Consider the following 87,194-nt stretch of genomic DNA (forward strand, 5'->3'; position numbering starts at 1 on the left):
GACAGCATCTCCTCAATCGCCGCAACGCGCCGATCTATCTCGCTCCCGACCCACTCCATGGCCATCGCATAATCGCTGGGCCTGAGCGGGTCATCCAGCAGTGCCGCCCGGATGGCGCCGATCATCAGCACCGACAGCACGGAAAGGTCGCGCGTCTGCTGGGTGATTGCAGCAATGCGATCAGGCGTCGCCAAGGGCGCGGCTTTCCGCCTCATGTCACCGGCCTCCGATCTTCCAGTTGAACGCGATAGGCTGGCCGCCCCAGCACCTCCTGCCAGTAACGAGAGCAGGTGATGTGCGGCAGGCCGAGCTTCGCGCCGATTTCCTTCCAGGTGCGCCCGGCTTCGCGCAGCCGGACCAGTTCTTTGACCCGCGCCTCGGGCCAGACTTTGCGGGGCCGTCCCATCAGGCCGTCCTCTCGTCGCGGAGCAGCATGGCTTCGAGGATCTCCAGCCGCTCAAGCTGGCGCTTCGCGAGCCACTTGATAGCTTCCGGCTCGCTGTCCTCGGGCTGCAAGTCTCCACAGTTCAGCATCACCATCAGCGCCGCGATGCATCGAGCATCCTGTGCCAGGCTGACCTTGTCGCGCACGGCGTCGAGGATATCCCTCTCTTGCTCCGTGATCCTTCGGTCATGCACCTGGTCGAGGATGAAGGCGCGCATTCCCTCATTCATAGCGCACCCTCTCGCCGGGCCAGGCGCAACGAGAACTGACTGAGCGCGCCGGCCGAGCGCATCGCCCAGCAGGATACGGGCAGCAGGACGAACAGCGCCGCCTGCCGCGAGATGGAGGCGATCATCGTCCGATCCTCCCGCCGCCCAGGACGGCCAGCACGTCGCGGGCCAGCCGCTCCCGGTTGGCTGCATCCATCGAGCCAGGGTCAGACACAGCCAGCGTGGCGCGGGCGATCAGGTCTCGCTGGGAACGGGCTGGGCCCGACCAGGCAGCGTCCCATGCATGCCCCCACCGTCTGATCGTCGTTTCCATCACGCCTTCCTCCGCCGGCGTTTGAAGGCGGTCCGAGGGAATGGCGCGCGCGATGCGGCGGTTATAGGTCAGCGCAGCCTGCACGGCAGATTGGATGCTCATGGCGCCTTCTCAGCGATTGAGAGGATATCGCGTGCGAGGACCAGGCCCCAGTCATCTGGATCGACGGTGTCTTGCATGTCAGCGAGAGCAAGCCGTGCCTTGGCGGCGAGATCTCCCACGGACCGGGGGCGTTCCATCTTCACGGCAGAGATAGCCCGCATCAGACGCGACGAGAGACAGCGCGCCTGTGCTTCCTGTTCGGCTGGCCAGAGGTCGCTGCGCATCTGGGTGAGGGGCGCCCATGCCCGCCATTCCTGGCGACAGAGGTTAATCGCCGATATGGCCATGCTGCGAAGGCTGCTCATGCCGCACCGCCTTTGCGCAGGGATTCCGCGTCTCTCTCCGCGACCTCCGCGATCCGCTCGGCATAGGCCGCCAGCCAAAGCAGCGCGCCGTGCCATTCCGACACTGTGTCCTCGGGCGCATCCTGCACCAGGTTCATGTCCCGCCCGATCGCCAGAGCGATGTCGCGCAGGTCGCGGGTGTGGAAAGTCTGCCGGTCGAGGGCATCGACGCCATCTACCGGCGGTGGGGCAACCGGGATCTTCCGGCTGGTTGCTGGACGGGGGCTCATGCCGTGGCTCCCTTCTGCCGGGCGATCTCATCCAGGGGGCTGGCGATGGCACTCCTAATCGAATCCCGCAGCCACTGGAGCGCGTGGGCCCAGTCGCTCACCGTGTCGCTGCCGACCTCCCCCTCGGTGTCGACCATCTGCCCTAGCAACAGGGTCAGGCCGGACACGGCAAGCTCAACGTCACCCAAGGCGCTCTTGGCGGCGTTGGCGAGGCGATCGTGGTCGGGCGTCCTGGCTCTGCTCATGACCGCCCCTCCAGTTCCTCGATGCCGGTGGTGATTTCCTCCGACAGTCGCGAGAGTTCTTCTCCAGCCCACTGGATCGCGTGGCCATAGAGGCCCATGCGCTCCACAGTCGGCTCGAAGCACGTTTGAGCGGCCGCATTTCCTGCCCAGATCAGTAGGGTCGCGATGTTCTGGGCCTTGAAGCCGGCCGCCGCGATGCGGTCCATGCGCTTCTGGCTCATCGGCCGCCCTCCGCCAGGACCAGCTGGGCGTCCGAAACGGGACGGCTCAAGACCTCAGGCCGGGCGAAACCCGCCAGGGCGACGAAAAAGAGGAACGCCATTGCAACCGATGTCCCGGTGGCGCGTACGAGTGTCCATGCCCACGATCGTGGGTGCGTGCTATAGGCACGATCAGCCATTGCCTGCTCCTGCTGCGAGCGGTTGTGGTCAGGGCTGGTTGGAAGTTGGCGCTTCCTTCCGGCCCGATTTTTTGATAATCGGCAATTATGTCTACGTCAATAACCGATAATCGTAAAAAGAGAGGCCGACCGGCGACGGGGCTTGACCCTATGTGGGGCGTTCGATTCCCAGCCTCACAGCGGCAGGCTATTGACGCTTGGGTGGAGAAGAACGGCATTACGCGGGCAGAGGCCATCAGACGGCTGGTCCAGATAGGACTGGAGATAGATGATGATTTTTCAAAAAAATAGAATTCTATTCTTATTTTTTTCTACATTCTTATTAACGAGACATAGCTTAGCTCAGCCCGCATCCTATACGGCAAAAGATATTATTTCTGGATGCAAGTCTTTTTTTGATAATTACAAAAACAATACGACACTGTCATCGGCTCTGGACGAAGGAATATGCATAGGTTCTGTCAGGGCATCTCTAAAATACCAAACTGGAATAGCCAGATTAATATCTATTTACAAAACAAACACTCAGGATTTTGCAAAAAAACTACTTGGAATATCGTTTACAGTGGGATTCCCAGCTTGCCCATCAAAAACTTCATCTGTTTTTGACGCAATGCAATATGTAATTACCTACGGGAATGAGCATCCAGACCAAGTTAATCGTGATGCAGAAGAGTTCGTGGGCGAAGCGATGGCGGAGGCTTTCCCCTGTACACCGGAATCTTTGGCGTATTATCGTAATCATTAAGAAATTCTATGATTTGCACCGTCGGCCCGCGCCGATGAGGCCGCCCCTCCAGAACGGAGCCATAGGCACGAAATGGCGATCCGTACCGCCGAGATCCTGACCAGTCTATGTCACTCGAGAACTGCCTGAGGCTGTTTCAAAAGGCCCTGCTGGCAGTGGCGTCAGCGTCCCCGTGTCAGAAAGTCAGAGGGTCAATCGCCCGCCGTCCTGCTGGGTTCCGACACCCAGCACTCCCATTCGTCCATCATCTGCCGGCGCTTCTCGAATAGATCCCCACGCCGATAGGCGGCCTCGACCTTGTCCCCGATCGCATGCGCCAGAGCCATCTCGGCCACCTCGCGCGGATAGTCCGTTTCTTCGGCCGCCCAGTCGCGGAAGGTGGAGCGCAGGCCATGGACGGTGACCGCCTTCGTCTCGGCCGCAAGGTGCAGGGCCTTGGACAGCGCCACATCAGATAGCGGCTTGCCGCGTTTCTGACCGGGGAATACCAGGTCGCCGGCTTCCTGATCCCGCAGTAGCAAGACGTCCTGGAGAATGGCCAGAGCCCCTTCCGGCAGCGGGACCCGATGCTCACGGGCCATCTTCATCCGCTCGGCCGGTACCACCCATACTTTGCCCTTGAGATCGACTTCCGACCAAACCGCGCCGCGGACCTCGCCAGAGCGGGCTGCAGTCAGGCATGCAAAACGAACTGCCTTGGCTGCGATGCCCTGCGAACTGGACAATGCGACCATCACCTTGCCGATGTCCTTCCGGTCCACTGCTGCTCGGTGTTCCACCGTCGTGACCGACGACGGCTTCGGCAGGATGTTCGACAGATGACCTCTCCACCGTGCCGGGTTCTCGCCCTCTCGCCATCCATGGGTCTTGGCATAGTCCAGAATCCGCTCGATACGCCCTCTCACCCGGTCAGCCGTTTCCGTCTTGCTCGCCCAGATCGGCCGCAAGACTGCCAGGACATCTTCCGTCTCGATCGCGCCGACGGTCTTGTCCCCGATATGAGGATGCGCCAGACGTTCCAGGGAACTCGTCCAAATGCCGGGCAGGCGTGGGTCTCGCCAGCCTGGAGTCTGTTCCTTGATATAGCGCTCCGCGACGGTCCCGAACGTTAGGCCGGTCTCTCGTCGGGCCTCCGCCTGAGCTGCTTCTCGGCGCTCCAGGGGATCGACCGATTGTCGCAATGTGCGCCGAGCATCGGCGGCGGCGTCGCGGGCTTCTGCCAGCGAGACATCCGGATAAGGCCCCAGCCCCATCTCGCGACGCTTGCCGGTCGTCGGGCTAAGGTAGCGGAATGACCAGAGCCGGCTTCTGCCCCGGACTGTTATCCACAGGTTGCCACCGTCTCCCCACACACCATCTTTCAGCGTCTCGACCCGGCGCGCGGTCATTTGATTCGGAGGACGACGGCCCATGCTACAGAGGACTCCAAACCTTTTTTACCCACCATGGTGCCCATCTTAGCGCGTGCGCTTTGGGGAGCCATCCAGACACTCCCAGAAATGGAGCGTCTGCCATGGCCCTCTGATTAATAGCATTTTTTGAACGGCGGGACACAGCCAGAAGCAGGAGTTGGGTGTCCCTATGGGACGCCATTGATTTTATTGGCAATTTAGGCTTATCCACAAATATCATAGATGTTCATCTGAACACCTACAGCGACAGGGCGCTGGTCACCTCCCGCAGATAATCCGGGTCGAATTTCCGGTAGACCCGACGCAATGTCTTCGGGTCGGTGGCAAGCCAGTCTCCCGCCTGGTCAATCGGAACCTTGGCCATAGCCATCCATGATGCCACGCTGTGCTTGAGGTGGTGCTGTGTCGGCTTCCACGACAGCCCGGTCTGCTCGCACGCCTGGGCATCCCGTTCACTTGACCGAGCCTGGGGTATGGCGTGGGGGCTGCCCAGGGGTGGGCGGTTCCCTGGGGTCCCGGCCCTGGGCGATATCGCCGTAGGCGCCGGTCTTTGTCGTCAGGGGAGGCTTTTTGCCTTTCGTGGTCTTTGTGAGAACTCCCTCTGATTTTCCCTTGATGTTTCCCATTTCGCCCTCCTGCGGCCGATAGATCGACAGGAAATGGGCATCTGCCCGGCGATCGCAAGGGACGATACATCTGGGCAAAAGCGCCAGACCGGCAGATCTGCGGAATCAGTCTCTTCGGCCGTTATTCAGGGAAAGTCGGGATGGGGCAGGGTTAGCCGCGCATCGCCTTTTTGATTTTCTGGTCGGTCTTGTATTGGCTGAGGGCATAGACCGACCAGATGGCGGCGGGAATCCAGCCGATGATCGTAATCTGGAGAAACAGGCAGACGATGCCGGCAATCGGCCTTCCGATGGTGAAGAACTGAAGCCAGGGGAGGATGAGGGCGAGGAGGAGGCGCATTCGGCAAGTCTCTTTACGGATATGTTGATAAATTAGGTCTTCACGCAATGCGGGAGAGACCGTTGCGCCGTGTATTCTGCGGGCGTTCCGGCGGTAAGCCAAAGGGAAAGTTTCAAAACGGCCATTGGGGGCTGGGGGAGGGCCTCTCCTGTTCCTGTGTACAACCATGTGGATAATGGGTACAAAGACTCGTACTCTGGCACGTACGAATTGATGCGTTCGGCTTGAGGGCACCGGTGAGACCGCGCGAGGGGGTATGGTTTCCTCGCATGGTCGCGTCGGTAGCGGCCGGCAATCGGCGTTACAGCCGCGCCATCATGCTTGCGAGCGGCGCCGTCAGGTACCGGTGCAGCCATCGGTGCAGGGGGCGGAAGGGGCTTGTATAGGGATCGGTGGCGGCGGACTGGAAATCGGGTGCCGGGCAGTGCTGGCCGAAATTTTTCGCGAAGGGGACGGACGCGCCCTGGCGGACATAGCGGTGGTACAGTTCCGCGTCTGCCCCCGTGCCCCAGCCTGCGGCGTGGCATAGTACCGCGGCGAAGGCCTGCGAGCGGGCGGGGAGCAGATCGGCCGCATTTTCCGCCTGGTCCACCGCGATGGCGCGATAATGAAAACGCCGGTAGGGGGCGGCCTCGCTGGCGGCGAAGCGGGTGCGCTCGCCCTCGGTGACCAGCGGGCCGGACAGGGCGGCGGCGGTGCGAGCCTGTCTGGTCAGGGGGATGGTCGGCTGGTTGTCGGTGGGTGACAGAACCGTGATGGTGCGGCCCGCGCCTGTGGTGAAACCGCCATTGAACACGGCATAATCCGGGTCCTGCTCGGTGCCCATGATCTCCATGCCATGGGCGCGGGCGATGCTGGCGGCGGTAAACCACGCCTGCGCGCGGCCCACTGCGGTCCAGCGATGCCGTGCATCCCGCAGGGCGTCGCCATAGGCTTTGGCCCAGGTGCGGAACGGGACGGGTTTGCCGTCCCTGACATCATGCGGATCGTCATCTTCAGGGAAATATCGGAGGGATTCGGTGATGCGCCCGGCGCGCACCAGTCGCCGGGCCAGGATCATCCGGATGGCGTCGAATTCGGGCGGGGCTGCCGATGGCGGGGCCTGCCCTTGCGCCGCGGGGATATGGGCATCGACATAATGCCGCAATTCGTCGACCGTCAGTACCCGTTCGGCGAGATAGGCGGCGTCGAAGGCCACGCCGCTTTGGCTGCCTGCGTTGACCGCGGCGGCATAGAGGCAGTCGAACGCTGCGACATACTGTCCCCGGGAGAGGGTGAGGACGCCCTGTTCGGCGCGGAGGCGGCTGATTTCCTCCGGTGCCAGGCCGTCCGCGACGGTGGGAAATGCCTTGGCCGCTTCGGCATAATATCGGGCCGCGGCAGCTAGGTCGCCGTGCTGGATGGCCAGTTTTGCCAGTACCCAGCGCGATAGCGCGCCGGGCTGCATGGTGGCGAGCGTCTTCGCCAGATCGTAGCGGCCGCTGCGATAGGCCAGGGCGGCCAGCCGGTCGGCGTGGGCGATATGTTCGACCCCGCGCGCGTGAATGGCATCGACCAGGGTAACGATGGCCGGGTTGGGGCGGATGGTCCGGATTTCGGTGCAATAGGGGCAACCATTGCCGGCAATGCCGCGTGCGGCGTCGTGATAGCCCAGGCCGCCCCGGTCTGGTGCGGCATAGTCGGACGCCGTTCGCGGATCGTCGTTGATGATGTCGCCGGTGCGGGCCAGCGCATAGGCCACCAGCAGGTTCTGGCTGAGTGGATCGTCGATCAGGTGCTCGGTGCGCCGTGGGTCGGCCATTGCCCACGCGGCGATGAGCAGCAGCGACGTGGCGCCGCTGGCGGACCCGCGTGCTGCCTGTTCGGCATAGAGTGCGATGGCGTGTTTGAGGTTCGCAGGGTCGATGCTGTCGGCGCAGGGGGCGCCGGTCAGGAAGGCTTTCCAGCCGCAGGCCGTCCTGCCATCCATCAGATAGGATCTCGCCTGTTCGCCATAGCTGGCGACGGCGAGGGAGAGCGGGTCGGGAGCGTTCTGCCGTGCGAGGGCGCGGGCCTGGGCGAAGGCGTGGGCCGCGGCCTCGCGCGCATCTCCGCTACCGGTGGCGAGCAGCCTGTCCATCTGCAGGCGGCCGAGCATGTAGGCGGCCCAGACCGCCCGTTCCTGTCTCTCGCCGTCCGGGAGGTCCAGCACGGCCTGGAAGCGTTTGCGTGCATGTTCGGCATAATCGCCGCCGAGCTTGCGGGCGAGGGCGTAATCGACCGTGCCGGCTGTATAGAGGCGGATCGCCGCGGGCAGGCCGTCCGCGTGTTCATAGGCGGAATCGCCGTCGATCGCGTCGCGCATCATCGCAACGCGGTTCTGCTGCAGGGGGGAGAGGGCGTCCATCCCTGGTTCGGGCGGGGTGCTGTCCGGGTCCGCCGGCTGGGTGGTTCGGGGCGCGGGCCTGGCGACCCGGAGCGAATCGTCCGGTATGACGAGGTGGCCGACTGCGTAGGCGAAGGATGTTGCCGGGGTGGTCTTGAGCGTAGCTGCGCGGTCGTCCAGCAACTGGGTCGGAAAATCCATGCCGCAGGCGAGGGCGATTGAAATGCCGGCCACGCTCGACAGCGTGAAGGCCAGCCCGTAGCGTTGCGCGGCGCGCCGGCATGGTGTCATCGGTGCGGGTGGATCAGTCCTGTTTTTCATCGGTTCCTGCATAGGCTCTGACTGTTCCCCGGTCGCACCGCACCCATCCGATGACGGATTGTTGTCCCGCCCGCAGCAGCCCGGGCTGTTCGCGCCGCAGCCACATGCCGCTTGCATCATAATCCAGGCTGTAGCCGTTCAGACCATCGGCCCCTGACGGGCAGGCACTGTCGATCCGGATGGAGGGCGGGGCTTCGGCATCCGCGTTGCCGCCATTGGCCAGGACGATATCGTAGGGGGCAGAGGCCGAGGGGCGGCGCAGGCGGACCGACAGCGCGGCATGCAGCGGCTGGCGGGTGACCACCGCGCGCCATGTCGGCAGGCTCCACGCCCGCCTGTCATCTTCCGTCGGCAGGCGGAACCAGACCCAGCCGGCCAGTCCGTGCGGCGGGACATGTTCGATCCGCTTCATGAAGGCGGCGATGTCGGCGGGGGGTGCGACCAGTTCATGTCCGCTATCGGCGCCCATGAAACGATCCTGCTCGCTCTCGACAGCCGCGATCCGCCCGTCGGCTCCCCAGGTGACGCGCGTGCCGTAGGCGGGCAGGGCCACATGCCATGGGCCGTGGCGGCGCAGTGCGAAGGCCCGGACCCAGTCATGGGCCCTGGCCGGGTTGAAGAGGCCGAATTGCGGGTTCTGGACGGCGTGGATCTGCAACACGGCGTCATCGACCCGGGCCAGTACGTCCTCCAGCGCGGGGGAGGCCAGCCAGGCCGGCAGGATGGTGACGGACAGGGGGATGGTGCCCGGCCCCAGACGGCCGCGCAGCAGCGCCAGGAACCGCGCATAGGCCGGCAGGCGGACGGTCGCGCAATCATGGTCGATTTCGATGCCCGCGACCGCGATGCCGCGCTGCTGCCAGGCGGCTTTCAGCGCCAGGATGCGGGCGGCCAACTGCTCTTCATCCCAGTCGGCCAGTTGGCCCTCGATACGGACCACGGCGATGACCGGTATGTGGCCCTGGGCCAGCACGGTGCTGTCGGGGGTTGTGTCCACCCACACGCCATGCCCGTCCAGTTCCGCCGCGAGGATGCGCCAAGTGTGGATCATATCCCGACCGGTGGTGACGGCGGAAGTGACAGCGGGCGTCCATTGGCGTTGCCAGATATAGGCGTCGCTGGGCAGCTTCCGGCTTGTCCGGGTGGTGAAGGCTGCGTGGATACCGACAAGGCACAATAGAAATGCGATTGGGATATAGGGTTTTTTTAAAAAATCAGTCATTTCGCCTGGTCATGTGCTCCGGGAATGGGGAAGGACGCGTCCGCGTCCGGAGCGTGTTCGCCCGGGGCCGTCGGGGCAGGGTCAATGGGTTCGGCTCAATGTTCCGTCCGCGATGGGCCGGAAGATCGGCTGGCCAGGGGCGGCGGAGCTGGTGAAGGTGACGGCGTGCCCCGGTTCGATCGCGGCCCGGTCGTAATGGATGACATGCCGCCCGTCGGAATAGTCGGCATGGAGCGTGCTGCCTTCGGGATAGATCATCATGATCTGGTCGAGCCCGCCGGAGGGTTTGCCCGCCCGGTCGAACAGGTCGGTATGGTCGCGCCGAAGCAGCACAGCGCTGCCCGCTTCGGCCGTGATCGTGGACTGGCCGGTCGTGGTGCCGCCGGTATCGGCGAGGGTGCCCTGGCCCGCGTTCCATGTGCCGACGAGAAAGCGGATGCCCGACAGGGTGGACGCGGGCGCCTGCGCGATGGCGGGGGATATCCCTGCCAGCAGAAGGGCCGGTAAAGCAGCCTGCGTCCTCATGCGTGTTTGTCTCCGGCGTGGTTCATGGATGATCATGCCCGCGGCGGGGCCGTGGTCAACCATCTTCCTGCCCCGCCCGGAGGGTGGTCAGGGGATCAGGCGGCGTTGGCGCATGCCGTCCAGATGGGCCAGCAGGACCTCGTCCGACCGGCGCGTCATGCCGGGAAAGCCGGCCTGCCGGGCCTTGGTGACGTCGAAGATCGCGTCGGTCCGCACGTGGAAAATGAAATCGCCGAAGCTGCCGGGGCTGATCCGGCGGGTGTCGGCTTCCGCCAGGCCCTGGCGCGCCGCCAGTGCGGACCAGACGGGGGCCAGTGCATGCAGGCGCTGGTCGAGCGAGATCGGCTGGGGCTCGCCGACCCTCAGCCCGAACCACTCCGCCAGGTGCGGCCAGACATGCGACCAGCGGAAGACGTCGCCATTGGTGATGTTGAACGCGCCATCGGCCTGTGTCGTGGCGGCCCACAGGGCAGCCTCGCCCAGCACCTGGGCACCTGTTACGTTTACCAGCGTATCGCGATAGGCCGCCGGCGGGCCGGGAAACTGCATGGCGGTGCGCGTCTCGCGGCACAGCGTGCCGTAGACGCCGATCAGGTTGCCGAGATTCATCGCCGAACCCAGCGAATGGCCGATCACGATATCGGGGCGCAGCGCGGTCCATCGCACGCCCTCGCGCTCCAGCGAACGGACGAAATCCTCGTGCCGGAAATAGAGGTTGGGCGGGAAATGGCGGCTGTCATCCTCGCGGGCCGGGGTCTTGTAGACGCCCAGATGCGCGCCATAGACCTTGCCGCCCTGGATGATGATCAGCCGTTCCAACTGCGCCCCGGCGATGTGCAGGGCTGCGACCAGGTTTTCCAGCATCGCGGCGTTCTGGTCGGCTTCGAGGCCCGGATCGGCATCGGGCTTCAGCGCGGCGTAGAACAGATGCGTGACCGGTTTGAGCGCCTCCTTCCAGCCTGCCAGACCGATCGGGTCCAGCAGGTCGGCGCTGATATGGGCGCCGCCCCCCGGCCCCTGTGCCGCGCGGCCGAGGGTGGAGACGGTCCAGCCCGCGTTCTGGAATGCCTCCAGTGCTGCCAGCCCCACGACGCCGGTGGCGCCCGCGATCAGGATATGTCTGTCGACCATGTCATGCCTCCTGCGTGCCGGGCGAGGATCGTTGCCTTGGAGGGGACAGAAGGCGCTTTGGGAGGGTGGGTTTCTGTTCTTTTTTGAAAAAAATAACCAAAAAACTTTTGATCTATTCAGGGGTTTTGTGTCTGGGAGATATGATGTACTTGAACGACGTAAAGTCCTTTTTCTTCTTTTGTGAAAGGCAGGGGAAGAGATCGTGGGGCGGTGTCTTAATATTCTTCACAATTTTTTGTTTGTAATGGCTCCTGAAAGAAAAATGGATTTTCCATCGCCGATCCATGTTTTGTCCACGAATGTCCCGGCGGGAGTCACATGCTTGCGATAACTGCGCTGTTCTGGCGTGCAAGGGGCATGGTATCTTCGTGCGGACATCATGCCGTTTCCCATGATGGGCCGGACCTCCATCGGCGATCTTGCGGAATGGCTCTGAAACGGGCAGGGGGCATCGCTCTTGTCGGATCCATCCTGCGTCCGCCCCCTTTCCGAGACCATCAGAGTGACCCATCCCGCTCCTTCCTCCCCGTCCCATGGCGGTGCCGATACGTTGCGCGGCATCATGCTGGCCTTTGCCGCCTTCGCTGCGTTCTCGTTCAGTGATGCCAGCGTCAAGCTGATCCGGGACGGGTTGCCACCGTATGAATGCGCATTCTTCGGGTCGTTATGTGCCCTGGTGGTGTTTCCGTTCCTGCTTGGAGGGAAGGACCGGCTGGTCGATGTGTTCGCGACCCAGAGCCGCCGGCTGTGGATGGCGCGGTTCATCGCCTATCCGTTGGGCATTATCGGTAGTGTGACGGCCTTCAGCCATCTGTCGATGGCCGAGGCGTTCACCTTGATCTTCCTTCAGCCTTCGTTCGTAACGCTGATGTCGATCGTCTTCCTCAAGGAGCGGATCGGCCTGCCGCGCTGGGTGGCGATCGCGCTTGGTTTCATCGGCGTGCTGATCGTGCTGCGGCCCGGCCTGAGGCCGCTGTCGATCGGTCATCTGGGGGCGGTGGTTGCCGGTCTGGCAGGGGCGATATCGGTCGTGACTTTCCGGGCGTCGGGGGCGCATGAAAAGCAGATCTCGCTGTTCGGGGCGGGCATTCTCGGCGGTATCACCATCTGCGGACTGGTCAGCCTGCCGACCTTCGCGCTGCCCGGCCTGCATCAGGTTGCGCTGCTGGCCAGTTACGGGCTGCTGGCGGCGCTGGCGAATGTGCTGCTGATGCATTCCGCGCTCCACGCCTCGGCGGGGGCTATCGCGCCGACCCAGTACAGCCAGATGATCTGGGCGCTGGCGATCGGTCATGTGGTGTTCGGCGACAGGGCTGACATGGTGACGCTGAGCGGCATTGGCCTGATCGTCTGTTCCGGCCTGATCACGCTGGTCCGCGAGCAGGAGAAGCATGTGCCCGGCCCGCCGCCGATCGCCGTCAGCCGTGGGCATGCGGCGTCGATGCTCGTGATCGAGGATCACGACGAACCCGTCTGATCCGACATGTGCGGGCGGCGGCGGATCATGCTGGCCTCGCCGTACTGGGGAACGGGGGGATGGTGCGAGGCGTTTGTCCGGCATCGGGGCGGTGCCGGCACGGCGTGCGTCGGCATTTCCTGCGCCCCTGCCGTCCACCGCCATGCAAGCGGGGGCGGGTCGCGTGCGGGCGGCGTTGTCGTGGACAGGGGAGCTTCCTATGGTCCCGCACCTTCCGCCGTCCGGTCGGCGCGGAGGCGCATTGTGGAATTCGGAGCGAAAGGCTTTTCCGGCATGAAAAGATTCTTCAATACGCGCGAACGTCTGGTGCCCGAGGCGCTGGAAGGATTGCTGCGTTCGCCCGCCGGGAAGGATCTGTGCCGCCTGGATGGCTATCCCGACATCAAGGTCGTCCTGCGGCGGGACTGGGACCGGGGGGCGGGCAAGGTCGCCGTGATTTCCGGTGGCGGGTCGGGGCATGAGCCCGCCCATGCCGGCTTCGTGGGGCGCGGCATGCTGACGGCGGCGGTCTGTGGATCGCTGTTTGCCTCGCCGGGGGTGGATGCGATCCTGGCGGGCATTCTGGCCGTGACCGGCGAGGCCGGATGCCTGCTGGTGGTGAAGAACTATACCGGCGACCGGCTGAATTTCGGGCTGGCCGCCGAGCAGGCGCGTGCGCTGGGACTGAAGGTGGAGATGGTGATCGTCGGTGACGACATCTCGCTGCCCGGCCATCGGCAGGCGCGGGGCATTGCGGGCACGGTACTGGTCCACAAGGCTGCCGGCCACATGGCCGAAAGCGGGGCGTCGCTGGACCGGGTGGCGGCTTTTGCCGGCGACGTGGCGGCGCGTACGCGCTCGATCGGCCTGTCGCTGAGCGATTGCGATACGTATGACGAAGAACATGCCAGCCGTCTGGCGGCGGATGAGGGCGAACTGGGCCTGGGCATCCATGGCGAGCCGGGGGCGCAGCGCATTGCGCTGGCCGATGCCGGTGCGCTGATGGGGCTGGCGGCGGATGCCCTGCTGGAGACCCTGCCGGATGGCGACGCACGCTACGCCCTGATGCTGAACAATCTGGGCACCACGCCGGTGATCGAGATGTCGCTGCTGCTGGAAGCCTTTGCCGGCACCGCGCTGGCGCGGAAGGTCGCGCTGGTGGCCGGCCCGGCGCCGTTCATGACCGCGCTGGACATGAACGGGTTTTCCCTCACGCTGGTGGACCTGACCGACGGGATTGCGGCGGCATTGCAGGCCGATGTCGGGCCTGCTGCGTGGACGGGCATGGCGCCGTGGCAGGAGCCGGTGGTGATCCCGGTGCCGGCGCTGCCGGATATTTTCGCGGCCGAGCCTTCGAACAATCCCGCCCTGCGCGATGCGGTGCAGCGTGGCGCGAAGGCGTTGCTTGAGAATGAGGAGGCGCTGAACGCGCTGGACGCGCGCATCGGCGATGGCGATGCTGGCTCCACCTTTGCCGAGACCGCGCGCGTGATCGACGGGGCGCTGGACCGCTTGCCCCTGGCCGATCCCCAGGCGCTGATGCAGACGCTGGGCCGTCTGCTGGCCCGGCATGCGGGTGGGTCGAGCGGCGCGCTGCTGTCCATCCTGTTCGCGACGGCGGGGCACAGCACGCAGGAGCGCTGGCAGGCTGCCCTGCTGGACGGCATCGCGGCGATGCAGGGTTATGGCGGGGCGCGGGAAGGCGACTGCACGATGCTCGACGCGCTGATCCCGGCGGTCCGGGCGCTGGATGAGGGCGTGGCGTGGGCTGACATCGTGCGCGCGGCGCGCGGCGGGGCCGATGCGACGGCGAGGATGGGCAAGGCGGAAGCTGGGCGTGCCTCCTATATTCCCGATGGGCGACTGGACAACGTGCCCGATCCGGGTGCCGAGGCGATCGCTCGGCTGTTCGAGGCGCTGGTGCCGGGGAAATAATGTCCGTGTGAAGAGAGGGGGCGGGGGGCTTCCCCTCTCCGTGGGTCAAGGGGTTACGGGCTCCCTTGAGCCCGTTGAGGCGCTTTCGGCGTGAATGTTCGCCATGCCTTCGGCGAGCATTCCGATGAGGCGGATGAACTGGTCGAAATCGGTCTCGCGCCGGTCCTGGAAAAGTGCGATGGCCATGGCCGCGCGCAGTCGATGGTGTCGGTCGCTTCCTTGCCCTGCGGGGTGATCGTTGCTTCACGCACCGGCGGTCCGCCGTGCTGCCGTAGCGGGTGACCAGCCCCAGTTCCGCCAGCCGTGCGATCGGGCGGCTGACCGTCGTGTGGTCGCGGCCGCTCGACCAGAACCAGCAACGGAAACAGCGCGCGTTCCAGCGTGAGGCCAGTGGCCTTCAGCATGGCTTCGGTCCGCTCCAGCCGGTTCATCACGTCGACAATTTCGATCAGTGTGCGATGCAGGGCGGGGAGCTTCGTGCGGATGTATGCGTCATGCACCGTTTTGGTCGGCATTCTGGTGCGCTCCTCAGCGTGTGCCTTAGGCACACGAATGGCCGGGTGGGAACCGGAATGGGTGTTTCACGTGACACGGACATTCTGATGTGCGGTCGGGTGGGCTGTGCGGCGGCCTGTCTGGCCGATGTTCTGCCTGTAGTGGATTGAGAACATCTGCGGGACCGGTCAGTGGCGGAGGAGGCCGTCGATCGGTGCCCCGAATTTCGGCGAACTCTGGTCTCGCTGGCCCAGAATCGGTCGCGCTTCTGCATGGAGGCGCGCGACCTGGCGCAAACGCACTGGCGGCGCTGGAGAAAGCTTCGTTCAGTTCATGGCGGCGTGCGATGCGGAATATGCGGATGGTCCGGGGCCCGATTGCTGCATCCTGGATGATCTGTCGGGCACGATGAAGCCGGCCGCTGGTTGCTGCGGGATCGGATTGCCCTGAACGGGACCAGGGTTGGCGGTTTTACGCGAGCATGCGCCGCAGCCGGGCCATGGCACCGGGCAGGGCGCGCACCTTCAGCACGCGGCCGGTTTCGTCATGTTCTTCGGACAGGACCCGTGCGCTCTCGTAGATCTCGCCGATCAGTTTCTGTCTGGCATAAGGCAGAACCAGAACGTCATCGACCATCTCTGCTTCGAAAAAGGCGATGATGCTCCCGCGCAGGGCGCTTACATCGTCCGGTGCGTGGGCGGAGAGCATGATCGCGTCGGGATGTTTTTCCAGCAGGGCAGCGCGGCGGGTGGCGTCTACCCGGTCCATCTTGTTCAGGACGAGGCGGGACGGCACGGTATCCGCGCCGATCTCGCGCAGCACGCTGCGGCTGACGTCCAACTGCGCTTCATAGGTCGGGTCCGATGCATCGACCACGAAAAGCAGCAGTGAGGCTTCCAGCGCCTCGGACAGGGTGGAGCGGAACGAGGCCACCAGATCATGGGGCAGTTGCTTGATGAAGCCAACCGTATCGGAGACGAGTACGCGCGGCCGGGTTTCGGACTGAAGCGTGCGCACCGTGGTATCGAGCGTGGCGAAGAGCTTGTCCTGCACCAGCACCTCGCTGCCGGTGAGGGCGCGCATCAGGGAGGATTTGCCCGCATTGGTATAGCCGACCAGGGCGACGCGTAGCTGGTCGCGGCGGGCGGAGCGGCGCTGGTCGCTGTCGCGCTGCACCGCTTCAAGCTGGGCCTTCAGTTCCGCCAGCCGGTCGCGGATCTTGCGGCGATCGAGGGCGAGATTGCTTTCGCCGGCGCCGGGGCCCTGCTGTCGGCCGCCGCCATGGGCGGATTCACGCAGGCGCGGGGCGACATATTTCAGGCGGGCCATCTCCACCTGTAATTTCGCCTCGCGGGTGTTGGCATGGCGGTGGAAGATCTCGACGATGACGCCGGTGCGGTCCAATACCTGGGCGCCCGTGGCGCGCTCCAGGTTGCGGATCTGGCTGGGCGAGAGTTCGTGGTCGACGATCACGAATTCGGGCCTGTCGGAAGCATCCGGCTCGGGTTTGGCCGGCCCGGGGGCTTCGGCGGTGGCATCGAACCGTTTCCGGGCCTTGGTCATGGGAGGTGTCGCCATGGAGGTGATGACACCGGTGCCACCGGTCAGGGCCGCCAGTTCTTCCAGCTTGCCGGCGCCCAGAAGCGACGCGGCACCCGTGCCTTCGCGCTTCTGCGACACCGAGCCGACGACTTCATAGCCCAGGGTTTTGACCAGGCGGCCCAGCTCTTCGAGGCTGGCTTCATGGGCGACGTCATCGACATCGGGGGTCTGGATGCCGACGAGAACGGCGCGCGGAATGGGGGGAGTGGTTTCCATCGCCTGCTTGTAGCACGGATCGTGACCAGGTCCGGAGCGGTTTGCAGAGCCGGCTCCGCCGGTTTGTTCTTTTTTGCAAAAAAAGAACCAAAAAACTCTGATTCGTTCAGGAGCCTTGTGCTGGGAACAGGCGACGGCCCTGAACAGATCAAAAGTCTTTTTGCTTCTTTTTCTTCAGAAAAAGAAGAGTCCTTCTTCACGCAAGTCAGATCAGGGCGCCGGTTCCCCCAGCCCCTCCAGCAGTGCGGCGTGAAATGCAGCCGGGTCCTGCATCTGCGGCGAGTGGCCCAGTTGGGGGAATTCCACCAGTTTTGCGCCGGGGATGGCGGCAGCGGCGGTCCGGCCCAGTTGAGGGTAGTGGCCCAGCGTGGCGCGGATGGCGGGTGGGGCGGTGTCGCTGCCGATGGCGGTGATGTCCTTGTCGCCGATCATCAGCAGGGTGGGCACTTCAAGGTCATGCAGATTGTGCACCACCGGCTGGGTAAAGATCATATCGTAGAGGAGTGCCGAGTTCCATGCGACGCGGTCGCGGCCCTCGCCGCGATACATGCCGGCCAGCATCTGGGCCCATTTTTCATAATCGGGGCGCCATTCATTGGCGTAGTAGACCCGTTTTTCATACGCGCGGATCTGGACGGCCGTCTTGCCGCGTTCGGAAGCGTACCATTCGTCGACGGTGCGATAGGGGACGCCCTTTTGCTGCCAGTCTTCCAGTCCGATCGGATCGACCAGTACCAGGTGGGCGAGGTCCTGCGGGTACATCAGCGCGTAGCGGATAGCGAGCATGCCGCCGGTGGAATGGCCGATCATGACGACCTTGCTGGTGCCGAGATGGACGAGCAGGTCGTGCGTGTTGCGGGCGAGCTGCTGGAAACTGAACTGATAGGCCTGGGGCTTGCTGGATTTGCAGAAGCCGATCTGGTCGGGCGCGATGACGCGGTAGCCGTGGGCGGTCAGGAAACGGATCGTTTCCTCCCAGGTCGCGGCACAGAAATTCTTGCCATGCAGCAGCACGGCCACCTGTCCGTTCGGGTGGGTGGCAGGCACGTCCAGATAGGCCATTGTCAGCGTCTGGCGCTGGGAGGGAAAGGTGAATTGCCCGACCGGCCAGGGATAGTCGAAGCCTTGCAGTTCCGGCCCATAGGCCGGGCCGCCATTGCCGGTCGGGTCTGCCGCGTGGGCCTGGGCGACGGACAGGATGGCGCCGCACAGGGCGGTCGCGATGTGCCGGAAGCGGACGGGCATGGGACTTATCCTTCGATGGCCGCGTCCAGGCGCAGCGAGCCCAGTATAGACGGCTAGCGTGGAGCCCATGTTCATCACATTGCCGATGGCGTGGCCGACAATTCCGGTGGCGCCGACGATCAGGGCTGTGTGTGGCATGGAACTCTCCGTAACAGGAAAACAGTTTCCGTAAGGTGCGCCGCGCGCCCGAAAGGGGGGATAGGCAGCGATTTTCCGCCGCTTCGTGGCTGATGCTCTGTGTATTTCGACTTGATATCGAATTTATTTGGCATCCCTGACGCCGTTTTGGGCGGTCGGGGGGCGCGCTATGAACTGACAGGGGAATTCGGTGGGTTGCCACACCGGAATGTGACCGTGATTTATGCGCACAACATATAATTGTTATTTTTATTCTAGATTGAAATCCGACAAAAAGCACGTGGCCACGCTATTCGCGGAGGGTGGGTGGATATTCTTTGTGACCGACGGAGACCTGGACCATGATTCTCTTCGCCCGCTTTGCTTCCCTGGGCTTTGCCGGTGCCGCATTGACGGCGATTCTTCCGAATGGATGCAACACGGCTCTTCCGCCGACCGGGTTATCTGCGGCGATGGGTGGTGCGTAGGTTGCCGCGGTGTTCGCTGGTCGTTTCTTTTGAAGTTTGTCTGTTATTTATTGTAATATTATGAAAGGCGGTCTTCGTCGCGCCGTGGTTGCGGCGGCTTGAGGGGGCGTTCCGCGAAATAGGAGCCCTGTTTCTCGCCATGATGAAAATCGCCGGCGCGCGGTCCAGTTGCGCCGGATCGGCTGCCGGTCGGCACGTCCGTATAATCCGCATAAGCAGTGACCAAACTTCGGCATGCGATACACGTTCCAATAGATCTGATGAGGCTGCGTGCGGTTGGTCTCGGTACATGCGTGCTTTCCGGCCCGTTTCCGGGACAGGTCAATACATGACGGAATCGAGAATCTGGTTGTTCTGTGATGTCTGAAAATAATAAAGAAAAAGATCTGCCTATGTATATCTCCAGTGGGTTTTCTGCTGTTTCCCGCCTGACAAAAGGCCATGCGGGGCTTTTGAGTGTCCTCGCGGGCACAGTGCTCGCCCTGCCAGCCCATGCAGCGCCGGAGGCGGCCGATATCGTGGCAACCCATGTCCAACTGGCCCAGGCGACGGTGGGCGGCGCCAAGGCCACGCCGACGACCGCGACCCCGTTCGGGACCGCGACAACGGCCGGTACAAGCCCGACCCCGATCATGACCCGCCGGGATTCACCATGGCATTCGCCGCCCCAGCAATTGCCGCCTTTGACCAGCCGTCCGGAATTGTACGGCCAGCCGCAATCGCTGATGCTGCATCCCCTGACGCCGATTCAACTGCATCAGGGACCGTGGGGTGTGTTCAATGCGAATACCGGTGCGGCCTCCGGTTTCGGCACGGTGGGATATTATGCGGTGGCACGTTGGGCCGAGGACTGGTCGAGCCTGCGCGACAAGCGCAACCGTCAGGATTTTCTCGATCCGCTGAAATTCATCGCGCTGAATGATAGCGGTTCGATCTACCTGACGCTGAGCGGGAATTTCCGCCATCATGGATTCTGGGAGCAGCACCCTGCCCTGGGCGCGGTGGGCAAGAGTCACGTCTATCTTTCCAACCTGCGCACCAATCTCGGTGCCGACCTGCATCTGGGCGAGCATGTCCGGTTTTACGGCGAGCTGATGAGCGGCCAGGCGACCGGCGGCAACAAATTCGGTTATAATGCCCGTTGGCGGAACCGGGTTGACGCGCAACAGGCATTCGTGGAAGTGCGCGGGCACATGCTGGGGGCAACGATGGGTGCCATGATTGGTCGCATGTCATTCCTGGACGTGCCGCCCAATGTTTCGGCGGGCAGTGTCTATCCCTCCATTCCGTATTCCTGGAACGGCTTGCGCGGCTACAGCGTCTGGAAGCGGCTTCGCGTCGATCTGTTCGATCTGTCGCTGACCAATTTCGAATATCGGGCCTTCCACGACCAAGTGGGCTGGAAGACCCGGCTATTTGGCGCCTATACGTCCTACGCCGTGCCGGAATTCCAGACTTTTGGTAAGAAGAGCCAGATTTTCGTGGATGCGTACTATCTCGGCTATCTGCTGGCCAGCAGCCCGATCACCGCGACGAAGGGTGTCATCGCCGGCTCTACCCATCGCGACACGCCGGGGGTGCGCGTATGGGGTAATGCCGGCCCGATCGAATTCACCGTCAATGGCATGTGGCAGGGCGGCACGTTCCAGGAAGCGAAGAACGGGCCGTCGCGACCGGTATCGGCCTATTCGTTCAATGCCTCGGTGGCGTGGCGTTTCGCGAAATGGTGGGGGCGTCCCTCGATCGGCATTCAGGCCGACGATATTTCGGGCGGCGATACCCGCAAGAGTGCGACCAGCAGTTGGGGCACCTTCCTCTCGCCTTTTGTGCCGAGTGCGTACTATCTCGACGTGGCGCAGAACTTCAACCTGCAGAACGTGATCGATGTCGGGCCGCTGGTGACGTTGGCGCCCACGATCAATACATCGCTGCTGTTGAGGGTGCCGGTGCTGTGGCGCAATTCGGTCCACGATACGATCTATTTTCCCGGCGGTGTGAATTATGCCTATCGGCCGTCGGGCGGTTATAGCGGCGTGCTGCCCCAGGGGAGCTTCACCTGGCGGGCGACGCGGCATGTGACCTTCAGCATCGACGGGCAATATACTGCGCTGTCGCGTGGATTGCGGGATGCCGGCGCGAAGCCGGGCGCCTATTTCCAGACCAATCTGGAACTCACGTTCTGAATGGTGCAGGATTGCATGCCGCCGGGATGAGCCGGCGGCATGCTCGTGGGCCCGCGCGTCTGGCGGGCTCGATTCCCGAGAGCGGATCGACCTTACTCTTATGATAACGCCGCCGTGAGGTTCCTCTTGACGGGGAAGCTCCGGATGACCGTTATCACAGGCATCGGGCCGGAAATGGCCCGCTGGAAGGAAAACGACTTATGGCATACGCAACGACCAACCCCTATACCGGCGAAGTGCTGGCCACGTTCCCGGATGCCACGGATAACGAGGTGCGTCAGGCGATTGATGACGCCCATGCGGCATTTCTGGACTGGCGCGACACGCCGTTTGCGACCCGTGCCGCCGTGATGACGAAGGCGGCCCAGATCCTGCGGGCCGAGGCCGATGATTTCGCGCGGCTGCTGACCCTGGAAATGGGCAAGCTGTTCGCCGAGGCCAAGGCCGAGGTCGAGCTGTCGGCGGCGATCTTCGATTATTATGCCGAGCATGCCGAGAGCCTGCTGGCGCCGGAGAAGCTGCCGGTGTCGGACCCGCGCTCGGGCGATGCGGTGCTTGTGCATCAGCCGCTGGGCGTGCTGCTGGCGATCGAGCCGTGGAATTTCCCCTATTACCAGATCGCGCGCATCATCGCGCCGCAGCTTTCGGCCGGTAACACGGTGCTGCTGAAGCATGCATCGAACGTGCCGCAGAGTGCCGGGATCTTCCAGACGCTGATGAAGCGCGCGGGTCTGCCGGACGGTGCGTTCCGCAACCTCTACCCCACCCGCGGACAGGTCGAGATGATCCTGAACGATCCGCGCGTGTGCGGTGCGGCCCTGACCGGCTCCGAAGGCGCGGGGGCGGTGATCGCGTCGCAGGCCGGCAAGGCGCTGAAGAAGACGACCATGGAGCTTGGCGGCGCCGATGCCTTCGTGGTGCTGGAGGACGCGGACCTGGAGAAGACCGCGAAATGGGCGGTGTTCGGCCGGCACTGGAATGCCGGACAGGTGTGCGTGTCGTCCAAGCGGGTGATCGTGGTGGATGCGGTCTATGACCGGTTCATGGAACTCTACACCGCTGGCGTGGCGGCGCTGAAGGCCGGCGACCCGATGTCGCCGGACACCACGCTGGCTCCGCTGTCGTCGCAGGGTGCGGCGAACGAGATCCGCGAGAACATCGCCAAGGCGGTGGCTCATGGCGCGACGGCGACCGAGGTCGGGCCCCGCGTGCCCGAGACCGGTGCCTTCGTCCAGCCGACGATCCTGACCGGCATGTCCGGCGACAACCCGGCCCGCCTGTGGGAGTTCTTCGGGCCGGTGTCGATGATCTTCCGCGCCCGTGATGAGGCCGATGCGATTCGCATCGCCAACGATACGCCGTATGGGCTGGGTGGCTCGGTCTTCACGAAGGACACCGCGCGCGGCGTCGAAGTGGCGAAGAAGATCCATACCGGCATGGTGTTCGTGAACCATCCGACGATGGTCAAGGCCGATCTGCCTTTCGGCGGTGTCGGGCGCTCGGGCTATGGCCGCGAGCTGATCGGGCTGGGGATCAAGGAGTTCGTCAACCACAAGCTGATCGACGTCGTCGATATCGACGCGCCGTTCTGATCGCGATGCGCCGTTCCTGACGGCGTGACCGATTCGCCGGCCGGCCCTGATGGGCCGGCCGGACGCGCCGGGCGGATTGAGCCGGTGCGCGGAGCCATGAAAAAATCCGGATTCCGGGGCGCTATGGCATGCCGACTGGATGTGAGCCGAGATCGCGGCTGCATGGCAGGCCGGATCGGACCTGTGTGGAGGCCGCGTGTCCCGCGCATTGGGCCGGGTGGTGGAAAATCCGTCTCAGAAGGGGGCTTGCATTGCCCTGACGGGCTCGTTATACGCTCGCCTCGTTGCCGGTGTAGCTCAGTTGGTAGAGCACGTCATTCGTAATGATGGGGTCGGGAGTTCGAATCTCTTCACCGGCACCACTTCAGTCTTCCGATGGTCGCAGATCATGGGCTGAGTGGTTTGGCAGCATACTGCCCTCCCTGTCTTCGGGCTTCACCAAGACATTTTTCCATATGATGATATCGTTGGCATTCGTGCCGTCTTCGCTCGCCTGACGGGCTGATGCCTGTTTCCGTGGCAGCGGACTCAAGAGATCGTTATCGTATATCCCGTAGACGGGGGCAGGGGTGGGCGAGGGGGGCGTCGCCAGCCTGTGGTACCGTTGTCCAAATATTCCGGTTTTCCGGTAATGACCCCGGAAGCGCCGGGTTGGTCATGCGACGGTGCGGCGGCTATTCGTGAGGAAAGATTTCCTCCATCCATCCGTCTTCCGGCTTTGGTCATGGCAGCAATATGCTGAATGACTATCGCCGGTCCGATTTTGATCTATAGTACGGTGGGTCATGAGCGAGACGATGTCAGCGCGGACTTCACGCATGTTCCGTCGGGCCGCATGGCCACGTCGGACAGCCGACCTGCGCCCTGTCCGCACGATCGGCGATCTGGTGGAATGCCCCGGATGCGGCCTGTTTCAGCGCCGCCCGCCCTTGCAGGCCGGCGAACTGGCCGCGTGTGCGCGGTGCGGGCAGACGCTGGAATGGCGGCGCCGGACCTCGCCGCTCCAGACACCGCTGGCGTTCTGCATCAGTTCCTGTGCTCTCTATCTGGCGGCCCTGGCGTCATCGCTGATGACGCTGGATGTGTATGGGCGCGAGCGTACGGTGGACCTGGTCACCGGGCCGATGGAATTGCTGCATGAAGGGTGGGGCGAGGCCGGGATTCTGGTCGGGCTGGTGACCGTCGCGGCGCCCGCGGTCGTGATCGGCATGATGTTCGCCATCCTCTATGCCGCCAGTCGGCGCCATATGCCCGACTGGGCGCCGCACCTGCTGATCTGGTACGAAAAGATGCGGCCCTGGTCGATGATCGAGGTCTATGTCCTGGGCATCTTCGTCGCCTACACCAAGCTGACCGATCTGGCCCATGTCGATGTGGGGCCGGCCGTCTACCTCATTTCGGCGCTGATGCTGACCATGGCGGCCACGGATTCGACGCTGGATACCGAACGGATCTGGCGGCACCGGCGCGTGGATGCGGTCACGCGCCAGGAAGACGGCGAGCGGGTGATGGTCAGCAATGTCCATATCGACGATATTCCGCTGCCGCCGGTCGATCATCTGGTGGCGTGCCAGTCCTGCGGGTTGGTGGGTGAGCTGGGTGCGCCGGTGAGCAATCTACGCTGTGTCGGCATCTGCCCACGTTGCGGCCATCGGGTGTGGCGCCGGGCCCCGGACACGCTGGCGCGGACCAGTGCCTTCCTGATGGCGGCTGTCATCTTCTATTTTCCGGCCAATCTCTACCCGGTCATGACCTTCTTCAAGTTGGGAGGCGGGGGCGGCCATACGATCATCGAGGGGGCGATCGAGCTGTGGCAGGACGGGATGATCCCGCTGTCGCTGCTGGTGTTCTTCGCCAGCATCCTGGTGCCGATGCTCAAGATCCTCAGCCTGAGCTGGATGGTGACCAGCACCTGGCGCGGATCGTCCTTCGCGCTGGTGCAGCGCACGCGGCTGTTCCGCGTCGTCGACATTATCGGCCGGTGGTCGATGATCGACGTGTTCATGGTTTCGATCCTGGTGGCGGTGGTCCGGTTCAATACGCTGGCGAGCGTCACGGCCAATGCCGGCATGGTGGCCTTCGCCTCGGTGGTGGTGCTGACCCTGTTCGCGGCGTGGAGCTTCGATCCCAGGGTGATGTGGGATGCGGCGGGCCTGAACGGCCCGTCCCCCGATGGCGTGGCGTCCGCCGCCGTGCGCGCGCGGCGTGGCCGGAACGCGGCAAGGACTGACAGGATGGAGCCAAGGCAGGCGTGACCGACGACCCACAAGATCATTCCGGCGATCGCGCTGCCTCGGCGCCCGAGGCCACGGCGCGCCGCTATCGTTTCTCGATCGTCTGGCTGGTTCCGATCGTGGCGCTGGGTATCGCGGGCTATCTGGGCTGGCGCGGTATCATGGGGCGGGGCCCGGTCATCACCATTGTCTTCGACACCGCGGACGGCCTGACCAGCGGCCAGACCCAGGTCAAGAACAAGGCCGTGCCGCTGGGCACGGTGCAGGACGTGACGCTGACGCGCGACATGCGCCATGTCGAGGTACGGGTGCGCATGAGCGCCAATGCCGGGCCGATGCTGACCGACCATGCGCGCTTCTGGGTGGTGCGGCCGCGCCTGAACGGCGCCAGCGTCACCGGTCTGGAGACGCTGATGACCGGGGCCTATATCGCGATGGATCCGGGCGTGCCGGGCGGGGCCAGCACCACCGAATTCAAGGGGTTGGAGGCGCCGCCGGGGATGCGCTCGGACCAGCCGGGCAATACCTATACGCTGATCAGCCCTTCGCTGGGGTCGATCGGGCAGGGGGCGCCGGTCTTCTTCCGCGACATCGATGTGGGGGAGGTGCTGGGCTATACCATGCCGCCGGGCGGCGAGGGGCCGATCCTGATCCAGGTCTTCATTCGTAAGCCCTATGACAGCTACCTGCGCACCGATACGCGGTTCTGGAACGTGTCGGGCGTGCAGGTGGGGCTGGGGGCCGGCGGGCTGAAGGTGAAGCTGCAATCGATCCAGGCCCTGTTCTCGGGCGGGGTCGCGTTCGGCCTGCCGGACAAGCGGGAGGGGACTTCCGCCCCGCAGGCACCCAAGAATTCGGTCTTCCGCCTGTATGACAGCAACGAGGCGGCGGATAATGCGGGCTATCGCGAGCGCGTATCGCTGGTGACCTATCTGACCAGTTCGGTGTCCGGCCTCACGATCGGGGCGCAGGTCACGATGTTCGGCATCCAGGTGGGGACCGTGACCAGCGTGAGGCTGGTGCTGGACCAGAAGGCCGGGACCGCCCGGGTGCGGGTGGGGATGGAAATCCAGCCCGAGCGTATCCTGCCGCTCAGCGAGATCCATCGCGACACCATGGCCGCGACCGTCCAGGCGCTGGTGGATAACGGGCTGCGGGCCTCGGTCGACAGCGCCAGCCTGCTGACCGGCGAGTCGATGATCAGTCTGAATTTCGTAAAGAAGGCCACGCCTGCCACGGTGGGGACCGAGGGGATGGCGCTGGTCATTCCCAGCAAGGCCGGCGGGATGAGCGGGATCATGGATTCGCTGTCCACCGTTGCCGACAAGATCGCGGCGATGCCGCTGACGCAGGTGGGCGACAATCTGAACAATCTGCTGGCCCATTCCGACGCGCGGATCGATTCGCCGGAGGTACGCCAAGCCATTGTGGCGCTGCGCGATTCGCTGCGCAACGTCCAGGCGCTGGCCGGCGACGCCCGCAGCGGCATGCACCCGCTATTCCAGCGCCTGCCGCAAATGAGCGCGCAATTGGACAGCACGCTGAAGAACGCGAACAAGCTGATGGGCAGTTATGGCGGCGATACCGACTTCCACCGCGACCTGCAGCAGATGCTGGTGCAGTTGAACGAGGCGGCGCGGTCGCTGCGCTTTCTGACCGATTTCCTCAATCGCCATCCTTCGGCGCTGATCACGGGACGCTAGTCTATGAGACTGCCAGGGCCTCTATCCTCCTTGCATCCATCCCGCCCGTTTGCCTCGCGCCGGGCGGTTCTGCGGGGGGCGGGCGGTCTGCTTGCCGTTGCCGCCGCCGGCCCGCTGGCCGCGTGTTCGTCGGACCCGAATGTCTATACGCTCGTGCCATGGCCCGGCGCCGCACAGGCGGGCGGGCCGGCGGTGATCGAGGTGCGGACGCCTTCGGTGGCGATGGCGCTGGATCGTGAGCGCATCGTGCGCAGCGAAGGCGATTACCGCCTGCTGACCGCCAGCGGCGATGCCTGGGGCGAGTCGCTGCCCGGCATGATCGGCCATGTGCTGACGGCGGACCTGCAGCAGCGCCTGCCGGGCAGCACCATCTTTGCCCAGAACGATGCGGTGGCGACGACGGCGCTGGCCGCCGTCGAACTGACGGTGACGCGCTTTTCGCGCGATGCCGGCGGGCAGGCGGTGCTGGGGGGTAGCCTGGCCGTCCACTGGATCGGGCATGATGGCGGGGCGTCGGAGGTGCTGGCGTTGAACCTGCCGGTCAGCGGTTCGGGCACGGGTGGGCTGGTGGCGGCGCTGAGTGCGCTGCTGGGGCAAGTGGCGGATCGTGCGGCGGCGCATCTGCGGGTGTTGGGGCCTGTTGCGCCGCCCGTCTGATGCTTAACCAGGGCTCTGCCCTGGACCCGGCAGGGCCTGAGGCCCTGCACCCCAATCATTTGATAACGAATGGGTTTTTAAAGGGCCTTGCCCTTTGCGAGGGATGAAACGAAAAAGGGGCGCCGCAAGGCGCCCCTTTTTGTATCCGAATGGTCGGACTCTTAGAGCTTTTCGACCTGGCTGTATTCGAGGTCGACCGGGGTGGAGCGGCCGAAGATCGAGACGCTGACCTTGAGGCGCGCCTTTTCCTCGTCCACTTCCTCGATCGTGCCGTTGAACGACGTGAACGGGCCGTCGGACACGCGCACCTGCTCGCCGATCTCGAAGGTGACGGAGGGGCGGGGACGTTCCACGCCTTCCTGCGCCTGCTTCATGATCCGCTCGGCCTCGGCCGCGGTGATCGGCGAGGGACGCGTCTTGGTGCCCAGGAAGCCGGTGACCTTGGGCGTGTCCTTGACCAGATGCCAGGCCTCGTCGGTCAGTTCCATGTTGACCAGCACATAGCCGGGGAAGAACTTCCGCTCGGCATTGACCTTCTGGCCGCGGCGGACCTCGACCACCTCTTCGGAGGGGACCAGGATGTCACCAAAATGGTCGGACAGGCCCTTCTGGGCCGCCTGCTCGGTGATGTGCTGGGCGATCTTCTTCTCGAAGCCCGAATAGACGTGAACGACGTACCAACGTTTCGCCATGGTCGTTCCTCAGCCTCCAAGCCCAAAAAGTTCACGTACGCCCAGGCCGATGATCTGGTCGACGACAAAGAAGAAAACCGATGTCATGGTGGCCATTGCCAGCACGGCTCCTGTCGTCACCAGTGTGGCGCGACGCGTGGGCCATGTGACCTTGGTCGCCTCGGTACGGACATCTTGCACAAATTTCGCGGGACTGACCGACACGAAACACCCTTCTCGAACCGCCACGCCACCGTCCGGACCGCGGACGAGGCCGGATATCAACCAATACTGCATGTCGGGGGCACCGTCACGGTCCGGGCGGGAGAAATCCCGACCGGGGCGAGTGGCAGGGGTGGAGGGTCTCGAACCCCCAACCTCCGGTTTTGGAGACCGGCGCTCTAGCCAATTGAGCTACACCCCTGCAAGCCGCCTGCGGCGCCGACCAACGGAATAGCGGAAAGCTGTTCCCCTGGCCACCCGTGCGAACCCGGCGCAGGCAGCGGAAAAAAGTATGCCCGGCGGGCAAAGTCAAGAGGGAGAGTGCGATTCGTTCTTCCGGCCGGCGCGTATCGCCCGTCGCCGATGGCCGAGAGGGCTTGCCGGAGGGGCGGGTTCGGCGGTAAGGAGAAACCATATGGGCGGGCGTAGCATAGTGGTAATGCAGTAGCCTTCCAAGCTTCTGAGGAGGGTTCGATTCCCTTCGCCCGCTCCATCCTCCCGATATCGCGCATATGAATCCATCATCTCCGGTCCGGCCGCGTCTGGTGCTGGCCACCTGCTGCCTCAGCCTGTTCCTGGTGATGATGGATGTGACCATCGTCAATGTGGCGCTGCCGGCGATTCGTGCCGCGCTGGGCGGTGGGCTGTCGATGCTGCAATGGGTGGTCGACGCCTATACGCTGGTGGTGGCGACGCTGCTGGTGCTGGCGGGATCGACCGCCGACCGGATCGGGCGGCGGCGGGTATTCGTTTGTGGAATCATCGTCTTCTGCCTGGGGTCCGCCTTGTGCGGGCTGGCGCCCGCTGGCTGGGCGCTGGTGCTGGCGCGCGGGTTCCAGGGGCTGGGCGGCGCGATGCTGAACCCGGTGGCGCTGTCGATCATCGCCAATGTCTTTGTCGAGCCTGCCTCGCGGGCGCGGGCGATCGGCGTGTGGGGCGCGATGTCGGGGCTGGCGCTGGCGTTGGGGCCGCTGGTCGGCGGCATTCTGACCACGCTGGTCGGCTGGCGGGCGGTGTTCTGGGTCAATCTGCCGGTCGGGGCGCTGGCGCTGGGGCTCAGCCTGCGTTTCATCCCCGAATCGCGTGCGGTGCATGTGCGGCCGATCGACCGGGCGGGACAGGCGCTGGTGGCGCTGATCCTGGCCGCGGCCACCGCCGCGCTGATCGAGGCCCGGGATTATGGCTGGCACGCGCCGGCGATCCGGGCCGGGCTGGCGGTCGCGGCGGTGGGGCTGGTGGTACTGTATCGGGTGGAGCGGCGGAGTCGCCACCCGTTGCTCGACCTGCGGTTCTTTCGGGCGCTGCCGTTTTCCGGCGCGATCGTGATTGCGGTCTGTGCCTTTGCGATCTTCAGTTCGTTCCTGTTCCTCAACACGCTGTATTTGCAGGAAGCGCGGGGCCTGTCGGCCATGCAGGCAGGGTTGTTCACCCTGCCGTTCGCGTTGGGGGTGGTGGTCTGCGCGCCGCTGTCGGGGCGGCTGGTCGGGGCGCGTGGGGCGCGGCTGCCGTTGCTGCTGTCGGCGTGCGGGCTGGGGAGTGGCGCGCTGCTGCTGACGGGGCTGACGGCGGCGACGCCGCCGGCCTTGCTGCTGTTGGCCTATAGCCTGTGCGGTTGCGGATTTGGCTTGTGCAATGCGCCGATCACCAACAGTGCCGTTTCGGGGATGCCGCGCGATCAGGCGGGGCTGGCGGCGGCCTTGGCCTCGACCAGCCGGCAGATCGGGGCGCTGCTGGGGGTGGCGCTATCGGGGACGATGATGGGGGCCCATGCCGTAGGGGGCGGGGCCGCGCTGGCGCAGGCCACGCACCGGGTCTGGTGGTTGCTGGTAGGGTTGTCGGGGGTGGTGGCGGGGCTGGGCCTTGTTTCGACCGGGGAGCGGGCGCGGGCCAGCGCGCGGGTGGCGCGCGGGCTGTTCGACGATGCGCCCATCGGTGGTTACAGGACCGACAGCACCCCGCCATCGACATAGAGCGTCTGGCCGTTGACGAAGGATGAGGCGTCCGACGCCAGGAACACGGCCGCACCCTGCAGTTCCTCGACCTTGCCCCAGCGGCCGGCCGGTGTGCGCTTCGTCAGCCAGGCGTTGAAATCCGGGTCCGCGACCAGGGCGCGGTTCAGGGGCGTTTCGAAATAGCCGGGGCCGATGGCGTTGATCTGCAGCCCGTGCCGCGCCCAGTCGGCGCACATGCCGCGCGTCAGGTTCTTCACCGCGCCCTTGGTCGCCGTGTAGGGCGCGATGCCGGGGCGGGCCAGTTCGCACTGCACGCTGCCGATATTGATGATCTTGCCCATGCCGCGCGGGATCATGTGGCGGGCGACCGCCGTGCCGACGAAGAACACGCTGTCGAGGTTGGTGCGGAGGATCTCGGCCCAGTCCTCGGGCGGGAAGACGTCGAGCGGGGCGCGGCGCTGGATGCCGGCATTGTTGACCAGGATGCGGATCGGCCCGTCCTCGGCCTCGATGGTGCTGACGGCGGCTTCCACCGCCAGGCGGTCGGTCACGTCGAAGGAGCGGGTCAGGATGGTGCGGGTGGCGCCGGGCGGCGTGGCGTCGCGCAGGCGGGCGGCGGCTTCGTCCAGTCTTGCGGCGTCGCGGCCGTTGAGGATGACATGGGCGCCGGCATCGGCCAGGCCGGCGGCGATGGCAAGGCCGATTCCGCCGCTGGAGCCGGTGACGAGGGCCAACCGGCCGGTCAGGTCGAAGAGGGACGAAGCGGGCATGAATGTCTCCTTGGTCGTGCGCGGGCACATGGCGGGTTTGACGATAATGTCTGGCGTTGGCCGCCGGGCGAGGTGACTATAAGCGCGTCGCCAGCATGTTGGGTTGCGACGCAGGGGCATGGGCGGGGATGACGGGCAGGCGGATGACAGGCGGGGAAACGGCGGCTTCGGGTGCCGCGCGGCAGGCGACGGAGCCTGACGCCGCATCGGCGGTGGCGCGCGCGGGCGCGCGGCCGACCATCATCGATGTGTCCGCGCGGGCCGGCGTGTCGCGCATGACGGTGTCGCGCGCGCTGCGGGCGCCGCATCTGGTGCGCCCCGACACGCGCGAGGCGATTGCGCGGGCGATCGACGAGCTGGGCTATGTGCCCGATCGCGCGGCCGAGGCGCTGTCGACCCGGCGCAGCGGATTCGTCGGGCTGGTGGTGCCGACGCTGACCAACACGAATTTCGCCGATGCGGCGCGCGGCCTGACCGACATCATCCGCCGGCAGGGATATGAGTTGCTGATCGGGTATACCGACTATGACGAAAACGCAATGCTGACCCATGTGCGCGACATGCTGGGGCGGCGGGCCGAGGCGCTGGTACTGCCGGCGGGGCCGCGCGGGGCGGCATTGCGGACCCTGCTGGCGGGCGAGACGATTCCCATCGTGCAGATGGCCGGGTTGGCGCCCAGCCCGGTGAATTACATGGTCGGCTATTCGAACCACGAGGCCGGGCGGCTGGCCGCGCGGTACCTGATCGGGCTGGGGCACACCCGAATCGGGGTGCTGGCGGCCGAGGGCGACGGCCTGTCCTGCGACCATCGCGGCGGCAGGCGGCTGGAGGGGTTTGTGGAGGCGCTGCGCGAGGCCGGGCTGCGGGACGACCTGGTGCAGCGGATGGGCAAGCCGCCGGTCTCCTTCACCCAGGGGGCGCAGGCCATGGGGGCGCTGCTGGAGCGGGCGCCGGACCTGCATGCGGTCTTCGCGGTGTCGGACCTGGTCGGGGTCGGGGCGCTGATGGAGTGCCGGCGCCGGGGCGTGCGGGTGCCCGAGGATGTGTCGCTGATGGGGTTCGGCGGATTCGAGATCGGGCGTGAAGTGGTGCCGGCGCTGACCACGGTGGCGGTCGATTATCGCGCGATCGGCGAACGGACGGGGCGGGTGGTGCTGGACCTGCTGGCGGGCGTGCGCGACGTGCCGCCCGTCGTGGATCTGGGCGTGATGCTGACCGAGCGCGAAACGACTGCCTTCCGGCCCGCGTTGGGGCCGGTACCGGCCTGATGCGTATGTTGCGCGGGGCGGGTCAGCATGCTAGAGGCGCGCCATCGGCTCCGGCTTCGTTCCGGTGCCGTTGGCGCGCTGCAATGACCTAAGACACTGGGATGGAAAGACCGACCGTGGTTTCGGGTGGAACGACAACAATACCGATCGCCTCCGTTGCCAATGGCCTGCCCGGTCGTTACGCGACGGCCCTCTATGATTTCGCCGCCGAGCGCTGGCTGCTCGATGACGTGCTGGACCATGCGGCCTCGCTGCGGCGCCTGATCGCCGAAAGCGCCGAGCTGCGCAGCGTCCTGACGAATCGCACGCTGGATATCGCCGTGTCGACGCGTGCCGTGGACGCCGTGCTGGCGGCCCAGGGCTTCGGGTGGGTCATCCGCAATTTCGTGGGCGTCGTCGCCCGCAACCGCCGCCTGTCCCGTCTGGGGGAGATCCTGGATGCGGTGGCGGCCATCGCGGCGGCCCGTCGGGGCGAGGCCGTGGCCGAGATCGTGTCGGCCCAGCCCCTGACGGACCTGCAACGCATTCAGATTCAGGCCCGCCTCGCCGAGGCCGGCTATTCCAAGGTCAATATCCAGGAACGCGTTGACGCGGCCCTGCTGGGCGGTCTGGTCGTGCGCGTCGGCGCCCGGCTCTATGACACCAGCCTCAATTCCCGCCTGACCCGCCTGCACCACGCCATGAAGGGAGCCGCGTGATGGAAATCCGTCCCGCTGAGATTTCGGATATCCTCAAGCAGCAGATCGCCGCGTTCGACACGAGCGCCGAAGTTGCCGAGACCGGCACGATCCTGTCGGTCGGCGACGGCATCGCCCGCGTCTATGGTCTGCAGAACGTGCAGGCCGGCGAGATGGTCGAGTTCCCGGCCTCGGGCCAGCGCGGCATGGCGCTGAACCTTGAGAACGACAATGTCGGCGTCGTGATCTTCGGCGACGACTCCGCGATGCGCGAAGGCGACACCGTTGCCCGCACCGGCAAGGTGGTCGAGGTTCCGACCGGCAAGGCGCTGCTTGGCCGCGTGGTCGACGGTCTGGGCAACCCGATCGACGGCAAGGGCCCGCTGGTCGGCGACGTGACCATGAAGCGTGCCGACATCAAGGCGCCCGGCATCATGCCGCGCCAGTCGGTCGGCGAGCCGATGCAGACCGGCATCAAGGCGATCGACGCCCTGGTGCCGATCGGGCGCGGCCAGCGCGAGCTGATCATCGGCGACCGCCAGACCGGCAAGACCGCCATCCTGATCGACACCATCGTCGCGCAGAAGCCGGTCAACGCGCTGGGCGACGACAAGAAGTCGCTCTACTGCATCTATGTCGCGATCGGGCAGAAGCGTTCGACCGTGGCGCAACTGGTGCGCACGCTGGAAGAAGCCGGCGCGATGGAATATTCCATCGTCGTCGCCGCGACTGCGTCCGACCCGGCGCCGATGCAGTATCTGGCCCCGTACGCCGCCTGCGCGATGGGCGAGTATTTCCGCGATAACGGCATGCATGCGCTGATCGTCTATGACGATCTGTCGAAGCAGGCCGTGGCCTATCGCCAGATGTCGCTGCTGCTGCGCCGTCCGCCGGGCCGCGAAGCGTATCCCGGCGACGTGTTCTACCTGCATTCGCGCCTGCTGGAACGCGCCGCGAAGATGTCGGACGAATATGGCGCGGGTTCGCTGACGGCGCTGCCGGTCATCGAGACGCAGGCCGGCGACGTGGCGGCCTATATCCCGACCAACGTGATCTCGATCACCGACGGCCAGGTGTTCCTGGAGACCGACCTGTTCTATCGCGGCATCCGCCCGGCGGTGAACGTTGGCGGCTCGGTGTCGCGCGTCGGTTCGGCCGCGCAGATCAAGGCGATGAAGCAGGTTGCCGGCAAGATCAAGCTGGAGCTGGCGCAGTATCGCGAGATGGCTGCGTTCTCGCAGTTCGCCTCCGACCTCGACCCGGCCACGCAGAAGCAGCTTGCCCGTGGCGCGCGCCTGGTCGAGCTGCTGAAGCAGCCCGAGACCTCGCCGCTGCCGGTCGAGGAGCAGGTGTGCGTGCTGTTCGCCGGGACCCGTGGCTTCATCGACGCCGTGCCGGTGGACAAGGTGACCGCCTATGAGCGCCAGTTGCTGACCGAGCTGCATGCGGCCGGCAAGGACATCCTGGAGTCGATCCGCACCGAGCGGCAGATCACCAAGGACAACGAAGCCCGTCTGACCGACTTCCTGACCGGCTTCGGCCGTCAGTTCGCGGGCTGAGGGCGGACAGGCACCCATGGCATCCCTCAAGGACCTTCGCGCGCGGATCGGCAGCGTCAAATCGACGCGGAAGATCACCAGCGCCATGAAGATGGTGGCGGCGGCCAAGCTGCGCCGGGCCCAGACCCGCGCCGAAGCCGCCCGCCCCTATGCGGCCGCGATGCGCCGGATGCTGGCTGAACTGGGTGCCGGCACGCGGGGCCAGTCCGGCCTGCCGACGCTGCTGGCCGGCACGGGCAACGACCGCATCCACCTGCTGATCCCGCTGACCAGCGATCGCGGGCTGGCCGGCGGCTTCAACGCCAACATCAACCGCAAGACGCGTGACCTGATCCGCCAATTGCAGGCCGAGGGCAAGACCGTCCGCCTGCTGCCGGTGGGCCGCAAGGGCCACGATTACCTGATGCGCGAATTCTCCGACCTGATCGTGGACCATGTCCATGGTTCGGGCGGCAAGGAAATCCCGTTCTCGGCGGCCGCCGAGCTGGGCGAGCGGATTGCCGCGATGGCGGAGAAGGGCGAATTCGACGTCTGCACGGTGGTGTATAACCGCTTCCAGAACGTCATGTCGCAGACGCCCACCGAGATGCAGCTGATCCCGCTGGCGCTGCCGGCGAACGATACGGCGGCCTCGGCCGACGCGCCCGTGTATGAGTTCGAGCCGGGCGAGGAAGAGCTGCTGTCCAGCCTGCTGCCGCGCAACCTTCAGGTTCAGCTCTACGCGACGCTGCTGGAGAGTGCCGCGGGCGAACAGGGCGCGCGCATGACCGCGATGGACAATGCCACGCGCAATGCGGGCAAGGCCATCGACCGGCTGACCCTGACTTACAACCGTACCCGCCAGACCAACATCACCAACGAACTGATCGAGATCATCTCGGGCGCCCAGGCGCTCTGAGACACGATCCGCTTCCCTCGTCGCAGGAGCTGACCCCATGTCGGAAACCACAGTAAACGAGGCTCCTGCCGCCACGCAGGGCCAGTCCAGCAACATTGTCGGCCGCGTGACGCAGGTGCGCGGCGCCGTTGTGGACGTGCAGTTCGAAGGCACGCTGCCGCACATTCTCGATGCGCTGCATGTCACCTTCAACGGCCAGACGGTCGTGCTGGAAGTGGCGCAGGAGATCGGCGAGCATGAAGTGCGCTGCATCGCCATGGACTCGACCGACGGCCTGACCCGTGGCGCCGAGGTCGTGGCGACCGGCGAGCAGATCACGGTGCCGGTCGGTCCCGGCACGCTGGGCCGCATCCTGAACGTGATCGGCGAGCCGATCGACGAGCGTGGCCCGGTGGCTTCGACCAAGCGCTACCCGATCCACCGCAAGGCGCCGTCGTTCGAAGAGCAGGCGGCCGCGACCGAGATCCTGGTCACGGGCATCAAGGTCGTCGACCTGCTGTGCCCGTACCTGAAGGGCGGCAAGATCGGCCTGTTCGGCGGCGCCGGCGTGGGCAAGACCGTCATCATCCAGGAACTGATCAACAACATCGCCAAGGCGCATGGCGGCGTGTCGGTGTTTGCCGGCGTCGGCGAGCGTACCCGCGAGGGTAACGACCTGTATTACGAAATGCAGGATGCGGGCGTGATCAAGCTGGGCGAGAACACGACCGAAGGCTCCAAGGTGGCGCTGGTCTATGGCCAGATGAACGAGCCGCCGGGCGCGCGCGCGCGCATCGCGCTGTCGGGCCTGTCGCTGGCCGAGTATTTCCGTGACGAGGAAGGGCAGGACGTTCTGTTCTTCGTCGACAACATCTTCCGCTTCACGCAGGCGGGTGCCGAGGTTTCGGCGCTGCTGGGCCGTATCCCGTCGGCCGTGGGCTACCAGCCGACGCTGGCCACCGAGATGGGCGCCCTGCAGGAGCGCATCACCTCGACCAAGAAGGGCTCGATCACCTCGGTGCAGGCCGTCTACGTGCCGGCCGACGATCTGACCGATCCGGCGCCTGCGGCGACCTTCGCCCATCTGGATGCGACCACGGTGCTGAACCGCTCCATCGCGGAAATGGGCATCTATCCGGCCGTCGATCCGCTGGATTCGACCTCGCGCTCGCTCGACCCGAAGATCGTCGGCGAGGAGCATTACCAGGTGGCGCGCGACGTGCAGCGCATCCTGCAGACTTACAAGTCGCTGCAGGACATCATCGCCATCCTGGGCATGGACGAGCTGTCGGAAGACGACAAGCTGCTGGTGGCGCGTGCGCGCCGCATCCAGCGTTTCCTGTCGCAGCCGTTCCACGTGGCCGAAGTCTTCACCGGCGCACCGGGCAAGCTGGTCTCGCTGGAAGACACGGTGCGCTCGTTCAAGGCGATCGTGGCTGGTGAATACGACCATCTGCCCGAGGGCGCGTTCTACATGGTCGGTTCGATCGAAGAAGCGGTCGCGAAGGCCGAGAAGATGAAGGAATCGGCCTGAACGGCCGACTCCCGCGCAAGGAAGACAGCCCATGCCGATTGAGGTCGAGATCGTCAGCCCGGAGAAGGTTCTCTTCTCGCGCGCGGTCGAGATGGCGGTGATCCCGGGCCTGGAGGGCGATATCGCCGCCATGCCCGATCGCGCGCCGATGATGCTGCTGCTGCGCGGCGGTGTGGTCGAACTGTATGAGAACGGGGCGGTGACGGACCGGTTCTTCGTGGCCGGCGGGTTTGCCGACATGACGGCCACCCGCTGCACCATCCTGGCCGACCAGGCGATCGCGCTGGCCGACCTGTCGGTGGCCGATGCCCAGGCGCGGCTTGCCGGGCTGGAGGCCTCGTACGACGCCGCCGACAAGATGGACGTGCCGGCGCTGGACTTGCTGATGGCGAAGATGCAGTCCGCCCGGGCGGAGATCGAAGCCGCTGGTGGCGAGGCTGTGAAAGCCGCCTGAGTTTTCGTCAGCGGACTGGTTTCAGGCGGAACGCCCCCGGCTCCTTCGAGACGGGGGCGTTTTGTATTTTCCTTTCAAAAGAAAGAATTCGCTCTGGCCGGGCGCCTGGTGGCGCGGTGCCCGGAGCCCCCGGGCCTGTCGATCAGCGGCGGCGCTGGCGCGCGCGCGACGGCGGCCATCAAGCGATAGCCTTCACCACTGGTTTGCCGGTTGGTGGCGAGGAGCATGTCATAGGCTTGCAGGCGCACCGTGCGGCTAAGCGTTTTAACCGAGCGCCTAGAGAGGTATGCTCGTTCGAATGGCAACGATGCGCCCGGCAGGGTCAAGAAATGCCGGTTGATAAGCCTCGGGCGTGTGGCCCGCTGAATCTCGGACTTTCTGCTGTCTGTCGAATATATTCGACACCGATATCCAGACTCTGAGAGATTTTTTCTTTATTTTGAAGGTATAGGAAACGACAGCATCTGCTGTCCAGAAACCGGCATAGTGGACGGAATAGGGCTCCGAGGCCGCAATATCCTGAACGCGCGATCCGGAGCGCCACTCCGCAGATAGCTGGAGGTTGAATCGCCGCCAGGATGTCTCGGCTTCTCCATCCACCTTATGGCGTGGCGTACCGCGCACGCCGTCCAGGGGCGTTTTGAGTAAATCGACATTCGCCGTTCCTTGTGCCGGGCGGAGTTCGTCGTTCAATGCCCATTCATCGGACAGGCTGAAATCCCAATCCAGCCCGTGTTCGGATGTTTTTCCATGCGGGACGACCGTGCCCGATACATGCAGGTTCGGGTGCAAGGTGTTGGTCGTCTCCCCGGCTGCATTGAAAGGACGACTATCCATCATGGTCAGTTGCCCGGTCGCATCCCGCGTGAACCGATTGGGAAACAGGCGCTGGAATTGCGGATTCGGCGTTACGGCCGAGATAATGGGATTTGTGATCCTTGAGGATACATACTCCACTGTTGCGGCCAGGTTCGTAGTGCCGACCATCTTGTTGAAGCTGATGCGCGCCGTATTATTGGTCCGTGATGAAGAGTGGAGATTGGGGGTACCCCCTGATATCTCGGTGATCAGGGCATAGTTACCGGTAACGGCGTCCACGACCAAAGTTCCGGGGGGGTAGATGACAGGGGCATTGCTGCTGCCCAGGGTGGTCAGGGAGCCCGTCATGCTTCTGCCGAGACTAACCGCCAGTGCGTCGATCGGCTGCCACTGCCATGAGAAATCATAGCTCGGCAAGCTGCCGACATGCTGCGCTTGCTCATAGTCGCTGTTCAGAGACAGGGAAGTGGTACCGGGAATCTGGATTACAGGGAAATTCGGACTCGTCAGCGGAATCGCGACCCCGAAATGGGCGCGTGAGCGCATCTGTGCGTTACTTTGGTGATCGCTCTGGATGAAACTGTAGGTCGAATCGAGCCGCTGGAAGTTCGTACTCAAACGAGCGTTCGCACTCATGTCGCCGGCGGGCAATGAAAAGAGTGGCGTATTGACCGTCACAGCGGCCCCAAGATCCGTGTTGCCCATACCGACCAACAGGGGTGTGTAGGTCGAAGGAATCTGGCTCAGGCTGCCGCTCGGTAAGGCTGCTGTGATGGTCTTGCGGGAAATATGGCTATCGGTATCGCTGGATGAAAAGGCACCGGTCAGTTCCGCCGACCAGTTCAGGCGTTTGTGCATACCGGAAACAGTCAGACCAAGCCGGTATGAACGCGTGTGAGACTGGTCAATGATGCCATGGGTAGTGATGGAATGGTCCGCTTCTCCTGGCAGGAGTTCGTTCGAGACAGTGCCGCTTGTAAAGAAGCGGGTAAGCTGGCGGGATACGACCTCAGTAAGCGATCCCGAGCCATTCACACTGATCGACCCGATCGGGATGGCGAAACCCGGTATCAAAGCAAGCCTTCGATTGAATGGCGAGAGGGTCCGGTACGGGGTCAGCATCGCATCTTCACTGTCATCATCGAAGAGGTGGCGCCGATCTTGTCCATACAGGGCCTCGGTCTCCTGGCCGGACACCGCAGCGTTGAATCTCTTCTCGCCTCTGATGGTCACATATCTGAAGGCCGCATCTCCGCTATCGCCGCCGCCCTCCGTCGGTAGGTGGAGTTCTGGACTAGTGGTGAGCGATGAGAATTTCCTTTTCAGGACCAGGTTGAGGACCTTATTTTCCGGGCCGAAACCGTAACGACCGGCACTGGAATTGGGAAGAATTTCAAGCCCGGCCAGAGCCTCCGGTGGGATTTCCCGGAGATCGGATATATCGGCCAGGCGTCGCCCATTAACGATGATGGAGAAGGGACGGCCGCCATTCCTGCGCTCAAGACGGGTAATGACTTCCCCTATTGTCATCGCCGCCAAATTGTCGATGTTTTGCGTCGAATAACGATCAATCGCATCTTTCGTTTGCGTGGTTCGCCGTGCGGTTACGAGAACATTCGTCGATCGCGTCGTATTGTTTCCCGCACTGTCCGCGTATGATTTACCACCCATCAAAAGAACTATTACAAAAGCCATCATTGCTTTTGGCAACGATTGACTTATACTTTTATATGTCTCCCGCCTTTCTCGTTCGCGACAAGACCGAACTTTCATTCAGCCTCTCAAGGTGTTTTTTATACTTGTACAGTAGATGACTGATTCAGGATATCAGAAAGCGATGCGCCATCATTTATACCATTTATACTGTTCGTGTCGTTCTTTTTTTGTGTCTGGTCATTGCTATCTGATGACGTTATTTTGCCTTTTGAATCGGAAGAGCCGAACAGTTCATCCACGATTTCTTGGTCTAACTTTGCTCGCGCATTTTCAAAAGTAATCGGACTCTTCTTTTTATCCTCGGTCGAGGTATCCATAAACCATCCGGTATCCCCTCCCACAACGTGAGGTTTCGTCGGCGTCGGGGTCTTCCCGCCAGAAAAAGCACTCATTGGATCATATAGTCCACCGAACTCCTGGGTGCCTGCCTGTGCTTCCGCTCCCTGCTGATACGAGAAGGAATAGCTTGTCGTCGTGCTTCCATCGGCCGCTTGCGTCGTCGTTTCCTGAAGATTGATAGACAAACTATTCACGCCATAGGCGACACCGGCATTGGCATCATACAAAATATCGGACAGTGCTTTCTGATAGTCAGAAGCATTTCCTGGTATGTTATACATAGGCGTATTCAAGAATGTATTCATCAGAGAGCTATTTTTTATATCGTCAAAGAATTTTCCTTCGAGCATTTCAAATTTATACCCGTATGAAGAGACATCATATTGAGCTGGTCCAATCGTTTGGGTGTTCGACAACGATGACAGGGTGTAAGCTGCGCCAAAGGCTGCAATTTTTTCTTTGTCGCTGGATGCCGCACTGTTAATGACAGTCGCGGCTGCGGTATAGATTGCCGAAACGGCATCAAGTCCGCTGGTGCCGTCAGCGGCATCTAAATTGACCGCCTGCTGCGCCTCTTGTGATAGTACGACCGTATCACCGTCATCGCTGGCGGCAAGCGTGCTTATTGACGACGATTCCGCGTCGCTGGATGTGGTCGGGGTATCGTAAGCCGTGGGATCAGCCAAGAGCCTCGACCATGATCCGGACCATGAAATATTACTCGTAATCGTCGTCATTGTGATTCACCAAAATTTTTGTTCGTATGGTTATTATTTTCTGTATTCTACAAACCCTTTATCGAAAAATACTCGTAGAAACTATCGATAGCTGTTATCGGACCTGACGGTTCGGCGTAGCACGTCGGAATAGTCGTCGCTCCAGGCGGATAGAAGGGTGTCGCTGAATTATTTGGATAGTAATAATTATTGTTGGCTATGGTATATTGATAGATGAATACAACTTGAAAATTGCACCCGTAGCTCTGATTTGTACTTGAACGCACATTAACGGAAAGAGTAACATTCGTTTTTGTCGGGCCGGAGATGGATACCGCGTTCTGCGTTGATCCACTGTCTATTGTAACTGGTAGAGATGTCGTCAGCGAGAACGGGGACGTAACGGTAGCATCCCCGATCCCAATAATTTATGGGTGTCGAATCACCATTATAGATGTCGATTGTACCAACGGTCTGAGCGCTTGCAACGCCCATGAATGGCATGCCAATGGCTGCGATTGTGGCGAGTGCTGAAAAAAAATTCCGTTTGAACATTTTTCCTTGCCCTTTCGCCGAACCGGATGGTTATGGATGCTGGAATGACGCTATCGTTTTGCGCCGCCCATTCTAGCCCTATGCCCAAGCGGTTAACGAAAAGTTAAAATAGGGAATGTAATGAATTGGCCCCATTAAAACGATCTTATAATTTCTATGCGATATGTAGATAAAACGTGGTACTCATCTCTGGTTTTGTGTCTCTGGGTTAAAAACGACGCGATAGGTCATCGCGTCCTGGCGTGTTCGGCGGCGAGGCGCGCGCGGACCTGCTCAGCCGACACGGCCCACGTCGGATCGGCGACCAGGACATCGTAAGCTGGCCCGACCTGGCTTTGCAGCCAGCTTTCGACGGCCCCATCGCGCGCCATAAGGGCACGCAAGTCGTCGCGAATGACTTCGCTTTCGCTGGCATATTCGCCCGCCTTAGCCTCGGCCTTCACCGCGTCGGCCATGTTGTTTGGAGGCGTGATGCTCATTTGCTGTGTCGTGCGCATCGCGGTCTTCATTTCAATAGAATTAAATCCTATCACGAGCCCGGAAATCAATTCACGGTCAGGATACGGTTGGAAGGAGCTGATCGACGGTATCAAGGGCGTTCTGAGCGGTCTGGAGATTGCTGTCCGACATCACGTCCTGCTTTTTCAGGTGTTCCCTGCTCTCCCGGAGCAGTGCCTTCATCTGGCTGGACAGGGCGGTGACAGCCTGCTGGAACTCCGGGTTGCCGTCTGCCGACGCGCCGGACTGTCCGGCGGTCACGGCCTGTCTGGGCATGGGATCAGACCCATCCGCATCCTGCATCGCCCCCGTTGCCGCCCGCTGGACATCGAGATCCGTCCCGTCGGCCGTCGTGGCCTCACCGGCTCCCGATGGAGCCTGTGGGCCATCCTGTGGCGCGGCCAGCACCATGTTACCCACAGCCGCGCCCCTGGCGTTCGTGCCGCCACTTTGCACGTACTGCGCCACGGCGGCCGCGAGTTGGGTTGTAAGCTGCGCCACTTCCAGAGCGAGGGCTTTGGGTGAAAGCAGGGCTTTCATTTCCATGAGCAGTCGCATCTGGGCATTGAGCATGTTGACCCGTTCTTCCGCAGCCTCCTTGGCGAACTGCCGGCCGGATTGGATCATCTGATCCAGCCGGGTCACGGCTTCCTGTTGGGCGGACAGCGCGGCGCCGCTGTTGGGGGATGCTCCCTTCAGGAAATCGAGACCGGTCTGCGAAAGCGTCACCAAAACGGCTGACGTGTCCGTCTGGTCCACCTGACCGGTGGCGGTGGAGGACACCTTGCCGTTGGTCGCACTATCCGCCACAGACGAACGGTCGTTGCCGGTGTATGTGGTCGTAGCGGAGACGAACATCGTTTTGTGGTCCTGGCTGACGGATTGAATCAACTTTGGGAGAACCCCAATTCCTTGCGGGTCGTGGTCAGTGCCGCCTGGATCGCGGCTTCATGCCCCTTGGCCCATGTCTCGTTGAACAGATCGGTGACATTGAGAACAGATGGGTTACTGCTGACATGCGCTTTCTGGGCGTTCTTCATCAACTCACTCAGCATCCCGACGATGGACAGGTTACTGACGTATTTTGAATCGACAGGCTTGTTTGCCGCGCCCATCTCTTCTTCATAAGCAGTCTGCACGGAGGCACGATTGAAGGCCCATCCGATCGTCGATTTTTCGTAAGAACCGGCCTTGTCTAAATACATGCTCAAGTTCTCCGAACTAGCTATAGACGCATAGGTCACATTCGACCGGTTTGAAACCGTTGCATCACTTGAATCAATGGAATATCCTTGACCACTGGCAGGTGCAGGAGTGAATTTTGACTCAAGGTCCATTGGTCCGGAGTGATTGCCTGTAGCAAGCTGCTCCTGCTGAAGCATGATGTACTGCGCCATGCCCTGTTCTTTTGTAGAGAACAGACCACCTTGATTCGACGACACCGCGGCCAGAGCGGTTCTGTCCAGACCGGACATCAGCGTGTACCAGTCCGTTCCGTTCGCGCTATCGTAATTGAATGGCTTTCCGCTAGCGTCCATGGAGGCGTATTCCGCATCCATGCTGGCACGCGCAGCCTGTGCGATCCCTGAAGCGCTGAGTCCGGTCGAGATCGTTGTGGCCGCAGGATCAAGCACATTTTCACCGAAACTCGCGGACGTGCCCGCGCGCGTGGGAAAGAATTGCGCGTAATAGGCCGCTTGCGAATCCGTCGTTGTGCTGGATGTTGCGGCAAGGGCAGCCGTGGCAGCCGCAGAAAGGGTAATCGTATCTCCGCTGTGGGACGTGGATGAGCTTGAATAACCCGATGTTTTCGTTGCCGTATCGCCTAACTCTTGCGTCGAACCATCATTTTTTGACGCGGCAAGGTAAATAGCGGCTGATTGTACCGCGCTAGCCCATCTTATTCACGGCATTGAGTATTTTGCGTGGATTTTTCTGCTTTTGTGGTTTGTGCGCGCGGGATCGCACCGAGTTGAGGCGGCGTCATTTTGAAACGGTGGATGGTTGCGGCTGGGGTTGCGGGGACGGGGCGGGTTCGGGGGCGATAGCCCCGTCTGTCACGGGCCGGCAGCCTGCATTGAGATGGCGAGACTGCGGAAAAGCGCCGCTTCGGGACAGGCGGCGGCAAAGGCGATACGGACACGGGTCGCGGTTTCCAGGATGCGTCCTGCGATTTTCAGGAGACGATTTCGTAACGTGGTGAATTCGGCCGAGGCGAGCGGCTGTGGGGCTGGGATGGCGTCCCGCAGGGTGAGCATCAGCCAGTATGCGGCGGTGTGCAGGACCAGGCGAACCAGGTTGGCCAGTGGCGATCGACAGCTCGTGCGGTCGGATGCCAGTTGGCCCTTGTGAAGCTCGATCTGTCGTCGCTGACGAAGTTATCGCTGCCCTGCGTCCTGCATTGGGATTTCAACCATTTCGTGGTGCTGGTGAAAGCCGGCGAGAAAGAGATCCTGATCCACGACCCGGCACGGGGCGCGCGAAAGCTGACTCTGGACGAAGCGTCGCGGCATTTTACCGGTGTGGCCCTGGAACTGACCCCGGCCGCGACGTTCGAGAAGCGCGACGAACGCCGGTTGCTGAGCATCAGCGACATGTTCCGCCATATCTCGGGACTGAAGGGGGCGCTGCTGGCCCTGGGCGGCTTGTCCCTCGGTCTGGAAGTCATCGCCTTGGCCAATCCGATGCTGGCGCAGGTGATCATCGACGAGGTGCTGACGACGGGAGACCGTTCCCTGTTGTGGACGATCGCGGCCGGTCTGGTGCTTCTGGCGGCTCTGCAGGGGGTTATCGCGACCTTTCGGTCGTGGATGGTCATGCTGCTCTCCACGCGGATCTCCGTGCAGTGGAATGTCAGCCTGTTCTCCCATCTCATGGGCTTGCCGCAGGACTATTTCGCGAAGCGTGGAGCGGGGGACATCCTGTCGCGCTTTGGCAGCCTAGGGACGATCCAGCAGACCTTCACGACCGATTTGGTGCAGAGTGTGATGGATGGCCTGATGGCGATCGGCATGTTCGTGATGATCGTGATCTACGGGAAGTGGCTGGCGGCAATCGCTGTGGTGTCTTCCCTGCTCGATCTGATGGTGCGGATTGTCCTGTTCGCACCCTATCGGGAGATGTCCGAAGAGGCGCTGGTCCATGGGGCGGCTCAGCAGGGGTATTTTCTGGAAACATTGAGAGGAATGCGCAGCATCAAGCTGTTGTCCTTGGAAGGACGACGGAAGATCGCCTGGGGAAACAGGATGATCGACAGCATCAATGCGGGATTGAAGATCCAGCGATACGACCTGATTTTTGTGCGGGGGCAGGAAGCCCTGTTCGGGCTTGATCGTGTGCTGATGCTGGTCCTTGGGGCTAGGATGGTGATCTCGGCCGAGATGTCGGTTGGGATGCTGATGGCATTCTTGAGTTACAGGGATCAGTTTGCAAATCGCTTTGGCAGTGTGGTGACGGCTGGGTTCAAGATCCGGAATCTGAAAGTACAATGTGGCCGGCTTTCCGATATAGCTTTGGCTGAATCAGAAATAGCCGATTACACTATGCTGTCCGTCCCGCCACCGATCGACGTCAATCCTGACGTGCCTGTGATCGAATGCCGAAATATTGGGTATCGATACGGCAAAGAAGACGCCTGGGTATTTCGTGGAGTGAATCTGAAGGTGCCAACTGGGAAAAGCTTGACTATTACAGGGCCTTCCGGTTGTGGTAAGTCCACATTACTGGCGATCATGATGGGATTGATCCAGCCGGAAGAGGGGCAGGTGATGTGGAATGGTGTAGAGCTTGGACCGGCGAACCGGGAGGCGTATCGGTTGCAGATTGCTGGCGTGCTACAGGACGATATTCTGTTATCGGGGAGCATTGCCGAGAATATCGCAGGTTTTGATGAATCCATGGATATGGGTTGGGTTATGGATTGTGCAAGGAAAGCACAGGTTTTTGAAGATATCCAGAGAATGCCAATGGGGTTTGAAACCCTCATCAGCGAAATGGGGCATACGCTTTCTGGGGGGCAGCGTCAGCGTGTTATTTTAGCAAGAGCGCTTTATCGCAAGCCGAATATTTTATTTCTTGATGAAGTAACGAGTCATCTCGATATAAATATCGAAAGATCTGTTCATAAAATAATTAATGAATTGAAATCCACGCGCATAATGATAACGCATCGCATTGATGCGGAAAATAATAATGTTTATGAGATTAAATTATAATTTCTATGAATATTTTTAATATATATGATTTAAATTTGAATATTAATATAATAAAATCTGAATTTGTTATCCCGTTTGCGAAGTTGTGACAAATTTTCGGATAAAAATCTCTTCGAATGCCATCCAGCATGCGCTACACTCTGTTTGCGTCGGTTCTCCGAAATCGTTACGGGCTTTTCGTTTCTCGCAAAAAGCATTCATCGATTTCAGAGTGTGGTGCATCTATTCGTGTTGGATGCCGTGATCAAGGATAGACGAAATGGAAAATCTGAATAATTCTGAAATTGATATGGTTGTTGGCGGTCTTCCTGCTGATGTCTCTGATGAGTTTTGGACTGAACAAAATGTGGGGAGTAGCGTCCTCACGATGCAAGCGATGGGAGCTGTAGGTGTCTCAGGAATGAATATCGGTTCTATTGAGAAGTATTATAGATCTATGGGATACAAGGTTGGAACGAAAGAAATTCTTAGCGGAGATATCTATGAACCAGAATGGCTGGCTGATCCAAGCCATCGTATTTCGTAGAGGGACAGTTTTTATCGCGTAGTTTTTCTTTTATAAAAAGAGTTTTGGACAGAATTTCTATTCTGTCCAAAACTCTCTGTGAAAGTCTATTCATGAAATTGGAGCAAGAAATATTGAAGAAAATATTTTTAATATTGATCTTTATGTGTCACATCCAACAGGTCTGGGCGGAAGAACGTAGATCTTGTGTTGCAGCCGCACTGATTCTCCCTCTTTTGGGGGGGAGAAATGATACACCTATCATCCCTGTAAAGGTGAATGGACGTGATGTTGCGATGTACGTCAGTCCTGCTTTCTTCGGTGGTCTCTATTTACGTGAGAGTCAAGATTTTACCCTAAGACCAGGCCGAATTCGAGGACGCATTACGGAAAATGCGGGTCACACTGTTCCCGCTGAGATTTCGTTTCTGGACAGCTTGGAAATCGGAGGAGCAAAAGTCGATTCACCCCAGTTTATTCGGATGCCGGGAGTGGTTACTCAAACAATCGATGGGAAGCCGCTCGTCGGAGTGATTGGTGATTCGATATTGTCGAATTTTCAGGTGCTGATTGACATGCCGCATGCGCGTCTCGCTTTGCTGAAGATCTCCCGGGATGATTCCTGTACCGATGTAGAGAAGAAACTCTTGGGTGATAAGGTGTACTCATTACCGATGAGGGGAGATCGGTGGAAAATTCCTGTTAAAATAGATGGAATAGAGAAATTATTTTCTCTGGATCCAGATACTGGTGTAACGGTAGTCCCATTAGGATGGACCATCATACCTGAGTTGAACCAGAACGCCGTGGCAAAAGGGGAGCGGGTGATGATCCGCTATACAAGTAGTCTCGGTGATGGAGTTATGGGAAGGAAGGTGATCGTCCATGACATGCATGTGTCGGATGACGAATTACCTGAAACGTCCGTTATAGTCCAAGACGGGACCGGTGACGCTGTAATCGGAACACCTTTTTTTGAAAATCATCAGGTTCTGATTGATTATGAAAGGAAGATTGTATTCTTCTCGGATTCAAGAAACTTGATGAAATCATCAGGTAATAATTTGCATTTCGCGCAGATATTTAGCGGACTTTCAGAAGTTAAAGAATGAACTGAACAATGGCCTGCCGGTGTGATCGTCCTCGATACCCGCAGTGCTTGTCGTGACCTTGCCTCCAACATGCCCCCAGTTCTGAGTTGGGGTCTGTGGGTTGATATATGCCTTTTTGGCGTGTTGGGCGAAAGCCTCTGGCGTCTTGCCGTTGAGACTGGTGTGGGGTCCGACGGCATTGTAGTCGGCCCGCCAATCCTCGATGACCGAGCGGGCGTGGGTATGACCGCATCCTTCGTGCATGAGGGCGCCATAAACGGCGAGATTTTTCAGGCCTATGTCGAGCAGGTCGTCATGCCGACGCTGAGCCCGGGCGATATCGTCGTGCTGGACAATTTGTCCACTCATAAGATTCCGAGCGCGCGAAAGGCCATCGAACTGGCGGGGGCGCAGATATGGATCGGTAAATATTTCATCAATCGTTTTTGTAAAAGCACAACAAAGATTTGTTAAGATCAATATATATATTATTTGAATAATATATATTCCCACCAATAATATATTGACTTTCGCGAGTTTTGTCCAAAATGTAGTCTCCTTTATATTTTTTTTCAGATCCTCCAGGGAGGTTTAGAGAAAAATATTTCGAATATGATCTCATATTTTCGTCGAATCCAAATGATTTTATAATTATTTTTTCGGATTTATTATATTCTTCTTGCGAAAATTTGTTTTTGTACGCAAGTATGGTGTTGCTATTCAGCCCCGTATCTAATACAGATTTTTCAATTTTACCATCTATGGCCGCGTTGAAGATGATGTTTCTTTCATAGCCACCTTGTCCATACCCAAAATAGAAGTTGTTTTTGCATGATTCTTTATTGTCTGAGTGTAATCTCATGGAATTTTTTGAAATAAGAATTGGAGACAGTTTTGATAATAACATGTTTCCTACTGTTATATCACCTTTCGGCAGGATTACTGCAGGTAAATTGTATATATTAATATCATTAATTTTAATGTTTTTTATAATACCAAATGGTAGGCTTTCTGTGCCGCCAGTAGAAATTTTGAAGTTTTTTATTTCACCTATTACCTTAACATTAAATGATTCTACGTATTTTTGAGGGATTGTAGTTAAAAGAACTCCTGTATCTACGATGGCATCAAAGTTTTCATTTGATTTAGAGATTATTATATGAGGACTATATCCATATTTGGAAGTTTTGATTGGAATATCATTATTTGTTTTCTCTGTAATAGTAGCAAATAGGTTTTCTGTAATTGGATTTGTTAATTCGACATTGTCAACTCCGTTAATGTGAAGATTTTCGACATCTGCGCTTTTTTCCAAGGACGGTTTCAATACGCTGTCTATGTATTTTTTCACAAAGTACCAATCTTTAGTTCGTCCTTCTGAGAACAGGTCTTCCGCATATATGTATTCTAAATACAATATTACTTCTATGTTTGGGTTCTTTTGGTTTTTGAAATACTGCAATCCTGACTCGATATTTTTATCGGCGCAATTATAATCACCTCTTACTCGGCATTCAGATATATAATAGAGATTTTTTTCTAATGGTGTTTTAGCATTGGATAAACTAATTCTCATTGCATCTCCGAGCCCATGATATATCTTATACGAGATATCGTATGGGTCTGATACATCTATGTAATATCCGTCGTCTGTTTTTGATTTCGTTATTGTGTTTATAATGTCGTTCGGAATTGAAAAATTCGGTACATTTTTTGTTTCGCACAATGCCGGTTTCTGTAGAGTGCAATCGAATAAAGACAATATTGCCAGTGTGCTGGATAATTTTTTCTTAAACATACTTATCCTTCTTCGTGATGAATGGAAGGTGAATTTGTATGAGGAACAATATATAAAGCTCAGTTATAGAACTGACGATGCGGCTAAGCGCATCGTCAGGAAATAATTTATTATTTTCAGTGAAAGGGTACATAAGTGCCAGGTGGCATCTGACCTCCGGTATTTCCTCCAATAGGATGAGATACCGTGACCGAACCACCTGTTGCTCCACCTTGGTTGCCGCTTACCGTTCCCGTTGCTGTCCAGCCACCCCCTACGGAGCCCGAGCCTGTAGCACTCCAAGATAAGGTCGGCGACCCGCCACCGCCGAACCCTCCACTTCCGGAGACACCACCGGATGCACCTCCCATTCCTGTCGTTGAATTTTGACCGCCCGGATTTTGATCCGGATTTGCTATTTCGCCACCAGTAACTTGGATAAGCTCCGCTTCAAGCAAATCACGTATTTTTCATCCTTTTGGAAAAATATGAAAAATATACTGATTCAGTGGGAAGAGGCTCCCAATGCAAAACTTTGCAACAAAAGAGATGTTTTGCAATATTAACGTTTTGTCATTAAATTGTCGTTAATCAAGTCTGGGATCTCCTGTTTGGAAATATTGTTCATTCTCTGCTGCTGTTACATTATGGATAATTAGGGTAACAGGCGGCGCCGGCTGAGCCGCCCCGAAGTCCGGAAAACCACCCGTCCGACGCCTTTTTCCTGCTACCGCGCCGCTCGGTCTGTTACAGTTCTCGGGAGAATATGCCCAAAGCCCCCTATCCGGCCCCGCCTCGCCCCTGCGTCAGTTGGCCTTTTTCCCCGAGGCGCCGAACTGCTGGCGCTTCTACCGGCTGTGCCTGCGGGGCGATCTGTTCGGCGGTACCGCCCTGCTCCGCCAATGGGGGCGGATCAGGACCGCCGGGCAATGCCGCCTCGATCTCCATGCCGACGATGCAGCCCGCCGCAGCTTCGCAATCGGCATTCGCAAGACGCCGGGGGCCACGGCATTCAGCGTGATGGCCTGACCCTCATGCGCTTCCTGCGGCCGGTCTGGTCCGCGTGCCTGATCGGATCGGCGGTCGCCTTTCTCGTCATGCGCGGCCGGCTTGCGGGATAGGGCCTGCGGACGGTCCTGACGCCCGCGCCGTTTCTGCCGAATTGAGAAAATCCGGTTGCCGGGGCGGCCGTGGCAGGCGGAACGGGGGAGGGGGGGGCGCTCAGCCCCGACCGCGATATCCAGGCACGTCCTGCGCGGGAATCCACACATCCTGCGGCGGGGCGCCGGTCTGCCAGAAGACGTCGATGGGCATGCCGCCGCGCGGGTACCAGTAGGCGCCGATGCGCAGCCAGACCGGGGAGAGCAGGTCGACCAGGGTGGTGGCGATCTGGACCGAGCAGGCTTCGTGGAAGGCGCCGTGGTTGCGGAAGCTGGTCAGGAACAGTTTGAGCGACTTGCTTTCCACGATCCACTGGTCGGGCACGTAGTCGATGACCAGGTGGGCGAAGTCCGGCTGGCCGGTGACGGGGCAGAGCGAGGTGAATTCCGGCGCGGTGAAGCGGACCAGGTAGCGCCGGTCGCGATAGGGGGCGGGGACGCGCTCCAGCGTCGCGTCCTCGGGGCTGGTGGGCTGGGGGGAGGCGCGGCCGAGCTGGGTGAGGGCCTGGGTGCCGTCGTCCGGCGGGGTGGATGCGCTCACGTTCCGTGATCCTTGCTATAGCGGGGCTCTGTGGAGAAGGGTGATGTCAGAGCCGCCTTTCCTGCGTCAAGCGGCGCTTTTCCCCCGCCGGTGCCCGCGTGGGTGCTTTCGCACCGGCATGGGCCCATGATAACAGGACCGGATGGCGCGTGCACTCAAGGCGGATTTTCCCGCTCCTGTCCTGATGACCTCCACTGACGAGCTGATTGCGGTCGTCGAACGATTGCGGCGCGAGCCGTTCGTGACGATCGATACCGAGTTCGTCCGCGAACGGACCTACTGGCCCGAGCTGTGCCTGGTGCAACTGGCCGGCGCGCATGACGTGGTGGTGGTGGATGCGCTGGCGCCCGGCCTGGACCTGGCGCCGCTGGGGGAACTGCTGGACGACCCGGCGGTGACCAAGGTGTTCCATGCCGCGCGGCAGGATCTGGAGATCTTCCTGCATCTGTTCGACCGGCTGCCGGCGGCGCTGTTCGATACCCAGGTGGCGGCGATGGTGGCCGGTTATGGCGACCAGGTCGGATATGACAATCTGGTCTCGTCGCTGACGGGCGCGCATATCGACAAGGCGCATCGGTTTTCGGACTGGGCGGCGCGCCCGCTGTCGCCGGCGCAGATTGCCTATGCCGCCGCCGACGTGACCTATCTGCGCACCGTCTACCAGCTTCTGCGCGAGCGGCTGGAGAAGGAAGGGCGCATGGAGTGGGTGGCAGCCGAACTGGCGGTGCTGACCCGGCCCGAGACCTTCCGCCCCGATCCCGAGACCCTGTGGGAGAAGATGCGCCCGCGCACCAGCAACCGGCGCATGCTGGGCGTGCTGCGGGCCATTACCGCGTGGCGCGAACTGGAGGCCCAGCGGGTGAACGTGCCGCGCCAGCGGCTGCTGAAGGATGAGAGCCTGCTGGAGATCGCGGCCACCGGGCCGGCCGATGTCGATGCGCTGGCCCGGGTGCGCGGCGTCTCGCGCGGGTTTGCCGAGGGGCGGAGCGGGGCCGGGCTGCTGGAGGCCATTGCGGCCGCGCATGCGCTGCCCGATGCCTCCCTGCCGCGCCAGAGCAAGGGCAAGGATGGTCCGCGCCCGTCGCCGGCGCTGGTTGCGCTGTTGAAGGTGCTGCTGGCGGCATGCTGCGAGGAGCATGACGTGGCGCCGCGCCTGGTGGCGTCGTCGGAGGATATCGACCGGCTGGCGATGGATGCCGAGCCGGACCTGCCGCTGCTGCGGGGATGGCGGCGGGTGGTGTTCGGCGAGGATGCGCTGGCGCTGAAGGCCGGGACCATGCTGCTGGGCGTGGATGGGACGCGCATCCGCCGCGTTCCGACCTGAGCGCCTGACCGGAAATGCGCGCTGGCGGCAATCCGACGCGCGTTTCCTGTGCTCCGATGCTCACGGCCAGCTAGGCCGCTCCGCTTCGGTGCTCGGAACCGCACGACGGGCGTGCCGCGTTGCGGCATTCTCGCTCGCCAGCCCACATTTCCGGTCAGGCGCCGAATGCGGACTCACCGGTTTTCCCCCGGGTTGTGAACAGGTTACTCCCAGCCTTGTCCACAAGATTTTGTGGTGGGAAGGTTGAGTCCACCACAAGATAAGCCTAATTTCCGGCTGTCCTTCGTCAGGAGAGATGGCATGGCTATGGAATGGACCGAGGAGACGATCGCCCGTCTTCGCGAGCTTTGGCAGCAGGGGCTGTCGACGGCCGAGATCGGCCGCCAGCTTTCGGTGACGAAGAACGCGGTTGTGGGCAAGGCGCATCGCCTCGGCCTGCAGGCGCGTCCGTCACCTATTCGCAGACCGCCGGCTTCGGCCCGCGCGGCGGAGTCGGCCGGGGCGGTTGCGCCGACCCCGGAACCCGTTGCCGCCGCCCCGGCGCCGGTCGCATCACCCGTTTCGCCGGCGGCACCAGTCGCCGCCGCTGCGGTAGCGCCGCAGGCGGCCGCGCCCGTGGCACCCGTTATGGCACCTGTCGCGCCGCATGTGGCCGCGGCCGCGCCGTCCGTGGCCCCGGTCCGGCAGGCGGAGCCCGCGCCCCGGGCGTCGGGTCGTGCCGAGCCTGAAACGGTGGCTGAGGTGGCGCCCTCGCCGCCCGTGGCCACGCCTTCCGTCTCGCGGCCGGAAACGCCCCGGGCGTCGCTGCGTGCGGTGTCCAGCCCCGCGCCGCGGCGCAGCGGCCTGAGCTGCTGCTGGCCGCTGGGCGATCCGGGCACGCCGGGCTTTCATTTCTGTGGGGCAACGCCTGTTCCCGGCAAGCCCTACTGCGCCGAACATGCGCAACTGGCCTATGTGAAGCTGCGCGACCGGCGGGATAACGTCGCCTGACGCGCTGCCTTCAACGGGAATATTTATGAAAAAACGCCGCGGATCATGCGATCCGCGGCGTTTTTTTTGGCGTTCTGGGAACGGCTGAGGAAAGCCGGTCTGGAAATGTGGGCCGGTGAGCGAGAGTGCCGCAAAGCGGCACGCCCGTCGTGTGTTTCCGAGCACAGGAAACGCGCGCCGGATCGCCACCAGCGCGCATTTCCAGACCGGCGCCGCGCCCGGCCTGGTTCAGTCGGCCGGGGTTTCTTCCGGTGCCGGGGCGGGTGCCGCGACCGGGGCCTCGGGGGCCGGGGCGGCGCCGGTGATCATTTCCAGATGGCCGCTGACCTGGCCGCCATCCTCGACCTGCAGGCGGCGGCACTTCGCCTTGCCCAGCAGGCGCCCCGATGAGCGGATGGTCAGGCTGCCGCGCACCGTCAGCGTGCCGTCGATGGTGCCAGCCAGATCGGCGTCCTCGACTTCGATCTCGCCACGGAACATGCCGCCATGGGCGACCTGGAGTTCGTGCGCGTTGATCATGGTCGATTCGACCGTGCCCTCGACGACCAGGCGCTCGGCGTCCTGGATCGAGCCCTGGACGCTGATTCCGCGCCCGACCACCAGCGTGCGGCGATCGCTGGTGTCCTTGCGGGGGGCCGGCGCCTGGCCGGGGCGGCCGGGCGGCTGGGCGGCGCCGGGAGGAGCGGTCGGAGCGGGCGGGAAGGGGGAACGGGCCATCGGGGCGGTCTCCTGGGACGACTGGGAGAGAGGGGGGGCGGCGCTGGCCGGCGAAGTGCCGGGGCGGACGGGAACGGCGCCGGCGGGCGGCGGCGGGAACGTCGTCTGCGGACTGGTCGGCCGGCCGGATGGCGACGAGGTGCCGGCGGGCGGCATTTCGTCTTCTGGCTTGCGTTTCTTGAACAAGAGCATACCCCGCTGCTGTCGAAGGTGAAGCCGCGCATGGCCCGGCGGTCTGGACACGGGTGGTTTCCGGCCATGCTCCGGAAAACCGGTGTCTGGAACGATCAAGGATTACACGCGCGAATGATGCCGGAAAAGTGGGAAGCCGCAATTTTACGAACAAGACATGCTGGCATTGCGACCCCGTGCCCCCGGTGTTAGAGCCCGACCGCAAATGCGCTCTGGCGGCGCGTCCTGTGCGCGCTTCCTGCGCTTCGGTGCTCACGGCCATCACGGCTGCTCCGCTCCGATGCTCGGAAACACACGACGGGCGCAGCCCTTCGGGCCGCTCTCGCTCCCCAGCGCGCATTTGCGGTCGGGCTCTTGGTGAAGGGCTGTCTGTACGACGATTTTGGTGATTTGATGGCGCGCCGGCCTGACAGTTTCGCCGGCCCGCGCGGGAGAGAGATGGAATGTCAGTGACGGGTGCCGGCAGCGCGGCCGAATGCCGCTTCGATCTGCTGGGGATCGGCAATGCGATCATCGATGTTCTGGCCCCGGTCGAGCCGGATTTCCTGGCCGAGCATGACATGATCCCCGGCAGCATGATGCTGATCGATGCCGAGCGTGCCGAGAAACTCTATGGGCTGGTGCGGCGCGAGCGCGAGATGGGCGGCGGATCGGCGGCCAATACCTGCGTGGTGGCGGCCAATATGGGCGCGCGCGTGGCCTATCTGGGCAAGGTGGCGGACGATGCGCCGGGCCGTACCTTTGCCGCCGACCTGCAGCAGTCGGGCGTCTATTTTCCGTCCTCGTTCCTCGACGGGCATGCGGGGCGCGCGCAGCCGACGGCGCGCTGCCTGGTGATGGTGACGCCGGACGGCCAGCGGACGATGAACACCTATCTGGGCGCGTGCGTTACCTTCGGGCCCGAGGACGTGCTGGGCGAATTGGTGGCCAGCGCCCATGTGACCTATCTGGAAGGCTATCTGTTCGACCCGCCGCATGCGCAGGAGGCCTTCCGCCAGGCGGCGTCGCTGGCCCATGCGGCCGGGCGGCGGGTGGCGCTGTCGCTGTCCGACCCGTTCTGCGTCGCGCGGCATCGCGATGCCTTCCGCGAGCTGGTGCATGGGCATATCGACATCCTGTTCGCCAACGAGGAAGAAATCTGCTCGCTCTACCAGACCGAGGATTTCACCACGGCGATGAACCAGGCCGCCGCCGACACGCATTTCGCGGTGCTGACGCGCTCGGGCCAGGGCAGCGTGATCATCCGGGGCGAGGAGCGGATCGACGTGGCCCCGGTGGCGACGCAGGTGATCGACACCACCGGCGCGGGCGATGCCTATGCGGCCGGCTTCCTGGCCGGCTGGACCTCGGGCCGCACGCTGGCCGAATGCGGCCGGCTGGGCAGTGTGGCGGCGTCGGAGATCATCTCGCATTACGGGGCGCGGCCGCTGGTGAACCTGCAGCAGGACATGGAGCTGTAGGACCGGGCGAAAGCGTCCCTTTTCGAACAGCCTTCCGACAGGCTGTCGGAGGGGGCATTGCCGTGGTGAGCGTGGCGGCGGCGGTTCATATGAGCCGGATTGCCGTCGCCCCGATCCACCGCCCTGGCCGGCGCATGGGCGCGGACTGATTTTCTGACCCTGTAGACAAATTTCCGTTTCGCAACCGGCGGCGGATCGTGGCATTCCGATACGACCACGAAAAGGATGCCGCGATGTCGCTCGACCGCAGACAGTTTCTTGCCGGGGGAGCCCTGCTGGCAAGCGCTCTCATGCCCCTGGATCGTTCCCGCGCGCAGACGGCGTGGACGGTTCTCGGGCAGCCGGTCGCGTCTGTGCCCTGGCTGCGCGACGTGCGCCGGGTGATCATCGACACCGATCCGGGAACGGACGACCTGCTGGCGATCATCATGATGCTCGGTTCCACGCGCATCACGACCGAGGCGATCACCGTGACGCCGGGCAATATCGGCTACGAGCAGGAAGTGCGGAACACGCTCTTCCTCGTGCAGACCCTGAAGAACGGGACGATACCGGTGCATCGGGGTATCGATCATCCGCTGCTCGGCCGGTCCTATCCGGCTGCCGGGTTCATTCATGGCCGCTATGGATTCGGCGACATGGTGGTGCCGGAGGTCGCGCTGAAACCGGCACCCGACCATGCCGCACTCGCCATTTCGCGCATCGTTTCCGCCCATCCGGGCGAAGTGGTGCTGCTGGCGCTCGGCGGCTTGTCGAACATCGCGCTTGCCCTGCTGCTTGACCCTTCGATCGCCCGCAAGGCCCGTGGCATCGTGATCGTCGGCGGACGCTATGAAGGGATCGGCACGTCGGTCAGCTTCAACGCGATGGTCGATCCGGAAGCGGCCGATATCGTGCTGCGCTCGGGCCTGCCGATCGCCATGACGGGCAGCCTGGGTGAGACGGAGATGCTGACGCAGGCGGATTTCGACCAGATCGCGACATTCGGCACGGCGAAGAGCGCGCTCTTTCTGAAATCGAACGCGGAACGGCTGAAATTCGAGACCGAAAAGCGGCACAAGCCCGGTGCGACCTATGCCGATCCGTTTGCCGCCACCATGGTCCTTGAGCCCTCCGTCGCCCTTCAGTTCGAAGCCGTTCATGTTGCGGTGGAGTTGAGCGGCACCGAAACGCGAGGGTCCTACGTGTTCGGCGGGACGCATATCTATACGGGCGATGCGCTGCCGGCGAACGTGGCCATCTGTACCAGGGCATCGCACGAGATATTCCGCGACACCGTCTTTCAGGCCCTGCGCGCGTGATCGGACGCGCCGCGACGCTGGCAATTGCGGTGGCCGCCTTTCTCCTGCCGGCCGCCACATGGGCCGCGCCGGCCTGCACGGTGCAGCGCGGGACGGGCGAGACGGTGATCCGCGCGACCATTCTGACGCCGGACCGTATCCTTGCGCCGGGGGAAGTGCGCATCGATTCCGCCGGACGGATCGATTGTGTTGGTGCGCGTTGCGCGGCGTCGTCGTCCGCCACGCGCATCCTTTGCCATGATGCCGTGTTGTCGCCCGGCTTCATCAACACGCACGACCATATCGATTTCGACAATATCGGCCCCCGACCCGATAGCGGCGAGCGCTATGCCCATCGTCATGAATGGCGCAAGGGGCTGGACGGTCATCGGCTGTTGCAGGATTTCAGGCCCGATCGCGATCCGCTGTCGTTGAGCTGGATCGAACTCCGCTTTCTGGTCGGCGGCACGACCTCGACCGTGGCCGAGCGCATGGCGCCCGGCCTGCTGCGCAACCTGGATTTTCGCGACGGGCTGGAGGGGATCGCCATCGCCCCTGTGACCTACGCGATTTTTCCCCTCGACGATTCGCCGGGGATCATGCGCACGCAGGATTGCGACTATGGGCCCCATCCGGCGACGCATGATCTGGTCGCCCATGCGAGCGCCTTCCTCGCCCATGTCTCCGAAGGGCGGGATGAGGCGGCGCGCAATGAATTTCGCTGCGAGAGTTCGGAGACATACGACACCACGCCCCAGGCGGGAGGCGGCGGCATGAGCCATGACTGGATCATGCCGCAGGCCGCGCTGATCCATGCGGTCGCCCTGACTCCGGCGGATTTCGACCTGGTCGCGGCCCGGCGGGCAAGCCTGGTCTGGTCGCCGCGCAGCAATCTTTCCTTATATGGGCAGACGATGGACGTGCTGGCGGCCCGGCGGCGGGGCATCACCATCGCCCTGGGGTCGGACTGGCTGCCGTCCGGGTCCATGAACCTGAATCGCGAACTGGCCTGTGCCGTGCATTTCAATCACAGCCATCTGCATGATGCGCTGAGCGATGACGCATTGTGGCGCATGGTCACGCTCAATGCGGCACGCGTCGCGGGCGCGGAGAAGGAGATCGGGAGTATCGCGGTCGGCAAGCTCGCCGATCTCGTGCTGTTCGCCGACCCCGCGCATCGTGGTGTCCATGCCGTCGTGCGCGCCAGGCCGCAGGACGAGATGCTGGTTCTGCGCGGTGGCACGGTGCTGCTGGGGCGTGGGGATCTGGTCGATCGGCTGCGCCCGTCCTGCGAAGCGATCGATGTGCCGGGGGTCTCGCTCAAGCTCTGTCCGGAGCCGGGTCGCGTTTCCGCTGCGGAACTGGAAGCCTATGCCGCGCGCCACGCGCTGTATCCACTGGCATTCGACGGAACGCCGCCCGACGAACCGCCCTGCGAGACCGCGCCCTAGATGTTTGGCTGCATTCGCGGCTTCATGCCCCTTGGCCCATATTTCGTTGAACGGATCGGCGACATCGAGAACGGATGGGTGACTGGGGGCGTTTCTTGATGTATCATGATCTGTCATGATATGCTGCGGCACTCAACAGGAGAGTGTCGCCATGGCCACCCAGCAGCGTGAGAAATTCGCCACCCAGGTCGATCCGCAGATCCTGCAGGCGGTGCGCGATCTGGCCCGCAGCGAAGGACGGCAACTCCAGGCGCTGGTCGATGAGGCGTTGGCCGACCTGATCGAGAAGCGGAAACGGCAGCGTCCGCGTGCCCATGTCATGGCCGCCTACCAGGCCAGCCATGAGGAATTCGCGCCGCTCTACCGGAAACTGGCCGAGTGACGGACTATCCGACCGTCATCGAGATATTGGCTATCCACGACGATCAGATCGGGCGCTATGGCGGAGCGACGGGCATCCGGGATCAGGGTTTGCTGGAAGCGGCGCTTTTCCGGCCACAGACCGGTTATTATGCCGATCTGATCGAAGAAGCGGCGGCGCTCTGGGAAAGCCTGTCGCAGAACCATCCCTTCATCGATGGCAACAAGCGCACGGCCTTCGCCGTGACCTGGACCTTCCTGGCCATCAACGGCGCGCGGCTGACGGCCGGCGCTGGTGAGACGGAAGACTTTATTCTCGGCCTCTACGCCGGTGGTACGTTTGATTTCGAGCATTTGAAGCCGTGGCTTCGCAATCATGTCACCACGAGCGCGTCCTGATGGTGTGAAGGCCGATGCGCTGCGCGGCCTCGCTTCCGCCCAACGAACCGCCATGCGAGACCGCGCCGCAGGGCAGTCGTGGCCGTCAGCTTCCGGTCGAGGCGTGGCGGCGGACGGCTACCTGCCAGTATAGCAGCATGATCGCCAGGAAGGCGAAGCCGGCGGCGGGGGCCAGTGTGGCCGCCATCGGGTGGGGGGAGCGCCCCATGATCGCCAGCATGGGTTCGTAGCTGACGGCGCCCAGCGGGATTGCGTACGTCATGAGCCGGCGGAACCAGCGCGCGTAGAGGTCGAACGGATATTGTCCGGCCTCGACGCCGCCATAGGTCAGGACGTTGACGATCTCCAGGCTTTCGATGGTGCGGAAGGACAGCGCCGCCTGGCCGATCAGTACGCCGAGGAAGAAGGCGACGCCGCCGGCGATGGCCCACAGCATCATCGGCAGGGTGAACGGGAGGGGGCGCACCGGCGTCAGGGCCAGGCCCAGCGCCAGGATGGCCGCGCCCTGGGCCAGCCGGGCCAGCGGGCGCAGGCGGAATTGGTGGCCCAGCAGTTGCAGCACCGTCCAGCGGGGGCGCAGCAGCAGCCGGTCGAAGGCGCCCGTGCGCAGGAAATCGTCCCCGAAGCGCTCGAACCCGTAGCCGATGGTTTCGGTCAGCGCGAACTGGATATTCACCAGCCCGTAGAACAGTGCCACCTGGCCGACGGTCCAGCCGCGCACGGTGCCGAACCGGTGGAACAGGACCCAGATCGCGGCGAAGCCCATGAGGGTGGTGGCCAGGTGGCCGGCCATCTGCATCAGGAACGCGCCCGGATAGCGCATCTGGCCGGACAGGGAGGCGCGTGCGTAGCGGCGCCAGAGGGCGAAGCCGTTCATCCGCCCTGGATCTCCAGCCGGTGCAGGGCCCGGCGCAGGGCAGCGCGGCCGATCAGGGTCAGGGCCGCGATCCAGGCCGCCTGCTGGCCCAGCGCGAGGATTGCCCGGCCGCCATGCAGCGTGCCGAGCCAGAACCGGCAGGGCAGGTCGCCCAGCCCGGCGAAGGGTTGAAGGATGAGAAGTGTCTGGACCGCGCCGGGGAACAGCGCCAGTGGCAGCAGGTTGCCCGACAGGATCAGGGCCAGCGGCGTGATGACGGCACTGCCGCCGGCGGGCGAGAGGGTGCGGACGGTGACGATGTTCAGCAGCACGACGATGCTGGCCGACAGGGCCAGCCCCATCAGGATCGACAGGGCGAACAAGGCGGCGTCGGGCAGCGAGGCCGGGGGGCGGAGCGCCCAGGCACCGAGCCCGGCGAGAGGCAGGACCAGGCCGGCGAAGGCGACGATCAGCAGGGCGCGGGGGACCAGCCGGCCGAGGATGCGCGCGGTGGCACGGCAGGACCACCACCACCAGAGGTCGATGGGGCGCAGCAGCTCGTGCGCCACCGCGCCGCTGCGTACCGCGTCCGCGATCTCGGGGTCGCAGCTCCAGGGCATCAGGGCCAGGGTGCCCTGCATGATCCAGACATAGGTGACGGTCTGGTGCAGGCCGAGGGGCGCCGTGCCTGCCGCGTCATGGGCGCCGTGATAGAAGGCGGCGTAGATCATGATGTTGATCACGCCCCACCAGCATTGGGTCACGAACCCGGCCAGGGCCGCCGCGCGGTAGCGCATGGTGGTCCGCCAGCGGGCGCGGAAGGCGGCCAGGTATGGGGTTGCGGCGCGGATCATGGGCCGGGCGCGTGGTGTTCGTAGAACCGGCTGATCACGTCCTCGATCGACGGGCGGGTGATCGTGACGTCGGCCAGGGGGGACGGGGCGGCGGAGCCGCCGGCCTGCGTCAGGAGCCCGATGAGGTCGGGGGCGGCGATGCGGGCGGGGTCGAAATCCAGCGCCAGCGTCTGGCCGGTGGCGGGCAGGCGGGTCACGCCTTCCGGCAAGGCGAGGGTGGGGGGCGGGCCGTCGAAGCTCGCGATCAGCCGGCGGCCGGAGAGGGTGGTGGCGCGCAGGGTCTCGAAGGGGCTGTCGGCCAGCACGCGGCCGTCGCCGATGACGATCACCCGTTCGGCCAGGGCCTCGATATCGTGCATGTCGTGGGTGGTCAGCAGGATTGTCGTGCCGTCCTGCCGGTTCAGGTCGCGGATGAAGGCGCGGATGGCCAGTTTGGAGGGGGCGTCCAGCCCGATGGTCGGTTCGTCCAGGATCAGCAAAGGCGGGGCGTGCAGCAGGGCGGCGGCCAGTTCGGCGCGCATGCGCTGGCCCAGCGAGAGCTGGCGCACCGGCTGGTCCAGGAAATCGGCCAGGCGCAGGGTTTCGACCAGGCGGGTCCGGCGGGTGCGATAAAGGGGGGGCGGCACGCGGTAGATGTCGCGCAGGAGGGCGAACCCGTCATCGACCGGCAGGTCCCACCAGAGCTGCGAACGCTGGCCGAACACCACGCCGATGCGCCCGACATGGCGGAGCCGCTGGGCCCACGGCACCAGGCCCCCCACCGTGACCCGGCCGGACTCCGGCCGCAGGATGCCGGACAGGATCTTGATAACGGTGGATTTACCGGCGCCGTTGGGGCCGATCAGCCCGGTGATGGTGCCGGGTTCGATGGTGAAGGTGACGCCGCGCAGGGCCGCGATGGTGCGCCAGGGACGGCGGGAGGGCAGCCAGGCCGCCAGCCCGGCCCGGCTGCCGGGCGGACGGGTGGCGACGCGGTAGGATTTGCGCAGGTCCTCGACGACGATCCGGGCTGGGAAGGAGGGCATGGGCTGTTCCGTCGCTGTTCCGCGCAGGGCAGGGTTCGGCCGGAAGGGTGAAGTTTCGCGTGCAATCCGCGTGCGTCCCCTCTATCTACCCCGGTGAATAGAGAAACATCCGTCGGTTCCGGCCGTGGCGCAAGGGCGCGCGGGCGGCCGGCATGCCCGTCCGGGGCCCGCGAAGGAAGTCAGGTCACACACGTATGGACATTCGCAATATCGCCATCATCGCTCACGTCGACCATGGCAAGACCACGCTGGTCGACCAGCTTCTGAAGCAGTCCGGGTCGTTCCGCGAGAACCAGCATGTCGCCGAACGGGCGATGGACAGCAACGACCTGGAGCGCGAGCGCGGCATCACCATCCTGGCCAAGTGCACGTCGGTGGTGTGGAAGGATACCCGCATCAACATCATCGACACGCCGGGCCATGCCGATTTCGGCGGTGAGGTCGAGCGTATCCTGAGCATGGTGGACGGCGCGGTGGTGCTGGTGGATTCCGCCGAGGGCGCGCTGCCGCAGACCAAGTTCGTGGTCGGCAAGGCGCTGGCGCGCGGGCTGAAGCCGATCGTGGTCGTCAACAAGATCGACCGTGGCGATGCCCGCCCGGACGAGGTGCATAACGAGATCTTCGACCTGTTCGCCGCCCTGGGCGCGAATGACGAGCAGCTCGACTTCCCGATGCTGTACGCCTCGGGCCGCCAGGGCTGGGCGGACGAGGAGCTGGAAGGCGCGCGCAAGGACCTGGCGCCGATGTTCGACCTGATCGTGCGTCATGTGCCGGCACCGAAGGTGGACAAGGAAGCGCCGTTCGCCATGGTCGCCACCATCCTGGAGAACGACAACTTCCTGGGCCGCGTGCTGACCGGCCGTGTCGAGCAGGGCCGTGCGAAGGTGAACATGCCGGTGCGCGTGCTGCGCCCCGATGGCTCGGTGGTCGAGACCGGGCGCCTGACCAAGCTGCTGTCCTTCCGTGGGCTGGACCGCGTGCCGGTGGAAGAGGCCGAGGCGGGTGACATCGTCGCCGTGGCCGGCCTGTCGGAAGCGACCATTCCCGAGACCATCGCAGCACCCGAAGTGACCGAGCCGCTGAAATCGACCCCGGTCGATCCGCCGACCCTGTCGATGACCTTCCGCCTGAATGACGGCCCGCTGGGCGGCCGCGAGGGCAAGAAGGTGACCTCGCGCCAGATCCGCGACCGCCTGTTCAAGGAGACCGAGGGCAACATTGCCATCCGTGTTTCCGAGAGCCCGGAGAGCGAGGCGTTCGAGGTGGCCGGCCGTGGCGAACTGCAGCTTGGCGTGCTGATCGAGCAGATGCGCCGCGAAGGCTTCGAGCTGACGATCGGCCGTCCGCGCGTGCTGTTCCGCACCAATGAGGAGACCGGCGAGCGCGAAGAGCCGTACGAAGAGGCGCTGATCGACGTCGACGAGCCCTATTCGGGCGTGGTCGTCGAGAAGATGGCCATGCGCAAGGGCCTGATGCAGGACATGCAGCCGTCGGGCGGCGGCAAGGTGCGCCTGACCTTCCTGATCCCGTCGCGCGGGCTGATCGGCTATCACGGCGAGTTCCTGACCGACACGCGCGGCACGGGCATCATGAATCGTCTGTTCTCGGGCTATCAGCCCTGGGCCGGCCCGATCGAGGGGCGCCGCAACGGGTCGCTGATCTCGTCGGAAGACGGGGCGACGACGCAGTATTCGCTGTATTCGCTGCAGGATCGCGGCACGCTGTTCGTCGATGCCGGCGAGAAAGTGTATGTCGGCATGATCATCGGCGAGCATTCGCGCGAGAACGACCTGGAAGTGAACCCGGTCCGCGAGAAGAAGCTGACCAACATCCGCGCCGCCGGCAAGGATGAGGCGCTGCTGCTGACGCCGCCGCGCAAGATGAACCTGGAGCAGGCGATCGCCTATATCGAGGACGATGAGCTGGTCGAGGTGACGCCGTCGGCGGTGCGGATTCGCAAGCGCTATCTGGACCCGCACGAGCGCAAGAAGCGCGACCGCGCGGGCGCTTCGGCCTGATACGGCCGTAACCGTCCAGATGCGTGGGTCCGGACGGGCTGGCAGGGTTTGGGAACGGGGTCGTGGTGGGCCCTGGCGAGCGGATGTTCGCCAGGGCCTGCCATGGCCCTGTTTCGTTTGAGGACCCGCCAGGGGGGCGCATCTTTCACCGGGCAATTTGCGGGATGTTAAGGGTTCATAATGAATTCACAAAGGGCGTTGCCATCGGGAAGCGGAGCTGATAGCCGCGCTGGAACGTGGCGGGGTGCCGGATACCCCTCTCCGGCATGATCCTGTTTTTCGATGGCGCAGGCTGTGGCCAGAAGAAAGAGACTTTTCCGCGAAGGGAGCTCATGTGTTTTTCGACGAGAATTTCGTGTCGCTGCCTGTCGAGGAGCAATGGGACTATATCATCGTCCATACGCCGGACCGGGTCAGGCTGGGGCTGAGTGACATCGTCAGCCGGCATGGCGAGACCTGTGTCGTCAATTTCTACGAGGCCCTGCTCAAGCGGCCCGATGCGGCGCTCTTCCTGGAACGCGAGACCGTCGAACGCCGCCTGAGGGGCAGCCTGCTGGCGTGGCTGAAGCGGCTGTTCCCGGCGCGGGAGACGGATATCCAGGAACTGCGCGCGTTGCAGGAGCGGGTCGGGTCGGTCCATGCGCAGCTCGAGATTTCGCCCAATCTGGTATCGTATGGCTTCTATTTCATAAAGATGAGCCTGACGCTGCTGATCGTCGATTATTTCGGCACGAAGGAAGAGCAGCTTCAGGCCTGTGTCTATTGTCAGTCCATGGTCGATTTCGCCATGACCTACATGAACAAGGCCTATAACACCGACTTCCGGAAGAAGGTGGAGCAGGACCAGTCCTTCAAGCTGTTCTCGCTGGGGCAGGATCTGCATTTCGAGAAGGAAACCCAGAAGGCGACCTTCTTCGACTGGAGCACCCAGGCGCTGTTCTGCCTGTGCGAGCAGCGCGTGGGAGAATTGCAGACGATCGGGGAATCGCAGTTCGGCCTGTGGCTGGCCCATAAGGGGCAGACGCTGTTCCGGGGTACCGAGGATTTTGTGCTGCTGCAGGACATGATCGGGGCCATCGACCGGCGCATTGCGGCGGTGCGCGCGGAGGATGGGGTGCCGGCCGGTTTCGCGGCCGAGCTGCGGAATGGCATCAGGGATGTCACGTTCCTGACCAATCGGCTGTTCCAGGCGATGGAAGCGCTGCAGAGCGGGCTGGACCCGCTGACCCGGACGCTGACCCGCCATTTCCTGGATGGGGTGATCCAGAACGAGATCGCCTTTTCCCTGGCGCACGACAAGGTCTTCAGCATCGTGCTGCTCGATATCGATTTCTTCAAGAAGATCAACGATACCAAGGGGCATCTGGCCGGGGACGAGGCGCTGCGCCATGTCGCCGGCATGATCATGGAGACGGTGCGCGGCAACGATTACGTCTTCCGCTATGGGGGCGAGGAATTCCTGATCGTCCTGACCGAAAGCACCAGCGCGGAGGCCGCCGCCTGTGCGGAGCGCATCAGGAGCCGGATCGAGAAGAGCGCCATTCCCTGTTCGACGGGAGACGCGCTCTCGCTGACGATTTCGGCGGGGATTGCGACCTTTCAGGGCGGGGTCAAGATCGGCACGCTGATCGAGCAGGCGGATCGGGCGCTGTACGCGGCCAAGGATGCGGGGCGGAACCGGATCGAAATCTTCTCCCGCGACAGGTGAGGGGACGGGCGGTGGCCCGCCGCCCGCGCGGACGTAATTCGTAACGATTTTCAGTTTGCGATTGCGTTGCAATTAAGGCAATGTGCCGGACGCTGGGCAGTCATTTATGAATTTTAATGCGAGACGGGATCGGGGCGGCGTGCTAGCAATTGCGGGCACGGTCCGTATGCCGCGTTGTGTCGTCTGCCTGAAGACGGATGCATCCTCCGGTTACGGTTCCGGGTGTTGATTGGGATGACATCCTGATTCTGGAGACATTCAATGATCGTTTCGACACGTCGGTTCCTGGCCGCTCTTTCGACTGTTGCCCTGATGGGCGCCGCCGTTCCGGCCATGGCGCAGGAAGCACCGACCACGCCGGCGGCTCCGTCCGTCCCGGCGGCACCGTCCACCACCGCCCCGGCGGCCCCCGCTGCCCCGAGCACCCCGGAAGCCGCGCCGGCCACCCCGGCGGCTCCGACGACCTCGAGCGAGGCGCCGAAGACCCACAAGCACAAGCATAAGCACAAGAAGAAGACGACGACGGAAGCCAGCCCCTCCAAGTAATCGGGCGGTTTCATCCCGGCGCGGGCCATGGCCCGGCGGCCGGAGGGGAGCGGGGGCGGCTTGGCCGCCCCCGCTTTTTTTGTGACTGGTTCTAACTGGCGCCTTCGTCCAGATTGATCAGCGCGGTTCTGACCCGTTCCCGGATTGCTTTGACGACCTCGTCCAGAATCCCGTGGTCGCCTGCTGGCATGGAACGCACCGTGTTGGCAGCGTCTTCCAGATGCGCCTGGATCTTCTTCGCGATGTGGTTGACCTGCTCCAGAGCCATCCGGGGGTTCAGTCCCGCCGTTTCGGCCATGCGTCGCCAGTGCCTTGCAGTGACATGACGCCCGCGTCGCTGGCCGCCGATGGACTGCGCCATGTTTTGTGTAATATGCGGCCATACGTCTCCGGCTATCAGATCATAGAGCGGGGCCAGGCGCGGGGTGCCGCTGCCGGAGAGCAGGATCGAGTAATTCTTCGCGTGTGAATCGACATTCGTGATGAGGAGGTTGAAAATCACGCCGTTGAGAAGGTCCAGCGTTGCCCGGCCCTTGATTTGGTCCCGAGTGACCTGGAACATGTCGGTCAGCGATATTCCGCCTCCTCGACCGGTTACCTCGTATTTCGCGGCGGGGGGGCGTCCGAGTGCCTGGCAGAAATCTTCCTGGTGCAGGCGCATCCAGAGCATGCCCTTTTTCGGGCGGGGTATCCGGTCATAACGTTCCACCAGACACCATGACCGCCTGCCGGAACGCCCCGTCGTCACGAGCGGAACGTTCAGGCCGATTTTCTTTGCGAGAGTCATGCACAGGGCTTCGTTATATACGCCGCCATCAAGGCGTTCGGTATCGGGTTTCAGAATGTGCGTGGAGGGAGCGCCGTTGATCGGGATGAAGAATTCCATGTCCCGAACCATGACCGGGAGCTTCTCCTGGGCGCCCGCGAGGCTCATGGACACACCGTCCTCCCCGGCGAGGAAGGGCTTCCTGGGGAGATCATTGATGATCTGCTCCAGTTCCTCGCCAGGATCGATCTTGCGGTAATCCGGTTGGCGGTTCGAGGGGCCTTCCGGTTCGCGCGGCAGGCTCATGACGCTCAGGGCGCCGGCTGTTTCCTGACCGATTCTTTCAAGCAGGCCCATGACATCCTCTGATGCAATGCCCAGCGCCCGGCTCGCGGCCGCCAGAGGATCACCCTCGGGAAGAAGGTTCATCAGCCACGGCATGATGACCTGATGCGGATAGGGTTCGCGCCTCAGCTTCATACTCAGGGAAATGGGAAAATTCGCCTTATAGGCGAGCCACTCGGGATTATACGCGAACGCAAAATTCTCGTCGGCGTGTCGGATCCGACCGACCACCATGTCCTCATGGACGAGGGCGGTTTCTGTCACGGTCAAGATTTTCTTCGGAGACGGGCATCAGAGGGGCCGTGCATTTCGGCAATCCGCTTTTGCGAGATCCCGGCCGCCTGTGCTTTCCGTAGCATTTGGGTCTGGAAGTCCGAGGTTGTGAGAAATGCCCCAACCTGGTCGGCAACAGCCAGCGCCTTGCCCAACTGGGATGTTCCCTTTCCCTGTTCCAGTTCTACGACAAATCGTTCACCAACATTCGAGATCATTGCGAGCTGCCGCTGTGTCATTCCAGCCTGCGTCCGCTTGTCGCGGATCATTTCTCCGAATTCGCGTGCGTTCATCTCTATGCTCTTTGCTTCCCCGCGATGGTTGCAGCCCGACAGGTGATACTTCCCGATCGGGAAGATTATAGAGCTGATGAGGCCGCAGCAACAGGATTCTTCCCGATCGGGAAGAAAAGGGCCATATGACGCTTTCGGTAGGCTTGATCTTCCCGATCGGGAAGATTTTATCATTTATCCGGGAGTGGCGACCCGATTCTTTCCGTTCGGGAGGGAGGCTCGGGCTGGGGAGCGCAGCCTCTGCTGCCCTGTGTTCTGGCAACCTGTCGGGTTGGGCATAGTTGTGGGGCGACTGCCTCTCTATGACCGGCCGACATGATAAAATGCGCGCTGGCGTGCAGCCAGCGCGCGTGGTCAGGCGGTGTAGCGGCTGATGGAGAGGTCGAGGTGGGGGATGGCTGGGCGGCGGCCGTCGATGAGGTCCGCCAGCAATTGGCCGGAGCCGCAGGCCATGGTCCAGCCGAGCGTGCCGTGGCCGGTGTTGAGCCAGAGATTGCCGAAGCGGCCCGACGGGCCGATGACCGGGGTGCCGTCGGGGGTGTTGGGGCGCAGGCCGGTCCAGTAGGTGGCGCGGGTGAGGTCGCCGCCGCCGAACAGCTCGGAGAAGGAGCGTTCCAGCGTGCGGCGACGGTCGGGACTGAGGCGCAGGCTGTAGCCGGTCAGCTCGGCAGTGCCGCCGATGCGGATGCGGTCGCCCAGCCGGGTCATGGCGACCTTGTAGCTCTCGTCATTGACGGTGGAGGTGGGCGCGCGGGTCTCGTCCGTGAGGGGGACCGTCAGCGAGTAGCCCTTGACCGGGTAGACCGGCAGCCTGATGCCCAGCGGGCGCAGCATCAGCGGCGAGTAGCTGCCCAGGGCCAGGACATAGGCGTCGCCCGTGACGCGGCCGGCGGAGGTGCGGACGCCCATGATCCCGGTGGCGCTGGCGTCCAGCCCCTCGATGCGGGTCTCATAGCGGAAGGTGACGCCCAGTTCCGCGGCCTTCTGCGACAGGCGCTGGGTGAACATGTGCGCGTCGCCGGATTCGTCGCCCGGCAGGTACAGGCCGCCCTTCAGCAGGTGGCTGGCATGGGCCAGGCCGGGTTCGCGCGCCACGATCTGCGCCGGGTCGAGCAATTGGTGGGGCACGTTGCTCTCGGTGAGCAGGCGCATGTCGTCCTGCGCGTGGTCGAGCTGGGCCTGGGTGCGGAAGAGCTGGATCAGGCCCTTCTGGCGGTCGTCATAGGTGATGCCGGTTTCCGCGCGCAGTTCGGTCAGGCAGTCGCGGCTATATTCGGCCACCCGCAGCATGCGGGCCTTGTTGATGTCGTAGGCATGGGCGTTGCAGTTGGCCAGGAGCTGCGTCATCCAGCGCAGCATCGGCAGGTCCAGCCGCGCGCGGATGACCAGCGGGCTGTCCTTCTTCAGCATCCAGCCCAGCGCCTTCAGCGGCAGGCCGGGCATGGCCCATGGGGTGGAATAGCCGGGCGAGACCTGGCCCGCATTGGCGAAGGAGGTTTCCATCGCGGCGGCGGGCTGGCGGTCGATCACCGTAACCTCGTGGCCCTGTCTGGCCAGGTACCAGGCGGTGGTGACGCCGATGACCCCGGCGCCCATGACGATAACCTTCACCTGTTGTCTCCCTGTGGTGATGCGTCCGCGCGATAGATGCGGTGATAGCGCCTGCCCAGGCCGGTCAGCAGTTCGTAGCCGATGGTGCCGGCGGCTTCGGCGGCGTCTTCCAGCGAATGGTGCGGGCCGATCAGGTCCAGCGCCGTGCCGGGCGCAAGCGGGGTGTCGCCCAGGGCTGTGACGTCGACGGCCAGGCAGTCCATGGAGATGCGGCCGACGATGGGCAGCCTGAGGTCCGGCCGTTCCGGCAGGATGGCGTGGCCGTGGCCGCCGATGGCGCGGGGGAAGCCGTCGCCATAGCCTACGCCCAGGGTCGCGATCCGGCTGGGCCGGTCGGCGATGAAGCCCGCGCCGTAGCCCACCGCCGTTCCGGGGCCGATCTGGCGGGTCTGTACGATCCGCGCCTGGAGGCGGACCACCGGTAGCATCGGGTTCGGCTGGCCCGGGGTGGGGTTGATGCCGTACAGCGCGGCGCCGGGGCGCACCATGTCGAAATGCCAGTCCGGGCCGAGGAACAGGCCGGAGGATGCCGCCAGGCTGGCCGGCAGGGCGGGCAGTTGCGCGCGCAGGCGCAGGAAAGTGGTGCGCTGGGCGCGATTGGCGGGGTGGGCGGGTTCGTCGGCGCAGGCCAGGTGGCTCATGACCAGGAGGGGGGTGAGGCCGGCCAGCGGCGTGTCTTCGGACAGAAGCGTGGCCACGTCCGCGTCCGACAGGCCGAAGCGGGACATGCCGCTGTCGAGTTGCAGCGCGGCGGGGAGGGGGGTACCAGTCTGGTGGGCCAGGGCGCGCCAGTTGGCGATCTGCTCCAGGCTGTTCAGGACCGGGACCAGCCCGGCCTGCCGCATGGCGGCTTCGGTCCCCGGCATGGGGCCGTTCAGGACGAAGATCGTGCTGTCGGCGCCCAGCAGCGGGCGGATGGCGGCGCCTTCGGCCAGGTGGGCGACGAAGAAGGTCCGGCAGCCGGCGCGGTGCAGCTCCGGGACCACGCGGGCGGCGCCCAGCCCGTAGGCATCGGCCTTGACGGCGGCGGCGCAGGTCACGCCGGGGCCGACATGGTCGCGCAGCCTCCGGTAATTTTCGGCCAGGGCGGCGAGGTCGATGGTCAGGATGCCGCCGGCCGAGGCGGCGGGGGCGTTTGGTTCAGCGTCGACTGGCACGTTTTGGTGGGCTCCCGTCGGGATGGCTGACGATAGATCAATTTCACCCTGGTGCAATGTCGCGGGGGAAAGATGTTCTTTTTTGCAAAAAAGAACCAAAAAACTCTGATTCGTTCAGGAATTTTGTGCTGGGGACACGCGATGGCCCTGAACGGATCAAAAGTCTTTTTGCTTCTTTTTCGGAAGACAAAAGAAGAACGCTTAACCGGGCACGCCCTTGCTGGTGGAATACTCGAAATGCAGCGCCGTATCGGGCCGCACGATGGGGTGGATGGCGTGGGCGGCCATGGCGCCTTCGCTGAAGCCTTGCAGGATCAGTTTCAGCTTGCCGGGATAGGTGGCCACGTCGCCGATGGCGAAGATGCCGGGGAGCGAGGTTTCGCAGCTTGAGGGGACCACCGGGATGGTGCTGCGGATGGAGTCGATGCCCCATTGGGCGATCGGGCCGAGATCGGTCGAGAGGCCGAAGAAGGGCAGCAGGCGGTCGGCTTCCAGCACGCGGGTGTCGCCGTCGAGGGTTGCGACCTCGACGCCTTCCAGCTTGCCGTCGGTGCCGTGCAGGCCGTGGAGCTGGTAGGGGACGATCTTCTCGATGCGGCCGGCGGCCACGGCTTCGTCGAGCTGGCGCAGGCTTTCCGGCGCGGCGCGGAAACGGTCGCGGCGGTGGACCAGCCAGATCTTCTCGGCTTCGTCCTTCAGGGCCAGGGCCCAGTCGATGGCGGAATCGCCGCCGCCGGCGATGACGATGCGGGTGCCGGTGAAATCGGCGCGGCGGCGGACGTAATATTGCACGGCACCCGTGGCCTCGAACCCTTCCAGCCCGGTCAGAGGCGGACGGTTGGGGCCGAAGGCGCCGGCGCCGGCGGCGATGATGACGGCGCGGGCGCTGATGACGTCGCCCTTGTCGGTGCGCAGCGTGAAGGCGCCGCGATGGCCGGCCAGGCCTTCGACCCGGCGGCCCAGCAGGCGGGGCACGGCGAAGGGGGCGATCTGGCGGTCCAGCGCCTCGATCAGCGCCGCGCCTTCGATCGCGGGGTGGGCGGGGATGTCGTAGATCGGCTTTTCCGGATAGAGGGCGGCGCACTGGCCGCCCACGCTGTCCAGCGCGTCGACCAGGACGCAATCCAGCTTCAGCATGCCGCATTCGAACGCCGCGAACAGGCCGGTGGGGCCGGCGCCGATGATGGCGACATCGGTGGAAAGGGTGGGGGCGTCGGTCATGTCGGTTCCGTGGTGCTGCGCTGCTGAACGATCAGGGCTTCGGTTGTGCGGTCTGTTTCGGCCGAGTGCAAGATGGCGGATACGGGGGCGGGGAAAACGGGGTCTTGTGCCGCTGCCGGGGCGGCGGGCATCATGACCGGATGGAACCGCTGACCATCATTCTGCCGAGCCCCGAGGCGACGGGGGACCTGGCGCGGCGGCTGGCCCGTGCCGCGCGGCCGGGCGACGCCATTCTGCTGTCCGGCGTGCTGGGCGCCGGGAAGAGCGTGTTTTCCCGCGCCTTTCTGCGCGCGGCCTGTGGCGATCCGGACATGGAGGTGCCCAGCCCGACCTTTACGCTGGTGCAGGCTTATGACGCGCCGGTGGCGCCGGTCGCGCATTTCGACCTCTGGCGGCTGGATGGGCCGGGGGGGCTGCACGAGCTGGGCTGGGACGATGCGTGCGAGGGCATCGTGCTGGTGGAATGGCCGGACCGGCTGGGAGCCCTGATGCCGGTGGAAGCGTTGCGGATCGAGCTGCTGGTGACGGGCGAGGAGACGCGCTGCGCACGGATCGCGGGGTGGGAGGATCGGCCGGTGTGGGCCGAACTGGCGGCCTGGAGGGGGGCATGAGCATTCCGATGCCGCAGCGGGCGATGCTGTTCGCCGCCGGGGCCGGCAGCCGGATGCGGCCGCTGACCGAGGACACGGCCAAGCCGCTGCTGGCGGTCGATGGGCGGGCCATTCTGGACCATGTGCTGGACCGGCTGGACAAGGCCGGGGTGGCCGAAGTGGTGGTGAATGTATGCTGGCAGGCCGGGAAGGTGCGCGCGGCGCTGCGGGCCCGTGCCGAGGCCGGGCTGGGGCCGCGTGTGGTCGTGCGGGCCGAGCAGACGCTGCTGGAGAGTGGCGGGAGTGCCGCGGCCGCGTTGCGGGACGGGGCGTTGGGGCCGGAGCCGTTCTTTCTGCTGAATGGCGATTCGCTGTGGCTGAACGGGCCGGTGCCGGCGCTGTGCCGGCTGGCCGCCGCCTTCGATCCGGCGCGGATGGATGCGCTGCTGCTGCTGGCGCGGACCAGCCTGGCGGTGGGGGCGGTCGGGCAGGGGGATTTTGTCTCCGCGCCCGATGGGTTGCTGCGCCGGGCGGTGCGGGGGGCGCTGACGCCCTATGTGTTTGCCGGGGTGCAGTTGGCCGCGCCTTCCTTGTTTGCCGAGGCGCCGCCGGGGCCGTTCAGCCTGAACCGGCTGTGGGATGCGGCCATCGCGCGGGAGCGGCTGTTTGGCATCGTGCATGATTCGGTGTGGTGCCATCTGTCCCGGCCGGAGGATCTGGCGGTGGCGACGCGGGCGTTGCGGCTGGCGCGGGAGCCGGATGCGGCTGAACGGGATGTGAGTTTGTGAGCGTCATTGCGACCGTTCCGCCGCATGTGCCTTTTCTGGATGAGATTGCCGCCCGCTGGATGGACGGGGTGGGGGGCGACCCGCAGCTGAGCGGTGACGGGCTGATCCTGCTGCCCAGCCGCCGGGCGGCGCGGGCGCTGACCGAGGCGTTTCTGCGCCGGGCCGATGGCAGGCCGCTGCTGCTGCCGCGTATTGCGCCGCTGGGGAGCCTGGACGAGGCGGGGCTGGCGCTGTCGGGGGATATGGCGCTGGATCTGCCGCCCGCCGTGGAGTCGTTGCGGCGGCTGGCGACGCTGGCGCTGCTGATCCTGAAGGCGGGGGATGCGTTCGGGGAGGTTCTGTCGCTGGATCAGGCCTGGCCGCTGGCCCGCGCCCTGGCCGAGCTGATGGATGATGCCGAATGGGCGGAGTGCGATCTGGCCGAGACGCTGCCGCTGGCGGCGGACGGGGATTTTGCCGAACATTGGCGGGAGACGCTGCGGTTTCTGTCGATCGTCACCAGCGTGTGGCCGGCGTGGCTGGCCGAGCAGGGGGTGATGAACCCGGTGGCGCGGCAGGTCGCGCTGCTGCGGGCGCAGGCCGGGCGCTGGCGTGCCGCGCCGGATGCGGAAACCCGTTTGTGGGCCGTGGGGTTTACCGATGCGGTGCCTGCCGTGCGCGACGTGCTGGATGCCGTGCTGGGTCGGGCGGGCGGTCGGCTGGTGCTGCCCTGGGTGGACCTGTCGCTGGATGAGGAGATCTGGGCGGCGCTGCCGGATGGGCATCCGCAGGCCGGGTTGGCGCGGCTGCTGACCGGGCTGGGGCGGGTGCGTGCGGATCTGGCGGTGTGGGATGGCGGGGCGGATGGGCCGGCCTCCTGCCCGGCCGGGCGGGGCGGGGTGCTGGCGCGGGCCCTGTTGCCGGCGGCGGCGCTGGGCGACTGGCTGCGCGATGAGGGCGTGGTGGCGCTGGATGGGCTGTCGGTGCTGCGCGCCGCCGACCAGCAGGAGGAAGCGGCCGCCATTGCGCTGGTGTTGCGGCAGGCGATCGTGACGCCGGGGCGCCGGGCGGCACTGGTGACGCCCGACCGGGGGCTGGCCGGGCGGGTGGCGGTGGAGCTGGCGCGCTGGGGCGTGGTGGCGGATGACAGTGCGGGCGAGCCGTTGCATGCCACGCCGCCTGCCGTGTTCCTGCGGCTGCTGGCGCGGGCGGCGGCGGGTGGGTTGTCGCCGGTGGCGTTGCTGTCGCTGTTGAAGCATCCGCTGGCGGCGTGTGGATTGGCGCCGGGGGCGTGCCGTGCCTCGGCGCGGTTGCTGGAGCGGGCGTTGCTGCGGGGGCCGGCGCCTCGGCCGGGGTTCGAGGGGCTGCGCGACCGGTTGGCGGCGGCGCGGGACGATGCGCATGGGGCGCTGGCGGATCGGCCCGATGCGCCGGAGGATCTGGCCGGGTTCGTCGATCGGCTGGAACGGTGTCTGGAGCCGGTGCTGGGCCTGTGGTCGGCGGAGGCGCGGCCGGTTGCCGACCTGTTGACCGGGTTGATCGCGGCGGCGGAGGCACTGGCAGCGACCGATGAGAAATCGGGTGCCGACCGGTTGTGGGCGGGGGAGGACGGGAATGCGCTGGGCCAGCATCTGGCGGGGCTGGTGGCGTTCTGCGATGTGTTGCCGGCGCAGCCTGGGCGGGTGCTGGAAGGGTTGCTGACGGCGTCGATGGGCGGGTTGTCCGTGCGCTCGCGGCGCGGGTTGCGGGGGCGGAGCGAGAGTGCGCTGCATCCGCGCATCTTCATCTGGGGCCTGATGGAGGCCCGGTTGCAGTCGGTCGAGACCATGGTGCTGGGCGGGCTGGTGGAGAGCGTGTGGCCGCCGGCCACCGATCCGGGCCCGTGGATGAGCCGACCGATGCGGGCGCGGGTGGGGTTGCCTTCGCCGGAGCGGGCGATCGGGCAGGCGGCGCATGATTTCGTGGCCTGTGCCTGTGCGGCGGGGGAGGTTGTGCTGTCCGTGCCCGGCCGGCGGGATGGGGCGCCGACCGTGCCGGCGCGGTGGCTGGTGCGGCTGGATGCGTTCCTGGCCGGGCGGGGGCAGGCGGTGCCGGCGCATGAGGCGCTGTCGTGGCTGGCACGGCTGGACCGGTCGGCGGAGGCGCCGCGGCCGGTGGCGCCGCCGCGGCCTTGTCCGCCGGTGGATCTGCGGCCGCGCAATCTGACGATTACCGAGATCGAGACCTGGATGCGCGATCCGTATGCGATCCATGCGCGGCATATTCTGGGGTTGCGGCGGCTGAAGGAGATCGAGGAGCCGGCGGATGCGGCCGATTACGGCACCATCGTGCATGCCGCGCTGGATCGTTGGTTTCGCCAGCCCGTGGAGATGCGGGGCGGTGAGGCGGGGTTGCGTGGGCTGTTTGCCGAAGCGCTGGTGGAAGCGCGGTTGCGGCCGGCGCTGGCGGCGTGGTGGGCGCCGCGCCTGGAGCGGATCGCGGCCTGGGTGGTGGCGACCGAGGCTGCGCGGGCGGCGGGTGAGGGCGCGCCGATCGTGCTGACGCGCACCGAGCAGAGCGGCAAGGCGACGCTGAACGACCTGCCGGGCGGGCCGTTTCTGCTGCGGGGGCGGGCGGACCGGATCGACCGGGATGCGGCGGGGGCGCTGCTGCTGATCGACTACAAGACCGGGACGCTGCCGAACCGCAAGACGGTGCTGGCCGGCTGGTCGTCGCAACTGGTGCTGGAGGCGGCGATGGCCGAGCGGGGGGCGTTCGGGCCCGAACTGGCCGGGCCGGCGCGCGAGCTGGCCTATTGGCGGCTGACCGGGGGGGCGGAGGCGGGGCAGATCCTGCCTTTGGCGGAAGGGGATGCGCTGGCGGAGCTGATCGCGGCGGCGTGGGAGAGCCTGCGCGGGCTGATTGCGATGTATGACGATCCGGGCCAGCCTTATCTGTCGCATCCGCATCCGGGGGAGAGCCCGCGTTTTGCCGATTATGCGCGGCTGGCGCGGGTGGCGGAGTGGAGTGCGGCGCGTGATGAGGCGGCGCCATGACTCTGACCCCTCGGGATGCCATCGGGCTGGCCAATGCGCGGCAGGCGGAGGCTTCGGACCCTGAAGCCTCGGTGTTCGTCTCGGCTTCGGCGGGGAGCGGCAAGACCAAGCTGCTGATCGACCGGTTGCTGCGGCTGATGTTGCCGCGTCTGGGGCCCGATGGGGTGGCGCTGGCCGGGTCGGACCCGGCGCGGATTCAGTGCCTGACCTTTACCAAGGCGGCGGCGGCGGAAATGGCGATCCGCCTGCAGAACCGGCTGGGACGGTGGGTGACGCTGTCGGACGCCGAGCTGGACCGTGAACTGGCGGCGCTGTCGGTGCCGCCGGGCGAGGGGGCGCGGCGGGCGGCGCGGGAATTGTTCGCCCGCGTGCTGGATCTGCCGGGTGGGATGCGGATCGGCACCATTCATGCCTTCTGCCAGTCGCTGTTGCGCCGTTTTCCGGTCGAGGCCGCGATCAGCCCGCATTTCACGCTGGTCGAGGATACGGATGCCCGCATTGCGCTGGGCGAGGCGGTGGAGGGCGTGGTCGGCGCGGGCGGGGATGCGGTGACGCTGCTGGCCGGGCAGGTGATGGTCGGCGCCTTTGCGGCGCTGGTGGGCAGCTTGCAGACCCAGATGCGGCGGTTGCGGCCGGTGGTCGACCGGCTTTCGGTGGATCGGGCCGGGGTCGAGGCCGCGCTGATGCGGGTGCTGGGGGTGCGGGGCCGGGATGAGGCGGCGCTGCGCCATGCCGGCTGCGTGCCGCCGGATGAGGCGGGGCTGCGCGGCGCGTTGCGCGTGGTGGCGGAAGAGGGGCCGCCCGGTGCGCGGCGGACGGCGGCCGCCATGCTCGACTGGCTGGCGTTGCCGCCGGACGGGCGGGCGGCGCGGTGGGGCGTGTGGCGGGCGGCGCTGGTGACCAGCGAGAATGCGCCGCGCAAGCGGGGCGGGCTGAGCGCGAAGTTCGATACCGAGCATGAGGGTGTGTGTGACGCGCTGGTGGCCGAGGCCGAGCGCGTGATTGCCGTGGATGAGGAATGCCGCGCGATTGCCCTGCTGCATGCCACCATGGCGCTGCTGGATGTCGCGGTGCCGGTGCTGCTGCGGTACGGCGACCGCAAGCGCGGGCAGGGGCTGGTCGATTATGACGATCTGATCGAGCGCACGCTGGATCTGCTGAAAGATCCTGGTGCGGCCTGGGTGTTGTACAAGCTGGATGGCGGTATCGATCATCTGCTGCTGGACGAGGTGCAGGATACCTCGCCCGATCAGTGGGCGATCGCGGGTGGGCTGACGGCGGAGTTCTTTGCCGGGGCGGGGGCGCGGGAGCCGGATGCGGCGCCGCGCACCTTGTTCGCGGTGGGGGATTACAAGCAGTCGATCTATTCGTTCCAGGGGGCCGATCCTGAGGCTTTTCGGCTGTGGCGGGCGCGGTTCCGGCGGCGGGTGGAGGAGGCGGGGAGCCCGTGGAAGGAGCCGGCGCTGACGGTTTCGTTCCGGTCCACCGCGCCGGTTTTGAATCTGGTCGATGCGGTCTTTGCCTTGCCCGACGCGGCGCGGGGGCTGGTCGAGCCCGGGGGCGAGGTGCCGGTGCACCTGTCCGCGCGGCCGGGGCAGGGCGGGCGGGTCGAATTATGGCCGCTGACGCCGGTGGAGGATGATGGCGGGGCGCCCGATCCGTGGCGGGCGCCGCGCGAGAATGCGGGCCAGTCCACGGCCGCGCAGCGGCTGGCGGATACGCTGGCGGCGTGGATCGTCGCCGAGCTGCGCAGGCCGCCCGAGCCGGGGCAGGCGCCGCTGACGCCGGGGGATGTGCTGGTGCTGGTGCCCCGGCGCTCGGCCTTTGTGCGGGCGCTGATCCGGGCGCTGAAGACGCATGACGTGCCGGTGGCGACCCTGGTGCGGACCGGGCTGGTGGACCAGGTGGCGGTGCAGGACCTGATGGCGCTGTGCGATGCGCTGCTGCTGCCGCAGGACGATCTGACGCTGGCCTGCGTGCTGACCTCGCCGCTGGGTGGGGTGTCGGACGACAGTCTGCTGGCGCTGGCGGCCGGGCGGGGGGAGAAGCCGCTCTGGGCGGCGCTGCGGGATCGGCAGGGCGAGCGGCCGGAGTGGCAGGCGGCGTGGACGATGCTGGGGACGCTGTTCCGCCGGGTGGATTATGCCTCGCCCTATGGATTGCTGTCCGAGGCGCTGGGGCCGCTGGGGGGGCGGGCGCGGCTGCTGGCGCGGTTGGGGCCGGAGGCGGCCGAGCCGGTGGACGAGCTGCTGTCGGCCGCGTTGCGCTATGAATCGCTGCATCCGGCGTCGCTTCAGGGGTTTCTGCACTGGCTGCGGGCGTCGCAGGAGAGTGTGAAGCGCGAGCCCGATGCGGCAGCCGACATGGTGCGGGTGATGACCGCCCATGGCGCCAAGGGTTTGCAGGCGCGGCTGGTGATCCTGCCCGATACGGTGGGGGCCGCGAAATTCGATGGCGGGATTGTCTGGGGGCGGGACGAGAAGTCGGGGCTGGAATTGCCGGTATGGGTGCCGCGCGTCGATATGGGCGTGGGTGTGACCGGCGCCTTGCAGAGCACGATCCGCGAGGCGGCGGCGGAGGAATATCATCGGCTGCTGTATGTGGCGCTGACGCGGGCCAGCGACCGGCTGGTGGTGTGTGGCTGGCAGCAGAAGCGCAACGTGGCCGAGGATTGCTGGTACAGCCTGTGCCGGCAGGGGTTCGAGCAGGCGGGGGCGGAGGAGCGGCCCTTCGAGCTGGGATGGGAGGGCACGCGGCTGGTGCTGGAGGCGCCGGCTGCCGTGGCCTCGACGGAGGTGCGCGCGCCGCGTGCCGAGGCCGCGCCGGCGCCTTTGCCGGGATGGATGGGGCGGGCGCCCGATTGGGTGGCGACGGCGCCGCCGGTGGAAGCGGCGCTGCTGCGGCCGCTGGTGCCCAGCCGGCCGGACGATGCGCCGCTGGGGCCGCAGCCGGCCGTGCGCTCGCCGCTGGCCATTGCTCGGGCCCGGCGCCCGGCGGCGCGGGAGCAGGCGTTGCGGCGGGGCGAGATCGTGCATGCGCTGCTGCAATATCTGCCCGATCATCCGCCGGCGCGGCGGCGGGAGGTGGCGCTGGCGTGGCTGGCGCGGCCGGGCAACGGGCTGGATGCGGCGGAACAGGCGCGGATTGCCGGGCAGGTGCTGGCGGTGATGGACGAGCCGGCGCTGGCCCCCCTGTTCGGGCCCGGCAGCCGGGCGGAGCAGCCGGTGGCCGGTGTGGCCGGGGGCAGCGTGATCGTGGGGCAGGTGGACCGGATGGTGGTGTGCCCCGACGCGGTGCTGCTATGCGATTTCAAGACCAACCGCCTGCCGCCGAAGGACGTGGAGTCGACATCGGTGCTGTATCTGCGTCAGATGGCGTCGTACAGGGCGCTGATGGCTGCCCTCTATCCTGATCGGCCGGTTCGATGCACCCTTGTCTGGACCGAGGAGGTCCGGATTATGCCGTTGCCCGATTCGCTGCTGGCGCGGCATGCGCCGGGCGCCGTGCCGGACGGAGCGTAACTTGAATCCCGGTGGTCCGGCGCCATGTGCAGGCAGAGGGCCGCCAACGAAGCCCGAGGAGTGATGTGATGAGCGAGAACACCGTGGCCGTCAGCGACGCCACTTTCGAAAGCGATGTACTGAAGGCCGAAGGGCCGGTGCTGGTCGATTTCTGGGCCGAATGGTGCGGCCCGTGCAAGATGATCGCCCCCGCGCTGGAAGAGATCGGCGCCGAGTTCAAGGGCAAGCTGACGGTTGCGAAGGTGAATATCGACGACAACCCGAGCACGCCCAATGCCTATGCCGTGCGCGGCATTCCGACGCTGATCCTGTTCAAGGACGGCAAGCCGGCGGCCACCAAGGTCGGCGCACTGCCGAAGAGCCAGCTCAAGGAATGGGTCAAGAGCAGCATTTGAGGCTGCGGCGGGACGAGGGCGGCGCGCCGGTTGCGCGCCGCCTGATCCTGCCTGTTATGCGAGAAGCGTGGCTTTGCTGCGGATCGTGTTTTCGAGAAGATAGGGTCCTGCGGCTCTGATCTGGATGGAGAGCAGGGCGACGCTGTCGGGTTGGCGGTCTCCAAGGGGCAGGAGGGCATGACCTGCTGTCCAGCGGAGCCCATCGGCTTGCAGTCCATGCCAACCGTCCAGTGTCTCTTCGGTCATATGGGCCGTGAGGGTGTGGGCATGATTGGCTTCGAACATCGTGATTTCACCGATCGCGACGCCCATATGGCGGCGGTCGTCGACGAACGGGCCGATGACGTCGCTGGGGCGGCTGGTGTTGGACATGATCCACACCGAATCGATATGTGCCGGGATCATGAATACGACACGATCGCCATATGTGCGTGCCTGACGGATGATTGTGCCGTTTCGTGTGACGAGATGCAGATCGGGGTCTTCTGACAGTGCAGGGGCGTCGTCCTGCACGGGATGTCCCGCCTGGATGGCGTGGGATTCGATCTGACGAAACAGCGGCTCGGCGAACGCACGCGATATGCCGAGAGGGGCTGCTGCGTCATCCCATGTCAGAGAGGGGGCGGCCTTCATGGGTACGACAGGGCTGCTTCGGTGGAACGACCTGTGGTTCTCGGTGTTCAGGAAGGATTCCGAGAGCACGCCATCGGCGATCAGGATCGAATGAATCTCGGTTTCGACGTGATAGATTTCGAAGTGATTCATGGAGCGATCGTAGAAAATAGAGCGGCCATTGACGAGCATGCGGGCCGGGACGAAGTGACCGTCGAAAAACAGGCAATGCTCGGCCGTGATCAGCATGTCCTTGTAAGGCACGCCCTCTGCGATTGCGTCTTTCAGCACGCGGACCGGGTAGCCGGATTCGTCGTCCGGGCGGTGGGGATTGACGGAGATGGCCTTTTTCCCGACCCAGATGATTTCCCGGATGATTTCAGCGCCGGTGTCGGCATCCTGCGCGATCAGTTGATCTCCAATATCCAGCGTTTCCACAGCCCTGTCGCCGTGAGGCGTTCGCAGCATGGAACCGGCGAGATAGCAGGGAGTCGCCCCGGAATAGGTAACGGTGCCCAGCGTATCGGAGAAGGTGCCCGTGTAACCTTTGCCGACATCGTAGGTATAGACGTGGGTGCCGCTTGTGATCGTCAGAATACCTGTATTCGTGTTGTAGGTCGGGGTTCCCGGGACGTGCAACTGGAGCGTGTCACCCTGGCTGAAGCCGCGGAGGACGCCCGTGAAGCTGGCACCGTTCAGGATGTTCAGCGTGTTGTCGGCACCTGAGAAATTGAAGGTCTGGCCGCTACCTGTATTGGAGCCGTTGAGAGTGACGTTGGCATTGTTGCCGAGATTGACGATGCCTCCTGTGCCGGTCAGCGCATTGGCGACTATCAGATTGGCATCCGAGACATTGATTGTTCCGGTATTCGTGTAAGCTGCCGTGCCTCCTATGATCTGAATATTGCCGGCACCAAGCCCGTGGGAGGTGATCGACCATGTTCCACTATTGGTAAAGCCACCCGAGCCAACGGTGGTGATGGCAGTCGAGGCCCCGGGGACATTGAAGCTGACAGTTCCGCTATTGTTGATCGTCTTGAAGCTCAAATTCGTGGTCGATCCCGACGTTCCGGCAGAATCGTCAATGGAAAATGAGCCAGTATTGTTAAATGTACCGGTGCCGACGCCCCAGTTCGATGTCATGCCGGTACCGCTGGTATCGATGACTTTGATCGTTCCGGCATTCGTCAGGTTCGAAACATAAGGTGCACTGATGGTCGAGGCGGCCGCAGCCTGAAGATCGATGGTACTGGTGGCATCGTTGGTGATGGTGCCGTACTGCAGGTAGACACTTGAGCCCGATGTGCCGTTCGTCTGGTTATAGGTGATCGTGCCGCCGGTTTGGGTTAGCGTATTAGAAGAATTTGATCCAAGATAAAAACTATTTCCTGTGCCAACAGTAGATGGTTTATAGTAAACAGATCCACTATTTGTCAGATTTCCATATATATCGACAATGTTTGCGGCTGGTGGTGTGAATGATAGTACGCCTGTGCTTGTGTTTGTCAGTGTATTCGACGGAGAGGGATTTACAATAGTTGTCCCGGACGATGTGTAGGTTCGCGTGGTCGTATTCGTGCCGCCATTTGTAAACAAGTCACTCACGGTCGTTCTCCTGAATGTTCGCCATCAGAAGAAATGTTTTTTTTAAAAATCACGTTAAAGGCGGTGCTGCCTTGCGGTGCGCGGAGGGCTGTTCGAGGGGGGCGAGCCCAGCCATGGCAGGAGCGTCCTCCATGGGCAGGAGAGCTACCATGGGCTGCGTCCTGTGTTCTGGGCGCGGCGGTAGAGAATGAGGGCAATCACGACAAGCATGATGATGACGAGCGGCAACGGCAGGTGGCGCATGATCCGGTAGATCGTCGAATAGAGCATGGCGTTGTATGCCGTGTGGAGAATGCGACCCATGAACGCATGGGATGCGGCATGGCCGGCATAGCTCGGCGCATGAAAGAGCGTGTGTACGGCGGAATGAAAGCGCATCGATACCTCCGTGGTGGGAAGTATCATATCATGAGCAGGGGATCGCCCGTGGGGCTCAGGCCGACCAGCTTGTCGGGATGGCGTGGCAATGGGCCAGCCCGGCGCGGAAGCCCGGGCTGCACAGGGCGGTGAGTTCGCCCTGGTGGTCGTAGGTCGGCATCAGGTGTTCGAGCAGCGTGTTTTTTGCCGTGGCCGGGTGGAAATAGATTTCCGAGAGCCCTTCGGGCAGGTGGGCGGCCAGGGCGGCGACGCGGTCGGCGGTCATGTGGCCGCTCCAGGCGATGCCGAAGCACCAGTCGTTGGTGCGCAGGCCGGCCTTGCGGGCCTGGTGGCGCAGTACGTTTGTCCAGCGGCGCAGGGCGGCCGAGCCCATCGAATCGTTGTAGGTGCCGGCCGCGATCAGGGGCTCGGGCGGTTCCAGGGGGACGCGGACGGCTTGCAGGCCGTGGCGCAGGCCGCTTTCGATCAGGTATTTGCCCACCGTGGGGTGGAGGTGCATGTGCTTGTGGGCGTTGGCGTGGTCCAGCCGCAGGCCGGTGCGGGCGAAGGCGGCGAACTGGGCCTCGATTTCGACCGCCAGTTGCAGGCGGATGTCGGGGCGGAAGAAATAGCGGATGCCGAGCCCGAGCTGGTCGGAGGGGAACTGGCCTTCCGCATTCACCAGCAGGGGGATTTCGGAGGGGGGGAGGACCGCGGGGCCTTCGATGACCACCAGGTGCAGGCCGACATGGAGGCCGGGCAGGCGGCGTGCGCGGGCGATGGCGTCCTGGGCCGCCGGGCCGGCCACCATCAGGCTGGCGGTGGAGAGCAGCCCGTCGCGATGGGCGATCTCGATGGCTTCGTTGGCTTCCTCCGACAGACCGAAATCGTCGGCGGAGATGATCACGCGCTTCATGGTGCGATCCGATACGCGCTTTAAGATTGAAGCAGAGCCAGGGCGCTGCCCTGGACCCGGCAGGGCCTGAGGCCCTGCACCCCACGAATGGGTTTCCAAAGGGCTATGCCCTTTGGTGGGTCAAGGGCAAAGCCCTTGAATCAGGCCGCGCGACGATCCTTGAGGAACTGGAAGAATTCGACGCCTTCGCGCAGGCGGCGCTTCATCATCTGCGGGCTGCGCACCATCTCGTTGACGATGGAGGCGATCTTGGGGACGCGGAAATAGAATTTCCGGTAGAATTCCTCGACGCCCTTGAAGATTTCCTCGTGCGACAGGTGGGGATAGTGCAGCGGGGCCATCTGCACGCCGTTCTCGTCGATCAGTTCGGCGTTGCTCTCGTCCAGCCAGCCATTCTCGGTCGCCTGCTTGTGCAGGAAGGTGCCGGGATAGGGGGCGGCGAGGGAGACCTGGAGCGTGTGGGGGTTGATCTCGGTGGCGAACTTGATCGTCTCCTGGATCGTCTCCCTGGTCTCGCCGGGCAGGCCGAGGATGAAGGTGCCGTGGATCTTGATGCCCAGCTCGTGGCAGTTCCTGGTGAACTCGCGCGCGGTTTCGACGCGCATGCCCTTCTTGATGTTGTGCAGGATCTGCTGGTTGCCGCTTTCATAGCCGACCAGCAGCAGGCGCAGGCCGTTGGCCTTCAGCACTTCCAGCGTCTTGCGCGGCACGTTGGCCTTGGCGTTGCACGACCAGGTGACGCCCAGCTTGCCGAGTTCCTTCGCGATGGCCTCGGCGCGGGGCAGGTCGTCGGTGAAGGTGTCGTCGTCGAAGAAGAATTCCTTCACCTGCGGGAAATACTGCTTCGCCAGGCGGATTTCGGCCGCCACGTGCTCGGGGCTGCGGGTGCGGTAGTGGTGCCCGCCGACCGTCTGCGGCCACAGGCAGAAGGTGCAGCGCGATTTGCAGCCGCGGCCGGTGTAGATCGAGATATACGGGTGCATCAGGTACCCGATGAAATAATCCTCGATCTTGAGGTCGCGCTTGTAGACCTCGGTCACGAACGGCAGGCTGTCCATGTTCTCGATGATCGCGCGGTCGCGGTTATGGACGATCTCGCCGGCTTCGTTGCGCCAGGAGATGCCGTCGACCTCGGCGAAGGGGCGGCCCTCGGCGATTTCCTTGATCGTGAAGTCGAACTCGTTGCGGGCGACGAAATCGACCGGCGGGGCCTTCAGCAGGCTTTCTTCCGCCTGGACCGCGACCTTGGCGCCGACCATGCCGATCTTGAGCCTGGGATTCTCGTCCTTGAGCATCTGCGCCACCTTCACGTCCGACGCGAAGGAGGGCGTGGAGGTGTGCATGATGACCAGGTCGCGATTGCGCACGTCCTCGAGAATCGGCTCCATGCCCATCCGTGCCGGGGGGGCGTCGATCAGGCGGCTGCCTTCGACCAGGGCGGCGGGCTGGGCCAGCCAGGTCGGATACCAGAACGACCGGATCTCGCGCTTTGCCTGGTAGCGGGAGCCGGCGCCGCCGTCGAACCCGTCGAAGGAGGGGGGCTGCAGGAACAAGGTTCTCAACATGGTCATGGTACGCTGATCCTCGGACGTGGGGAGAGTGGGCCCGGCACGGCCGTTTTCCCGGTCTGTCTGTTGATGTCGTGGCGGGCGGTTATTCGCCCGGCACGATCGGATGGGTAGGTGGCGCTATAGCCGAATGTGGTGTGATATGCATCGTCTGTCCACGCCAGGCAACGCGTGTGCCGCTGATGCTGCCCACCATGATGGCGGCGGACAGCCAGTCGCGTGCCGGGAGCAGCAGCAGCGGAAGAAGGCTGCGCTGGGCCAGCAGCCGGTCGGTGAAGAAGGCGCAGACCGCCCGGACAGCCCAGACGGTGAGGAAGACCCACCATGTCCATTGCGCATGGGGGCAGAGCAGGACGCTGACCCCGGCCCAGAAGAGTGGGAGCTGGATGGCCGAGGCGGCATAGCCCGCCGGTTCCAGCGTCTTGACGGTGCGGCCCCAGCGCAGTTCGTGCGTCAGCACGTCGCCGAATCCGGCCTCGCCCACCGTGGTCCAGGTCATGCACGGCGCGATGGCGATATGCAGCCCGCGCTCGCGCACCAGGCGGCCCAGCACGGCGTCGTCGGCGACATGGGGCACCAGGGCCTGCAGCCCGCCGACGGCGTCCAGCGTTTCGCGCCGCAGGGCCATGGTGGCGCCCAGGCAGTCCTGCCGGCCCAGATAGCGTGACAGCATGACGCCGGGCAGGAAATTATGGTTGATCTGGCAGGCGGCCAGCAGGCGGGGCAGGCTGTGCGAGGCCGGCAGGCCCGCATAGAGCGTGGTGGCCAGCCCCACGCCGGGCTGCGCCAGCGCGTGGACGACGTGGCGCAGATAGTCCGGCGCCACATGGATGTCCGAGTCGGAGATGACCAGCAGATCGTGCCGCGCCCGGGGCAGCATGTTGATCAGGTTGCCGATCTTGCGATTGACCCCATGCATGGTCGGATCGACCACCAGGTCGAGGTCCAGCGCGGGGTGGCGCTGGCGCAGGCGGCGGACGATCGCGATGGCCGGATCGCCGGCATCCTGGACGCCGAAGACGATCTGGAAATGCGGGTAATCCTGGGTACAGAAGCTTTCCAGCGCCTCTTCCAGCAGCGGCTCGTCGCCGTGCAGGGGCTTGAGGATCGTGACGGGGGGGAGCGAGCCGCCCGGGGGCACCCGTTCCTCGCGCCGGCGGAAACGCGCCAGCAGCCCGGTGCCGAGCCCCGCCTGCACGCAGCCGGCCGCCGCGAGTAGGGCGGCAACACCGGCGGGAGAGGCAAGGGCGTGCAAGGCAGACATCAGTGTTCCGGCAAGGGGGGCGGCGTGGTCGGGCGGGGCGAGGATCAGTCCTCGGAGAACGCCCGGACCTTTTTCTGTAGCAGGGCGATGAGGTTCTGGACATTCCCAGATGAAAGCGTCGCGCTGAAATCGGACCGTTGGGCCGCGACCTGGCTGATATGCGCGTTCAGCAGCACGTCCACGATCCGCCAGCCCTGCGGGCCGGAGCGCATGACGTAATCGATCTCGGTGCCCTCCGCATCCTCGGCCGAGCCGATATGGGTGGTCACGATCTGGTCGCTGCCGACCGGGGAGGGGCGGGGCGTCGGATCGATGGTGAAGCGCGCGTCGCCGCCCGGCTTGAAGCTGGAGACGTAGCGGGCCACCGTGAACTGGCGGAACACATCGCGAAGCTGCTGCTTGTCGGCATCGCTGAAGCCGGCATAGCGCAGGCCCACCGAGGCGCGCAGTACGGCTTCAAGATCATAGACCCTGTCCACCACCGGGCCCAGAATCTGCGCCCGCTGCGCGAAACTGCCGCTGTTGCGGGCCTGGATCTGGCCCAGGCCGGCATAGAGCGCGCTGACGGGCCCCGTGACGGCTGCCGCCGGGGCCGACTGGGCCAGCGCCGGGGGCGCGGACAGCAGCGGGAGGGCCACCGGTATCGCCGCGAGGGCGGTGCCGAGCGCGAGGGAGAGGGAAAGGGAGCGGGGGAAGGTCATACGTCGCATAACAATCATGCTTTCGGTCCGATCGTCACCTTTAGCAGGGGTTGGGTGCTCTGTTCGAGCCCCAGAGCGTGCATGGCGGTGGCTGCGATGGCGGTGGCGTCGAGCCCGGCCTCGCGATACTGGGCGTCCTGGGTGTTGTGGTCGATGAAGCGATCCGGCAGCGTCATCGGG

Annotated in this window: 79 protein-coding genes, 3 tRNA genes and 3 pseudogenes; 38 read left to right on the forward strand and 47 right to left on the reverse strand. The window is 63.9% G+C overall.

The features are described from left to right. The 9 genes from HLH36_RS16915 to HLH36_RS16950 form a co-directional block, all read right to left on the reverse strand. On the reverse strand, positions 1 to 194 hold a 194-nt coding region (locus tag HLH36_RS16915; protein WP_182987483.1), incomplete at its 3' end, for a hypothetical protein. Between the two features lie 17 nt (positions 195 to 211). Then, positions 212 to 406 carry a hypothetical protein gene (locus HLH36_RS16920; protein ID WP_182987484.1) on the reverse strand — a complete coding sequence of 65 codons (195 nt, stop codon included), beginning with the start codon at positions 404 to 406 and terminating at the stop codon, positions 212 to 214. Continuing rightward, positions 406 to 663 carry a hypothetical protein gene (locus tag HLH36_RS16925; protein WP_182987485.1) on the reverse strand — a complete coding sequence of 86 codons (258 nt, stop codon included), beginning with the start codon at positions 661 to 663 and terminating at the stop codon, positions 406 to 408. Before HLH36_RS16925 ends, HLH36_RS16920 begins: the two co-directional genes overlap by 1 nt. Before the next feature lie 8 nt (positions 664 to 671). Next, complete coding sequence (locus HLH36_RS20130) at positions 672 to 800, reverse strand: hypothetical protein (RefSeq protein WP_275943830.1); 129 nt, start codon at positions 798 to 800, stop codon at positions 672 to 674. After that, positions 797 to 1,090 (reverse strand): hypothetical protein, encoded by a 294-nt coding sequence (locus HLH36_RS16930; protein WP_182987486.1) that lies wholly within the window; start codon positions 1,088 to 1,090, stop codon positions 797 to 799. The genes HLH36_RS20130 and HLH36_RS16930 overlap by 4 nt, the downstream gene beginning before the upstream one ends. Beyond that, entirely contained in the window at positions 1,087 to 1,395 is a 309-nt protein-coding gene (locus HLH36_RS16935; RefSeq protein WP_182987487.1) for a hypothetical protein, read from the reverse strand. Before HLH36_RS16935 ends, HLH36_RS16930 begins: the two co-directional genes overlap by 4 nt. Further along, positions 1,392 to 1,664: a hypothetical protein gene (locus HLH36_RS16940; RefSeq protein ID WP_182987488.1), complete on the reverse strand. Its 273-nt coding sequence runs from the start codon at positions 1,662 to 1,664 to the stop codon at positions 1,392 to 1,394. The genes HLH36_RS16935 and HLH36_RS16940 overlap by 4 nt, the downstream gene beginning before the upstream one ends. Beyond that, entirely contained in the window at positions 1,661 to 1,909 is a 249-nt protein-coding gene (locus HLH36_RS16945; protein ID WP_182987489.1) for a hypothetical protein, read from the reverse strand. Before HLH36_RS16945 ends, HLH36_RS16940 begins: the two co-directional genes overlap by 4 nt. Next, a complete protein-coding gene (locus HLH36_RS16950; RefSeq protein WP_182987490.1) occupies positions 1,906 to 2,130 on the reverse strand; it encodes a hypothetical protein in 225 nt (74 codons plus the stop codon). Before HLH36_RS16950 ends, HLH36_RS16945 begins: the two co-directional genes overlap by 4 nt. A 447-nt stretch (positions 2,131 to 2,577) precedes the next feature. Between HLH36_RS16950 and HLH36_RS16955 the strand changes: the two genes are divergently transcribed. Next, positions 2,578 to 3,057 (forward strand): Rap1a/Tai family immunity protein, encoded by a 480-nt coding sequence (locus HLH36_RS16955; protein WP_182987491.1) that lies wholly within the window; start codon positions 2,578 to 2,580, stop codon positions 3,055 to 3,057. 191 nt (positions 3,058 to 3,248) lie between these two features. Here the strand turns inward: HLH36_RS16955 and HLH36_RS16960 are convergent, their stop codons facing one another. The 7 genes from HLH36_RS16960 to HLH36_RS16985 form a co-directional block, all read right to left on the reverse strand. Further along, positions 3,249 to 4,469, reverse strand: a complete 1,221-nt coding sequence (locus HLH36_RS16960; RefSeq protein WP_182987492.1) for a tyrosine-type recombinase/integrase — start codon at positions 4,467 to 4,469, stop codon at positions 3,249 to 3,251. Positions 4,470 to 4,707: 238 nt separating this feature from the next. Further along, on the reverse strand, positions 4,708 to 4,833 hold the full coding sequence (locus HLH36_RS20135; protein ID WP_275943831.1) for a hypothetical protein: 126 nt from the start codon (positions 4,831 to 4,833) through the stop codon (positions 4,708 to 4,710). A 413-nt stretch (positions 4,834 to 5,246) separates the two neighbouring features. Further along, complete coding sequence (locus HLH36_RS16965; RefSeq protein WP_182967560.1) at positions 5,247 to 5,435, reverse strand: YqaE/Pmp3 family membrane protein; 189 nt, start codon at positions 5,433 to 5,435, stop codon at positions 5,247 to 5,249. 301 nt (positions 5,436 to 5,736) lie between these two features. Beyond that, positions 5,737 to 8,091 carry a hypothetical protein gene (locus tag HLH36_RS16970; RefSeq protein WP_182987493.1) on the reverse strand — a complete coding sequence of 785 codons (2,355 nt, stop codon included), beginning with the start codon at positions 8,089 to 8,091 and terminating at the stop codon, positions 5,737 to 5,739. A gap of 13 nt (positions 8,092 to 8,104) precedes the next feature. Beyond that, on the reverse strand, positions 8,105 to 9,172 hold the full coding sequence (locus HLH36_RS16975; protein ID WP_220792898.1) for a DUF3142 domain-containing protein: 1,068 nt from the start codon (positions 9,170 to 9,172) through the stop codon (positions 8,105 to 8,107). A 252-nt stretch (positions 9,173 to 9,424) separates the two neighbouring features. Next, the gene (locus HLH36_RS16980) at positions 9,425 to 9,868 is read right to left on the reverse strand and encodes a hypothetical protein (RefSeq protein WP_182987495.1); all 444 of its coding nucleotides are present in this window, start codon (positions 9,866 to 9,868) and stop codon (positions 9,425 to 9,427) included. Positions 9,869 to 9,955: 87 nt separating this feature from the next. After that, the gene (locus HLH36_RS16985; RefSeq protein ID WP_182987496.1) at positions 9,956 to 10,999 is read right to left on the reverse strand and encodes an SDR family oxidoreductase; all 1,044 of its coding nucleotides are present in this window, start codon (positions 10,997 to 10,999) and stop codon (positions 9,956 to 9,958) included. Between the two features lie 502 nt (positions 11,000 to 11,501). Between HLH36_RS16985 and HLH36_RS16990 the strand changes: the two genes are divergently transcribed. Then, positions 11,502 to 12,476, forward strand: a complete 975-nt coding sequence (locus HLH36_RS16990) for a DMT family transporter (RefSeq protein WP_338030484.1) — start codon at positions 11,502 to 11,504, stop codon at positions 12,474 to 12,476. A 273-nt stretch (positions 12,477 to 12,749) separates the two neighbouring features. Further along, positions 12,750 to 14,390 (forward strand): dihydroxyacetone kinase subunit DhaK, encoded by a 1,641-nt coding sequence (locus HLH36_RS16995; RefSeq protein ID WP_182987497.1) that lies wholly within the window; start codon positions 12,750 to 12,752, stop codon positions 14,388 to 14,390. Positions 14,391 to 14,443: 53 nt separating this feature from the next. Here the strand turns inward: HLH36_RS16995 and HLH36_RS17000 are convergent, their stop codons facing one another. The 3 genes from HLH36_RS17000 to HLH36_RS17010 form a co-directional block, all read right to left on the reverse strand. Next, entirely contained in the window at positions 14,444 to 14,905 is a 462-nt protein-coding gene (locus HLH36_RS17000) for a hypothetical protein (RefSeq protein WP_220792899.1), read from the reverse strand. A gap of 451 nt (positions 14,906 to 15,356) precedes the next feature. Next, a complete protein-coding gene (hflX, locus tag HLH36_RS17005) occupies positions 15,357 to 16,703 on the reverse strand; it encodes a GTPase HflX (RefSeq protein WP_182987498.1) in 1,347 nt (448 codons plus the stop codon). Positions 16,704 to 16,913: 210 nt separating this feature from the next. Continuing rightward, positions 16,914 to 17,948, reverse strand: a complete 1,035-nt coding sequence (locus tag HLH36_RS17010; RefSeq protein ID WP_182987499.1) for an alpha/beta fold hydrolase — start codon at positions 17,946 to 17,948, stop codon at positions 16,914 to 16,916. 479 nt (positions 17,949 to 18,427) lie between these two features. On the opposite strand from HLH36_RS17010, the gene HLH36_RS20140 reads away from it, so the two are divergent. From HLH36_RS20140 to HLH36_RS17040, 7 genes are all read left to right on the forward strand, one after another. Beyond that, entirely contained in the window at positions 18,428 to 18,553 is a 126-nt protein-coding gene (locus HLH36_RS20140; protein WP_275943833.1) for a hypothetical protein, read from the forward strand. A 392-nt stretch (positions 18,554 to 18,945) separates the two neighbouring features. Continuing rightward, on the forward strand, positions 18,946 to 20,736 hold the full coding sequence (locus tag HLH36_RS17015; protein ID WP_408871910.1) for an alginate export family protein: 1,791 nt from the start codon (positions 18,946 to 18,948) through the stop codon (positions 20,734 to 20,736). Between the two features lie 200 nt (positions 20,737 to 20,936). Beyond that, complete coding sequence (locus HLH36_RS17020) at positions 20,937 to 22,328, forward strand: NAD-dependent succinate-semialdehyde dehydrogenase (protein WP_182987500.1); 1,392 nt, start codon at positions 20,937 to 20,939, stop codon at positions 22,326 to 22,328. A gap of 286 nt (positions 22,329 to 22,614) precedes the next feature. Continuing rightward, positions 22,615 to 22,690: transfer RNA gene (locus HLH36_RS17025), tRNA-Thr, on the forward strand. A gap of 456 nt (positions 22,691 to 23,146) precedes the next feature. Next, a complete protein-coding gene (locus HLH36_RS17030; RefSeq protein WP_246377000.1) occupies positions 23,147 to 24,583 on the forward strand; it encodes a paraquat-inducible protein A in 1,437 nt (478 codons plus the stop codon). Then, a complete protein-coding gene (locus tag HLH36_RS17035) occupies positions 24,580 to 26,265 on the forward strand; it encodes an MlaD family protein (protein ID WP_182987502.1) in 1,686 nt (561 codons plus the stop codon). Before HLH36_RS17030 ends, HLH36_RS17035 begins: the two co-directional genes overlap by 4 nt. A 30-nt stretch (positions 26,266 to 26,295) precedes the next feature. Continuing rightward, on the forward strand, positions 26,296 to 26,922 hold the full coding sequence (locus tag HLH36_RS17040) for a PqiC family protein (protein WP_246377001.1): 627 nt from the start codon (positions 26,296 to 26,298) through the stop codon (positions 26,920 to 26,922). A gap of 161 nt (positions 26,923 to 27,083) precedes the next feature. On the opposite strand, the gene nusG is transcribed toward HLH36_RS17040, so the two are convergent. From nusG to HLH36_RS17055, 3 genes are all read right to left on the reverse strand, one after another. Then, a complete protein-coding gene (gene nusG / locus HLH36_RS17045) occupies positions 27,084 to 27,614 on the reverse strand; it encodes a transcription termination/antitermination protein NusG (RefSeq protein WP_182968808.1) in 531 nt (176 codons plus the stop codon). 9 nt (positions 27,615 to 27,623) lie between these two features. Then, on the reverse strand, positions 27,624 to 27,818 hold the full coding sequence (gene secE, locus HLH36_RS17050) for a preprotein translocase subunit SecE (RefSeq protein ID WP_182968817.1): 195 nt from the start codon (positions 27,816 to 27,818) through the stop codon (positions 27,624 to 27,626). Between the two features lie 122 nt (positions 27,819 to 27,940). Further along, positions 27,941 to 28,017 (reverse strand) — tRNA-Trp (locus HLH36_RS17055). A 217-nt stretch (positions 28,018 to 28,234) separates the two neighbouring features. Here HLH36_RS17055 and HLH36_RS17060 point away from each other — a divergent pair. Both HLH36_RS17060 and HLH36_RS17065 read left to right on the forward strand, forming a co-directional pair. Beyond that, positions 28,235 to 28,308 (forward strand) — tRNA-Gly (locus HLH36_RS17060). Positions 28,309 to 28,327: 19 nt separating this feature from the next. Next, the gene (locus HLH36_RS17065; RefSeq protein WP_182987504.1) at positions 28,328 to 29,785 is read left to right on the forward strand and encodes an MFS transporter; all 1,458 of its coding nucleotides are present in this window, start codon (positions 28,328 to 28,330) and stop codon (positions 29,783 to 29,785) included. Here HLH36_RS17065 and HLH36_RS17070 read toward each other — a convergent pair. Continuing rightward, positions 29,752 to 30,537, reverse strand: coding sequence for an SDR family oxidoreductase (locus HLH36_RS17070; RefSeq protein WP_182987505.1), 786 nt, complete (start codon positions 30,535 to 30,537; stop codon positions 29,752 to 29,754). The two genes, HLH36_RS17065 and HLH36_RS17070, sit on opposite strands and share 34 nt — an antisense overlap. A 143-nt stretch (positions 30,538 to 30,680) precedes the next feature. On the opposite strand from HLH36_RS17070, the gene HLH36_RS17075 reads away from it, so the two are divergent. The 6 genes from HLH36_RS17075 (at position 30,681) to atpC (ending at position 36,906) form a co-directional block, all read left to right on the forward strand. Further along, positions 30,681 to 31,805: a LacI family DNA-binding transcriptional regulator gene (locus HLH36_RS17075; RefSeq protein WP_182987506.1), complete on the forward strand. Its 1,125-nt coding sequence runs from the start codon at positions 30,681 to 30,683 to the stop codon at positions 31,803 to 31,805. Between the two features lie 101 nt (positions 31,806 to 31,906). Further along, complete coding sequence (atpH, locus tag HLH36_RS17080) at positions 31,907 to 32,503, forward strand: ATP synthase F1 subunit delta (protein ID WP_182987507.1); 597 nt, start codon at positions 31,907 to 31,909, stop codon at positions 32,501 to 32,503. Next, positions 32,503 to 34,041, forward strand: coding sequence for a F0F1 ATP synthase subunit alpha (gene atpA / locus HLH36_RS17085; protein ID WP_182987508.1), 1,539 nt, complete (start codon positions 32,503 to 32,505; stop codon positions 34,039 to 34,041). The genes atpH and atpA overlap by 1 nt, the downstream gene beginning before the upstream one ends. Positions 34,042 to 34,057: 16 nt before the next feature. After that, positions 34,058 to 34,939, forward strand: coding sequence for a F0F1 ATP synthase subunit gamma (locus HLH36_RS17090; RefSeq protein ID WP_182968803.1), 882 nt, complete (start codon positions 34,058 to 34,060; stop codon positions 34,937 to 34,939). Between the two features lie 37 nt (positions 34,940 to 34,976). Continuing rightward, the gene (gene atpD / locus HLH36_RS17095) at positions 34,977 to 36,452 is read left to right on the forward strand and encodes a F0F1 ATP synthase subunit beta (protein WP_182968802.1); all 1,476 of its coding nucleotides are present in this window, start codon (positions 34,977 to 34,979) and stop codon (positions 36,450 to 36,452) included. A 31-nt stretch (positions 36,453 to 36,483) separates the two neighbouring features. Continuing rightward, positions 36,484 to 36,906 carry an ATP synthase F1 subunit epsilon gene (atpC, locus tag HLH36_RS17100; RefSeq protein ID WP_182987509.1) on the forward strand — a complete coding sequence of 141 codons (423 nt, stop codon included), beginning with the start codon at positions 36,484 to 36,486 and terminating at the stop codon, positions 36,904 to 36,906. Positions 36,907 to 37,182: 276 nt separating this feature from the next. Here the strand turns inward: atpC and HLH36_RS17105 are convergent, their stop codons facing one another. From HLH36_RS17105 to HLH36_RS17130, 6 genes and pseudogenes are all read right to left on the reverse strand, one after another. Then, positions 37,183 to 39,498 (reverse strand): TonB-dependent receptor, encoded by a 2,316-nt coding sequence (locus HLH36_RS17105; protein ID WP_182987510.1) that lies wholly within the window; start codon positions 39,496 to 39,498, stop codon positions 37,183 to 37,185. Positions 39,499 to 39,518: 20 nt separating this feature from the next. Next, positions 39,519 to 40,466, reverse strand: a complete 948-nt coding sequence (locus HLH36_RS17110) for a hypothetical protein (protein WP_182987511.1) — start codon at positions 40,464 to 40,466, stop codon at positions 39,519 to 39,521. 812 nt (positions 40,467 to 41,278) lie between these two features. Next, entirely contained in the window at positions 41,279 to 41,548 is a 270-nt protein-coding gene (locus HLH36_RS17115) for a ribbon-helix-helix domain-containing protein (RefSeq protein ID WP_182987512.1), read from the reverse strand. A 58-nt stretch (positions 41,549 to 41,606) separates the two neighbouring features. Next, positions 41,607 to 42,407: a hypothetical protein gene (locus HLH36_RS17120; protein WP_182987513.1), complete on the reverse strand. Its 801-nt coding sequence runs from the start codon at positions 42,405 to 42,407 to the stop codon at positions 41,607 to 41,609. 29 nt (positions 42,408 to 42,436) lie between these two features. Further along, on the reverse strand, positions 42,437 to 43,183 hold the full coding sequence (locus HLH36_RS17125) for a hypothetical protein (RefSeq protein WP_182987514.1): 747 nt from the start codon (positions 43,181 to 43,183) through the stop codon (positions 42,437 to 42,439). A 423-nt stretch (positions 43,184 to 43,606) separates the two neighbouring features. Next, positions 43,607 to 43,909, reverse strand: a pseudogene (locus HLH36_RS17130) (transposase); the annotation flags it as partial. Between HLH36_RS17130 and HLH36_RS17135 the strand changes: the two are divergent. From HLH36_RS17135 to HLH36_RS17145, 3 genes are all read left to right on the forward strand, one after another. Continuing rightward, complete coding sequence (locus HLH36_RS17135; protein ID WP_182987515.1) at positions 43,826 to 45,763, forward strand: ABC transporter transmembrane domain-containing protein; 1,938 nt, start codon at positions 43,826 to 43,828, stop codon at positions 45,761 to 45,763. The pseudogene HLH36_RS17130 and the gene HLH36_RS17135 sit on opposite strands and share 84 nt — an antisense overlap. Before the next feature lie 259 nt (positions 45,764 to 46,022). Further along, positions 46,023 to 46,289, forward strand: coding sequence for a hypothetical protein (locus HLH36_RS17140; RefSeq protein WP_182987516.1), 267 nt, complete (start codon positions 46,023 to 46,025; stop codon positions 46,287 to 46,289). 92 nt (positions 46,290 to 46,381) lie between these two features. Beyond that, positions 46,382 to 47,380 (forward strand): hypothetical protein, encoded by a 999-nt coding sequence (locus HLH36_RS17145; protein ID WP_182987517.1) that lies wholly within the window; start codon positions 46,382 to 46,384, stop codon positions 47,378 to 47,380. Positions 47,381 to 47,458: 78 nt separating this feature from the next. On the opposite strand, the pseudogene HLH36_RS17150 reads toward HLH36_RS17145, so the two are convergent. Next, positions 47,459 to 47,599, reverse strand: a pseudogene (locus HLH36_RS17150) (integrase core domain-containing protein); the annotation flags it as partial. Between HLH36_RS17150 and HLH36_RS19935 the strand changes: the two are divergent. Beyond that, positions 47,600 to 47,776 (forward strand): annotated as a pseudogene (locus HLH36_RS19935) (transposase); the annotation flags it as partial. 19 nt (positions 47,777 to 47,795) lie between these two features. Here HLH36_RS19935 and HLH36_RS17160 read toward each other — a convergent pair. Continuing rightward, on the reverse strand, positions 47,796 to 49,157 hold the full coding sequence (locus tag HLH36_RS17160) for an aspartyl protease family protein (protein WP_182987519.1): 1,362 nt from the start codon (positions 49,155 to 49,157) through the stop codon (positions 47,796 to 47,798). A gap of 789 nt (positions 49,158 to 49,946) precedes the next feature. Between HLH36_RS17160 and HLH36_RS17165 the strand changes: the two genes are divergently transcribed. Further along, positions 49,947 to 50,165 (forward strand): WGR domain-containing protein, encoded by a 219-nt coding sequence (locus tag HLH36_RS17165; RefSeq protein WP_246377004.1) that lies wholly within the window; start codon positions 49,947 to 49,949, stop codon positions 50,163 to 50,165. A gap of 192 nt (positions 50,166 to 50,357) precedes the next feature. Here the strand turns inward: HLH36_RS17165 and queF are convergent, their stop codons facing one another. Next, entirely contained in the window at positions 50,358 to 50,837 is a 480-nt protein-coding gene (queF, locus tag HLH36_RS17170) for a preQ(1) synthase (protein ID WP_182968688.1), read from the reverse strand. A gap of 142 nt (positions 50,838 to 50,979) precedes the next feature. On the opposite strand from queF, the gene rnd reads away from it, so the two are divergent. Together rnd and HLH36_RS17180 are read left to right on the forward strand one after the other, a co-directional pair. Beyond that, positions 50,980 to 52,161 carry a ribonuclease D gene (rnd, locus tag HLH36_RS17175; protein WP_182987520.1) on the forward strand — a complete coding sequence of 394 codons (1,182 nt, stop codon included), beginning with the start codon at positions 50,980 to 50,982 and terminating at the stop codon, positions 52,159 to 52,161. Between the two features lie 300 nt (positions 52,162 to 52,461). Further along, complete coding sequence (locus HLH36_RS17180) at positions 52,462 to 53,151, forward strand: GcrA family cell cycle regulator (RefSeq protein WP_182987521.1); 690 nt, start codon at positions 52,462 to 52,464, stop codon at positions 53,149 to 53,151. A gap of 228 nt (positions 53,152 to 53,379) precedes the next feature. Here the strand turns inward: HLH36_RS17180 and HLH36_RS17185 are convergent, their stop codons facing one another. Next, a complete protein-coding gene (locus HLH36_RS17185; protein WP_408871911.1) occupies positions 53,380 to 54,060 on the reverse strand; it encodes a bactofilin family protein in 681 nt (226 codons plus the stop codon). Between the two features lie 443 nt (positions 54,061 to 54,503). Between HLH36_RS17185 and HLH36_RS17190 the strand changes: the two genes are divergently transcribed. From HLH36_RS17190 to HLH36_RS17210, 5 genes are all read left to right on the forward strand, one after another. After that, a complete protein-coding gene (locus HLH36_RS17190) occupies positions 54,504 to 55,520 on the forward strand; it encodes an adenosine kinase (RefSeq protein WP_182987523.1) in 1,017 nt (338 codons plus the stop codon). Positions 55,521 to 55,753: 233 nt separating this feature from the next. Beyond that, positions 55,754 to 56,821: a nucleoside hydrolase gene (locus HLH36_RS17195; protein WP_182987524.1), complete on the forward strand. Its 1,068-nt coding sequence runs from the start codon at positions 55,754 to 55,756 to the stop codon at positions 56,819 to 56,821. Next, on the forward strand, positions 56,818 to 58,251 hold the full coding sequence (locus tag HLH36_RS20200) for an amidohydrolase family protein (protein ID WP_182987525.1): 1,434 nt from the start codon (positions 56,818 to 56,820) through the stop codon (positions 58,249 to 58,251). Before HLH36_RS17195 ends, HLH36_RS20200 begins: the two co-directional genes overlap by 4 nt. A 151-nt stretch (positions 58,252 to 58,402) precedes the next feature. Next, positions 58,403 to 58,633, forward strand: a complete 231-nt coding sequence (locus HLH36_RS17205; protein WP_182980641.1) for a hypothetical protein — start codon at positions 58,403 to 58,405, stop codon at positions 58,631 to 58,633. After that, positions 58,630 to 59,010 (forward strand): type II toxin-antitoxin system death-on-curing family toxin, encoded by a 381-nt coding sequence (locus HLH36_RS17210; RefSeq protein ID WP_182980640.1) that lies wholly within the window; start codon positions 58,630 to 58,632, stop codon positions 59,008 to 59,010. The genes HLH36_RS17205 and HLH36_RS17210 overlap by 4 nt, the downstream gene beginning before the upstream one ends. Positions 59,011 to 59,095: 85 nt before the next feature. Here the strand turns inward: HLH36_RS17210 and HLH36_RS17215 are convergent, their stop codons facing one another. Genes HLH36_RS17215 through HLH36_RS17225 form a run of 3 tightly spaced genes read right to left on the reverse strand, consistent with a single transcriptional unit; the run spans position 59,096 to position 61,745 of the window. Next, positions 59,096 to 59,887 (reverse strand): ABC transporter permease, encoded by a 792-nt coding sequence (locus HLH36_RS17215; protein WP_182987526.1) that lies wholly within the window; start codon positions 59,885 to 59,887, stop codon positions 59,096 to 59,098. Beyond that, entirely contained in the window at positions 59,884 to 60,720 is an 837-nt protein-coding gene (locus HLH36_RS17220; RefSeq protein ID WP_182987527.1) for an ABC transporter permease, read from the reverse strand. Before HLH36_RS17220 ends, HLH36_RS17215 begins: the two co-directional genes overlap by 4 nt. Then, on the reverse strand, positions 60,717 to 61,745 hold the full coding sequence (locus HLH36_RS17225; protein ID WP_182987528.1) for an ABC transporter ATP-binding protein: 1,029 nt from the start codon (positions 61,743 to 61,745) through the stop codon (positions 60,717 to 60,719). Before HLH36_RS17225 ends, HLH36_RS17220 begins: the two co-directional genes overlap by 4 nt. A 194-nt stretch (positions 61,746 to 61,939) precedes the next feature. Between HLH36_RS17225 and typA the strand changes: the two genes are divergently transcribed. The 3 genes from typA to HLH36_RS17240 all read left to right on the forward strand — a co-directional run bounded on the left by typA (position 61,940) and on the right by HLH36_RS17240 (position 66,017). Continuing rightward, positions 61,940 to 63,763, forward strand: coding sequence for a translational GTPase TypA (gene typA, locus HLH36_RS17230; protein WP_182987529.1), 1,824 nt, complete (start codon positions 61,940 to 61,942; stop codon positions 63,761 to 63,763). Between the two features lie 334 nt (positions 63,764 to 64,097). Further along, complete coding sequence (locus HLH36_RS17235; RefSeq protein ID WP_182987530.1) at positions 64,098 to 65,471, forward strand: diguanylate cyclase; 1,374 nt, start codon at positions 64,098 to 64,100, stop codon at positions 65,469 to 65,471. Between the two features lie 261 nt (positions 65,472 to 65,732). Then, entirely contained in the window at positions 65,733 to 66,017 is a 285-nt protein-coding gene (locus HLH36_RS17240; protein WP_182987550.1) for a hypothetical protein, read from the forward strand. A 91-nt stretch (positions 66,018 to 66,108) separates the two neighbouring features. Here the strand turns inward: HLH36_RS17240 and HLH36_RS17245 are convergent, their stop codons facing one another. From HLH36_RS17245 to HLH36_RS17265, 5 genes are all read right to left on the reverse strand, one after another. Further along, positions 66,109 to 67,392 carry a type II toxin-antitoxin system HipA family toxin gene (locus HLH36_RS17245; RefSeq protein WP_338030486.1) on the reverse strand — a complete coding sequence of 428 codons (1,284 nt, stop codon included), beginning with the start codon at positions 67,390 to 67,392 and terminating at the stop codon, positions 66,109 to 66,111. A 2-nt stretch (positions 67,393 to 67,394) separates the two neighbouring features. Beyond that, positions 67,395 to 67,694: a helix-turn-helix domain-containing protein gene (locus HLH36_RS17250; protein ID WP_182987531.1), complete on the reverse strand. Its 300-nt coding sequence runs from the start codon at positions 67,692 to 67,694 to the stop codon at positions 67,395 to 67,397. A 354-nt stretch (positions 67,695 to 68,048) separates the two neighbouring features. Next, positions 68,049 to 69,326 carry a D-amino acid dehydrogenase gene (locus HLH36_RS17255; RefSeq protein WP_182987547.1) on the reverse strand — a complete coding sequence of 426 codons (1,278 nt, stop codon included), beginning with the start codon at positions 69,324 to 69,326 and terminating at the stop codon, positions 68,049 to 68,051. Continuing rightward, positions 69,302 to 70,462 carry an alanine racemase gene (gene alr / locus HLH36_RS17260; protein WP_338030485.1) on the reverse strand — a complete coding sequence of 387 codons (1,161 nt, stop codon included), beginning with the start codon at positions 70,460 to 70,462 and terminating at the stop codon, positions 69,302 to 69,304. Before alr ends, HLH36_RS17255 begins: the two co-directional genes overlap by 25 nt. A 201-nt stretch (positions 70,463 to 70,663) precedes the next feature. Continuing rightward, positions 70,664 to 71,683: an NAD(P)/FAD-dependent oxidoreductase gene (locus HLH36_RS17265; RefSeq protein WP_182987532.1), complete on the reverse strand. Its 1,020-nt coding sequence runs from the start codon at positions 71,681 to 71,683 to the stop codon at positions 70,664 to 70,666. A gap of 140 nt (positions 71,684 to 71,823) precedes the next feature. On the opposite strand from HLH36_RS17265, the gene tsaE reads away from it, so the two are divergent. The 5 genes from tsaE to trxA all read left to right on the forward strand — a co-directional run bounded on the left by tsaE (position 71,824) and on the right by trxA (position 79,991). Further along, positions 71,824 to 72,294 (forward strand): tRNA (adenosine(37)-N6)-threonylcarbamoyltransferase complex ATPase subunit type 1 TsaE, encoded by a 471-nt coding sequence (tsaE, locus tag HLH36_RS17270; protein ID WP_182987533.1) that lies wholly within the window; start codon positions 71,824 to 71,826, stop codon positions 72,292 to 72,294. Beyond that, positions 72,291 to 73,061 carry a nucleotidyltransferase family protein gene (locus HLH36_RS17275; protein ID WP_182987534.1) on the forward strand — a complete coding sequence of 257 codons (771 nt, stop codon included), beginning with the start codon at positions 72,291 to 72,293 and terminating at the stop codon, positions 73,059 to 73,061. The genes tsaE and HLH36_RS17275 overlap by 4 nt, the downstream gene beginning before the upstream one ends. Next, positions 73,058 to 76,075, forward strand: coding sequence for a double-strand break repair protein AddB (addB, locus tag HLH36_RS17280; protein ID WP_182987535.1), 3,018 nt, complete (start codon positions 73,058 to 73,060; stop codon positions 76,073 to 76,075). Before HLH36_RS17275 ends, addB begins: the two co-directional genes overlap by 4 nt. Then, entirely contained in the window at positions 76,072 to 79,596 is a 3,525-nt protein-coding gene (gene addA, locus HLH36_RS17285; protein WP_182987536.1) for a double-strand break repair helicase AddA, read from the forward strand. The genes addB and addA overlap by 4 nt, the downstream gene beginning before the upstream one ends. Positions 79,597 to 79,664: 68 nt before the next feature. Next, on the forward strand, positions 79,665 to 79,991 hold the full coding sequence (trxA, locus tag HLH36_RS17290) for a thioredoxin TrxA (RefSeq protein WP_182987537.1): 327 nt from the start codon (positions 79,665 to 79,667) through the stop codon (positions 79,989 to 79,991). A gap of 54 nt (positions 79,992 to 80,045) precedes the next feature. Here the strand turns inward: trxA and HLH36_RS17295 are convergent, their stop codons facing one another. The 6 genes from HLH36_RS17295 to HLH36_RS17320 form a co-directional block, all read right to left on the reverse strand. Then, positions 80,046 to 82,208: a Hint domain-containing protein gene (locus tag HLH36_RS17295; RefSeq protein WP_182987538.1), complete on the reverse strand. Its 2,163-nt coding sequence runs from the start codon at positions 82,206 to 82,208 to the stop codon at positions 80,046 to 80,048. A 144-nt stretch (positions 82,209 to 82,352) separates the two neighbouring features. After that, on the reverse strand, positions 82,353 to 82,586 hold the full coding sequence (locus tag HLH36_RS17300; RefSeq protein ID WP_182987539.1) for a hypothetical protein: 234 nt from the start codon (positions 82,584 to 82,586) through the stop codon (positions 82,353 to 82,355). Positions 82,587 to 82,641: 55 nt separating this feature from the next. Next, complete coding sequence (gene hpnK / locus HLH36_RS17305; RefSeq protein WP_182987540.1) at positions 82,642 to 83,481, reverse strand: hopanoid biosynthesis-associated protein HpnK; 840 nt, start codon at positions 83,479 to 83,481, stop codon at positions 82,642 to 82,644. A 140-nt stretch (positions 83,482 to 83,621) separates the two neighbouring features. Next, entirely contained in the window at positions 83,622 to 85,046 is a 1,425-nt protein-coding gene (gene hpnJ / locus HLH36_RS17310; protein WP_182987549.1) for a hopanoid biosynthesis associated radical SAM protein HpnJ, read from the reverse strand. Positions 85,047 to 85,134: 88 nt separating this feature from the next. Continuing rightward, positions 85,135 to 86,313: a bacteriohopanetetrol glucosamine biosynthesis glycosyltransferase HpnI gene (hpnI, locus tag HLH36_RS17315; protein ID WP_182987541.1), complete on the reverse strand. Its 1,179-nt coding sequence runs from the start codon at positions 86,311 to 86,313 to the stop codon at positions 85,135 to 85,137. 44 nt (positions 86,314 to 86,357) lie between these two features. Then, positions 86,358 to 87,032 (reverse strand): ABC transporter substrate-binding protein, encoded by a 675-nt coding sequence (locus HLH36_RS17320; protein WP_182987542.1) that lies wholly within the window; start codon positions 87,030 to 87,032, stop codon positions 86,358 to 86,360. Positions 87,033 to 87,194 lie beyond the last annotated feature (162 nt).

The organism is Gluconacetobacter aggeris (assembly GCF_014174395.1).
Taxonomy (GTDB): domain Bacteria; phylum Pseudomonadota; class Alphaproteobacteria; order Acetobacterales; family Acetobacteraceae; genus Gluconacetobacter; species Gluconacetobacter aggeris.

What these genes read in the sequence shown, in the direction of transcription:
- addA (WP_182987536.1), top strand. Translation starts at nt 76,072, where the DNA reads ATGACTCTGACCCCTCGGGATGCCATCGGGCTGGCCAATGCGCGGCAG.
- HLH36_RS17075 (WP_182987506.1), top strand. Translation starts at nt 30,681, where the DNA reads ATGACAGGCGGGGAAACGGCGGCTTCGGGTGCCGCGCGGCAGGCGACG.
- HLH36_RS17020 (WP_182987500.1), top strand. Translation starts at nt 20,937, where the DNA reads ATGGCATACGCAACGACCAACCCCTATACCGGCGAAGTGCTGGCCACG.
- HLH36_RS17320 (WP_182987542.1), bottom strand. Translation starts at nt 87,032, where the DNA reads ATGATTGTTATGCGACGTATGACCTTCCCCCGCTCCCTTTCCCTCTCC.
- HLH36_RS20130 (WP_275943830.1), bottom strand. Translation starts at nt 800, where the DNA reads ATGATCGCCTCCATCTCGCGGCAGGCGGCGCTGTTCGTCCTGCTGCCC.
- HLH36_RS17015 (WP_408871910.1), top strand. Translation starts at nt 18,946, where the DNA reads ATGTATATCTCCAGTGGGTTTTCTGCTGTTTCCCGCCTGACAAAAGGC.
- HLH36_RS20135 (WP_275943831.1), bottom strand. Translation starts at nt 4,833, where the DNA reads ATGGCCAAGGTTCCGATTGACCAGGCGGGAGACTGGCTTGCCACCGAC.
- atpA (WP_182987508.1), top strand. Translation starts at nt 32,503, where the DNA reads ATGGAAATCCGTCCCGCTGAGATTTCGGATATCCTCAAGCAGCAGATC.
- HLH36_RS17145 (WP_182987517.1), top strand. Translation starts at nt 46,382, where the DNA reads ATGAAATTGGAGCAAGAAATATTGAAGAAAATATTTTTAATATTGATC.
- HLH36_RS20140 (WP_275943833.1), top strand. Translation starts at nt 18,428, where the DNA reads ATGATTCTCTTCGCCCGCTTTGCTTCCCTGGGCTTTGCCGGTGCCGCA.
- typA (WP_182987529.1), top strand. Translation starts at nt 61,940, where the DNA reads ATGGACATTCGCAATATCGCCATCATCGCTCACGTCGACCATGGCAAG.
- HLH36_RS17195 (WP_182987524.1), top strand. Translation starts at nt 55,754, where the DNA reads ATGTCGCTCGACCGCAGACAGTTTCTTGCCGGGGGAGCCCTGCTGGCA.
- HLH36_RS17220 (WP_182987527.1), bottom strand. Translation starts at nt 60,720, where the DNA reads ATGATCCGCGCCGCAACCCCATACCTGGCCGCCTTCCGCGCCCGCTGG.
- HLH36_RS17185 (WP_408871911.1), bottom strand. Translation starts at nt 54,060, where the DNA reads ATGCTCTTGTTCAAGAAACGCAAGCCAGAAGACGAAATGCCGCCCGCC.
- HLH36_RS16985 (WP_182987496.1), bottom strand. Translation starts at nt 10,999, where the DNA reads ATGGTCGACAGACATATCCTGATCGCGGGCGCCACCGGCGTCGTGGGG.
- trxA (WP_182987537.1), top strand. Translation starts at nt 79,665, where the DNA reads ATGAGCGAGAACACCGTGGCCGTCAGCGACGCCACTTTCGAAAGCGAT.
- HLH36_RS17300 (WP_182987539.1), bottom strand. Translation starts at nt 82,586, where the DNA reads ATGCGCTTTCATTCCGCCGTACACACGCTCTTTCATGCGCCGAGCTAT.
- HLH36_RS16930 (WP_182987486.1), bottom strand. Translation starts at nt 1,090, where the DNA reads ATGAGCATCCAATCTGCCGTGCAGGCTGCGCTGACCTATAACCGCCGC.
- nusG (WP_182968808.1), bottom strand. Translation starts at nt 27,614, where the DNA reads ATGGCGAAACGTTGGTACGTCGTTCACGTCTATTCGGGCTTCGAGAAG.
- HLH36_RS17065 (WP_182987504.1), top strand. Translation starts at nt 28,328, where the DNA reads ATGAATCCATCATCTCCGGTCCGGCCGCGTCTGGTGCTGGCCACCTGC.
- tsaE (WP_182987533.1), top strand. Translation starts at nt 71,824, where the DNA reads ATGGAACCGCTGACCATCATTCTGCCGAGCCCCGAGGCGACGGGGGAC.
- HLH36_RS17105 (WP_182987510.1), bottom strand. Translation starts at nt 39,498, where the DNA reads ATGAAAGTTCGGTCTTGTCGCGAACGAGAAAGGCGGGAGACATATAAA.
- HLH36_RS16920 (WP_182987484.1), bottom strand. Translation starts at nt 406, where the DNA reads ATGGGACGGCCCCGCAAAGTCTGGCCCGAGGCGCGGGTCAAAGAACTG.
- HLH36_RS16945 (WP_182987489.1), bottom strand. Translation starts at nt 1,909, where the DNA reads ATGAGCAGAGCCAGGACGCCCGACCACGATCGCCTCGCCAACGCCGCC.
- HLH36_RS17030 (WP_246377000.1), top strand. Translation starts at nt 23,147, where the DNA reads ATGTTCCGTCGGGCCGCATGGCCACGTCGGACAGCCGACCTGCGCCCT.
- atpH (WP_182987507.1), top strand. Translation starts at nt 31,907, where the DNA reads ATGGAAAGACCGACCGTGGTTTCGGGTGGAACGACAACAATACCGATC.
- HLH36_RS17140 (WP_182987516.1), top strand. Translation starts at nt 46,023, where the DNA reads ATGGAAAATCTGAATAATTCTGAAATTGATATGGTTGTTGGCGGTCTT.
- HLH36_RS17115 (WP_182987512.1), bottom strand. Translation starts at nt 41,548, where the DNA reads ATGCGCACGACACAGCAAATGAGCATCACGCCTCCAAACAACATGGCC.
- hpnI (WP_182987541.1), bottom strand. Translation starts at nt 86,313, where the DNA reads ATGTCTGCCTTGCACGCCCTTGCCTCTCCCGCCGGTGTTGCCGCCCTA.
- HLH36_RS17225 (WP_182987528.1), bottom strand. Translation starts at nt 61,745, where the DNA reads ATGCCCTCCTTCCCAGCCCGGATCGTCGTCGAGGACCTGCGCAAATCC.
- HLH36_RS16950 (WP_182987490.1), bottom strand. Translation starts at nt 2,130, where the DNA reads ATGAGCCAGAAGCGCATGGACCGCATCGCGGCGGCCGGCTTCAAGGCC.
- hpnK (WP_182987540.1), bottom strand. Translation starts at nt 83,481, where the DNA reads ATGAAGCGCGTGATCATCTCCGCCGACGATTTCGGTCTGTCGGAGGAA.
- HLH36_RS17190 (WP_182987523.1), top strand. Translation starts at nt 54,504, where the DNA reads ATGTCAGTGACGGGTGCCGGCAGCGCGGCCGAATGCCGCTTCGATCTG.
- HLH36_RS17120 (WP_182987513.1), bottom strand. Translation starts at nt 42,407, where the DNA reads ATGTTCGTCTCCGCTACGACCACATACACCGGCAACGACCGTTCGTCT.
- HLH36_RS16935 (WP_182987487.1), bottom strand. Translation starts at nt 1,395, where the DNA reads ATGAGCAGCCTTCGCAGCATGGCCATATCGGCGATTAACCTCTGTCGC.
- atpC (WP_182987509.1), top strand. Translation starts at nt 36,484, where the DNA reads ATGCCGATTGAGGTCGAGATCGTCAGCCCGGAGAAGGTTCTCTTCTCG.
- HLH36_RS17250 (WP_182987531.1), bottom strand. Translation starts at nt 67,694, where the DNA reads ATGAACGCACGCGAATTCGGAGAAATGATCCGCGACAAGCGGACGCAG.
- HLH36_RS17180 (WP_182987521.1), top strand. Translation starts at nt 52,462, where the DNA reads ATGGCTATGGAATGGACCGAGGAGACGATCGCCCGTCTTCGCGAGCTT.
- HLH36_RS16955 (WP_182987491.1), top strand. Translation starts at nt 2,578, where the DNA reads ATGATGATTTTTCAAAAAAATAGAATTCTATTCTTATTTTTTTCTACA.
- HLH36_RS16925 (WP_182987485.1), bottom strand. Translation starts at nt 663, where the DNA reads ATGCGCGCCTTCATCCTCGACCAGGTGCATGACCGAAGGATCACGGAG.
- HLH36_RS16980 (WP_182987495.1), bottom strand. Translation starts at nt 9,868, where the DNA reads ATGAGGACGCAGGCTGCTTTACCGGCCCTTCTGCTGGCAGGGATATCC.
- HLH36_RS16995 (WP_182987497.1), top strand. Translation starts at nt 12,750, where the DNA reads ATGAAAAGATTCTTCAATACGCGCGAACGTCTGGTGCCCGAGGCGCTG.
- HLH36_RS16940 (WP_182987488.1), bottom strand. Translation starts at nt 1,664, where the DNA reads ATGAGCCCCCGTCCAGCAACCAGCCGGAAGATCCCGGTTGCCCCACCG.
- HLH36_RS17070 (WP_182987505.1), bottom strand. Translation starts at nt 30,537, where the DNA reads ATGCCCGCTTCGTCCCTCTTCGACCTGACCGGCCGGTTGGCCCTCGTC.
- rnd (WP_182987520.1), top strand. Translation starts at nt 50,980, where the DNA reads ATGGCGCGTGCACTCAAGGCGGATTTTCCCGCTCCTGTCCTGATGACC.
- HLH36_RS17000 (WP_220792899.1), bottom strand. Translation starts at nt 14,905, where the DNA reads ATGCCGACCAAAACGGTGCATGACGCATACATCCGCACGAAGCTCCCC.
- HLH36_RS17160 (WP_182987519.1), bottom strand. Translation starts at nt 49,157, where the DNA reads ATGTTTAAGAAAAAATTATCCAGCACACTGGCAATATTGTCTTTATTC.
- HLH36_RS17205 (WP_182980641.1), top strand. Translation starts at nt 58,403, where the DNA reads ATGGCCACCCAGCAGCGTGAGAAATTCGCCACCCAGGTCGATCCGCAG.
- HLH36_RS17265 (WP_182987532.1), bottom strand. Translation starts at nt 71,683, where the DNA reads ATGACCGACGCCCCCACCCTTTCCACCGATGTCGCCATCATCGGCGCC.
- HLH36_RS17010 (WP_182987499.1), bottom strand. Translation starts at nt 17,948, where the DNA reads ATGCCCGTCCGCTTCCGGCACATCGCGACCGCCCTGTGCGGCGCCATC.
- HLH36_RS17240 (WP_182987550.1), top strand. Translation starts at nt 65,733, where the DNA reads ATGATCGTTTCGACACGTCGGTTCCTGGCCGCTCTTTCGACTGTTGCC.
- HLH36_RS16965 (WP_182967560.1), bottom strand. Translation starts at nt 5,435, where the DNA reads ATGCGCCTCCTCCTCGCCCTCATCCTCCCCTGGCTTCAGTTCTTCACC.
- hpnJ (WP_182987549.1), bottom strand. Translation starts at nt 85,046, where the DNA reads ATGTTGAGAACCTTGTTCCTGCAGCCCCCCTCCTTCGACGGGTTCGAC.
- atpD (WP_182968802.1), top strand. Translation starts at nt 34,977, where the DNA reads ATGTCGGAAACCACAGTAAACGAGGCTCCTGCCGCCACGCAGGGCCAG.
- HLH36_RS16960 (WP_182987492.1), bottom strand. Translation starts at nt 4,469, where the DNA reads ATGGGCCGTCGTCCTCCGAATCAAATGACCGCGCGCCGGGTCGAGACG.
- HLH36_RS16970 (WP_182987493.1), bottom strand. Translation starts at nt 8,091, where the DNA reads ATGACACCATGCCGGCGCGCCGCGCAACGCTACGGGCTGGCCTTCACG.
- hflX (WP_182987498.1), bottom strand. Translation starts at nt 16,703, where the DNA reads ATGGAAACCACTCCCCCCATTCCGCGCGCCGTTCTCGTCGGCATCCAG.
- HLH36_RS17215 (WP_182987526.1), bottom strand. Translation starts at nt 59,887, where the DNA reads ATGAACGGCTTCGCCCTCTGGCGCCGCTACGCACGCGCCTCCCTGTCC.
- HLH36_RS17090 (WP_182968803.1), top strand. Translation starts at nt 34,058, where the DNA reads ATGGCATCCCTCAAGGACCTTCGCGCGCGGATCGGCAGCGTCAAATCG.
- HLH36_RS16975 (WP_220792898.1), bottom strand. Translation starts at nt 9,172, where the DNA reads ATGATCCACACTTGGCGCATCCTCGCGGCGGAACTGGACGGGCATGGC.
- HLH36_RS17275 (WP_182987534.1), top strand. Translation starts at nt 72,291, where the DNA reads ATGAGCATTCCGATGCCGCAGCGGGCGATGCTGTTCGCCGCCGGGGCC.